Annotated in this window: 97 protein-coding genes and 3 pseudogenes (2 of these 100 only partly in view); 55 read left to right on the top strand and 45 right to left on the bottom strand. The window is 73.1% G+C overall.

The genetic code is table 11. The features are described 5' to 3' along the window. The 10 genes from ACF07N_RS18810 to ACF07N_RS18855 form a co-directional block, all read left to right on the top strand. A protein-coding gene (locus ACF07N_RS18810; RefSeq protein ID WP_392114118.1) for a nitrite/sulfite reductase crosses the window boundary here: on the top strand, positions 1-1,618 show its 3' portion. 80 nt of this gene lie to the left of the window's left edge; only the last 1,618 of its 1,698 coding nucleotides appear in the window; the start codon falls outside the window, past its left edge; its stop codon occupies positions 1,616-1,618. Next, complete coding sequence (locus tag ACF07N_RS18815) at positions 1,615-1,794, top strand: hypothetical protein (protein WP_383331346.1); 180 nt, start codon at positions 1,615-1,617, stop codon at positions 1,792-1,794. The genes ACF07N_RS18810 and ACF07N_RS18815 overlap by 4 nt, the downstream gene beginning before the upstream one ends. Beyond that, complete coding sequence (locus ACF07N_RS18820; protein WP_392114121.1) at positions 1,791-2,501, top strand: phosphoadenylyl-sulfate reductase; 711 nt, start codon at positions 1,791-1,793, stop codon at positions 2,499-2,501. Before ACF07N_RS18815 ends, ACF07N_RS18820 begins: the two co-directional genes overlap by 4 nt. A gap of 47 nt (positions 2,502-2,548) precedes the next feature. Next, positions 2,549-3,085, top strand: coding sequence for an adenylyl-sulfate kinase (cysC, locus tag ACF07N_RS18825; RefSeq protein ID WP_392114124.1), 537 nt, complete (start codon positions 2,549-2,551; stop codon positions 3,083-3,085). Beyond that, the gene (cysD, locus tag ACF07N_RS18830; RefSeq protein WP_392114127.1) at positions 3,082-4,020 is read left to right on the top strand and encodes a sulfate adenylyltransferase subunit CysD; all 939 of its coding nucleotides are present in this window, start codon (positions 3,082-3,084) and stop codon (positions 4,018-4,020) included. The genes cysC and cysD overlap by 4 nt, the downstream gene beginning before the upstream one ends. A gap of 2 nt (positions 4,021-4,022) precedes the next feature. Next, a complete protein-coding gene (locus tag ACF07N_RS18835) occupies positions 4,023-5,357 on the top strand; it encodes a sulfate adenylyltransferase subunit 1 (protein WP_392114130.1) in 1,335 nt (444 codons plus the stop codon). A 222-nt stretch (positions 5,358-5,579) separates the two neighbouring features. Continuing rightward, positions 5,580-6,686 (top strand): aliphatic sulfonate ABC transporter substrate-binding protein, encoded by a 1,107-nt coding sequence (locus ACF07N_RS18840; RefSeq protein ID WP_392114133.1) that lies wholly within the window; start codon positions 5,580-5,582, stop codon positions 6,684-6,686. A 33-nt stretch (positions 6,687-6,719) separates the two neighbouring features. Beyond that, positions 6,720-7,508, top strand: a complete 789-nt coding sequence (locus ACF07N_RS18845; protein ID WP_392114136.1) for an ABC transporter ATP-binding protein — start codon at positions 6,720-6,722, stop codon at positions 7,506-7,508. Beyond that, a complete protein-coding gene (locus ACF07N_RS18850; protein ID WP_383331367.1) occupies positions 7,495-8,388 on the top strand; it encodes an ABC transporter permease in 894 nt (297 codons plus the stop codon). Before ACF07N_RS18845 ends, ACF07N_RS18850 begins: the two co-directional genes overlap by 14 nt. A gap of 2 nt (positions 8,389-8,390) precedes the next feature. Beyond that, complete coding sequence (locus ACF07N_RS18855; protein ID WP_392114140.1) at positions 8,391-9,143, top strand: sirohydrochlorin chelatase; 753 nt, start codon at positions 8,391-8,393, stop codon at positions 9,141-9,143. Between the two features lie 20 nt (positions 9,144-9,163). On the opposite strand, the gene ACF07N_RS18860 is transcribed toward ACF07N_RS18855, so the two are convergent. Both ACF07N_RS18860 and ACF07N_RS18865 read right to left on the bottom strand, forming a co-directional pair. Continuing rightward, a complete protein-coding gene (locus ACF07N_RS18860; RefSeq protein ID WP_392114143.1) occupies positions 9,164-9,979 on the bottom strand; it encodes a GvpL/GvpF family gas vesicle protein in 816 nt (271 codons plus the stop codon). A gap of 122 nt (positions 9,980-10,101) precedes the next feature. Next, a complete protein-coding gene (locus ACF07N_RS18865; RefSeq protein ID WP_392114146.1) occupies positions 10,102-10,656 on the bottom strand; it encodes a DUF1697 domain-containing protein in 555 nt (184 codons plus the stop codon). A gap of 341 nt (positions 10,657-10,997) precedes the next feature. Between ACF07N_RS18865 and ACF07N_RS18870 the strand changes: the two genes are divergently transcribed. Beyond that, on the top strand, positions 10,998-13,247 hold the full coding sequence (locus ACF07N_RS18870; RefSeq protein ID WP_392114149.1) for an MMPL family transporter: 2,250 nt from the start codon (positions 10,998-11,000) through the stop codon (positions 13,245-13,247). A gap of 110 nt (positions 13,248-13,357) precedes the next feature. Here ACF07N_RS18870 and ACF07N_RS18875 read toward each other — a convergent pair whose 3' ends face one another. The 4 genes from ACF07N_RS18875 to ACF07N_RS18890 all read right to left on the bottom strand — a co-directional run bounded on the left by ACF07N_RS18875 (position 13,358) and on the right by ACF07N_RS18890 (position 17,638). Continuing rightward, positions 13,358-14,560, bottom strand: a complete 1,203-nt coding sequence (locus ACF07N_RS18875) for a glycosyltransferase (RefSeq protein WP_383338359.1) — start codon at positions 14,558-14,560, stop codon at positions 13,358-13,360. Positions 14,561-14,628: 68 nt separating this feature from the next. Continuing rightward, positions 14,629-15,903 (bottom strand): ABC transporter substrate-binding protein, encoded by a 1,275-nt coding sequence (locus ACF07N_RS18880; RefSeq protein WP_392114152.1) that lies wholly within the window; start codon positions 15,901-15,903, stop codon positions 14,629-14,631. Continuing rightward, entirely contained in the window at positions 15,903-16,736 is an 834-nt protein-coding gene (locus tag ACF07N_RS18885) for a carbohydrate ABC transporter permease (protein WP_383331388.1), read from the bottom strand. Before ACF07N_RS18885 ends, ACF07N_RS18880 begins: the two co-directional genes overlap by 1 nt. Continuing rightward, complete coding sequence (locus tag ACF07N_RS18890; protein ID WP_392114155.1) at positions 16,733-17,638, bottom strand: carbohydrate ABC transporter permease; 906 nt, start codon at positions 17,636-17,638, stop codon at positions 16,733-16,735. Before ACF07N_RS18890 ends, ACF07N_RS18885 begins: the two co-directional genes overlap by 4 nt. Positions 17,639-17,797: 159 nt before the next feature. Between ACF07N_RS18890 and ACF07N_RS18895 the strand changes: the two genes are divergently transcribed. Then, positions 17,798-18,661, top strand: coding sequence for a phosphotransferase enzyme family protein (locus ACF07N_RS18895; RefSeq protein ID WP_392114158.1), 864 nt, complete (start codon positions 17,798-17,800; stop codon positions 18,659-18,661). Positions 18,662-18,679: 18 nt separating this feature from the next. On the opposite strand, the gene ACF07N_RS18900 is transcribed toward ACF07N_RS18895, so the two are convergent. Further along, complete coding sequence (locus ACF07N_RS18900; protein WP_383331397.1) at positions 18,680-19,402, bottom strand: 3'-5' exonuclease; 723 nt, start codon at positions 19,400-19,402, stop codon at positions 18,680-18,682. A gap of 131 nt (positions 19,403-19,533) precedes the next feature. Then, a complete protein-coding gene (locus ACF07N_RS18905; protein WP_392114161.1) occupies positions 19,534-20,775 on the bottom strand; it encodes an SAV2148 family HEPN domain-containing protein in 1,242 nt (413 codons plus the stop codon). A 760-nt stretch (positions 20,776-21,535) separates the two neighbouring features. Between ACF07N_RS18905 and glgX the strand changes: the two genes are divergently transcribed. The 3 genes from glgX to ACF07N_RS18920 all read left to right on the top strand — a co-directional run bounded on the left by glgX (position 21,536) and on the right by ACF07N_RS18920 (position 27,606). Then, the gene (glgX, locus tag ACF07N_RS18910) at positions 21,536-23,671 is read left to right on the top strand and encodes a glycogen debranching protein GlgX (protein ID WP_392114164.1); all 2,136 of its coding nucleotides are present in this window, start codon (positions 21,536-21,538) and stop codon (positions 23,669-23,671) included. 128 nt (positions 23,672-23,799) lie between these two features. Further along, complete coding sequence (treY, locus tag ACF07N_RS18915; protein ID WP_392114166.1) at positions 23,800-26,163, top strand: malto-oligosyltrehalose synthase; 2,364 nt, start codon at positions 23,800-23,802, stop codon at positions 26,161-26,163. Between the two features lie 192 nt (positions 26,164-26,355). After that, on the top strand, positions 26,356-27,606 hold the full coding sequence (locus tag ACF07N_RS18920) for a M14 family zinc carboxypeptidase (RefSeq protein ID WP_392114169.1): 1,251 nt from the start codon (positions 26,356-26,358) through the stop codon (positions 27,604-27,606). A 13-nt stretch (positions 27,607-27,619) separates the two neighbouring features. Here ACF07N_RS18920 and ACF07N_RS18925 read toward each other — a convergent pair. Together ACF07N_RS18925 and ACF07N_RS18930 are read right to left on the bottom strand one after the other, a co-directional pair. Next, positions 27,620-28,981, bottom strand: a pseudogene (locus ACF07N_RS18925) (M14 family zinc carboxypeptidase); the annotation flags it as partial. Between the two features lie 174 nt (positions 28,982-29,155). After that, positions 29,156-29,707 carry an FHA domain-containing protein gene (locus ACF07N_RS18930; protein ID WP_383331411.1) on the bottom strand — a complete coding sequence of 184 codons (552 nt, stop codon included), beginning with the start codon at positions 29,705-29,707 and terminating at the stop codon, positions 29,156-29,158. A gap of 173 nt (positions 29,708-29,880) precedes the next feature. Here ACF07N_RS18930 and treZ point away from each other — a divergent pair, with 173 nt between their 5' ends. Beyond that, on the top strand, positions 29,881-31,626 hold the full coding sequence (gene treZ, locus ACF07N_RS18935) for a malto-oligosyltrehalose trehalohydrolase (protein ID WP_383331414.1): 1,746 nt from the start codon (positions 29,881-29,883) through the stop codon (positions 31,624-31,626). Positions 31,627-31,636: 10 nt separating this feature from the next. On the opposite strand, the gene ACF07N_RS18940 is transcribed toward treZ, so the two are convergent. The 9 genes and pseudogenes from ACF07N_RS18940 to ACF07N_RS18980 all read right to left on the bottom strand — a co-directional run bounded on the left by ACF07N_RS18940 (position 31,637) and on the right by ACF07N_RS18980 (position 41,517). Next, on the bottom strand, positions 31,637-32,614 hold the full coding sequence (locus ACF07N_RS18940) for an aminoglycoside phosphotransferase family protein (RefSeq protein ID WP_392114831.1): 978 nt from the start codon (positions 32,612-32,614) through the stop codon (positions 31,637-31,639). Positions 32,615-32,660: 46 nt separating this feature from the next. Beyond that, entirely contained in the window at positions 32,661-33,788 is a 1,128-nt protein-coding gene (locus tag ACF07N_RS18945; RefSeq protein ID WP_392114172.1) for an aminopeptidase P family protein, read from the bottom strand. A 171-nt stretch (positions 33,789-33,959) separates the two neighbouring features. Then, the gene (locus ACF07N_RS18950) at positions 33,960-34,109 is read right to left on the bottom strand and encodes a hypothetical protein (RefSeq protein ID WP_392114175.1); all 150 of its coding nucleotides are present in this window, start codon (positions 34,107-34,109) and stop codon (positions 33,960-33,962) included. A 124-nt stretch (positions 34,110-34,233) separates the two neighbouring features. Beyond that, positions 34,234-34,791, bottom strand: a complete 558-nt coding sequence (locus ACF07N_RS18955; RefSeq protein ID WP_383331420.1) for a PDZ domain-containing protein — start codon at positions 34,789-34,791, stop codon at positions 34,234-34,236. Between the two features lie 127 nt (positions 34,792-34,918). Next, positions 34,919-35,164: pseudogene (locus tag ACF07N_RS18960) on the bottom strand (multicopper oxidase domain-containing protein); the annotation flags it as partial. A 152-nt stretch (positions 35,165-35,316) separates the two neighbouring features. Beyond that, positions 35,317-37,482, bottom strand: coding sequence for a germacradienol/geosmin synthase Cyc2 (cyc2, locus tag ACF07N_RS18965; RefSeq protein WP_392114178.1), 2,166 nt, complete (start codon positions 37,480-37,482; stop codon positions 35,317-35,319). 100 nt (positions 37,483-37,582) lie between these two features. Then, positions 37,583-38,764 carry a damage-control phosphatase ARMT1 family protein gene (locus ACF07N_RS18970; RefSeq protein ID WP_392114181.1) on the bottom strand — a complete coding sequence of 394 codons (1,182 nt, stop codon included), beginning with the start codon at positions 38,762-38,764 and terminating at the stop codon, positions 37,583-37,585. A 25-nt stretch (positions 38,765-38,789) separates the two neighbouring features. Continuing rightward, a complete protein-coding gene (locus ACF07N_RS18975) occupies positions 38,790-39,437 on the bottom strand; it encodes a ScbR family autoregulator-binding transcription factor (protein WP_392114184.1) in 648 nt (215 codons plus the stop codon). Positions 39,438-39,717: 280 nt separating this feature from the next. After that, positions 39,718-41,517 (bottom strand): S8 family serine peptidase, encoded by a 1,800-nt coding sequence (locus tag ACF07N_RS18980; RefSeq protein WP_392114187.1) that lies wholly within the window; start codon positions 41,515-41,517, stop codon positions 39,718-39,720. A 357-nt stretch (positions 41,518-41,874) separates the two neighbouring features. Between ACF07N_RS18980 and ACF07N_RS18985 the strand changes: the two genes are divergently transcribed. Then, positions 41,875-42,810, top strand: a complete 936-nt coding sequence (locus ACF07N_RS18985) for a lytic polysaccharide monooxygenase (RefSeq protein WP_392114190.1) — start codon at positions 41,875-41,877, stop codon at positions 42,808-42,810. Between the two features lie 18 nt (positions 42,811-42,828). Here ACF07N_RS18985 and ACF07N_RS18990 read toward each other — a convergent pair whose 3' ends face one another. After that, positions 42,829-43,470 (bottom strand): Tat pathway signal sequence domain protein, encoded by a 642-nt coding sequence (locus tag ACF07N_RS18990; RefSeq protein WP_392114193.1) that lies wholly within the window; start codon positions 43,468-43,470, stop codon positions 42,829-42,831. A gap of 623 nt (positions 43,471-44,093) precedes the next feature. Between ACF07N_RS18990 and ACF07N_RS18995 the strand changes: the two genes are divergently transcribed. The 7 genes from ACF07N_RS18995 to ACF07N_RS19025 all read left to right on the top strand — a co-directional run bounded on the left by ACF07N_RS18995 (position 44,094) and on the right by ACF07N_RS19025 (position 50,627). Then, the gene (locus ACF07N_RS18995) at positions 44,094-44,765 is read left to right on the top strand and encodes a DUF6230 family protein (RefSeq protein ID WP_392114196.1); all 672 of its coding nucleotides are present in this window, start codon (positions 44,094-44,096) and stop codon (positions 44,763-44,765) included. Continuing rightward, complete coding sequence (locus ACF07N_RS19000; protein ID WP_392114199.1) at positions 44,765-45,286, top strand: DUF6114 domain-containing protein; 522 nt, start codon at positions 44,765-44,767, stop codon at positions 45,284-45,286. The genes ACF07N_RS18995 and ACF07N_RS19000 overlap by 1 nt, the downstream gene beginning before the upstream one ends. A 231-nt stretch (positions 45,287-45,517) precedes the next feature. After that, positions 45,518-46,525: a substrate-binding domain-containing protein gene (locus ACF07N_RS19005; RefSeq protein WP_392114202.1), complete on the top strand. Its 1,008-nt coding sequence runs from the start codon at positions 45,518-45,520 to the stop codon at positions 46,523-46,525. 204 nt (positions 46,526-46,729) lie between these two features. Continuing rightward, positions 46,730-49,249, top strand: a complete 2,520-nt coding sequence (locus ACF07N_RS19010; RefSeq protein ID WP_392114205.1) for a nitrate- and nitrite sensing domain-containing protein — start codon at positions 46,730-46,732, stop codon at positions 49,247-49,249. A 14-nt stretch (positions 49,250-49,263) separates the two neighbouring features. Beyond that, entirely contained in the window at positions 49,264-49,695 is a 432-nt protein-coding gene (locus ACF07N_RS19015) for a roadblock/LC7 domain-containing protein (protein WP_094052780.1), read from the top strand. A gap of 1 nt (position 49,696) precedes the next feature. Further along, positions 49,697-50,056, top strand: a complete 360-nt coding sequence (locus ACF07N_RS19020) for a DUF742 domain-containing protein (RefSeq protein WP_383331453.1) — start codon at positions 49,697-49,699, stop codon at positions 50,054-50,056. Continuing rightward, on the top strand, positions 50,043-50,627 hold the full coding sequence (locus tag ACF07N_RS19025; protein WP_383331456.1) for an ATP/GTP-binding protein: 585 nt from the start codon (positions 50,043-50,045) through the stop codon (positions 50,625-50,627). The genes ACF07N_RS19020 and ACF07N_RS19025 overlap by 14 nt, the downstream gene beginning before the upstream one ends. A 6-nt stretch (positions 50,628-50,633) precedes the next feature. On the opposite strand, the gene ACF07N_RS19030 is transcribed toward ACF07N_RS19025, so the two are convergent. The 7 genes from ACF07N_RS19030 to ACF07N_RS19060 form a co-directional block, all read right to left on the bottom strand. Next, positions 50,634-51,566, bottom strand: coding sequence for a hypothetical protein (locus tag ACF07N_RS19030; RefSeq protein ID WP_383338328.1), 933 nt, complete (start codon positions 51,564-51,566; stop codon positions 50,634-50,636). A 124-nt stretch (positions 51,567-51,690) separates the two neighbouring features. Continuing rightward, positions 51,691-52,647: an ABC transporter substrate-binding protein gene (locus ACF07N_RS19035; RefSeq protein ID WP_392114210.1), complete on the bottom strand. Its 957-nt coding sequence runs from the start codon at positions 52,645-52,647 to the stop codon at positions 51,691-51,693. Positions 52,648-52,722: 75 nt separating this feature from the next. Continuing rightward, positions 52,723-53,388, bottom strand: coding sequence for an ABC transporter permease (locus tag ACF07N_RS19040; protein WP_392114213.1), 666 nt, complete (start codon positions 53,386-53,388; stop codon positions 52,723-52,725). Further along, positions 53,385-54,086: an ABC transporter permease gene (locus ACF07N_RS19045; protein ID WP_383338322.1), complete on the bottom strand. Its 702-nt coding sequence runs from the start codon at positions 54,084-54,086 to the stop codon at positions 53,385-53,387. The genes ACF07N_RS19040 and ACF07N_RS19045 overlap by 4 nt, the downstream gene beginning before the upstream one ends. Further along, positions 54,083-55,207 (bottom strand): ABC transporter ATP-binding protein, encoded by a 1,125-nt coding sequence (locus ACF07N_RS19050; protein ID WP_392114216.1) that lies wholly within the window; start codon positions 55,205-55,207, stop codon positions 54,083-54,085. Before ACF07N_RS19050 ends, ACF07N_RS19045 begins: the two co-directional genes overlap by 4 nt. Before the next feature lie 81 nt (positions 55,208-55,288). After that, positions 55,289-56,746: a sensor histidine kinase gene (locus ACF07N_RS19055; RefSeq protein ID WP_392114219.1), complete on the bottom strand. Its 1,458-nt coding sequence runs from the start codon at positions 56,744-56,746 to the stop codon at positions 55,289-55,291. Next, entirely contained in the window at positions 56,743-57,444 is a 702-nt protein-coding gene (locus ACF07N_RS19060) for a response regulator transcription factor (RefSeq protein WP_383331477.1), read from the bottom strand. Before ACF07N_RS19060 ends, ACF07N_RS19055 begins: the two co-directional genes overlap by 4 nt. A gap of 151 nt (positions 57,445-57,595) precedes the next feature. Here ACF07N_RS19060 and ACF07N_RS19065 point away from each other — a divergent pair, with 151 nt between their 5' ends. The 4 genes and pseudogenes from ACF07N_RS19065 to ACF07N_RS19080 all read left to right on the top strand — a co-directional run bounded on the left by ACF07N_RS19065 (position 57,596) and on the right by ACF07N_RS19080 (position 61,488). Then, positions 57,596-58,936 (top strand): ferric reductase-like transmembrane domain-containing protein, encoded by a 1,341-nt coding sequence (locus ACF07N_RS19065; RefSeq protein WP_392114222.1) that lies wholly within the window; start codon positions 57,596-57,598, stop codon positions 58,934-58,936. 13 nt (positions 58,937-58,949) lie between these two features. Then, positions 58,950-59,363 carry an FMN-binding protein gene (locus tag ACF07N_RS19070; RefSeq protein ID WP_383338311.1) on the top strand — a complete coding sequence of 138 codons (414 nt, stop codon included), beginning with the start codon at positions 58,950-58,952 and terminating at the stop codon, positions 59,361-59,363. A gap of 3 nt (positions 59,364-59,366) precedes the next feature. After that, the gene (locus ACF07N_RS19075) at positions 59,367-60,083 is read left to right on the top strand and encodes an FAD:protein FMN transferase (protein WP_392114225.1); all 717 of its coding nucleotides are present in this window, start codon (positions 59,367-59,369) and stop codon (positions 60,081-60,083) included. Positions 60,084-60,475: 392 nt separating this feature from the next. Continuing rightward, positions 60,476-61,488: pseudogene (locus tag ACF07N_RS19080) on the top strand (YbhN family protein). A 10-nt stretch (positions 61,489-61,498) separates the two neighbouring features. Here ACF07N_RS19080 and ACF07N_RS19085 read toward each other — a convergent pair. Continuing rightward, positions 61,499-62,437, bottom strand: coding sequence for a Dyp-type peroxidase (locus tag ACF07N_RS19085; RefSeq protein ID WP_392114227.1), 939 nt, complete (start codon positions 62,435-62,437; stop codon positions 61,499-61,501). Positions 62,438-62,942: 505 nt separating this feature from the next. Here ACF07N_RS19085 and ACF07N_RS19090 point away from each other — a divergent pair. After that, positions 62,943-65,801, top strand: a complete 2,859-nt coding sequence (locus ACF07N_RS19090) for an ABC transporter substrate-binding protein (protein WP_392114230.1) — start codon at positions 62,943-62,945, stop codon at positions 65,799-65,801. A 7-nt stretch (positions 65,802-65,808) separates the two neighbouring features. Here the strand turns inward: ACF07N_RS19090 and msrB are convergent, their stop codons facing one another. The 4 genes from msrB to ACF07N_RS19110 all read right to left on the bottom strand — a co-directional run bounded on the left by msrB (position 65,809) and on the right by ACF07N_RS19110 (position 69,229). Then, on the bottom strand, positions 65,809-66,216 hold the full coding sequence (gene msrB / locus ACF07N_RS19095; RefSeq protein ID WP_383331500.1) for a peptide-methionine (R)-S-oxide reductase MsrB: 408 nt from the start codon (positions 66,214-66,216) through the stop codon (positions 65,809-65,811). 14 nt (positions 66,217-66,230) lie between these two features. Further along, positions 66,231-67,622, bottom strand: coding sequence for a UDP-N-acetylmuramate--L-alanine ligase (murC, locus tag ACF07N_RS19100; RefSeq protein WP_392114233.1), 1,392 nt, complete (start codon positions 67,620-67,622; stop codon positions 66,231-66,233). A gap of 81 nt (positions 67,623-67,703) precedes the next feature. Next, positions 67,704-68,177, bottom strand: coding sequence for an indole-3-glycerol phosphate synthase (locus ACF07N_RS19105; protein ID WP_383331506.1), 474 nt, complete (start codon positions 68,175-68,177; stop codon positions 67,704-67,706). 248 nt (positions 68,178-68,425) lie between these two features. After that, complete coding sequence (locus tag ACF07N_RS19110) at positions 68,426-69,229, bottom strand: pyrimidine reductase family protein (protein WP_383338297.1); 804 nt, start codon at positions 69,227-69,229, stop codon at positions 68,426-68,428. A 37-nt stretch (positions 69,230-69,266) separates the two neighbouring features. Between ACF07N_RS19110 and zapE the strand changes: the two genes are divergently transcribed. The 6 genes from zapE (at position 69,267) to ACF07N_RS19140 (ending at position 75,638) form a co-directional block, all read left to right on the top strand. Continuing rightward, entirely contained in the window at positions 69,267-70,364 is a 1,098-nt protein-coding gene (gene zapE / locus ACF07N_RS19115; protein ID WP_383338295.1) for a cell division protein ZapE, read from the top strand. 198 nt (positions 70,365-70,562) lie between these two features. Then, the gene (locus ACF07N_RS19120; RefSeq protein ID WP_392114237.1) at positions 70,563-70,958 is read left to right on the top strand and encodes a hypothetical protein; all 396 of its coding nucleotides are present in this window, start codon (positions 70,563-70,565) and stop codon (positions 70,956-70,958) included. A gap of 79 nt (positions 70,959-71,037) precedes the next feature. Then, on the top strand, positions 71,038-71,619 hold the full coding sequence (locus ACF07N_RS19125) for a carbonic anhydrase (protein WP_383331516.1): 582 nt from the start codon (positions 71,038-71,040) through the stop codon (positions 71,617-71,619). A 13-nt stretch (positions 71,620-71,632) separates the two neighbouring features. Further along, a complete protein-coding gene (locus ACF07N_RS19130; protein WP_383331519.1) occupies positions 71,633-73,126 on the top strand; it encodes a SulP family inorganic anion transporter in 1,494 nt (497 codons plus the stop codon). Between the two features lie 175 nt (positions 73,127-73,301). Beyond that, positions 73,302-74,165, top strand: a complete 864-nt coding sequence (locus tag ACF07N_RS19135) for a slipin family protein (RefSeq protein WP_383331522.1) — start codon at positions 73,302-73,304, stop codon at positions 74,163-74,165. A 90-nt stretch (positions 74,166-74,255) separates the two neighbouring features. Continuing rightward, positions 74,256-75,638 carry a PhoX family protein gene (locus tag ACF07N_RS19140; protein WP_392114241.1) on the top strand — a complete coding sequence of 461 codons (1,383 nt, stop codon included), beginning with the start codon at positions 74,256-74,258 and terminating at the stop codon, positions 75,636-75,638. A 76-nt stretch (positions 75,639-75,714) separates the two neighbouring features. Here the strand turns inward: ACF07N_RS19140 and ACF07N_RS19145 are convergent, their stop codons facing one another. Together ACF07N_RS19145 and ACF07N_RS19150 are read right to left on the bottom strand one after the other, a co-directional pair. Continuing rightward, the gene (locus ACF07N_RS19145; RefSeq protein ID WP_392114244.1) at positions 75,715-76,200 is read right to left on the bottom strand and encodes an SRPBCC domain-containing protein; all 486 of its coding nucleotides are present in this window, start codon (positions 76,198-76,200) and stop codon (positions 75,715-75,717) included. Next, positions 76,197-76,601 (bottom strand): ArsR/SmtB family transcription factor, encoded by a 405-nt coding sequence (locus ACF07N_RS19150; protein ID WP_392114247.1) that lies wholly within the window; start codon positions 76,599-76,601, stop codon positions 76,197-76,199. Before ACF07N_RS19150 ends, ACF07N_RS19145 begins: the two co-directional genes overlap by 4 nt. Positions 76,602-76,687: 86 nt before the next feature. On the opposite strand from ACF07N_RS19150, the gene ACF07N_RS19155 reads away from it, so the two are divergent. The 7 genes from ACF07N_RS19155 (at position 76,688) to ACF07N_RS19185 (ending at position 84,140) form a co-directional block, all read left to right on the top strand. Beyond that, entirely contained in the window at positions 76,688-78,205 is a 1,518-nt protein-coding gene (locus ACF07N_RS19155; protein WP_383338283.1) for an FAD-dependent oxidoreductase, read from the top strand. Between the two features lie 43 nt (positions 78,206-78,248). Further along, positions 78,249-78,428, top strand: coding sequence for a hypothetical protein (locus ACF07N_RS19160; RefSeq protein WP_383331538.1), 180 nt, complete (start codon positions 78,249-78,251; stop codon positions 78,426-78,428). Positions 78,429-78,509: 81 nt separating this feature from the next. Next, on the top strand, positions 78,510-79,271 hold the full coding sequence (locus ACF07N_RS19165; protein WP_392114251.1) for a peptidyl-tRNA hydrolase: 762 nt from the start codon (positions 78,510-78,512) through the stop codon (positions 79,269-79,271). 69 nt (positions 79,272-79,340) lie between these two features. After that, the gene (locus ACF07N_RS19170) at positions 79,341-79,805 is read left to right on the top strand and encodes a hypothetical protein (RefSeq protein ID WP_392114254.1); all 465 of its coding nucleotides are present in this window, start codon (positions 79,341-79,343) and stop codon (positions 79,803-79,805) included. A gap of 169 nt (positions 79,806-79,974) precedes the next feature. Continuing rightward, the gene (locus ACF07N_RS19175) at positions 79,975-81,525 is read left to right on the top strand and encodes a DUF692 family multinuclear iron-containing protein (protein WP_392114257.1); all 1,551 of its coding nucleotides are present in this window, start codon (positions 79,975-79,977) and stop codon (positions 81,523-81,525) included. Positions 81,526-81,658: 133 nt separating this feature from the next. After that, the gene (locus ACF07N_RS19180; protein WP_392114260.1) at positions 81,659-82,429 is read left to right on the top strand and encodes a TIGR04222 domain-containing membrane protein; all 771 of its coding nucleotides are present in this window, start codon (positions 81,659-81,661) and stop codon (positions 82,427-82,429) included. Between the two features lie 115 nt (positions 82,430-82,544). Continuing rightward, on the top strand, positions 82,545-84,140 hold the full coding sequence (locus ACF07N_RS19185; protein ID WP_392114262.1) for an alpha/beta hydrolase: 1,596 nt from the start codon (positions 82,545-82,547) through the stop codon (positions 84,138-84,140). On the opposite strand, the gene hemQ is transcribed toward ACF07N_RS19185, so the two are convergent. Together hemQ and hemG are read right to left on the bottom strand one after the other, a co-directional pair. Next, on the bottom strand, positions 84,141-84,884 hold the full coding sequence (gene hemQ, locus ACF07N_RS19190) for a hydrogen peroxide-dependent heme synthase (protein ID WP_383331556.1): 744 nt from the start codon (positions 84,882-84,884) through the stop codon (positions 84,141-84,143). A gap of 5 nt (positions 84,885-84,889) precedes the next feature. Next, positions 84,890-86,389 (bottom strand): protoporphyrinogen oxidase, encoded by a 1,500-nt coding sequence (hemG, locus tag ACF07N_RS19195; protein ID WP_392114265.1) that lies wholly within the window; start codon positions 86,387-86,389, stop codon positions 84,890-84,892. Between the two features lie 158 nt (positions 86,390-86,547). On the opposite strand from hemG, the gene ACF07N_RS19200 reads away from it, so the two are divergent. Then, on the top strand, positions 86,548-87,537 hold the full coding sequence (locus ACF07N_RS19200) for a DUF4349 domain-containing protein (RefSeq protein ID WP_392114268.1): 990 nt from the start codon (positions 86,548-86,550) through the stop codon (positions 87,535-87,537). 27 nt (positions 87,538-87,564) lie between these two features. Then, a complete protein-coding gene (locus ACF07N_RS19205) occupies positions 87,565-88,962 on the top strand; it encodes an FAD-dependent oxidoreductase (protein ID WP_392114271.1) in 1,398 nt (465 codons plus the stop codon). A 104-nt stretch (positions 88,963-89,066) separates the two neighbouring features. Here ACF07N_RS19205 and ACF07N_RS19210 read toward each other — a convergent pair whose 3' ends face one another. Further along, a complete protein-coding gene (locus ACF07N_RS19210; protein ID WP_383331568.1) occupies positions 89,067-89,399 on the bottom strand; it encodes a hypothetical protein in 333 nt (110 codons plus the stop codon). Positions 89,400-89,533: 134 nt separating this feature from the next. On the opposite strand from ACF07N_RS19210, the gene ACF07N_RS19215 reads away from it, so the two are divergent. Next, positions 89,534-90,352: a rhomboid family intramembrane serine protease gene (locus ACF07N_RS19215; RefSeq protein WP_392114274.1), complete on the top strand. Its 819-nt coding sequence runs from the start codon at positions 89,534-89,536 to the stop codon at positions 90,350-90,352. An 18-nt stretch (positions 90,353-90,370) separates the two neighbouring features. Here ACF07N_RS19215 and hemE read toward each other — a convergent pair whose 3' ends face one another. Further along, positions 90,371-91,438 carry a uroporphyrinogen decarboxylase gene (hemE, locus tag ACF07N_RS19220; protein WP_383588620.1) on the bottom strand — a complete coding sequence of 356 codons (1,068 nt, stop codon included), beginning with the start codon at positions 91,436-91,438 and terminating at the stop codon, positions 90,371-90,373. Positions 91,439-91,540: 102 nt separating this feature from the next. Here hemE and ACF07N_RS19225 point away from each other — a divergent pair, with 102 nt between their 5' ends. From ACF07N_RS19225 to ACF07N_RS19235, 3 genes are all read left to right on the top strand, one after another. Continuing rightward, entirely contained in the window at positions 91,541-92,215 is a 675-nt protein-coding gene (locus tag ACF07N_RS19225; protein ID WP_392114277.1) for a DUF3000 domain-containing protein, read from the top strand. A 323-nt stretch (positions 92,216-92,538) separates the two neighbouring features. Next, positions 92,539-93,201 (top strand): response regulator transcription factor, encoded by a 663-nt coding sequence (locus tag ACF07N_RS19230; RefSeq protein WP_003993737.1) that lies wholly within the window; start codon positions 92,539-92,541, stop codon positions 93,199-93,201. 240 nt (positions 93,202-93,441) lie between these two features. Then, positions 93,442-94,731 carry a ribonuclease D gene (locus ACF07N_RS19235; RefSeq protein WP_383331580.1) on the top strand — a complete coding sequence of 430 codons (1,290 nt, stop codon included), beginning with the start codon at positions 93,442-93,444 and terminating at the stop codon, positions 94,729-94,731. A 24-nt stretch (positions 94,732-94,755) separates the two neighbouring features. On the opposite strand, the gene ACF07N_RS19240 is transcribed toward ACF07N_RS19235, so the two are convergent. From ACF07N_RS19240 to ACF07N_RS19250, 3 genes are read right to left on the bottom strand one after another with little or no spacing between them, the layout of a single operon-like run. After that, complete coding sequence (locus ACF07N_RS19240; protein WP_392114280.1) at positions 94,756-95,586, bottom strand: carbohydrate ABC transporter permease; 831 nt, start codon at positions 95,584-95,586, stop codon at positions 94,756-94,758. Continuing rightward, positions 95,583-96,524, bottom strand: a complete 942-nt coding sequence (locus ACF07N_RS19245) for a carbohydrate ABC transporter permease (RefSeq protein ID WP_392114283.1) — start codon at positions 96,522-96,524, stop codon at positions 95,583-95,585. Before ACF07N_RS19245 ends, ACF07N_RS19240 begins: the two co-directional genes overlap by 4 nt. Then, positions 96,524-97,837: an ABC transporter substrate-binding protein gene (locus tag ACF07N_RS19250; protein WP_392114286.1), complete on the bottom strand. Its 1,314-nt coding sequence runs from the start codon at positions 97,835-97,837 to the stop codon at positions 96,524-96,526. The genes ACF07N_RS19245 and ACF07N_RS19250 overlap by 1 nt, the downstream gene beginning before the upstream one ends. A gap of 163 nt (positions 97,838-98,000) precedes the next feature. Here ACF07N_RS19250 and ACF07N_RS19255 point away from each other — a divergent pair, with 163 nt between their 5' ends. From ACF07N_RS19255 to ACF07N_RS19280, 6 genes are all read left to right on the top strand, one after another. Then, positions 98,001-100,373 carry a glycoside hydrolase family 2 protein gene (locus ACF07N_RS19255; protein WP_392114289.1) on the top strand — a complete coding sequence of 791 codons (2,373 nt, stop codon included), beginning with the start codon at positions 98,001-98,003 and terminating at the stop codon, positions 100,371-100,373. Then, positions 100,370-101,410 carry a LacI family DNA-binding transcriptional regulator gene (locus tag ACF07N_RS19260; RefSeq protein WP_392114292.1) on the top strand — a complete coding sequence of 347 codons (1,041 nt, stop codon included), beginning with the start codon at positions 100,370-100,372 and terminating at the stop codon, positions 101,408-101,410. The genes ACF07N_RS19255 and ACF07N_RS19260 overlap by 4 nt, the downstream gene beginning before the upstream one ends. A 119-nt stretch (positions 101,411-101,529) precedes the next feature. After that, positions 101,530-102,747 carry a thiolase family protein gene (locus ACF07N_RS19265; protein ID WP_383331583.1) on the top strand — a complete coding sequence of 406 codons (1,218 nt, stop codon included), beginning with the start codon at positions 101,530-101,532 and terminating at the stop codon, positions 102,745-102,747. Next, positions 102,744-104,873: a 3-hydroxyacyl-CoA dehydrogenase NAD-binding domain-containing protein gene (locus tag ACF07N_RS19270; protein WP_392114296.1), complete on the top strand. Its 2,130-nt coding sequence runs from the start codon at positions 102,744-102,746 to the stop codon at positions 104,871-104,873. The genes ACF07N_RS19265 and ACF07N_RS19270 overlap by 4 nt, the downstream gene beginning before the upstream one ends. Positions 104,874-105,034: 161 nt before the next feature. Further along, positions 105,035-106,474 (top strand): cellulose binding domain-containing protein, encoded by a 1,440-nt coding sequence (locus tag ACF07N_RS19275; protein ID WP_392114299.1) that lies wholly within the window; start codon positions 105,035-105,037, stop codon positions 106,472-106,474. A 59-nt stretch (positions 106,475-106,533) separates the two neighbouring features. Continuing rightward, positions 106,534-107,958 carry a polysaccharide deacetylase family protein gene (locus ACF07N_RS19280; protein WP_392114302.1) on the top strand — a complete coding sequence of 475 codons (1,425 nt, stop codon included), beginning with the start codon at positions 106,534-106,536 and terminating at the stop codon, positions 107,956-107,958. Between the two features lie 78 nt (positions 107,959-108,036). Here the strand turns inward: ACF07N_RS19280 and ACF07N_RS19285 are convergent, their stop codons facing one another. The 3 genes from ACF07N_RS19285 to ACF07N_RS19295 all read right to left on the bottom strand — a co-directional run bounded on the left by ACF07N_RS19285 (position 108,037) and on the right by ACF07N_RS19295 (position 112,330). Then, complete coding sequence (locus ACF07N_RS19285) at positions 108,037-109,812, bottom strand: glycosyltransferase (RefSeq protein ID WP_392114305.1); 1,776 nt, start codon at positions 109,810-109,812, stop codon at positions 108,037-108,039. After that, the gene (locus ACF07N_RS19290) at positions 109,809-111,080 is read right to left on the bottom strand and encodes a nucleotide sugar dehydrogenase (RefSeq protein ID WP_392114308.1); all 1,272 of its coding nucleotides are present in this window, start codon (positions 111,078-111,080) and stop codon (positions 109,809-109,811) included. Before ACF07N_RS19290 ends, ACF07N_RS19285 begins: the two co-directional genes overlap by 4 nt. Positions 111,081-111,310: 230 nt before the next feature. After that, on the bottom strand, positions 111,311-112,330 hold the full coding sequence (locus tag ACF07N_RS19295; protein WP_383587416.1) for a hypothetical protein: 1,020 nt from the start codon (positions 112,328-112,330) through the stop codon (positions 111,311-111,313). Between the two features lie 81 nt (positions 112,331-112,411). On the opposite strand from ACF07N_RS19295, the gene ACF07N_RS19300 reads away from it, so the two are divergent. Beyond that, complete coding sequence (locus tag ACF07N_RS19300) at positions 112,412-112,783, top strand: NTP pyrophosphohydrolase (protein WP_392114311.1); 372 nt, start codon at positions 112,412-112,414, stop codon at positions 112,781-112,783. Positions 112,784-112,808: 25 nt separating this feature from the next. Here ACF07N_RS19300 and ACF07N_RS19305 read toward each other — a convergent pair whose 3' ends face one another. Beyond that, on the bottom strand, positions 112,809-114,297 hold the 3' portion of the coding sequence (locus ACF07N_RS19305; RefSeq protein WP_392114314.1) for an amino acid permease. It continues 32 nt past the right edge of the window; only the last 1,489 of its 1,521 coding nucleotides appear in the window; its start codon lies off the right edge, out of view — the gene reads right to left on this strand; the stop codon is at positions 112,809-112,811.

Genomic DNA, 114,297 nt, shown 5'->3' on the forward strand with positions numbered 1-114,297 from the left:
CGCGGGGCACTTCACCCCGCTGAACGGCAACGAGCAGTTCAAGAAGGACGACGACGGTCTCAATGTGCGGACACGCATTGAGACGATCTACTCCAAGCGCGGCTTCGACTCGATCGACCCGAACGACCTGCGCGGCCGGATGCGCTGGTGGGGTCTGTACACCCAGCGCAAGCCCGGGATCGACGGCGGCAAGACCGCGATCCTGGAGCCCGAGGAGCTGGACGACGAGTACTTCATGCTGCGGGTGCGCATCGACGGCGGGGCGCTGACCACGCGGCAACTGCGGGTCATCGGCGAGGTCTCGCAGGAGTTCGCGCGCGGGACGGCCGACATCACCGACCGGCAGAACGTCCAGTACCACTGGATCCGGATCGAGGACGTGCCCGAGATCTGGAACCGCCTGGAGGGCGTGGGCCTGTCCACGGTGACCGCCTGCGGCGACACCCCGCGCGTGATGATCGGCTCCCCGGTGGCGGGCATCGCCGAGGACGAGATCATCGACGCCACCCCGGCGCTGGAGGAGATGAAGCGCCGGGTCCTGAACAACCCGGCGTACTCCAACCTCCCCCGTAAGTTCAAGACGGCCATCTCGGGCTCGCCGCTGCTGGACGTGGTGCACGAGATCAACGACGTCGCGTTCGTCGGCGTCCGCCACCCCGAGCACGGCCCCGGGTTCGACGTGTGGGTCGGCGGCGGGCTGTCCACCAACCCCAAGCTGGGGGTGCGGCTGGGCGCCTGGGTGCCGATCGACGACGTCCCGGACGTCTACGAGGGCGTCATCTCGATCTTCCGCGACTACGGCTACCGCCGGCTGCGCAACCGCGCCCGCCTGAAGTTCCTCGTCGCCGACTGGGGTGCGGAGAAGTTCCGGCAGGTGCTGGAGGACGAGTACCTGGGGCGCAAGCTGACCGACGGGCCCGCCCCGGAGCAGCCGTCCAGCCAGTGGCGCGACCACATCGGGGTGCACCGGCAGAAGGACGGCCGCTTCTACGTCGGCTTCGCCCCGCGCGTGGGTCGCGTCGACGGTGCGACGCTCACGAAGATCGCCGACCTCGCCGAGGCCCACGGCTCGGGCCGGGTGCGCACCACCGTCGAGCAGAAGATGATCGTCCTCGACGTCGAGCAGGACCGGGTCGACTCGCTCGTGGAGGGCCTGGAGGCGCTCGACCTGACCGCCCGGCCGTCCACCTTCCGGCGCGGCACCATGGCGTGCACCGGCATCGAGTTCTGCAAGCTGGCCATCGTCGAGACCAAGCAGCGCGGCGCGCAGCTCATCGACGAACTGGAGCGGCGACTGCCGGAGTTCGACGAGCCGCTCACCATCAACCTCAACGGCTGCCCCAACGCCTGCGCCCGCATCCAGGTCGCGGACATCGGTCTCAAGGGCCAGCTGGTCCTGAACGACCAGGGCGAGCAGGTCGAGGGCTACCAGGTGCACCTGGGCGGCGCGCTCGGCCTGGAGGCCGGTTTCGGCCGCAAGGTGCGCGGCCTGAAGGTCACCTCCGACGAGCTGCCGGACTACATCGAGCGCGTCCTGAAGCGGTTCCAGGCCGAGCGCGAGGACGGCGAGCGGTTCGCCGCCTGGGCGGCCCGGGCCGGCGAGGAGGCCCTGTCGTGAGCGAGCGGATGGCCCCGTTCTACTGCCCGTACTGCGGGGACGAGGACCTGCGGCCGAGCGAGGAGGGGCACGGCGCGTGGGAATGCGCGGCGTGCAGCCGGGCCTTTCAGCTGAAGTTCCTGGGGCTGCTGGCCCCGGGGCCGAAGCGAGCCGACTCCGGAGGGGAACGGATATGACGACCACTCAGGAAGAGCGCACCACCGAAGAGCTGAAGGCGCTCGCCGAGCAGGCGGGCCGCGACCTGGAGGACGCCTCCGCGCCGGAGATCCTCCAGTGGGCCGCCGAGACGTTCGGCAAGCGCTTCTGCGTGACCTCGTCCATGGAGGACGCGGTGGTCGCCCACCTCGCCTCCCGTGCCATGCCCGGCGTCGACGTCGTCTTCCTCGACACCGGTTACCACTTCGAGGAGACCATCGGCACCCGCGACGCGGTCGACGCCGTGATGGACGTCAACGTCATCACGCTCACCCCGCGTCAGACGGTCGCCGAGCAGGACGCCGAGTACGGCCCCAAGCTGCACGACCGGAACCCCGACCTGTGCTGCAAGCTGCGCAAGGTCCGGCCGCTGGAAGAGGGCCTCAAGGGCTACCAGGCCTGGGCGACCGGCCTGCGCCGCGACGAGTCCCCGACCCGGGCGAACACCCCGGTGGTCGGCTGGGACGAGAAGCGGCGGAAGGTCAAGATCTCCCCGATCGCCCGCTGGACCCAGGACGACGTGGACGCCTACGTCACCGAGCACGGCGTACTGACCAACCCGCTGCTGATGGACGGCTACGCCTCCGTCGGCTGCGCCCCCTGCACCCGCCGGGTGCTGGAGGGCGAGGACGCCCGGGCCGGCCGCTGGGCGGGCCGGGCCAAGACCGAGTGCGGGCTGCACGGATGACGGCGCCTCGGACGACTCAGACGACTCAGACCATTCAGGAGACTCACGTGACGACCGGAGCCACCGTCTGGCTCACGGGTCTGCCGAGTGCGGGCAAGACCACCATCGCCCACGAACTGGCCGGCCGGCTGCGCGAGCAGGGCCGCCGGGTCGAGGTGCTCGACGGCGACGAGATCCGCGAATTCCTCTCCGCGGGCCTCGGCTTCAGCCGCGAGGACCGGCACACCAACGTGCAGCGCATCGGCTTCGTCGCCGAACTGCTCGCCCGCAACGGCGTGCTGGCCCTCGTCCCGGTGATCGCGCCCTACCGGCACAGCCGCGAGGCGGTGCGCAAGCGCCACCAGGCGAACGGCACGGCGTACGTCGAGGTGCACGTGGCGACCCCGGTCGAGGTGTGCAGCGAGCGGGACGTGAAGGGCCTGTACGCCAAGCAGGCCGCGGGCGAGCTGACCGGGCTCACCGGGGTCGACGACCCGTACGAGGCGCCCGAGTCGCCCGATCTGCGCATCGAGTCGCAGCACCAGACCGTGCAGGAGTCCGCGGCGTCGGTGTACGCCCTGCTGACCGAAAGGGGACTGGCATGACGACCACCGTCGCCACCGTGTCCGAGGAGACCGGCAGCCCGTACGCGCTGTCCCACCTCGACGCCCTCGAGTCCGAGGCGGTGCACATCTTCCGCGAGGTGGCGGGCGAGTTCGAGCGGCCGGTGATCCTCTTCTCCGGCGGCAAGGACTCCATCGTCATGCTGCACCTGGCGCTGAAGGCGTTCCGCCCGGCGGCGGTGCCGTTCTCGCTGCTGCACGTGGACACCGGGCACAACTTCCCCGAGGTCCTCGACTACCGCGACCGCACGGTCGCGAAGCACGGGCTGCGGCTGCACGTGGCCTCCGTGCAGGACTACATCGACCGCGGTGTGCTCAAGGAGCGCCCGGACGGCACCCGCAACCCGCTGCAGACGCTGCCGCTGACCGAGAAGATCCAGGCGGAGAGGTTCGACGCCGTCTTCGGCGGCGGGCGCCGCGACGAGGAGAAGGCCCGCGCCAAGGAGCGGGTGTTCTCGCTGCGCGACGAGTTCTCCCAGTGGGACCCGCGCCGCCAGCGCCCCGAGCTGTGGAACCTGTACAACGGCCGCCACGCCCCCGGCGAGCACGTGCGCGTCTTCCCGCTGTCCAACTGGACCGAGCTGGACGTGTGGCAGTACATCGCCCGCGAGGGCATCGAACTGCCGGAGATCTACTACGCGCACGAGCGCGAGGTGTTCCGGCGCGCCGGCATGTGGCTGACCGCCGGCGAGTGGGGCGGTCCCAAGGACGGCGAGACCGTCGAGAAGCGGCTGGTGCGCTACCGGACCGTCGGTGACATGTCCTGCACCGGCGCGGTGGACTCCGACGCCGACACGATCGAGAAGGTGATCGTGGAGATCGCCGCCTCCCGGCTCACCGAGCGCGGCGCCACCCGCGCCGACGACAAGATGTCCGAGGCCGCGATGGAAGACCGCAAGCGCGAGGGGTACTTCTAGAGATGAGCACGATCACGACCGAGGAGCTCTCGGCCACCACCCTGCTGCGGTTCGCCACCGCCGGTTCCGTCGACGACGGCAAGTCCACCCTGGTGGGCCGGCTGCTGCACGACTCCAAGTCGGTCCTGACCGACCAGCTGGAGGCCGTGGAGCGCGCCTCCGCGAGCCGCGGCCAGGACGCCCCCGACCTCGCGCTGCTGACGGACGGTCTGCGGGCCGAGCGGGAGCAGGGCATCACCATCGACGTGGCGTACCGCTACTTCGCCACGCCCCGGCGGCGGTTCATCCTCGCCGACACCCCCGGGCACGTGCAGTACACGCGGAACATGGTCACCGGCGCCTCCACGGCCGAACTGACGGTGGTCCTGGTCGACGCCCGCAACGGCGTCGTCGAGCAGACCCGCCGGCACGCCGCCATCGCCGCCCTGCTGCGCGTGCCGCACGTGGTCCTCGCGGTCAACAAGATGGACCTCGTCGGCTACGAGGAGAAGGTGTTCGCGGCGATCGCCGAGGAGTTCACGGCGTACGCGACCGAGCTGGGCGTCCCCGAGGTCACCGCGATCCCGATCTCGGCGCTGGTCGGCGACAACGTGGTGGAGCCGTCCTCGCACATGGACTGGTACGGCGGCCCGACCGTGCTGGAGCACCTTGAGACGGTGCCGGTCAGCCACGACCTGAGCCACTGCCACGCCCGGCTTCCCGTGCAGTACGTGATCCGGCCGCAGAGCGCGGACCACCCCGACTACCGGGGCTACGCCGGCCAGATCGCGGCCGGTTCGTTCCGCGTGGGCGAGCAGGTCACCGTGCTGCCGTCGGGCCGCTCCACGAAGATCTCCGGCATCGACCTGCTCGGCGAGCCGGTCGACGTCGCCTGGACCACCCAGTCGGTGACCCTCCTGCTGGAGGACGACATCGACATCTCGCGCGGTGACCTGATCGTGCCCAGCAAGGACGCGCCGCCCACCACCCAGGACATCGAGGCGACCGTCTGCCACGTCGCGGACGCCCCGCTGACCGTCGGGCACCGGGTGCTGCTCAAGCACGGCACGCGCACGGTCAAGGCGATCGTCAAGGACATCCCGTCCCGGCTCACACTGGACGACCTGTCCCTGCACCCGCACCCGGGGCAGCTCGTCGCCAACGACATCGGCCGGGTCAAGATCCGCACCGCCGAGCCGCTGCCGGTCGACTCCTACGCCGACTCGCGGCGCACCGGCTCCTTCATCCTGATCGACCCGAACGACGGCACGACCCTGACCGCGGGCATGGTCGGCGAGTCCTTCGCCGCCCCCGAGCCGGTCAAGGACGAGTCCGGGGACGACGGGTGGGACTTCTGACATGAACTCCCCCGACTTCTACTCCACGTTCGCCAAGGAGGGCGGCCGCGTCGGCAGCGGTGCGCTCGGCAGCGGGCAGGGCGGAGTCGCGCGATGTGTGCGCTGACGTACGCGCACCGCTTGCGCGCCCGCACCCCCCACCGCCGTAGACGCAAACCTGCCGACCTCCCGGCCACGACCTGAAAGACCGTGACCGCCGGGCCAACGAGAGGAACACCTCCCGTGCCTGCTACATCCGTTCTGCGCCGCAGCCTCGCGGTCGCCGCCGCGCTTCCCCTGCTCACCCTGGCCGCCTGCGGCTACGGCTCCGAGGCCAAGGAGGAGGGCGCCAACCAGGAAGTCGCCGCCGGGGCGAAGAAGATCGACGGCCTCGACGCCGTGAAGATCGGGTACTTCGGCAACCTGACCCACGGCACCGCTCTGGTCGGCCGCGAGCAGGGCTTCTTCCAGAAGGCGCTGGGCGCCACCAAGGCGGAGTACGCCACCTTCAACGCGGGTCCGTCCGAGATCGAGGCGCTGAACTCCGGCTCCATCGACATCGGCTGGATCGGCCCCTCCCCGGCGATCAACGGCTACACCAAGTCCGCCGGCAAGAACCTGCGCATCATCGGCGGTTCGGCGTCCGGCGGGGTGAAGCTCGTCGTCAACCCGGCGAAGATCAAGTCCCTGAAGGACGTCAAGGGCAAGCGGATCGCCACCCCGCAGCACGGCAACACCCAGGACGTGGCGTTCCTGAACTGGGCGACCGAGCAGGGCTGGAAGGTCGACGCCGAGAGCGGCAAGGGCGACGTCACGGTCGTCCGCAGCGACAACAAGGTCACCCCGGACGCCTACAAGGCCGGTTCGATCGACGGCGCCTGGGTGCCGGAGCCGACCGCGTCGAAGCTGGTCGCCGAGGGCGGCAAGGTGCTGCTCGACGAGAAGACGCTGTGGCCCGACGGGAAGTTCGTGATCACGAACATCATCGTGTCGCAGAAGTTCCTCAGGGACCACCCGAAGGCCGTCGAGGCGGTGCTGAAGGCGTCGGTCGAGACCAACGCGTGGATCAAGGCCAACCCCGACAAGGCGAAGGCGTCCGCCAACAAGCAGCTGGAGGCCGACTCCGGCAAGGCGCTGCCGGCCGAGGTGCTGGACCCGGCGTGGAAGTCGATCGACTTCATCAACGACCCGCTGGCCTCCACCCTCAACACCGAGGCGGAGCACGCGGTCAAGGCCGGCCTGCTGGACAAGCCGAACCTGGACGGCATCTACGACCTCACGCTGCTCAACAAGGTCCTCGCGGCCGCGGGTGAGAGCCGGGTCGACGACGCCGGTCTCGGCGCGAAGTAAGCCGTTCCCGATCGTTCCCAGGAGGTGACGACCATGGCCACGACCCTCGCCAAGGCCGGCGACGGCACCGCGACGGCCACCCACGCCGCCCGCATCGAGCACGTCTCGAAGTCCTTCCCGGGCCCCGCCGGGCAGCAACTCGTCCTGGACGACATCAGCCTCGATGTCGCTCCCGGCGAGTTCGTCACCCTCCTGGGGGCCTCGGGCTGCGGCAAGTCCACCCTGCTCAACCTGGTGGCGGGCCTGGACGGCCCCACCGCCGGCGAGATCACCACGGACGGGCGGCCCGCCCTGATGTTCCAGGAGCACGCCCTGTTCCCGTGGCTGACCGCGGGCAAGAACATCGAACTCGCCCTGAAGCTGCGGGGCGTCGCCAAGAACGAGCGGCGCGAGCGGGCGGAGGAGCTCCTGGAGCTCGTCCGGCTCAAGGGCGCCCACGGCAAGCGGGTGCACGAACTGTCCGGCGGCATGCGCCAGCGCGTCGCGCTGGCGCGCGCGCTGGCGCAGGAGAGCAACCTGCTGCTGATGGACGAGCCGTTCGCGGCGCTCGACGCCATCACCCGTGACGTGCTCCACGACGAGCTGACCCGCATCTGGCGGGAGACGCGGGTGTCCGTCCTGTTCGTCACGCACAACGTGCGCGAGGCGGTCCGTCTCGCGCAGCGGGTGATCCTGCTGTCCTCCCGTCCCGGGCGCATCGCGCGCGAGTGGACGGTGGACATCCCGCATCCGCGCCGCATCGAGGACACCGCCGTGGCGGAGCTGTCCGTCGAGATCACCGAACAACTGCGGGGGGAGATCCGCCGACATGGCCAGCACTGACACGACGGCCGCCACCAAGGACGGCAACGACCTCGCCGGTCTGGAGGCGGGCCTCGACGCGCTGGAGACGGTGCAGCAGACCCGCAAGCCGTTCGGGCAGGTCCTCCGGGAGAAGGTGCTGCCGCCCCTGACCGCCATCGCCCTGGTGCTGGTGGTGTGGCAGGCGCTGGTCTCGTTCGAGATCGTCGACGACCCGAGCAAGCTGCCCTCGCCGGGCGCGGTGTGGGACGTGGTGCGGCAGGCGTGGCTGGAGGGCGAACTCCTCGGCTACATCTGGACCAGCGTCTCGCGCGGCCTGCTCGGCTTCTTCTTCGCCCTGCTCATCGGCACCCCGCTGGGCCTGCTGGTGGCGCGGGTGAAGTTCGTGCGGGCGGCGATCGGCCCGATCCTGTCCGGACTGCAGTCGCTGCCCTCGGTGGCCTGGGTGCCGCCGGCGGTGATCTGGCTGGGCCTGAACAACTCGATGATGTACGCGGTGATCCTGCTCGGCGCGGTCCCGTCGATCGCCAACGGCCTCGTCTCCGGCGTCGACCAGGTCCCGCCGCTGTTCCTGCGGGCCGGCCGCACGATGGGCGCGACCGGGCTGAAGGGCACCTGGCACGTCGTGCTGCCGGCCGCCCTGCCCGGTTACGTGGCGGGCCTGAAGCAGGGCTGGGCGTTCTCCTGGCGCTCGCTGATGGCCGCGGAGATCATCGCGTCCTTCCCGGACCTCGGCGTGGGACTCGGCCAGCTGCTGGAGAACGGCCGCAACGCCAGCGACATGGCCATGGTGTTCGAGGCGATCCTGCTCATCCTGATCGTCGGCATCGCCATCGACCTGCTGATCTTCAGCCCGCTGGAGCGGTGGGTGCTGCGCAGTCGTGGTCTGCTGGTGAAGTGACCATGTCCGACCGGCCCGTCCTCCTCGTCATCGCCCACGGCAGCCGCGACCCGCGGCACGCCGCGACGGTGCACGCCCTGGTGCGCCGGGTGCGCGCGCTGCGCCCCGACGTCCGGGTGGAGACCGGCTTCCTGGACTTCAACGTGCCCTCGGTGCAGGGCGTGCTGGAATCCCTGGCGGTGCAGGGCGTCCGTGACGTGGTCGCCCTGCCGCTCCTGCTCACCCGCGCGTTCCACGCGAAGGCGGACATCCCCGCGGTCCTGGCGGACGCGCCGCCGCAGCTGCGCATCCGCCAGGCGGACGTCCTGGGCCCGTCGCCCCTGCTGCTGGCGGCCCTGGAACGGCGCCTGCACGAGGCGGGGCTGACCCCCGCCGACAAGTCCTCGACCGGGGTCGTGCTGGCCTCGGCGGGGTCCACCGACCCGGAGGCGATCGCAGTGATCGCAGACATCGCGCGGGAGTGGCGGCACACCGGTTGGTGCGCCGTGCGGCCTGCGTTCGCCTCCGCTGGTTCTCCCGCGGGGTTCCCGCGCACCGAGGACGCCGTCCGCGCCCTCCGCGCCCTCGGCTGCGCCCGTGTCGCGGTCGCCCCCTACGTCCTGGCGCCCGGCTTCCTCCCCGACCGCATCGCCCGGGGCGCGGCGCAGGCGGACGTCCTGGCGGACGTCCTGGGCGCGGCGCCGGAGGTGGCGCGGGTGGTGCTGGAGCGGTACGAGGCCGCGCGGAGGCCGGCCCTGGCGGCCGTCAGCGCCTGACCCGGCCGGCTCCGCGCGGCCTACGCCGCCGGTTCCGGCTGCAGCGCGAAGGAGTACGGGGCCCAGGGGCCGGTGACCTCCACGCGCAGGCCGGGAACGCCGCGGGCGGCGGCCAGGACGCCCGTGCGGAAGGCGCCGACGCGCTCCCTGGGCACGAGGTAGGCGTCGTTGCCCATGTTGGTGCCGGGGGCGGAGCCCGCCAGGCTGCCGCGTTCGGGGGTGTGCGCGACGCGGTCGACGGCGAGCGCGCCGGCGGTCTCGGTGAGGCGGGCCGCCGCCTGGACGACCGCGCGCCAGGCCTCCTCGTTCCTGCGGTGTCTGCGGCGGCGGATCGCCAGGCAGGCGCGTCCGACGCCGAGGCCGGTGACCGTGTCCCGGGCCGGTTCGGGGGCCGCTTCGGGTGGGGTGATGTCAGGGGTGGCGTAGATCTTGACGCCGAGCTCGACGTGCCCGGTGAGGCGGTCCAGCAGGGAGAGGAAGTAGGCGCGGCGGGTGTCGAGGGCCTCGCGGGCGTCTGCCTCGTCACGGTAGACGGTGGCGAGGCGCAGCGGGAGGACGGCGGCGCCGGAGGCGGCCAGGGCGGACACGACCGCGTGGTGGGACCGGACGGTGGACTCCATCCAGTCCAGGTCTTCGAGGTGGGCCCGCAGCGGGGCGTCGCCGTAGTCGGCGGACGGCACACGGCCGACGGCGAAGGCCAGCGGCGGGGTGGCGGTCGGCGGGCCGACCAGGTGGATCGGTTCTCCGGCGAGACCGCGCAGTTGCGCGGCCACCGCGGTGGCCTCGGGGGTGCGGCGCAGGACCGCGTAGGCGTAGACGGGGTGGCTGTCGGTCATGGTCCGGGCTCCTGTCGGTGGCCGTGCGCGTCCCTGCGCGAGACTCCGTTCTCCTGCCGTCCCTGCGTCCGTAGGTACGGCGGTGGCGGCGCGGATGTTCACGCGAACACCGGCCCGGAGGGTCACCCGGCCGGCGCCGTCATCTCCACCAGCTTGAGCACGGTGTTCCAGTTGCGGGTCGTGGCGACGACGCCCTTGGTGAAGCGCGGCTTCGCCAGCTGCTCGGCCAGCCTGGAGCGGCCCAGGCCGTTCGGGGCGTACAGGTACAGGGCGCGGTCGCCGAGGCGGAACTCCTCGGGGAGGTGGGCGGCGGGGTCGATCTCCGCGAAGCGCCCGGGGGTGACCGGCGCGGAGAAGTAGGTGACGTGGAGCTGCCTGGGTTCCAGGGCGGCGGCCGGGAACGGGCAGGCGCCGGCGATCGCCCGCAGGTAGGCGTGGTCGCGCACGATCACGTCGACGTCGAAGCCGAAGCGCCGCGCGATGCCGTGCGCGAGTTCGGCGGCCAGCGACTCCTCGTCGCCGTGCCCGCTGGAGAAGGCGGCCTGGCCGCTCTGCAGGTACGTCCGTACGTCGTCGTAGCCGAGCTGCTGCATGAGGGCGCGCAGCTCGGCCATGGGGACCTTCCGGCTGCCGCCCACGTTGATCCCGCGCAGCAGGGCCGCGTACATCGTCGTCATCCGCTCACCCTAGGGCGGTCGTCGTGCCCCGTGGGGGTGGGCACGACGACCGCGGGCGGGCGGCTGCCCGGCCCCGTAAATTACTCACCGGTCATCGCGGGGCACAACCGTCTGCTCAGGATCCACACACCCGGGGAGCCCGGAATGTGCCGCGATAGGTGTAAGGGACCACAGTCCGCGGGGGTCATCCCCAGTGCGGAGGGGACCGGGTCCACGGGGATGAGTTCCGGCCCCGCGGCTTCACCGGAGAGCACGACGAGATGGCTTTATCCGGCCCCTACCTTCGATACGGAAGGGGGCGGCAGGGGGCCGCCGCCGCGTCACGAGGGGGCAAGCCCGTCATGGGGAACGGAGAAACACGGGTGCGGGGCCTCGCCGCCCGGGCCGGTGGCTGGAGCGCCCGGCACCGATGGGCTGCCGTGGGCATCTGGGTCCTGTTCGTGGTCCTGGCCATGGGCCTCGGTTCGGCGGCCGGCCGGGTCGACGTCAAGGACAGCGACCAGCTCAAGGGAGAGACGCACACCGCCGCCCGGATCATCGAGGACGCGGGGATCGAGGAGCCGGCCAGTGAGACGGTGCTGATCCAGGCCAAGGGCGAAGGGCTGCGGGCGACGGACCCCGAGTTCCGGGACGCCGTCGCGGCGGTCGTCCGGGCCGTCGGGAAGACGGGCGAGGTCACCGACGTGACCTCGCCGTACGACGCGAAGACCATCTCCAAGGACGGGCGCAGCGCGCTCGTGCAGTTCGACATGCGGGGCGAGTCGGACACGGCCGGTGAGCGGGTCGAGCCGGTGCTGAAGGCCGTGGAGGACGTCCAGCGGGAGTACGGGTCGCTGCGGATCGAGGAGATCGGCGGCGCCAGCATGATGAAGACGTTCGACGACGCCTTCGGGGACGACTTCAAGAAGGCCGAGTACTCGGCCGTGCCGGTCGCGCTCGGCATCCTGCTGATCGCGTTCGGCGCGCTGGTCGCGGCGCTGCTGCCGGTGGCGCTCGCGATCACGGCGATCATGGCGACGATGGGCCTGATGGGCGTCGTCAGTCATGTGATGCCGATGAGTGAGACCGCCAACTCCGTGATGCTGCTGGTGGGTCTGGCGGTCGGCGTCGACTACTGCCTGTTCTACCTGCGCCGTGAGCGCGAGGAGCGCGAGGCCGGACGGGACGCGCAGACCGCCCTCCGGATCGCCGCCGCGACCAGTGGCCGGGCGATCGTGGTCTCGGGTGTCACGGTGTGCGTGGCCATGGCGGGCATGCTGTTCACCGGGCTCGCCGAGTTCGAGGCGATGGGGCTGGCCTCGCTGATGGTCGTCGCGGTGGCGATGGTGGGTTCGGTCACCGTCCTGCCCGCGCTGCTGTCGCTGCTGGGCGAGCGCGTGGAGAAGGGCCGCATACCGTTCCTGCGCCGGCGCAAGCGGGGCGCGGGCCAGGACAGCCGGTTCTGGACGGCCGTGCTGCGGCGCGTCCTGGCCCGGCCCGTGGTCTCGGTGGTGGTGGCGGCCGGCGCGCTGCTGGCCATCGCGGCGCCCGCGCTCGGCATGAAGACCCAGCAGCTCACGCTGGACCAGGAGTTCGGCGACTCGCTGCCGATCGTGCAGACGTACAACCGGCTCAACGAGGCCTTCCCGGGCGGTTCGGAACCGGCCGAGGTGGTTGTCAAGGCGGACGACATCAACGCGCCCGAGGTGCAGTCCGCGCTGGCCGACTTCCGTGCGCGGGCGATCAGTTCGGGTGCCTCGCGCGGACCGGTGGAGATCAGGCTGCATGACGCGCAGGACGTGGCGTTCGTCTACGTGCCGCTGGTGGGCGGCTCCGACCTGGACAAGGCCGGGGTGAGCCTGGACAAGCTGCGCGACGAGGTGCGTCCGGCCACGCTCGGCCGGGTCGACGGGGTGGAGGCGCCGATCACCGGGCAGGTGGCCGGGTCCAAGGACTTCAACGACCAGCTGGCCGGTGCCGTCGTCCCGGTGTTCGCGTTCGTCGTGGTGTTCGCCTTCGCGCTGATGCTGCTGTCGTTCCGTTCGCTGACCATCGCGGTCACGTCGATCGCGCTGAACCTGCTGTCGGTGGGCGCCGCGTACGGCATCCTCGTCGGGGTGTTCCAGCACGGCTGGGGCGCGTCCCTGGTGGGCGCGGAGGGGGTCGGCGCGATCATCACCTGGCTGCCGCTGTTCCTCTTCGTGATCCTGTTCGGTCTATCGATGGACTACCACGTGTTCGTGGTCTCCCGGATCCGCGAGGCCCGGCTGCGGGGCATGGAGACGAAGGACGCGATCCGGCACGGCGTGGTCACCACGGCCGGGGTGGTCACGAGCGCCGCGGTCATCATGGTCGCAGTGTTCGCCATCTTCGGCACGCTGTCCATGCAGTCCATGAAGCAGATGGGCGTCGGCCTGGCGGCCGCGGTGCTCATCGACGCGACGATCATCCGCGGGGTGCTGCTGCCGGCGGTGATGGCACTGCTCGGCGAGCGCAACTGGTACCTGCCGAAGTGGCTGCACCGGCTGCCCGACCTCACCCACGACGAGACGCCGCAGGCGATCGCGGGGCCGGCGGCACGGGACGACGAGGGCGAACCCGTCAGGGTCTGACGGCTCACCGGTCCGGCGACTCCCTGACTCACAGGGGCCCGTCGCTCCGCAGGGAGCGGCGGGCCCCAAGCCGTCGCCGTGTCCGGCCACGGCCCGGCGCGCGGTGCGAACTAGCCCCGGTGCGCGGCCAGTTCCGCCTCGATGAGGTCGGCGGCACGGCGCGTACCGCCCTCCTGGACCGTCCGCGCCTGGATCTCCTTCAGGCGGCGCGCGACCTCCGGGTCGTCCACCAGGGCGAGCGCCGCCTCGCGCAGGGCCTCGCCGGTCGCCTCCTCCGTCGGCAGGTGCCGGGCGACGCCGAGGGCGCACAGCGTCTCGGCGTTGCCGAACTGGTCCGCCGCCTGCGGTACGGCGATCATCGGCGTGGCCGTCGCCAGGCCTTCCTGGCTGCCGCCCGCGCCGGCGTGTGTGACGAACAGGTCGGCCTGCTTCAGGACGGCCAGTTGCGGCACCCAGGAGTGCACCTCGACGTTGGCGGGGACCGCCCCGAGCCCGGCCGGGTCGACGTGCTTGCCGACCGAGAGCACCAGATGCCAGCCGGGCAGGTCGCCGAACGCCTTCACGCACTCCCGGTAGAAGTCCGGCTGCTTGGTGAAGGCGGACCCGAGGGAGACGAGCGCGACCTTCTCCGCGCCGGCCGGCCGCTGCCAGCCGCCCTCGGCCGAGCGGTCGCCCTGGCAGGGGCCGACGAAGGAGTGGACGCTTTCGTCGACCCGGTCCGCGTGCGGCTGCAGGGCCCTGGGGATCAGCACGATCGAGCGGTCGGGCCGCCCTCCGAAGGCGTCGGGGTGCAGCGTGATCCCGTTCTCCTCCAGCCAGGAGCGGAAGCGGGCGTAGTAGGCGCGGCCGCGTTCGGTCTTCCGCGGCTCCGCCCAGAGGGGCTCAGCGACCTCCTCCTCGTAGCCCTCCCAGGCGACCATGGCCGGCGACAGCGAGATGGCGGGCACGCCCCAGCGGTGGGCGAGCACGCGGCCCGGGTACGCGGCGATGTCGTGCAGCACGAGGTCCGGCTCGTCGCCCTCGTACGCCGCGATCAGCTGCGGGAGGGCCTGGATCGCGTCGTCGAGGAACGGCTCCACGTTGTCCAGCAGCGTGCTTCCCCACGCCTCCGGGTCGTCGTCGGGCGAGGGCAGGGTCGACGTCCAGGGCTTCACCTCGGCGCCGGTCGCCGCGACCTTCTCGGCGAAGACCGGCGGGATCGCGTAGGTCACCCGGTGGCCGCGCGCCACCAGCTCGCGGATCACCTCCAGGCTCGGATTCACGTGGCCGTGGGCGGCGATGGAGAACATGGCGATGTGCGCGCGACTGGTCATGCGCCGAGGCTAGGCGAGACGATACGTCTCGTGCAACCGATATAGGGTCCTTCCAGGTCTCCCCCGGGTCAGCGCTGGTACCGGGCGAGGACCAGGTTGCCGTCCTCCTCCAGCCGTTCGCGCAGCGCGCCGAGGCCGATGGCGCCGCTGTAGTACTCCTGCAGGGCCGGTGTCGCCACCTTGTCCTTCCACTCGGGGTAGCCCCGGACCTGCTGCGCCGGGGCGGGACGCAGGTGGGCGGCGAGGGCCGTGCCGGTGGCCCAGCCGTGCCGCGCGGTGTGCAGGGCGGGGTCCCTCAGCGCACGGGTGCCGGTGGGCAGCATCCAGTCGCCGAGGGCGAGGCGGACCATGTTCCGCGGGCGCAGCAGGAAGCCGAGGAAGGCCGCGGCCTCCTTCTTGTGCGGGCAGTCCTCGGCGATGGAGAGGGTCTGCGGGCTGACCCCCTGCGTGAGTCCGCCGGCGCCGGCCGGGGCGGGCAGCACCCGCCAGTCGAAGCCGTCCGGGGCCTGCTGGGCGATCTGCTGCCGGTAGGAGAACCCCAGCGGGACCATCGCGTAGCGGCCGCCGAAGAAGCCGGGCAGGGTGTCGGAGCCGCCGCTGCCGAGGGTCGTGGGCGAGGCGCTGCGGTCGGTGTTGATCTGCTCGTGGACGGTGCGCGGCACGACCCGGTCGGCCGCTTCGAACCGGATCGTCACCTTGCCGTCCGCCCCGCGGTGGAAGAGCTGCCCGCCCGCCGAGAGGGAGAGGTTGAGCGTGGCGGAGACGGGGTCCTTCAGCGGCCAGGCGACGCCGTACTTCCCGGGCCCGCTGAGCCGGTCGGTGATCCGGCGGAACTCGTCCCAGCTCCACGGCTTCCCGGGCGTCGGGATCCGCACGCCGGACTCCCTCAGCCAGGCCGCGTTGGCGATCAGCACGCGTGGTTCCTGGAGGAACGGCACGCCGTAGACGCCGTCGCCGAAGGTCGTGGTCTCCCAACTGCGGTGCGGGATGTCCGACATCAGCTCGGCCGGCAGCAGTCCCGTGAGGTCGGCCAGACGGCCGCCGTAGGCGAAGTCGGCGAGGTCGTCGGAGGCGTCGTGGACGATGTCGGGCGCCTCGCCGCCCTCGAAGGCGGTCAGGAGCTGGTCGTGGACGCTGTCCCAGGAGCCCTGCACGTACTCGACGCGGACGTCCGGATGGGCGGCGTTCCACTCCGCCACCAGCTCCCTGGTGACCTCGACGGACTCCGCCTGCCAGGCCAGGGACTGGAAGCGCAGGGTGATCCGGCCGTCGTCGCGGGTGCCGCCGGAGGAGCACCCGGCGAGAAGCAGCAGCAGGACGAGGACCAGCGGGCGGGCACGCATCAGCTCTTCACCGCCCCGGTGAGCATGCCGCCCGTCAGGCGGCGCTGGATCAGCGCGAAGACGGCCAGGGAGGGCAGGGTCGCGAGGAAGGCGGCCGCCGCGAGCGGGCCGAGGTCGGCGACGCCCTCGGCGCCGATGAAGTGCGTGAGCACCACCGGCAGGGTCTGCTTCTCCGGTGTCTTCAGCAGCACGAGCGCGAAGAAGAACTCGTTCCACGCGGTGACGAACGCGAACAGGCCGGTCGCCACGATGCCCGGCGCGAGCAGTGGCGCGGTCACCGACACCAGCGTCCGCAGCCGGCCCGCCCCGTCGACCGCCGCGGCCTCCTCCAGCTCGCGCGGCACGGCCCGCACGTATCCGGCGAGCATCCACAGCGCGAACGGCAGCGCCCAGACCACGTACACCAGCACCAGCCCCGGCACGAAGTCGATCATTCTCAGGTTCTTCAGCAGGAGGAACAGCGGGATGATCAGCAGCACGAACGGGAACGCCTGGCTGACCACCACCCAGCCCGTCACGGCCTTGGCGAGCCGGGTGCGGCGCCGCGCGACGACGTAGGCCGCCGGTGTGGCGATCAGGACGGCGACGACCGCCGCGCCGAGCGCGGCGAGCAGGGAGTTGAGGGCGGCGTGCAGCAGCGGCTGCTCGTCGAAGGCCTGCCGGAAGTTGGCGAGGGTGGGGTCCTCGGGGAGCCAGGTGGGGTGCAGGCTGCTCAGCTCGCGCGGCGGTTTGAACGCGGTGGAGAGCAGCCACAGCAGCGGGAAGGCCAGGAAGACCAGGTACGCGAGCAGCGCGGTGTACTGGCCGACGCGGGCGGGGGTGGCGGTCCTCACGTGTCGTCACCTTTCCGGAGGCGGCCGGCGAGGAACACGGCCAGGGCGAGGGAGATCGCGGCGACCATGACGCAGCCCATGGCCGCCGCGTAGCCGAACTGGCCGTAGCGGAAAGCCTCTTCGTAGGCGAAGAGCATGGGCAGCCGGGTCCGGCCGCCGGGGCCGCCGCTGGTGAGCACGTAGACCAGGGCGAAGGCGTTGAAGTTCCAGATGAGGTTGAGCGCCGTGATGGCGAGGGCGACGGGCCTCAGGGCGGGCCAGGTGACCGTGCGGAAGCGGCGCCAGGGGCCCGCTCCGTCCACGGCCGCCGCCTCGTGGAGTTCGCGCGGGGTGTTCTGCAGCCCGGCGAGCAGCGCCACCGTCGTCTGGGGCATGCCCGCCCAGACGCCGACGACGATCACGGCGGGCAGTGCGGTGGTGAGCCCGCTCAGCCAGTCCCGGCCGCCGCCGAGGCCCACGTCGCGCAGGGTCTCGTTCAGGATGCCCGCGTCGGGGTGGTAGACGAGCCGCCACATGATGCCCACGACGACCTCGGGCATCGCCCAGGGCACGATGGCCAGGGCGCGGGCGGCCCACCGCAGCCGGAGGTCCTGGTTCAGCAGCAGGGCGAGGCCGAGGGCGAGCAGGAACTGCGGCACGGTCACCCCGACCGCCCACACCAGCCCGATGCGGAACGACTCCCAGAACAGCGTGTCGTGCAGCAGGTCCCGGAAGTTGAGGGCGCCGATCCACTGCGTGGGCTCGGTGCGGCCCGACTGGGCGTCGGTGAAGGCGAGCAGGATTCCGTAGAGCAGCGGTCCGACGCTGAGGACGAGGACGGGGATGAGGGCGGGCAGTACCAGGAACCAGGCCCCGTGGCCGGCCGGTCTCCTCGGTGGCGACGTCCCGGTCACCGATGTCACGGAATCATCCCCTTCGCACAGCTGGGTGGCGACGTCATGCTCATGAAGGCGGTCTGCCTCGTCGAGGGGCCGCGCACGCCTGACGATCTGCGCCGATGCGAGACTGACCGCAGGATGGCCGGAACCCGGCGGCAGCGGGACGGACGACGGAGGCGCACGATGGACGAGGCACGGGCACGGGACGTACTGGCGGCGGCGCGGGTGCTGCCCGGCGCGGCCCGCGAGGCACGGCTGCTCGCCCTGGGCGAGAACGCGGTGTTCGCCGCCGGTGACCTGGTCGTCAAGGTCGGCCGCGACGCCGAACTCCTCGACCGGGCACGCCGCGAGCTGGACGTCGCGGTGTGGCTCGCGGAGGCCGGCGTGCCGGCGGTGCGGGCGGCCGAGCCGAAGGCGCTGCTGGTCGAGGGGCATCCGGTGACCGTGTGGCACCGGCTGCCGGACGCCGTACGGCCGGCCGAGCCGGCGGATCTGGCCGGACTGCTGCGGGTGCTGCACGCCACGCCGCCTCCTCCCTTCGCGCTTCCGGGACGTGATCTGCTGGGTGGTGTCGAACGCTGGCTGCGGCTCGCGGGGGACGCCGTCGATCCGGCGGACGCGGCGTATCTGCGTCAGCGGCGGGACGCCTTCGCCGCGCAGGCCGCCGCCCTGACGCCGCATCTGCCGCCCGGAGCGATCCACGGCGACGCGCTGCCGCGCAATGTGCACGTCGGACCGGACGGTCCGGTCCTGGTCGACCTGGAGACGGTCTCCTCGGACCTGCGCGAGCACGATCTGGTGGTGATGGCCCTGTCCCACGACCGGTACGGGCTCCCCGACGCGGCGTACGCCTCGTTCACGCGGGCCTACGGCTGGGACGTGCGGGAGTGGGAGGGCTGCTCGGTGCTGCGCGGAGCGCGGGAGACCGCCAGCTGTGCCTGGGTGGCGCAGCACGCGCCGGGCAACCCGAAGGCGCTGGCCGAGTTCCGGCGTCGGGTGGCGTCCTTGCGGGAGGGGGACGAGACGGTGCGCTGGTATCCGTTCTGAGGGCCGGGTGGCCCGCCCTCAGGCCCGGTCGCCGGCCGGCTCGCGCAGCGGCCATGCCCCGTCGACGAGGGCCGTGCTGTCCCCCTTGCCGCGCAGGAAGCTCTGGAAGTCCGCCGCCCACTGCGCGTACCACTCGATCTGGCGGTGGTGCAGCTCCGCCGGGCCGAGCATGGCGATCTTGGGGTGGCGCTCGGCTATCGCGCCGGCCAGACGGGCCGCCGCCAGGGCGTCGGCCAGGGCGTCGTGGGCGGAGTCCAGGACGACGCCGTACTCGGCGCAGACCGCTTCCAGGTTGCGTTTGCCGCGGCGGTAGCGGTCGACCCAGCGGTCGATGGTGTACGGGTCGACGACCGGGGCCGGGTCCGCGCCGCCCAGGCGGTCGCGCAGCGACGGCAGGCCGTGGCGGCGCAGTTCGGCGGAGAGCAGGGTGAGGTCGAAGGCGGCGTTGTAGGCGACGACCGGCACGCCCGTCTTCCAGTAGGAGGTCAGGACGTCGGCGAGGGCGTCCGCCACCCGGTCGGCCGGTCTGCCCTCGGCGGCCGCCCGTTCGTTGCTGATGCCGTGCACCGCCACGGCGTCCTCGGGGATCTCCACCCCGGGGTCGGCCAGCCACTCCCGGCGCCCCAGCGGCTCTCCGCCCTTGACCTCGATCACGGCCGCCGTGACGATGCGCGCCTCGCGCGGATCCGTGCCCGTCGTCTCCAGGTCGAAGCCGATCAGCAGCTCCCGGTGCCAGCCCATGGGCGGGCCCCCCTTCTTGTGGTGCGTTCCCCCAGTGGCCTCCACCTTCGCATGCGCCACTGACAATCAGAGGACCGCGTTCCGTTCGGCGGGCGCGGCACCCGCCGGACCTCCCCGCCGTACGGCGCCGTTCACGACACGGGCCGCGAATCCGCCCACATCACTTCGAACTCCTCGCGGTACGTGGGGAAGAGGCCGCTTTCGTCCTGCTCGCCCGACTTGACCACCTTGCCGCTGTTGCGCAGCACGAAGACCGGCGCCTCCATGCCGCGGGTCCGGCGCAGGTAGTTCTGCACGACCGCGATGCCGTCCGCGCCGTCGCCGTCGACGAGGTAGGCGGTGAAGCGGGGCGTCTCGTCGAAGACCTGGATCTCGAAGGCGCCCGGGTCGCGCAGCCGGGCCCGCACCCGGCGCATGTGCAGGATGTTCATCTCGACGGCGCGGCTGAGCTCGCCGCGTTTGATGCCGAGTTCGCGCTCGCGCCGCTTGACCGCGCTGGAGGCCGGGTTGAGGAACAGCAGCCGCACCCGGCAGCCGGACTCCGCGAGCCGGACCAGGCGGCGGCCGGAGAAGTTCTGCACGAGCAGGTTGAGTCCGATGCCGATGGCGTCCAGGCGGCGGGCGCCGCCGAAGATGTCCTCGGCCGGGAACTGCCGCATCAGCCGCACCCGGTCGGGGTGGACGGCGACCACGTCCGCGTACCGGTCGCCGATCAGGTCCTCGACCGCGTCGACGGGCAGCCGGCGCGCGGAGGGCACGTCACCGCCCGCGCCGAGCATCTCGAGCAGCCGGGCCGAGGCCCGCTCGGCCTGGTTCAGCACGGCCTCCGACAGCGCCCGGTTGCGGGAGACGACGTTACGGGTCACCTCCAGCTCGTCCAGGGCAAGTTCGACGTCCCGCCGGTCGTCGAAGTACGGCTCGAAGCAGGGCCAGTGCTGCACCATCAGCTCGCGCAGCTGGGGCAGGGTGAGGAAGGACAGCACGTTGTCGTCGGCCGGGTCGAGCAGGTAGCCCTTGCGGCGGCTGACCTCGCGTACGGCGACCGCGCGCTGCACCCACTCCTGGCCCGCGGGTCCGGCGGCGGCCACCACCCAGTCGTCGCCGTGCACGGGTTCGTAGACCGGCCGCAGCACGGCGGCCACGACCGCGCGCAGCCGCTGCTCGACGAGGTTCAGCCAGATGTAGGCCCGGCCGGCCCGCTGGGCGCGGGTGCGCACCTCACGCCAGGCTTCGGCGTCCCAGTCCAGTTCCGGACCGATCGAGCCCGACGCGTCCATCGGCCGTGCCAGGGACACGGCACCGGTCGGGACGTCTGCGGAGTTCCCCTCGTGACCCTCGTCACCAGGGGGCAGCTCCAGCCCTCCCGAGCCCACCCGCGCACCGCCTTCCGCTCCCCCGAGCACTCCCCTTGTCAACGATCAAGGAAGGGTACTCCGGGAGCGGTCGGCGGTGCAGCCCGATGGGCAGCATCGTTGTCAACGGCGCGGCCGCCGGTGCCCGTTCCGCCGGCCGGGCCCGGCCGGAGTGAGCGGACCCGGGGCTGTGGCCGGCGGTCTTCCCGCACGGGCTGTACTGCGGGACGTGGAGATCGTGCTTGGCACAGCCGCGTCCCGGGTACCTGGTGGTCGGCCCCGGGACGATCTCGTAGGAGCGCGCGTGTCCGTCCTTGTTCTCGCCGGTCGCGCCGACCACGCGCCACCAGCACCGGTTCCTGATGCCCCCCGCGGGTTCCTTGGTGATCACCGCGCCGGGGCCGGGCTCGGCGAGGGCGGTGCCGCGGAGCTGCGGGCCGCGCTCACCGTCGGCGCCCCCGCTGCCCTGGAACGGCATCCGGCTGGGGCGGCCCTCCCGGTCCGCCGCGCGGGCGGCCCCTCGACGGCGTCCGGCGGCACGCTCGGCGCCGCCCCGCGCCCGCCACCACCTCGCCCAGGTGGCGGTGGACTAGGGTGCGCACGTTCCCCCTGCTCCCCCACAGCCCCGGGAGTGCGCCTTTGCCCCACTGGTTCGGCATAGATCGTCTGCACTGGTCACTCGGTATGAGGGGCATAAGTCACAGGAGGTTCCCCGACTTCCGGGGAGACTCGGGGGCCAAGGCGTCCCCACCGGCGCCGTACACCTGAAAGAGTCGTATCCATGCAGGTCTGGCCTGGCGAGGCGTATCCACTCGGTGCCACGTACGACGGCGCCGGTACCAATTTCGCGGTCTTCACGGAGGCCGCGGACCGAGTAGAGCTGTGTCTGCTGCACGACGACGGCTCGGAGACGGCGATCGAGCTCCGCGAGAGCGACGCGTTCGTGCGGCACGCGTACCTGCCGGGCATCATGCCCGGGCAGCGGTACGGGTTCCGGGTGCACGGTCCGTACGCACCGGAGCACGGGCTGCGGTGCAATTCCGCGAAGCTGCTGCTCGATCCGTACGCGCGTGCGATCAGCGGTTCGATCCGCTGGGGTGAGGAGGTCTACGGCTACCACTTCGACGATCCCGACCGGCGCAACGATCTCGACTCGGCGCCGCACATGATGACCTCGGTCGTCGTCAATCCCTACTTCGACTGGGGCGACGACCGGCGTCCGCGCACCGAGTACCACCACACGGTGCTCTACGAGGCCCACGTCAAGGGCCTCACCATGCGCCACCCGGGGCTCCCCGAGGAGCTGCGCGGCACCTACGCGGCCCTCGCGCACCCGGCGATCATCGAGCACCTCACCGAGCTCGGCGTCACCGCGCTGGAGCTCATGCCCGTACACCAGTTCGTGAACGACCACCGCCTGGTCGACATGGGCCTCAACAACTACTGGGGCTACAACACCATCGGCTTCTTCGCCCCGCACAACGCCTACGCGTCCTGGGGCGACCGGGGCCAGCAGGTGCTGGAGTTCAAGTCGGCCGTGAAGGCGCTGCACGAGGCCGGGATCGAGGTGATCCTCGACGTGGTCTACAACCACACCGCCGAGGGCAACCACCTGGGCCCGACCCTGTCCTTCAAGGGCCTGGACAACCCGCGCTACTACCGGCTGACGGACGACCCCCGCTACTACATGGACACGACAGGGACGGGAAACTCCCTGCTCATGCGGTCCCCGCACGTGCTCCAGCTGATCATGGACTCGCTGCGGTACTGGGTCACGGACATGCACGTCGACGGGTTCCGCTTCGACCTGGCCGCGACGCTGGCCCGGCAGTTCCACGAGGTGGACCGGCTGTCGTCGTTCTTCGACCTGGTGCAGCAGGACCCGGTGGTCTCCCAGGTGAAGCTGATCGCCGAGCCGTGGGACGTGGGCGAGGGCGGCTACCAGGTGGGGAACTTCCCGCCGCTGTGGACGGAGTGGAACGGCAAGTACCGGGACACCGTGCGCGACCTGTGGCGGGGCGAGCAGCGCACCCTCGCGGAGTTCGCCTCCCGGCTGACCGGCTCCTCCGACCTGTACCAGGACGACGGGCGCCGCCCGCTGGCCTCGATCAACTTCGTGACCTGCCACGACGGCTTCACCTTGCACGACCTGGTGGCCTACAACGACAAGCACAACGAGGCCAACGGCGAGGACAACCGCGACGGCGAGAGTCACAACCGGTCCTGGAACTGCGGCGCCGAGGGCGAGACCGACGACCCGGACGTGCTGCGGCTGCGGGCCCGGCAGATGCGCAACTTCATCGCCACGCTGATGCTGTCCCAGGGCGTGCCCATGATCAGCCACGGCGACGAGTTCGCCCGCACCCAGCGCGGCAACAACAACGCCTACTGCCAGGACAACGAGCTGGCCTGGGTGGAGTGGCCCGAGGAGACGGAGGACGGCGGCGAGGGGGGCCTGAGCAGGGAGCTGCTGGGCTTCACGCGCGCGATGGTGTGGCTGCGCCGCAACCACCCGGTCTTCCGCCGCCGGCGCTTCTTCCACGGGCGGCCCGTGGAGGGCACGCACGACGACCTGTCCGACATCGCGTGGTTCACCCCGGACGGCCGGGAGATGACCCAGCGGGACTGGGACTCGGCGCAGGCCTCGGCGCTGACCGTGTTCCTCAACGGCAACGCGATCTCGGAGCCGGGAGCACGCGGGGAGCGCATCACGGACGACTCGTTCCTGCTGATGTTCAACGCCTCCCCCAAGCCGCTGGAGTTCGTCGTCCCGGTCAACCACGGGCGGCAGTGGGAGGTCGTGGTCGACACGGCGCTGCCGGAGGGCGTGCCGTCGGACACCGGTCAGAAGGTGCAGGCCGGGGACCGGCTGACCCTCACCGACCGGAGCATGACCGTGCTCCAGCGGCCCGTGTAGCCGCCCCGCGCCCCACGGGGCCGTCCCGCCACGCGTCGCCCGGACAGAGCCACTCGTCCGGGCGACGCGCCGCGCACCCGGAGGGACCCGGGGGCACGAACCGCCGCGGGGCGGGTACGTACGTCTCCATGACACCTGAGCGTCCTGACCCGGTGGTGCCCACGGCCACGTACCGGCTGCAGCTGCAGCCCCAGTTCCCGTTCGGAGCCGCCGCGGCCGTCGTGCCGTACCTGGCCTCGCTCGGCGTCTCGCACCTGCACCTGTCCCCCGTCCTGGAGGCGGTGCCCGGCTCGACGCACGGCTACGACGTCGTCGACCACGCGCGCGTGCGTGAGGAGCTGGGCGGCGAGGACGGGCTGCGGGCGCTGGCGCGCACGGCGGCCGGGCACGGACTCGGCCTGGTGGTGGACATCGTCCCGAACCACATGGCCATGTCACCGCGGCACAACCGGGCCCTGTGGGAGGTGCTGCGCGAGGGCCCGAAGTCGCCGTACGCGCGCTGGTTCGACATCGACTGGGAGGCCCAGGACGGCCAGGTGCTGCTGCCCGTGCTCGGCGGGCCCCTGGGCGAGGTGCTCGACGAACTGCGCGTCGACGGGGACGTCCTGCGCTACTACGACCACGTGTTCCCGCTGCGCGAGGGCACCGAGGACCTGCCGCTGCCGCACCTGCTGGACGCGCAGTGGTACCGGCCCGTGTGGTGGCGGCTGGCCCGCACCGAACTCAACTACCGGCGCTTCTTCAGCATCTCCGAGCTCATCGGGGTGCGGGTGGAGGACCCCGAGGTCTTCGAGGCCACCCACGGCAAGATCCTCCGGCTGCTGCACGAGGGCGTGATCGACGGCCTGCGCATCGACCACCCCGACGGGCTCGCCGACCCCGACGGCTATCTGCGCCGGCTGCACGAGGCGACCGGCGGGCGCTGGACGGTCGTGGAGAAGATCCTGGCCGACGGCGAGCAGCTGCCGGCGTCCTGGCCCGTCGCGGGCACCACCGGCTACGACGCCCTGCGGCACGTCGACGGGCTCTTCACGGACCCGGCCGGGTTCGGGGAGCTGCTCGGCCGGTACCGGCGCTTCGCGGCCCCGCAGACGGACCGGGGCGGGCAGTGGGACGCGACGGTGCGGCGCGCGGCGTACAAGGTGCTCACGCACGAGCTGGCGACCGAGACGGAGCGCCTGACGCGGGTGGTGACCCGGCTGTGCGCGACCTCGCCGGAGCCGGCCCTGCGCGACCGCGCGCCCTGGGCGCTGCGCACGGCGCTCCAGGAGCTGCTGGTCCGCATGGAGGTCTACCGGCCGTACGAGTCCGTCGACGCCGGGTCCGTGGTGACCGAGGAGGCGGCGGCCGAGGCCCGGCACGCGTTCGCGGTGCCGGAGGAGGCCGGCGCGGTCGACGTCGTCCGCGATCTGGTGCTCGGGCGGTACGGGGACGGGCCCGCCCAGGTGGAGTTCCGGACGCGGTTCGCGCAGACCTCGTCGGCGCTGCGGGCGAAGTCCGTCGAGGACACGGCCTTCTACCGGTACGTGCCGCTGCTGTCCGCGACCGAGGTGGGCGGCGACCCGGGCGCTCCCGCGCTGTCGCCGGAGGAGTTCCACGCGTACTGCGCGCGCGTGCAGCGCGACTGGCCGCTGACCGGGACGGTCGCCTCGACCCACGACACCAAGCGCAGCGCGGACGTGCGGGCCGCGCTGCACGTGCTCACCGAGTGCCCGGAGCGCTGGGCGGACGTGCTGGCCGAGGTGACCCGTTCCGGCGAGGGCGTGCCGGACGCGCAGCTGGCGTGGGCGGCCTGGCAGACGGTGTTCGGGCTGGGCCCGGCGGCGGCCGAGCGGGTGCAGGAGGCGCTGCTCAAGCACGTGCGTGAGGCGGGCCTGTACACCAGCTGGACCGAGCAGGAGCCGCCGTACGAGGAGGCGGTGGCGCGGTTCGTGGCGGCCGGGCCGTGCGGGGCGCCGGGCGAACGGATCGCCGCCTTCCGGGAGTCGCTCGCCCCGCACATCCGGGCCAACGTGCTGGGCACGGCCCTGGTGCAGCTGACGATGCCGGGCGTGCCCGACGTCTACCAGGGCACCGAGGCCGAGTACCTGGCCCTGGTCGACCCCGACAACCGGCGGGCGGTGGCCTTCCCGCCCGCGGACTCCGGCGGCACGTCGGCGGAGAAGGCCGCGGTGACCCGCGCGGCGCTGGGGCTGCGGGCGCGGCGGCCCGGCGCGTTCGGTGACACGGCCACCTACGCGGCGTTGCCGGCCGAGGGACCGGCGGCGGGGCACTGCCTGGCCTTCGCCCGGTCCGGTGAGGTGGTGACGGCCGTGACGCGCCTGTCGCTGCGGCTCGCCGAGGCGGGCGGCTGGCGGGACACCGTGCTGCCGCTGCCGCCCGGGCGCTGGGCGGACGTCCTGCGGCCGGACCGTGCGTTCACGGGACACGCGCCCGTGGCGGAGCTGTTCGCGGAACGTCCGGTGGCGCTCCTGGAGAAGGTGGACGACTGATTCCGGGCACTTGGGGGGCCGTCCCCGGGGCGGCCCCCGCGCGCCTGGTCGTGACCGGCAGCACGCGGGCGGGGCCCGGGCCCGGCGGGTCCGTGCTTCCGGGCGCCCCCGGGAGCCTCCCCGGTCGCGCCCTTGACACCGCCTGACGGCCGTGGGGTACTGCGAGGGCGAACTCGGGCGGATGTGACGGGGGTGAGTGTCCTGCCGGAGCTGCGCTACCCGACGGTGACCGAACAGGCCGATGCCGCCCGGGCGTTGACCGCCCAGCGCCCCGGCGTGTGCACCCTGCGGCAGGTGGGTGCCTCGCGGGCCGGGCGGCCCCTGCACCTGCTGTCCGTGGGCCGGGCCCGCCGCGCCGTCCTGGTGGTCGCGGGCGCCCACGCCAACGAGCCGACCGGCTCCTGCACCCTGCTCGCGCTCGCCCGGCGGGTGCTGGACCAGCGGGAGTTGCGCGACGGCATCTCCTGGCACTTCCTGCTGTGCGCCGACCCCGACGGGGCGAGTCTGCACGTGACGCCGGCGCCGCGCAGCCTGTTCGACTACCACCTCGGCTTCTTCCGGCCCGCGGGACCGGAGCAGCCGGAGTGGGCGCCGTCGGTGCTGCCGCCCGACCGGCTGCCGCCCGAGACCCGCGCGCTGACCGGCGTCATCGACGAGCTGCGCCCCTATCTGCAGGTGACCCTGCACGGCACGGACCTGGGCGGCAGCTGGGTGCAGCTGACGAAGGACGTGCCGGGGCTGGCCGAGCCGTTCGCCAAGTCCGCGGCGGAGCTGCACATCCCGGTGGAGACGGGGGCCTCCGACGCAGCGGGCTGGCCCGCCTCGGGGCCGGGCGTGCACGTGATGCCCGCGCCCGGGATCGGGCCGGCGTACCCGAGCCTGCCGGACGACGCGCGGCACAGCACCTGGTTCCACGCCCACCGCTACGGCGGCCTCACCGCCGTGGTCGAGGTGCCGATGTGGGCGAGCGACCTGGTGGACGACCCGGCCCCGCATCCGGCCCCGGCGGCGGCGATCGGGCGGCTCGCGCGGCGCCTGCAGAGCGACGCGCTGGAGGTGACGCGCGTGCTGGAGGACGCGCTGCCCCGGCTCGCGGACCTGGACGGGCCGCTGCTGCGGGCCGCCCGGTGGGGTCTGGAGCTGGTGCCGGGTCTGGCGGCCGACCTGGTGCACACCCCGCCCGCCGACCGGACGATGGCGTACGTCGGCAGCGTGGACGCGTTCGCGCGGCGGGTGCCGCTGCGGGCGGCGGCCATGCTGCGGCGGGTGCTCCGCGGCACCGACGAGCGGGCGGCGAAGCAACTGGAGAACCTCGTGGCGACCTGGAGCGACGCCTTCGCGGCACGGTTCCGTGCCCGCTGGGTGCCCCTGGAGCACCAGGTCGAGCACCAGTCCCGGACGGTGGTCGCGGCGGCCCTGCACGCCCGCGAGGGCACCGGTTAGACCCTTCGGGTCAGGGCGTCGCCGTCCCCGCGGCGTCGGCGCCGCCGCCCGGGACGGCCACCCCCGGCTCCCCCGTGCCGGTGCCCGTGCCCGGGTGCCGTCCGGCCAGTTCGAACGCCGCGAGCACCACCCGCGTCTGGTACTCCGCTTGGCGGGCCACCGGGATCCAGCGCGCCCCGCAGCCGTCGCGGTAGTCGGCGCACCACGCGTCGATGAGCCGGTCCAGTTCCGGCAGCGCCCCGGCGGGATCGCGGCCGGCCGCCCGCACGAGCTGGTGCAGCAGCCCGGCGGTGCGCAGGGCCAGCCGCCGCCCGGAGATGCGCAGGGCGGCCAGGTGGGCGGCGCTGAGGGACGGCAGCGGGTGGGCCGCGCCGCTGCCGGTGCCGGGGTCCCAGGCGTCGGCGAGGCCGGGGCAGACCAGGAGGTAGTCGTCGACCGGGGCGAGCAGGCGCGCCGCGTCGCGTGCGCCGGACAGATGCGGCCTGATCAGGGCCAGCAGGTCGCGCAGCAGGCCCGTGTCGTGGCGCAGGGTGTGGCTGACGGCCCGCAGCACCGCGTCCCGGTTGCCGGGCGGCGCGCCGTCCGACACGGCCGTCACGCCCCACATGGGTGCCTCGACGACCGCGGTGACGGTGCCGTGCCGGTACGGGTGGAACCAGGTGGACTCGACGGCGGCCTCCGTGATGGCGGCGGCCAGATCGCCCCGGCGCGGCGGCGGGATGCGGTAGACGGCGGGTCCGAGGCCGGGCCAGTACAGCGCGTCGTAGGCGCCCAGTTCGCGGGGGATGCCGAGCCGGGCGGCGATGTGGGCGAGGCGCCGGTCGAGACCGGGCAGGTCGTGCGTGAGCTCGACGAAGCCGCCGCCGACGTCGACGCCGTGCAGGGAGCACTGGAGGAAGGGCCGCAGTTCGTCCTGGACGTCGAGGAGGGCGCGGGTCTCCGGCAGGGCGGCGGCGGCCGCGCCGTCGGGCAGCCATTCGGGCTGCTCCAGGAAGCCGGGCCGGAAGAAGTTCCGGAAGTAGCGGCCGAGGCTGTAGGGGCCGGTCAGCCAGCCCTCGTTGCGGCGCAGGCCGTCCGGGTCGAGGCTGAGCAGCAGGTTCCAGGTGGCGTCGGCGCCCTCGGTGAGGCGCGGGTCGGCCAGGGCCCGCTCGGCCAGGCGCAGCACGGTGGCGCCGCCCACGGGTTCGTTGGCGTGGGGTCCGGCGACGACGAGGGCCTGGCGGTCGCCGTGGCCGACGGACAGCAGCCACAGGGGCGTGCCCGCGCGGGAGGTCCCGACGCGGCGCAGCCGGGCGTCACGGGGGTGGCGGGCGACGAGCGCGGCGGCCCGGGTGCCCAGTTCGTCGACGGTCGGGTAGCGCGGGAGGGGCGGCAGGGCACACCTCCGATGCGGCGCCGTCGGTTCACCAGGAGTGCATGGCGTACGCACAGTCAGTCACGACTTCGGGGGTACGTCAACACCGCGGCGCACAATGGGGTTTCGGCCACTCCGGAAGGAGCGGCGGCCGGTGAGCCCGAGGCCAGGGCCGAGACGTGGTGCGGTTTTCGGTCAGGTGGCGGACAGCCGGAACAGCATGTGCCCGAAACCCACCTGGTCGCCCTCCCGTACGACGGCCGCGCCGACGACCCGCCGTCCGTTCACCGTCGTGCCGTTGGTGGAACCGAGGTCGCGCAGCACCCACAGGCCGCCCTGGCGGCGCAGTTCGGCGTGCACGCGCGAGACCGTCTCGTGGTTGAGCCGCAGCCCGCTGGCGGGGTCGCGGCCTATGCGCAGCGGATGGCCGTGCGCCGGATGCGGCAGCAGCAGCTTGGGCAGCCGCTCGGCCTGCCAGGCCCGGCGCAGCCGCACGGTGAATCCGGAGACCGCCTCGACGGACCCGAACAGCAGCCGGGAGAGCCGGTTCTCCGTGGGCAGGTCGGCGGTGAGCACCGCCAGCTCGTCCGCGCGGCGGGCGGCGAGCGCCAGTTCCATGCGGCGGATGAACGTGTCGTGGGACAGCCGGCCCACGGCGACGCCGTCCCGGAGCACCCGCAGCGCCCTGTCGCGCTCCGCGTCGGAGAGCCGCGCGGGATACGTGTTGAACTCGAAGGACGACGTCACGCTCGTGATTGTCGGGCAGCGCGGCCGGGCTGTCCAGGAAACGGGTGAACGCCCGCCACGCGCCCGTACCCGGTGAGACCCGCCGCAAAAGGGTGGATGCACCAGCGGATTGATCGTGTTTGACGCACCATGGACGGGCTACATCACGGTGAGCAGACGAAGGGGAACCGTCCGTGCAGTTCGAGGTGTGGGCACCGCAGGCCGGCCGAGTGACACTCCAGTGCGACGGCGTCAGCCACGCGCTGGAGCGCGATCCGGAACGGGCGGGATGGTGGTGGGGCGAGGCGGAGGCGCGCGACGGGTCCCGGTACGGCTTCGCGCTGGACGACGGGCCGGTGCTGCCCGACCCGCGCTCGCGCCGCCAGCCGGACGGCCCGGACGGGCTGAGCGCCGTCGTCGAGCACGAGCGGCACGCGTGGCGCGTGCCCTGGCAGGGGCGGCCGCTGCCCGGGGCGGTGCTGTACGAACTGCACGTGGGGACGTACACACCCGAGGGCACCCTGGACGCGGCCGCCGCGCGGCTCGGCCATCTCGCCGAACTGGGCGTCACGCACGTGGAACTGATGCCGCTCACGCCCTTCCCCGGCACCCACGGCTGGGGCTACGAGGGCGTCTCCCTGTGGGCGGTGCACGAGCCGTACGGCGGCCCCGCCGCGCTGAAACGCTTCGTCGACCGGGCCCACGAACTGGGTCTGGGCGTGGTCCTCGACGTGGTGCACAACCACTTCGGCCCGTCCGGCAACTACCTGCCCGTCTTCGGCCCGTACCTCACGGACACCCACCACACGCCCTGGGGCGCCGCCGTCAACCTCGACGCGCCCGGCTCGGACGAGGTGCGCGCGTTCCTGATCGGCAGCGCCCTGGCCTGGCTGCGCGACTACCGGCTGGACGGGCTGCGGCTGGACGCGGTGCACGCCCTGGTGGACACGCGCGCGCTGCACTTCCTGGAGGAGCTGTCGACGGCCGTGGACGCCCTGTCCGCCGAGGTGGAGCGGCCGCTGTTCCTGGTCGCCGAGTCGGACCTGAACGACCCTCGGCTGATCACCGCCCGCTCCGAGGGGGGCCTCGGGCTGCACGCGCAGTGGAACGACGACTTCCACCACGCCCTGCACACCGTCCTCACGGGCGAGTCCCAGGGCTACTACGCCGACTTCGCGCGCGCTTCCCTCGGCGGCCTCGCCAAGACCCTCACCGGCGGGTACTTCCACGACGGGTCGTACTCCAGCTTCCGCGAACGCCACCACGGGCGGCCGCTGGACCGCACCCGGGTGGCCGGGCACCGGCTGCTCGGCTACAGCCAGACCCACGACCAGGTCGGCAACCGCGCCCAGGGCGACCGCCTTTCGGCGCTGCTCTCCCCCGGCCTGGTGGCCTGTGCGGCGGCGCTGGTGCTGACGGCGCCGTTCACGCCGATGCTCTTCATGGGCGAGGAGTGGGCGGCGGGCACGCCCTGGCAGTTCTTCACCGACCACACCGACCCGGAACTCGCGGACGCCGTACGCCGGGGCCGGCGGCGGGAGTTCGCCGCGCACGGCTGGAAGGAGGAGGACGTGCCCGACCCGCAGGACCCGGCGACCCGGGACCGCTCCTGCCTGGACTGGTCCGAGCCGGAACGCGAGCCCCACGCGCGCGTGCTGGACTGGTACCGCCGCCTGCTCACCCTGCGCCGCGAGCAGCCCGACCTGACCGATCCGGACCTCGCCGACACGAAGGTGGCCTACGACGACGAGCGGCGCTGGATCGCCTTCCGGCGCGGGGACGTCCTCGTGGCGGTGAACCTGGCCCCGGAGCCGGCCGCGCTGTCGCTGGGCGTGCCCCACGCGCGCGTGCTGGCCGCGTGGGAGCCCGTGGAGACACCCGGGGCCGACGGGGTCGTGCGGCTGGCCGGGGAGTCGGCCGTGGTGCTGCTGCAGGAGTGAGCGAGGCCCGTCACAGGGCCTCGTCCGGGGCCCCCAGGTCCGTCACCCGTTCCAGCAGGATCGGCTCCCAGGCGTGGCGCAGCCGGGTCCGCGGCAGGGTGGCGTCCTGGGCGGCGAGGGCCTCCGCCAGGCCGAGGACGGCGTCGCAGCGGGCGAGCCACAGGCCGCGCAGGCAGGGCCGGGCGCCGTAGCCGGCGAGGGTGGCGGCGCGTACCGCGGCGGGCGCGCCGAGCGCGAGCGCGAGGCCCGCGATGTCCTCGGCCGGGTCGCCGACGACCGCCGCCGACCAGCCCAGGACGCCGCGCACCCGCCCGTCCGCGCCGACCAGGAGGTGACCTGCCGTCAGGGCGTGGTGGGTGAGGACCGCCGCCCCGGCCTGGGCGGCCAGCTGGGCCGCCGCGGGCGGGGTGAGCTGGTGCAGCCGGGCGGCGTCGAACTCGTCGGCGTCGGCGAGCCGCCGCGCGGCCTGGACCGCGGCCCGGCGCAGCACCTCCAGGGAACGCGGCGCGGCGCGCGGCACACCGAGGGTCTCCGCCTGCCGGAGCGGCACCTCGCGCAGGCCCGTGAGCACTCCGGCGAGGTCGGCCTCGCCCACGGCGGACACGTCGTGCCGTTCGCCCGACCCGCCGGGCAGCCGGGTGTCCAGCGTGTAGGCCAGCCCGGGTGCCCACTCGCCGTGCGCGACACCGGCCGGGACCGCCACCGGGACGTGCGGGCGGACGAGGTCGCGCAGGCGCAGCTCGCGGCGCAGGCGCACGGAGGCGTCGCGGTCGAGGGCCAGGCGCAGTACGTGACGGGTGCCGACCCACCAGGTGGTGGGTTCGGCGCCCTCCGTGACGGGCCGGACGTCGGGGCCGGACCGCACGGTGCCGCCCTCGGGCCGGTCCGGGCGGCCGGCCGGGCCGGTCCTGCCCGCCGCGCTGTCCTTCAGCAGGGAGCGGACCAGCCGGTGGACGGTGTCCGCGGTGGGAGTGGGTGCCTGGGTCATGGTCGCGCCGTTGCCGTTCGGGAGGCGTGCGGGGGACATCGGGGCCTCACTCCACTATGACCAGCTCGCGGGTCGTGCCGTTCAGGCGCCGCCCGCCGTCCTCGGTGACGGTGACGATGTCCTCGATCCGCACGCCGAACCGGCCGGGCAGGTAGATGCCGGGTTCCACGGAGAAGCACATGCCGGGCACCAGGGGCCGTTCCTCGCCCTCGATCATGTAGGGCGGCTCGTGGGTGGTGACGCCGATGCCGTGGCCGGTGCGGTGGATGAAGTACTCGCCGTAGCCGGCCTCGGCGATGACCGCGCGGGCGGCCCGGTCGACGTCCTGGCAGGCGGCTCCGGGCCGCACGGCGCGGAACCCGGCCTCCTGGGCCGCGCGCACGACGTCGTGCACCCGGCGCTCCTCGTCGGTGGGCGCGCCGACGTGGACCGTGCGGGAGGTGTCGGAGCCGTAGCCGTCCTTGAGGCCGCCGAAGTCGAGGACGACCATGTCGCCGTGTCCGATGACCCGGTCGCCGGCCTCGTGGTGGGGGTCGGCGCCGTTCGGGCCGGAGGCGACGATGGTGAAGTCGACCTGTTCGTGGCCGTGCCGGCGCAGCAACCGGTCCAGGTCCGCCGCCACCTCCGACTCCCGGCGGCCGGCGAAGGGGACGTCGCGGATCTCCTCGAAGGCGGCGTCGGCGGCGGCGCCCGCGGCCGCCATGAGCTGGAGCTCGGCCGCGTCCTTGACGGCGCGCAGCATCGGCAGGGCGTCGGTGAGCGAGGCCCAGGAGCTGCCCGGCAGGGCCCGCTGGAGGGCCAGCAGGTGCAGCGCCCAGGCGTTGTCGCTGACGCCGAACCGGCCCGCCGGGTCGAGGAGCGCGGCGGTGGCGGCGTAGGGGTCCTTGCCGTCGGTCCAGTCGCGCAGGGTCAGCGCGGGCGCGCCGGCGGCCCGGAGGGCGTCCGGGGCCTCCAGCGCGGGGACGACGAGGACGGGGTCCTGCCCGGCCGCGAGGACCAGCAGGGTGAGCCGCTCGGTGACCGCCGGGGGCGTGTACCCGGTCAGCCACACCAGGTCCGGTCCCGGGGCGACGAGCAGCCCCGCGAGCCCGGCCTCGGCGGCGGTCCGCGCGGCGCGCTCCATGCGGGCCCGGTAGTCGTCGGCGGTGAAGGACGCGGCCGTGCTTCCGGTCATCCGGGCCTCCCAGGACGGACGAAGGGCTACGGGCAGCATCCTGCCCGGCCTCGGGGGGCGGCGCGAGCGGTCTGCGGGCTTTCACCCGCGCACGATGCCCGACGGCGGTGTTCCCGTCAGGGGGCGCGGCCGGCTGCCTAGGGGTGGCCCTGCGGATGGACGCGCTGCCGGTCACCGGGGACGACGGCCGGCCGCGTGCCCGTCCGCGCCGCCGCCGTGCTGCCCCGCGGCTCCGGCGTCCCCGGCCACGACGACTCCGGCGACCGCGACGACCGCGGCGATCGAGACGACTGCGGCGACCGCGGCGATCAAGGCGCTCAAGGCGTTCAAGGCGATGGAGAGCCGGGCGCCGCCCGGCGATCGCCTCGCTGATCACCGGCCACGCCCGCTGCCCGCCGGTCCGCTCGTGCGCGGGGCGGTCGCCGGTCGCGGGGCCCGCGGGCCGTCACGTGGCGAGGGCCGGGACGACCGTCACCTGCTCGTAGCCGCCGCCGCGGTGCCGCACCGTCAGTTTCACCTTCTGGCCCGGACGGGCCCGGGCGACGGCTCGCAGCAGGTCGGCGGCCGTGTCGATCCGGGTCGTGCCGAAATTCAGCAGGACGTCGCCGCGCACCAGGCCCGCCTGCTGCGCCGGACCGGGCACGTGGAGCCCGACGACCACGGCTCCGGGCTTGCGCGCGTCCATGACCTGCACGCCGAGGGTCGCGGCGGGGGGCGGGGACGCCGTGGCGGACGGCGAGGGGCGGGTGAGCGGGGGCGTGTGCCGCCCGCGCGGGTCGAGGAGCCCGCCCTCGCCGGTCACCGTCGCGCCCATCGCCCCCAGGCCGATTCCGGACAGGACCAGGACGGCTCCGGCGAACCCGGCGAGCAGCACGTTGAGCAGCCGCCGGCCGCGCCGCCGGGCGGCGTGCGGACGCCGCCGCGGCGGTCCGGACCCCGTCGCCGGCGACGGCTCGGGGTCCTGGCCGGGCATCGGCTTGGGTCGCAGCGCGGTTCGTTCCATGACTCGCCTCCGGGTGGTGCCGATCGCCTCCGGCGGACGCCGGAACGATCTCGGCAGGTGCTCTACCCGGCACGCCGGCGGCCGACGAGCCACGAACGAGTGAGACTGACCGGCGCCGCCCGGGGTGTCAGCCCGTGTGTCCCTCTCCATGGCCGCCGTGGGCTCCGCCGTGGTCGAACCTCAGCACCGGGGCGGGCATCACGACGAAGGGCCGCATCATGCCCATGTCCTCGTGCTCCAGCAGGGTGCGGGTGCCGCCCACCGCCGGGTCGAAGCCGGAGACGTCGTAGGCGTCACGGCCGAGCAGCTGGAAGTCGGCCAGGTGGATGTGCATCGGGTGGACGATGGGCGCGAGGTTGAGGAAGCTCCACTTGCAGGCGCACCCAGGCAGGGCGCAGGGCGATCCCTCCGTGTGTTCGTCTGGTGTCCTCGCACACGGGAAGACCCCCGGCGCACCACCGGGGGTTCCGTCCTGTCCCGTTCCGGGATGATTCGGCTGGAAAACGCCGCCCGTCGGCGCCCGCCTCAGCCGCGGGCGGGCACGGGCACGGCCGGCGGCCGGTCGGGAAGGAAGCCGTGGGCACGCCGGGAGAGCCACTCGTCCTTGTAACGGTCCACCTGCCGGTGCCAGTTGAGGATGCCGGACATCCAGTTCCGCAGGTCGGCCACGTAGGTGCCCATGGCGGCACGGGCCTCCCGGCCGAGCCGGAAGTCGTCGTAGAGGACGGGCAGTTCGTGCTCCACGACGTGCTCGAACTGCCGCATGCGCTGGCTCATCAGGTCGTGCACGATGCCGAGGCCGGTCGGGTAGTCGCAGCCGAAGAAGTTCTGCACGACGAGGATCGCGTTGTGGATCTCGCCCTCGAACTCGATCTCCTTCTGGTACGAGAAGACGTCGTTGAGCAGGCACGCGAAGTCCATCGCGGCGTTCTCCAGCGACCGGACGGGGCCGCTGCGGTAGACCTCGGGCGGGACGGCCGGGCCGTGGCCCAGCCGGCACAGGCTCAGGGTGAGGTCGGAGCCGAAGGTGGCCCGGCGCATCTCCAGGTAGTCGACCGGGTCGGGGATGCGGTTCTGCAGCTGGTTGGACAGCTCCCACACCCAGCTCTCGGTCATGTCGTCGATCGCGGCCTTGAGCGTACGCCGGGCGTCGGGCGTCATGTCCGCGGTGGTGCGCAGCCACAGGTCGATCAGGCCGCGTTCCATGGCGTTGACCGGGACCGGCGGCTCGGCGCCGTCGACCGGCATGCAGTCGGACAGGCGGGCCGTGGTCAGCCGGGCGGCGGCCAGGTCGCGGCGGTGGCCGTACACCAGGGGGTAGTAGTCGTCGCCGTAGGTGCCCCAGGCGAGCCACTGCGAGCTGAGGTCGAGGGCCTCGGGGTCGGCGTCCGGGTCGAGGCCGGCCGCGCACAGGGGCAGGTCGTAGGCCCTGAGCTTGTCCGCGTCCCAGACGCCCTCGGCGAGGATGCCCATCCGGGTCACCCAGTCGCTCAACGTCCGGCGGGAACGGTCGAGATGCGGGCTGAGCTCCAGCGGGAACGGCATCCGGATGTCGGGGATCCGCGCCGGTCCCACCTTCTGGTACGGCACGTGCGTGTAGGAGCGCATGCGCTCGGCGCCGGCCGAGGCGAGCAGGGCGCGCACGTCGGCGGCGGAGGTGCCCAGGCCGCTGCACCCCGGCCACGGGCTGCCGCCGCGCACCGCGTTCTCGTTCATGTAGCGGCTGGAGCGCAGATGCCACTCGTGGCCGCCGGACTGCCAGTCCTGCAGGCCCTTGGTGTACGCCGCCACGGCCGCGACCTCGTCCGGCGTGAGGCCCTTCTCCAGGGCCAGCGCGGGCACTTCGGTGAACGCCGTGTGCTCGAACTGGTGGAGGCGGGAGGTGAGGACGTCGTTGACGGTGTCGGCGGCCTCCTGGGTGGTGCAGCCGAAGAAGGTTTCCAGCACGAGCACGCCGTTGCTGTTCTCGCCCTCCTCCTCGACCTCGCGCTGGTAGGAGAACAGGTCGTTGCGCAGGTGCACGGCGTCGGAGAACGTCTCCATCAGCACCCGCAGCGGCCTGGACCCGGCGACGGAGGCGGGTACTTCGGCGGTGGCGTACTCCACGAGCCCGGCCGACCACGGGGCCCCGCCGACCTTGCGGCGCATCTCGATGTACTCGACGGGGTTGGCGATCCGCCCCTCGTTGATGTTGGACAGCTCCCACATCGATTCGTTCAGCAGGTGCTCGGTGGCCACGGCGAAGCGGCGGCGCCAGTCCGCGGACATGGCGGGCACCGTACGCGCCCAGAGGTCGGCCAGGCCCGCCTCGACCGGGTTCTGCGGCTCCGGCACGGGGGTCGCGAGGTCCAGCGGCATGAACAGGGGGAGCCGGTCCAGGTGCGCCTTGCCCGCGGCGCGGTCCTGGCTGCGCTTGTACATCTCCAGGAAGTGGTCGTCGAAGAAGAAGACCCACACGTACCAGTCGGTGATGAGGGAGAGCGCGGGGCCGTCGCAGTCGGGGTGGGTGTAGGCGCAGAGCAGACCGTAGTCGTGCGCGTCGAGGTCGGCCTGGTCCCAGACGCCGGATCCCTCCAGCATGCCCATCTCGCGTGCCCACACCGTCGAGTGCGCCCGGGCCTCGTCGAGATGGGGGTTCAGCCGCGCGGGGTGCGGCATGTAGAAGTGCGGGAGTACGAACGGCTGCGTCATGGCCGGGCCCTACCCGGCGCCCCGCTACGGCATCCGCGGGGCCGGACATGATCACACCATCGCGTGAATCGCGCCGCCGAAGCGCCCGTTGGGCCCGCTCCTACGCGACCTGGATCAGCGCGTGGGTGCCGCCGGTCCGCCAGCGCCGGCCCTCCGCCGCGTCCAGGGCCGCCTCGGTGCGTGCGTCGAGGCCGGTGATCACGTCGGACTTCAGAGTGCGCAGCGCGGCGACCGGGCCGGGGAAGTAGCCCGTGACGTCCGCGAACGGCGTGGTGGGCGCCCAGAGCCGGTCGCCCACGAGGCGCCGGTAGTTGAGGTCGCCCTTGACGATCGTGAGCGTGGCCGCAGCGAACTCGGCGCGCAGGTCACCGGGCATTTCCTCGTACGGCAGCGGGGCGCTGGAGAAGGGGTGGGCCCGCAGGGCGAGACGGCCGTCGGCCAGGGCGGTCCACAGCAGCCGTCCGAAGGCGGCGGCCGCTCCCCCGGCACCGGTCAGCCGGCGCAGGGCGTCGACGACGTCGGCGGTGGTGGCGTCCGAGACGTAGTACGGGTAGGGCTTGACGTGCAGGACCGCGCGTCCGATCCGCCCCTCGGCCAGGAGGTGGGCGATCAGCAGCAGGTCGGGGACGAGTTCCCGTCCGGCGTTGTCGGCGACCAGGCACAGGGTGCCGGTACCGGCACCCGCGGGGCCCAGCAGGGACCAGAGCCGGTCGCTGTCGTCGGCCACCAGGCCGGGCACGGCGTCCGCGTCCCGGGCACCTTGGGCGGAGAGCCGGAAGCCGAGGTCGGCGCGGTTGCCCCAGAGGGAGCCGTGCAGCAGGGCCCGCGCCCTGTCCTCGGGGGATCGGCCGGTCAGGTCGTCGAGGGCGGCCAGTTCCTCGCCGGTCGCGGCGGAGTCGAGTTCGGCCAGCTTGAAGGGGCGGAAGGGGTCGATGCCCTGCCAGGGTCCGGGGCCGAACCAGCCGACGGCGTCGAGCAGCCGCCGGTAGAACCAGCTCTCGGACCACAGCCACGGCACGTCGAACCAGGACCGGCCGGTGTACGCACGCAGCCCCCAGTCGTCCCAGCGTCGCCGGTCCTGCGCGTGGGCGGGGAGGGGTTCGATCACGCCCTCGGTGCAGTTCGCCAGCAGTGCGTCGAGCGCGCGGTGCTGCGCCGGTTCGTACGGGAAGGCCTCGCGGACCTGCTCGATCACGGCGGGGTGCCGCTCGGCGAGCACGCTGTGCGGGAACGAGCCCGGCCGGTTGCCGAGGAGCACGGGTGCGGTGGGGGTGTCGGGCATGGCCTCACCGTAATGCGGGCCGGGGTCAGACCGGCACGATCTCCCGTTCCAGGCGGGCCGCCAGGCTCAGGTAGCGGGCGCGGCGGGTGACCGGGACCAGGCCCCGGATGAGTATGGTCCACATCTCCGCGGTCCGGCGGGGCTGGCGTGCGACCGGTTCGCGGGAGCGGCCCACCACCCGGGTGCCGACGAAGAAGCAGACGAGGGAGTGGGCCACGACGTCGATGTCGATGTCGGGATGGACGTCGGACTCCTTCACCGCGCCCACGAGCCGGGCCGTGACGATGTCCAGCCACTCCGTGAAGGGGTGGCTGAGCGGCGGCCGGGGGCGGATCCCGCCGGTGGACAGCCGCAGCCCCGCCCGCAGGACCGGGTCCTCGACGGACAGGCGGGTGATGCCGAACGTGAGGCGCATCAGCGCCTCGAGGGAGGTGTGCCCGCGCTGGTCGGTCTCCGCCGCCAGCCGCCGGGCGGTGTGCGACTGGAGTTCGAGGATGGCGTGCGCCAGATCCTCCTTGGCCGCGAAGTGGAAGTACAGGGCGCCCTTGGTGACCTGGGCGTGCTCCACGATGTCGCTGAGACTGGTCGACTCGTAGCCGCGACGGTCGAACAGGTCGGCGGCGGCCGTGATGATCGTCGAGCGGGTCTGCTCGGCTCGCAACTGCCTCGCCATCGACTGCACTCTCCCGGGACGGAAATGAACGGGTCATGCCGTTTGTTTTTACCCGCCGTACACGATAACTCACCCTGAGACGGCACTCATCACACCGGTGTGCCGAAGCGTGGGCGCACTTCGGGCAGAACCGGCGCAACCGGCCAAAGAAAACAGCGCGTTCGGTATCTAACCGCGATGGATGTGCGGGCACACGTGAAGGCGGGCCGGCCGGTGCCCCATCCGCACCGGCCGGCCCGCCCGTTCGCGGCCTGCCCCGTTCAGCGTTCCCGAGTCAGGATCAGAAGGTCAGCTTCCAGCTGTTGAGCGTGCCCGTGTCCTGGGCCGCGGTGTCCTGGACACGCAGCTTCCAGGTGCCGTTGGCGACCTCGCTGGAGGCGTTCACGGTGTAGGTGGTGTTCACGTTGTCCGCGGAGTCCGAGGCGGCCGACTTCAGCCGGTACGCCGAGCCGTCCGGCGCGATCAGGTCGATGACGAGGTCGCCGCGGTAGGTGTGGGTGATGTCGACCCCGACCTGGAGGGCCGAGGGGGCGTTGCCGCTGCGGCCGCTGACGGTGATCGGGGACTCGATCGCACCGGCGTTGTCCGGGATGGCGACGGCCGTGGTGCTGGTGAAGGTCGTGCCGGTGGACGTACCGCCCTTGACGGCCTGGACCGTCCTGGCGGCGTCCGCGAGGCCGGCGCCGCAGCCGCCGGAGCAGGTGCCGGGCAGCGGACGGGCGTTGGTCTTGATGGCTGACTCGATCTGCGCCGGGGTGAGGGCGGAGTTGGCCGACTTCATCAGGGCGGCGAGGCCCGCGACGTGCGGGGTGGCCATGCTGGTGCCCTGGTAGTAGGCGTAGTTCTCGGTCGACGGCGTCTTCGTGCCGGAGTTCAGCGTGGAGAGGATGCCGTTGGCGGTGGTGGTGCGGGTCTCGCCGCCGGGGGCCGCGATGTCGACGACCGTGCCGTAGTTGGAGTACGAGGCGCGGCTGCCGGCGCGGTTGGTCGCGGCGACGGTGATGACGTTGGCGCAGTTCGCCGGGGACGAGCTGGAGGCGTTGGTGTTCTCGTTGCCTGCCGCGACGACGACCGTGGTGCCGCGGTTCACGGCGCCGTTGATGGCGCTCTGGGTGGCGGTGGAGCAGGCGCCGCCCCCGCCGAGGCTCATGTTGATGACCTTGGCGACGTTGGTGTTGGCGGGCACGCCCGAGACGGTGCCGCCGGACGCCCACGTGATGGCGTCGATGATGTCCGAGTCGTAGCCGCCGCACTTGCCGAGGACGCGGACCGGGGAGATCTTCGCGCCGTACGCGATGCCGGCGATCCCCTTGCCGTTGTGGGTGGCGGCGGCGATGGTGCCGGCCACGTGGGTGCCGTGCCAGGAGGAGTTCGAGGCCGGGACGCCCGCGCCGCACTCGCCGGCGTTGTACCAGTCGCCCGGGTCGGCCGGGTTGCTGTCACGGCCGTTGCCGTCGACGGAGACGGCGGTGTCGGAGATGAAGTCGTAGCCGCCGACGATGTTCGCGGCCAGGTCGGAGTGGGCGACGTAGCCGGTGTCGATGACGGCGACGGTCACGCCGGTGCCGGTGCTGGTGTCCCAGGCGGTGGGGACGTTCATGCCCGCGGTGGACTCGAACAGATCCCACTGCTTGCCGTAGTCGGTGTCGTTCGGGGTGACGGCCGCCGGCTTGTTCAGGCGGTCGGGGACGACGTAGGCGACCTGCGGGTCGGCCCGGTACGCGGCGACGACGTCGGCGACGGACGCCCGGGTGGGGCCGGTGCCCAGGTCGACGAGGGCGGCGCCGGTGCCGAGGCGGCGCTGGAAGCCGACGTCCTCGCCGGTCTTCTCGGCCTTGGCGGCGGCGTCGGAGGCCGCGGCCTTGTCGGACTTCGCCTCGGTGGCGCCGGACTTGTAGCCGACGATGAGGCGCTCGGCCGTGGTGCCGGGGGCGGCCTCGGTCTGCGCGGCGGGGACGGCCGACGGGGTGGGGGCGGATTCCTGGGCGACGGCGACCGCGGCGGGGGCGGCGGTCAGCAGGGCGGCGGAGACGGCGGCGACGGATATCAGCTTCCGTCTGAGCGTTGGGGAGGTACGCACAGTCTGCCTTTCGTGGCCGGACTCCGGGCTGCGCGGAGCGGCGGTTCAGTCGCTTCGTCGTCGAAGCGGAGGGGGGTCGTTCGAAAAGCGGGAGCGACGCGGTGGCCGGCCAGGCGCGAGACAGAAGCGGACCGTTCGGGGTTACCTGTGGGTCAGCTGTGCAGGAACGATAGGCAAAGGGCAGGTCATCGGGATACGGGGGAAACCCTCGATCCGGCCGGGGGTCCACCCTCGATGGCGGGCCCTCGCCCGCCCATGTGCCCCTTTTCGAACGGCTGGTGGCGAGGTGAACGCGTCGGGCCGTCCTCCCGTACTGCACACCGAACGTCGCCGCCCCGGCCGAGGAGACGCAGCCCCATGCCCCCTACGACTGCACGCCGCACCGCGCTCGCGGCCGCCCTGGCGCCCCCGCTGCTGCTGCCGTTGTGGGCGGCGTGCCCGGCCGCCGCACACGGGGCGCCGACGGATCCCGTGAGCCGGGCCGTGGCCTGCTCCCCCGAGGGCGGCGCGCGAGCGGACTCGGCTGCGTGCCGGGCCGCGGCGGCGGCCAACGGCGGGCCCCTGGCGGCCTGGGACGACCTGCGGCTGGCGAACGTGGACGGCCGGGACCGGCAGGTCGTACCGGACGGCGAGTTGTGCAGCGGGGGCCTGCCCGGCTACCGGGGCCTCGACCTCGCCCGCGCGGACTGGCCGTCGACCAGGGTGGCGCCCGGCGCGACGCTGACCGTGCGCTACGCGTCGACGATCCCGCACACCGGCACGTTCCGGATGTACCTGACGAAGCCCGGCTACGACCCGGCCGGACCGCTGTCCTGGTCGGACCTGCCGGCCGAGCCGTTCGCGCGGGTGACGGACCCGGCGCCGACGGACGGCGCGTACCGCATGAAGGTGACCCTGCCGTCCGATCGCGCGGGGCGGCATGTGCTGTACACGGTGTGGCAGAACACCAGCACGCCGGACACCTATTACTCGTGCTCCGACGTGGTGTTCCCGGAAGAGGTGCGGGAGCCGCAGGGAGAGCAGGCGAGGGACCGGGAGCGGCAGAAGGAGCCGGCGCGGGCGGGGACGCCGCAGGAGAGGACGCCGGAAAGGACTCCGGAGAAGGAGGCCGCGCCGGAGGACCGGGGCGCGCCGGGAGGCCGGGAGGTGCCGGCGCGGCAGGAGCCCGCCGCCGCGACGCAGCGGGCGGAGCGCGCGGCCGGCCCGAACACGCCCGTGCTGGCGGGCGGCGCCGCGGCGGTGCTGGTGCTCACCGGCGGCGCCGCCCTGGCCCTACGGCTGCGGCGGCGCTGAACCGCTCGCCGTGCGCCGTCAGTTGACGTTGACCGCGACACCGCCCTTCGTCACCGGGGCGTACTTGGCGGTGAAGAACGCGTTGGCGAAACACAGCGACGAGCCGGACACCTTGGTGAACTGCTGGTTGCTGAAGGAGATGCTGTGGTCGGCGTTGCTCGCCGTGCCGGTCAGGCCGGGGGCCTGGTAGACGCAGGTGATCGTGCCGAGCAGGGTGCGCAGCTTGACCGTGGACTGGACGGTGGAGCCGGCGGCCGGGGTCACGGAGACGGTGCCGCCGGAGGACACGCTGGTCGAGTAGGGCAGGTTGTCGACGGTGATGCCGCTGACGCCGAGCACGCCGACGACGTTGGTGGTGCAGCTGGCGGCGTCGAAGCTGTGCGCGGTGAGGGACTCGGTCGCGACGCCGGGGGCGGCCGGGTTGCCGGTGACGGTGGCGGCGAACGCGGACTTGGTGCAGGAGATGCCGCTGGTGCCGGTCGCGCTGGAGTAGAAGGTGGCGGCCGTGCCGGTCGCGAGGGACGCGTCGAGCACGTCGCCGACGGCGACGGCCGCGCCGTCGGCGGTGGTGAGGACCGGGGTGTCGGCCGCCGAGGCGGGGGCGGCGAGGCCCAGGGCGGCCACGGCGGCGGTGAGGGTGACAAGGGTGCGCGTACGCATGCGGGTGTACCTCTTTCGTCAGCGGGGGTGGGGGACCACCCCGCGCCCCGCCGCCGCCCGCCCGTCACGCCTTCTCCGTACGTGACGGGCCGGCGACGGCAGGCCGGTGAGCGGCCGGAGACGTGCACGGGGACAGGTCTCCGGCCGGGCCGGGCGGGGGGTGGCTGCGGACACGGCGTCACAGGAAGCGGCCGTGCCGGAGTGCGACTCGTGCGAGGGAAAGCCCGTGCTGGAACACCGGGCGGCAGGACGCCCGTCCGGGACGGGCGGTCCGGGATGCGCGGCCGGTGCCGTGCTAGCGGATCCGGCGCCACGGATCCAGTGGGACGAGCAGAGTTGTAGACCTGGCGGTCCATCAACGTCAAGGCCGCGTAAGCGAGTTGTGCGGTCGGTGAGCGTTTCCGGAAGGCGGCGACTCACCTGCGGCACACCGTCGGCACTCTTTGTCCACACATCCCTTGACCCTTCATGTAACCCCCGGTAACTTCCTGGTCGGCTACCGCGGCGTAACCAGAAAGCCCTTGCGACCGACGGGAGTTGCGGGGCCACGTACGCGGCCGGTGTCCGCGCCAGGGCAACGTGCCACCGATGTCCGATCCGCACCCACAGCACCGGGAGCAGACATGACCTCCTCCGCCGAGCACACCTCCGACAGACCGGACGGCTCCCTCGCCCCGGACCCCGGTGACGCCCCCGTGCGCCGCGGGCGGGTCAGGGCGCGCCGGGCCGCGGTGATGGCGGTGCCGGCCGCCGCGGTCGCCGCGGGCCTCGCGATCCTCACGGCCGAGGGGGCGCTGGGTGTGCAGTTCGCCATCTCGGGCATGCCGTTCACGGTCACCGCGACGGAGCTGAACGGCACCGGCTTCGCGCAGTTCGGCGGCCTGGACGAGATGGCCGAGGGCAGCCCGAACGCCGGTGACACCGGCGGCCAGGTGCTGGTCGTCACCTCCGTGATCAAGAACGCCACGCTCACCAAGCTGTGCCAGAGCGTGGACCTGGGCGGCACGAACCTGGTCATCCGGGCCGGAGAGGGCGCGCAGAAGGTCACCGCCAGCGATCTGACGACCGACTCGACCCAGCTGTCCGGCGACGCCGCGTTCAACAACATCGAGATCGGCAACGACGCGAGCACCCTCGACAAGGCCGGGCCGAAGGGCCGCGGCCCCAAGGGCGTGTTCAGCCAGCAGTCCGACACCGTGCACATCGCCAACCTGCGGCAGACCAACTACGCCACGACCGCAGGCGTGTTCAAGCTGCCCGGTCTGAAACTGGGCTTCAGCGGGTCGGGCTGCTGATGCCCGGCCCGCGCGGCGGGCTCCGGCCCGCCTTCCGGCGCTGGCGGGCCGGCCGGCCGTTCTGGGGCGGGCTGCTGCTCGCCCTGGGCGGGGCGGAGATCCTGCTCACCCTGAGAGCCTCGCTGGACGTCGTCCTGCACGTCGGCATGCAGGGCCTGGCCGGCTACCTGCTGCCCGTGGTGATGCTGCTGTGCGGGGTGCTGATCCTCTTCAACCCGGCGCAGCGGCTGTTCTACTCGGTCGTCGGCGTGCTGGTCTCCCTGGGCTCCTGGCTGACGTCCAACCTCGGCGGCTTCTTCGTCGGCCTGCTCCTGGGCGTGGTCGGCAGCTGCCTCGCCTTCGGCTGGCTGCCGGACCAGGAGCCGCGCGTCAGCCGCCGGCGCCGCCGGAAGGAGGCCCGGGCGGCACGCGCGGAGCAACGACCGGCACAGGCTTCGGAGCAGCCACCGGCACAGGCTTCGGAGCAGCCACCGGCACAGGCGGCGGGGCACTCACCGACAGGGGCGACGGTGCAGCCCTAGCCGCGCGGCGGGGCCGGCGGCGCGGCCGCCCGGCCCCCGCTGTTCGACCGGTCGGACAGATCATCACGATGCGGCAGCATCAACTCACGGCATGTGGCTGCTCACTTGACGGGGTGTGGTCACACACGGTTGGCTCCGGGCCAGCGAGAGTCGGCCGGCCGGGGCACACCCCGCGGCCCGCCTGCGCTCTCACCCTGCTCCAGCTCGGCCGCACAGCGAGGTCCCGCCCCCATGAACACTCCGCCCCCGCCGCTCACCCCAGCGAGACTCGTCCGCGCCGCGGCCCTGGCGTCCGCCCTGTGCCTGCTGGTGTCCGGCTGCTCCGCCCTCGGCGCCACCGACGACGCGCCGGACCGGGACGCGGCGGGGTCCGGATCGGGGATGCGGGTCGCCCTGGTCACCCACGGCGGCGAGGGCGACGCCTTCTGGGACCGGGTGCGCCGGGGAGCCGAGGCGGCGGCCGCCAAGGACGGCATCGACCTGACGTACGCCGGCGACGCCGACCCGGCCGCGCAGGCCGACCTGGTGCGCGACGCGGTCCGTGACAAGGTCGACGGTATCGCGGTGACGCTGGCCAAACCGGCGGCGATGCGGGGCCCGGTCGCCCAGGCCAGAGCGGCCGGCATACCGGTCGTCGGGCTCAACTCCGGCATCGACGCCTGGCGGCCGGCGGGCCTGCTGGAGTACTTCGGCCAGGACGAGTCCGTCGCGGGCCGGGCCGTCGGCGACAAGCTGGACGACCTCAAGGCCAAGCACGCCCTGTGCGTGGTGCACGAGCGGGGCAACGTGGCGCTGGAGGCCCGCTGCGCCGGCGTGAGGAACACCTTCGGCGGCGACACCGACAACCTCTACGTGGACGGCACCGACATGAACGCGGTCACCGCCACGATCGCCGCCCGGCTGCGGCAGGACAGAACCATCGACGAGGTCGTCACCAACGGCGCCCAGTACGCCCTCACCGCGGTCAAGGCCGTGCGGCAGGCCGGGAGCAGGGCCGAGGTCGCCACCTTCGACCTCGACAAGGACCTGGTCGAGGCGGTGCGCGACGGTTCCGTGCAGTTCGCCGTGGACCAGCAGCCCTACCTGCAGGGCTACCTCGCGGTGGACGCCCTGTGGCTGTACCGGACCAACGGCAACGTCAGCGGCGGCGGGGCGGCGCCGGTGCTCACCGGGCCCGCCTTCGTGACCCGGTCGAACGTGTCCGCGGTGGCCCGGTTCGCCGCCGCCGGGACCAGGTGACCGGCACCCGGGACCGGCCCCCTCACATGGGGGTGTCACCAAAGATTCGGTCAGGGCCCGCCCGAACGTCCACATGTACGGATAACATCCTGGCCATCTCAGGTGCCGCTCCCGGCACATCCGCACCCCCGCGCCCGTCCCCCGCCTTCCCCGACCGTTTCGCCCTCCCGTTCCTCACCCCCCGCTGATCGCCCTAGGACGACGATGTCTCGACGGACAGGTGCCCGGCGCCGTCTCGGTTCCATACGCCTCTCCCTGGTGCTGCTGGCCCTGGTGCCCGGCGTCACCCTCGCCGCCATGTGGGGCGTGACGACGATCCAGATGTTCTCGGAGGGGCTGCGGCTGCGCGACCAGACCGAGCTGAGCCGGTCGACCGGCGCCATGGGCACCGACGCGACGCTCGCCCTGCAGCGCGAGCGCAGCCTGTCGGCCGCCTGGCTGGCCTCGCCCCGCGGCTCCCGGGCCGCCCTGGACGCGCAGCGCGAGGAGACCGACCGGGCCGTCGCGAAGCTGGTCGGGCAGGCCGACGCGATCGAGAAGGCGCCCTCCCGCATCTCGGACCGGCTGTACTCGGTGCTCGGCTCGGTGGGCAGCCTGGAGTACTACCGCGACCAGGTCGACAACCCCACCGACATCACGCCGCAGCAGGCGCTCGACCAGTACTCCTCGATCATCGACGATCAGATCCACGCCTTCCAGGAGCTGTCGCAGGTCGACGACGGCGACCTCACCTCGCAGGCCGGTCCCCTCGTGGCGCTGGAGCACACGGCGGAGCTGGTCTCCCGGGCGGACGCGCAGCTGACGCTGGCCTGGCCGTCGGGGCACCTGGACGACGCGGCCTGGACGCAGTTCGCGGAGCTGGTGCACACCCGGCGCTGGCTGGTGCAGGACCAGGTCGTGCCGCAGCTGACCGGCGAGGCCAAGGCGCAGACCGAGCGGATCATGGCGGGTCCCGAGTGGCGGACGCTGCAGTCGATCGAGGACCGGGTGCTGGCCGCGCGGAACTCCGGTGACGGCACGGACCGGATCGCCCTGCCGGACTCCCGGCAGCGGTGGGACGCCGCCATGGACAAGCTGTCCGAGCAGTACGCGGGGCTCATCCAGCAGCAGACCACGGGCCTGCTGGAGCGCAGCGCCGACAAGGCGGACGCGCTGCTGCTCAAGGCGGCGCTGCTGAGCGCCGGCGGGCTGCTCGCGCTGCTGGTGTGCGTCGGCGTGTCCTGGCGGATCACCCGCTCGCTGTCCCGGCGGCTGCGCGGACTGCGCCGGGCCGCCGTGAGCCTGGCGCAGGAACGGCTGCCCGACGTGGTGGCCCGGCTGGAACGGGGCGAGACGGTCGACCCGGAGTCGGCGACGCCCGAGCTGGACTACGGCCACGACGAACTCGGGCAGGTGGCGCAGGCGTTCAACACCGCGCAGCGCACGGCCGTGCACACCGCGGTCGAACTCGCCGACACCCGGCGCGGCTTCCAGAAGGTCATCCTCGGCATCGCCCGGCAGAGCCAGAACCTGGTCAACCTCCAGCTGAGCAAGCTCGACACGCTGGAGCGCGAGCACACCGACCCGGACATCCTCAAGGGCCTGTACGAACTGGACTCCACGGCCAGCCAGTTGCGCCGCTACGAGGAGAACCTGGTCATCGTCAGCGGGGAGCGGCCGGGCCGCAGCTGGAGCGAGCCGGTGGCGCTGATCGACATCCTGCGCAGCGCGATCGGGGAGGTCGCCGAGTACCAGCGCGTGGAGGTGCACACCGACGAGGAGGTGTACGTCGCCCCGCCCGCCGTGGCCGACGTCATCCACCTGCTGGCCGAGCTCATCGACAACGCCACCGCCTACTCCCCCGCGCCGAGCCCGGTCACCGTACGGGCCGCGATGGTGGCCAAGGGGCTGGCGGTCGAGGTGGAGGACCGCGGCCTCGGCATGTCGGAGGAGGACTACGCCTCCTTCAACGAACAGCTGGCGGTGCCTCCGCAGTTCGACGTGGTGGCGCTCGCCGACGACCTGCGGCTCGGCATGTTCGTGATCGCCCAGCTGGCGCACCGGCACGGCATCGCCGTCACCCTGCGCGCCTCGCCGTACGGCGGGACCACGGCGATCGTGCTGGTCCCGCACGACATCGTGGTGCGCGAGGTGGCGGACGGGGTGGCCCCCGAGGTGCCGGGCACCGGGGACGGACCCGGCGCGAACGGCCGCGCGGCCGCAGGCGCCCCGGCCCCGGAGGACGTACGGCCGCCGGCGGACGGACCGGTGCCGGCGAACGGCCACGCCACGGCGTCTTCCGGGGCCGGCGAGACGTCACAGGGGAGGGCGGCGCCCCGCGGCACCGGGGCGTCCCCGGGCACCGCGGGCACGCGGGGCGGGGAGACCTCCCCGCGGGAGCCGCGTCCGCTCGTCGCCGCCCGCACCGCGGCCTCCGCCCCCGCGCCCCGGCCCGCGCCCCGCGAGGTCGTCCCGCGCCGGGACGGGCTCGCCCCGCTCCCCCGCCGGGTGCCGCAGACCAGCCTGGTGGAGGAGCTGCGCGAGGAGGCCCCGCCCGCCCCTGACGACGCCTCCGCCGGCGAGTTCACCGCGGAGGCCGCCGCCTCCTCGCTGGCCGGCTTCCAGCGCGGCACGCTCCGGGCCCGTGACGACGACGCCGAACCGCCGTACCCGGAGGAGGCGGCCGCACCGCCCCGGCAGGTCGCCGCCGATCCCGTCCCCTCGACTCCGCCCGCCGACCGCTGACGAAGGACACCGCCATGACACGCCCCATCCCCGCCACCCACACCCAGCTCGACCAGCTGCTGACCGGACTCGTGGAGCGGGTCGCCGACGTGAACCAGGCCGTGGTGCTCTCCGAGGACGGCCTGGTGGTGAGCAAGTCCACCGGCTTCCTGCGCGACGACGCCGAGCGGCTCGCGGCGACCGCGTCCGGTCTGATGAGCCTCAGCAAGGGCGTCAGCATGGACTTCCGCGGCGGCCCGGTGCGCCAGGCGCTCATCGAGATGGCCAACAGCTACCTGATCCTGACCTCCGCGGGCCCGGGCGCGCACCTGGTCGTGCTGACCGGGCCGGGCGCCGACGTCGGCGTGGTCGCGTACCAGATGAACATGCTGGTGAAGAAGATCGGCGAGCACCTCAGCGCGGCTCCGCGGGGCGTGGCCGGACCCGTCGTCGACCCCGGCGCGTGAGGTGGGCGGAGGCGATACGGCGGGCCGGCTCGTACGGCCGTTCGCGCTGACCGGTGGGCGGACGCGGCCCAGTTGCGCCGACTTCACACTGATCGCGACGGTCACCGCGGTCGATCCGCCGCCCGCCGACGCGGCCCGGCCGCAGCCGGAGCACACCCGCATCCTGCGGCTGTGCGCCGAGCCGGTCGCCGTGGCGGAGCTGGCCGCCCGGCTCGACCTCCCGGTGAGCGTGGTGGCCATCCTGCTCTGCGACCTGCTGGAGGCGGGCCGGATCACCGTCCGCCCGCCGCGCCCCGTCTCCCGTACCTCCCCGGACCTGGACCTGCTGCAGAAAGTGAGGGACGGCCTTGGCCGGCTCTGACCTTGCCACCGACGCGTCCTCGGCACCCGACACGGTCAAGATCCTCATCGCCGGGGGCTTCGGCGTGGGCAAGACCACCATGGTCGGGTCGGTCAGCGAGATCGTCCCGCTGCGCACCGAGGAACCCCTGACCATGGCCGGTCTGGGCGTCGACGACCTCGACGGCATCGAGGAGAAGCGGGCCACGACCGTGGCCCTGGACTTCGGCCGCATCACCATCAGCCGGGACCTGGTGCTGTACCTGTTCGGCACGCCGGGGCAGCAGCGGTTCTGGTTCATGTGGAACGACCTGGCCCTCGGCGCGCTGGGCGCCGTGGTCCTGGTGGACGTGCGCAGACCCGAGTCGAGCTTCGCCGCGATCGACTTCTTCGAACGCCGGGGCATCCCGTTCGTGGTGGGCGTCAACGGCTTCTACGGCGAGCACCCGTATCCGCCCGAGGACATCCGGGAGGCCCTCGCGGTGCCGGAGCACGTGCAGGTGCTGCTGTGCGACGCGCGGGACCGGGAGTCGTGCCGGGACGTGCTGATCGCGCTGATCGACCAGCTGATCGCGTCGGCGGTACAGGCCTGACGCGGCTCAGTCCGGGGCGGGTTCGGCGCCCGGCCGGCCGGTGTACGGCACGGGGCGGCCCGTGAAGGCGTCCAGGACCACCCGGTCGCCGACCGGCCGGTCCAGCTCCACCGTGACCCTCTTGCCGCGCAGTTCGGAGGTGCAGGGGCCGTCATGGACGCCCCGCACGGCCGCGGACAGCACGACGCTGCCGTCCGTCTCGTGCGCGGTCACCGCGGGGCCGTCGTCGCAGGAGCCGTGGTGGGCCACGACGGTGAGGGACCGGCCGCCGCCCGCGATCCCCGTGAGGCCGCCGAGCGGCGCCAGCACGCTCGCGTCCACGTCCGGCCCCAGCGGCTCGACGGGCGGTGCGGGCTCCGCGGAGGGGCGCACCGCGGCGCGGGCGAGGGGGCGGTCGTAGCCCTGCAGCGTGAACAGCCAGGCGGGCACGGTGGCCGGGCCGCGGCTGGTGTCCAGGGTCATCTCGCCCAGCCGCGCGCCGGTCACGGTCAGGCGCGGCCCGGGGCTGTCGGCACGGTCCAGGTCCCGGTAGACCTGCTCGGCGTCCAGCAGCGGCGCGCCGAGCGACTTCCCGCCGCGCCAGGTCACCCGGCCGCTCCCGGCCGGTGCGGCGGGGAGCTCGCCGCGCAGGTCGAAGTTCCCGATCTCGTAGGCGCGCCGGTCGCCGTCGTCGTGGAGCGGGCCGTCCCCGGGCAGCCGGACGGCCGGCGCCACGGGGTGGTAACCCGCGCGCCACTGTGCGGCGGCGCGGGAGCCGTCCCAGGCGTCGGCGACCTGCCGGGCGCGCGCCGCCGCGACGGGGTCCGGCCGGCCGGCGGAGCGCGGGGCCGGTGGGGTCCCGCCGGCCTCCTGCGTGCCGCACCCGGTGGCGGCACCGGCGGTGGCGGACAGGACGAGGACGAGCAGCAGGCGGGTGGTGCGGGCCGGATCGGTGCGCATGGCGCTCCCAGGGGTCGGCGGCGGGCGGGGACGGTTCCGTCCCTGGGACGCCCCGGCACCCGCCCGCGTTCGGTCCTCCGGGAATCCGGCCGCCGCCGTTACCGCATCGTGACGGGCGGCCGGGTCAGAGAAGGCCCGCCGACTTCAGCCACGTCTTCGCCACGTCCAGCGGGTCCTTCTTCTCCAGCTGCACCTGCGCGTCGAGCTCCAGGAGCGTCTTCGTGTCCAGCTTCGCGGAGACGGCGTCGAGCGCCTCGACGCCCTCCTCCGGCAGGCCGCTCCGGTGCACCAGCGGCGTCACGTTGGCGAAGCCGAAGAGGTTCTCGGGGTCCTTCAGGACGACGAACTTCTCCTTGACGATGGTCGGGTCCGTGGTGAAGATGTCCGCGGCCTGGACGGTGTTGCGGGTCAGCGCCGCCTGGGTCAGCGGACCGCCCGCGTCGAGCGCCTTGAAGGACTTGAACTCCAGGCCGTACACCGACTTCAGGCCCTTCAGGCCCTGGTGCCGGGTCTGGAACTCGGGCGATCCGCCGATCACCAGGTCGGGGGCGGCGTCCTTGAGGTCGGCGAGGGTGGAGGAGGACGTCAGCTTGTACTTCTTCGCGGTCCGGGCGTTGACGGTGACCGAGTCCTTGTCCTCGGCGGGCGAGGAGCGCAGCAGCGTCAGCTTCTTGTCCAGCTTGGCCTTGACCGCCACGTTCACCGCCTCGGCGGACTTCTGCTCGGCCTCGGGGTCCAGGTAGGCGAGCAGGGAGCCGTTGTACTCCGGGAGCACGGTGACGGAGCCGTTCTTCAGCAGGCCGTAGGAGGTCTCGCGGCTGCCGATGTTGTGCTTGTAGGTGACCTCGATGCCCTTGGCCTTGAGCGCCTCGCCGTAGATGTCGGCGAGCAGGGTGCTCTCGGCGAAGTTGTTGCTGCCGACGACGACGGTGCCCGCCTTCGCCTTCTCGCCCGCCAGGGGGTTGTCGGAGGTGTCGCCGGACGAACAGCCCGCGAGCAGCGCCGTGGCGGCGGTGAGCGCGACGGCCGCCGCGCCGGTGTGCCTCGTCCTGGACCAGCTGCTTTTCGCGGTGGAAGTCATCCACCGATCCAATCCAGCCGCTTTGTGATCAGTCAAGGGCGGCCTTGTTACGGTTTCTGACGTATCGTCAGGAACTCATCGTCTGCGCACGCCCGGTGACACCGCCAGGCGGCCCGCCGCCCAGAACACCGCCAGCGTGACGAGCGCCAGCGCCGCCACGAGCGTGGCACCGCCGACGACCTTCTCGTAGTCGCGCTGGTAGAGGCCGTCGACGATGTACCGGCCGAGGCCGCCGAGGCTCACGTACGCGGCGATGGTGGCGGTGGAGACGATCTGGATGGCCGCCGAGCGCAGGCCGCTGAGGATCAGGGGCAGGGCGACGGGCAGTTCGACCTGGAAGAGGATCCGTGACTCGCGCATGCCCATGCCGCGGGCGGCGTCCACCGGGGACGGGTCGACGGAGCGGACCGCCTCGTAGGTCGTCACCAGGATCGGCGGGACGGCGAGGACGACCAGCGGGATCATCACCGGCAGCAGGCCGAAGCCCATCAGGATGACGATGAGCACCAGCAGGCCGAAACTGGGCAGCGCGCGGGCCGCGTTGGCGAGGAAGGCGAGGGCGTTGCCGCCCCGCCCGGTGTGCCCGGTCAGCAGCCCGACCGGCAGGCCGATCGCGGCGGCCAGGGCCAGCGCCAGCAGCGAGTACCGCACGTGCTCCAGCAGGCGTTGCGGGATGCCGTCGTAGCCGTGCCAGTGGGCGCTGTCGCCGAAGAAGGCCTGGATGAAGTTCAGTACGTTCACCGGATCACGTCCTGGGGCAGGGGCCGCTGCCGCGGGGCCGGTTTCGGGCGTCTGCCGCCGGGCATCCACGGGGTCAGCCCGATGCGGAGCAGGACCAGCAGGACGTCGCAGACGAGGGCCAGGGCGGCGGTGGTGAGCACGGAGTTCAGGGCCAGTTCGGGGCGGTCGTACTTCTGCGCGGCGGCGAGCAGGTTGCCGAGCGCGCCCTGGTTGCCGATCAGGGCGCCGACGCTGACCAGGGAGATGCTGGAGACGGTGGCGACCCGCAGCCCGGCCATGATGGCGGGCACGGCGATCGGCAACTGCACCTGCGCGTAGCGGCGCAGGGGCCCGAAGCCCATGGCGGTGGCCGCGGCGAGGGTCTCCTGCGGCACGGAGCGCACACCGTCGACGATGGCCGGGACGAGCACCACGAGGCTGTACACGGCCAGCGGGATCATCACGGTCAGCTCGGTCTGGCCGGTGTAGTCGATGAGGACGACGAAGAAGGCCAGCGACGGCACGGCGTACAGGACGGTGGTGGCGCCGAGCACCGGCGGGTAGAGCCAGCGGAAGCGGACGCACAGCTGGGCGACCGGCAGGGCGAGCAGCAGTCCGGCCAGCACCGGCAGCAGGGCCTCGCGCAGATGCAGTCCGATCAGGCCCGCCCAGCTGTGCTGGAGGTCGCTCGGGATGTCGAAGAGGCGGTCGAGGTTCACGAGGCGACCTTGGCCTCGTCGGCCCGGTCGGCGGCGTGGGCACCGCGGATGGCCTCGCCGATGGCCGTCTGCGACACTACGCCGGTCACCCGCCCGGCGTCGTCGACGGCGACGGCGTGACCGGCCGGGGAGAGCACGGCGCTGTCGAGGGCGGTCCGCAGCGAGTCGGTGCCCGGCACGAACGGCCGTCCGTGCGGGAGGAGTTCGCCGGGGGTGACGGCGCCGGCCGTCAGGGTGCGCGGCTCGGCCCAGCCGAGCGGGCGGCCGTCGGCGTCGGTCACCAGCAGCCAGGGGGCGCCGGCGGCGGCGATCTGCTCGGCGGTGGCGTCGAGCGGGATCACCGGCCCGTCGTTCAGCGGGAGTCCGGTGGAGGGGAAGAAGGACAGCCGCCGGATGCCGCGGTCGGCGCCGAGGAAGTCCTCGACGAAGTCGTCGGCGGGGGCGGCCAGCAGCTCGGCGGGCGGCGCGTACTGGGCGAGCCGGCCGCCCTCGCGCAGCACGGCGACCATGGTGCCGAGCTTGATCGCCTCGTCGATGTCGTGGGTGACGAAGACGATGGTCTTGCCCAGCTCGTCCTGGATGCGCAGCAGTTCGTCCTGGAGTCCCTTGCGGACCACCGGGTCGACCGCCGAGAAGGGCTCGTCCATGAGCAGCACCGGCGGGTCGGCGGCGAGTGCCCGGGCCACCCCGACGCGCTGCTGCTGACCGCCGGAGAGCTGGTACGGGTACCGCTCGGCGAGGGCGGCGTCGAGGCCCACCCGCTCCATGAGTTCGGCCGCGCGGGCGCGGGCCTTGCGCTTGCCCCAGCCGAGCATGCGGGGCACGGTCGCGATGTTGTCGAGGATCGTGCGGTGCTGGAAGAGGCCGGCGTTCTGGATGACGTACCCCATCGACCGGCGCAGGGTGGTGACGGGCCGGCGCTGGATGTCCTCGCCGTCGAGCAGGATCGTCCCGTCGCTGGGTTCGACCATCCGGTTGATCATCCGCAGGGTGGTCGTCTTGCCGCAGCCCGACGGTCCGACGAGGACGGTGATCGAGCGGTCGGGTATCTCCAACGAGAGCCGGTCGACCGCCACCGTGCCGTCCGAGTACCGCTTGGTGACTGATTCCATCCGTATCAAGACGCCGGGGCCCTTCGGGTTGGCGGAGACTTCTGGCCATGGTCGTGCGGGCTGTTGCCGGACGAGTCTAGAGGGCCCGGGTCAACGCCCTGCGGGGCCCGCGCCGTCGAGGGGCAGAGACACGGTGAACACCGTCGCTCCGGGCGCGCTGTCCAGCTCGATCCGGCCACCGTGCGCCCGGATCAGCGACCGGGCCACCGCCAGGCCGAGGCCGCTGCCGCCGCGGTCGCGGCTGCGGGCCTTGTCGACGCGGTAGAAGCGGTCGAAGACCCGGGCCCGGTCGCCGGGCGGGATGCCGGGGCCGGTGTCGGCGACCCGCACCTCGGCGGTGCCGGGCGTGACGCGCACCGCGACGGAGACCTTCGTCCCGGCAGGGGTGTGCACGGCGGCGTTGGTGAGGAGGTTGTCGACGACCTGGCGGATGCGCAGCGGGTCCATGCGCAGCTCCACCGGGCCGGGACTCGCGTGCACGGTCAGCGGGTGGTCGGGGTGGCCCGCGCGGAAGGCGTCGGCGGCCTGGCCCACCAGTTCCGCCAGGTCGGCCTCCTGCAGCCGCAACGGGGTCTCCACCTCGGCCGCGTCGAGCCGGGCGAGCAGCAGCAGGTCGTCCAGGAGCACACCCATCCGGGCGGCCTCGGCGCGCAACCGGGCCAGGTGCCGGTCGCGTTCCTCGGGGGCGTTGGCGGCGGCGTACTGGAAGAGGTCGGCGTATCCGCGCACCGACATCAGCGGGGTGCGCAGTTCGTGCGAGGCGTCGGCGACGAACCGGCGCAGCCGCTGCTCGGCCTCCGCGCGCACGGCGAGGGAGTCGTCGATGTGCTCCAGCATCGTGTTGAAGGCGGTGCGCAGCTCGTCCACCTCCGGTCCGCCGTCCCGGCCGTCGGCGCGCAGCGGCAGCCGGGCCGCGGACTCGGTCAGATCGTGCGAGGCGATGCCGTGGGCGGTGGTGGCCATGTCGCTGAGCGGCTTCAGGCCGCGGCGCAGCATCCGGCGGCCGAAGACGACCAGGGCGAGCAGCGCGAGGGCGAAGGTGACGACCTGGAGGGTGATCAGCTGCCCGACCGTGTCCTGGATCTCGTCCATGGGCGCGGCGCTGACCAGGACCACGCCGGGCTCGACCTCGCAGGCGCGCAGCCGGTAGGTGCCGGCGCCCCTGAGGTGCTCGGTGCGCAGCAGCTCCTCGTGGGCGGCGGTCTGTGCCGAGGCCAGCGCGGTGAAGTCGTCGACGTCCTTCGGCAGGTCCGCCGGGTCCTCGGGCCGGCGCAGCTCGGGCCCGCCGTCCCTGACGTCGTACACGGCGTAGAACCAGCTGTAGTACTTCTTGCCCGACAGCGTGCCGTAGTCGGCGATGCTCTTGGACTGGGCGATCTGCGCCTGGGCGAGCTGGGTGTCGAGCTGGGCCGACAGGTAGTCGCGCATGGAGGTGGTCAGGGCCGTGCCCACCACCGCGAACACCACCAGCGACAGGGCCCCCAGGCCCAGGGCCAGCCGGGTGCCCAGGCGCATCCTGCGGTAGGTCCGCCGCAGCCGGGCGATCACTCGGCGGCCTGCCGCAGCACGTACCCGAAGCCGCGCACGGTGTGGATCAGAGGCGCGCCGCCGTCGTCGTCGGTCTCGTCCAGCTTGCGGCGCAGCCGGCTGACGACCAGCTCGACGACGTTGGAGCGGCCGCCGAAGCCGTACTCCCACACGTGGTCGAGGATCTGCGCCTTGGTGAGCACGGTGGGCGACTTGCGCATGAGGTAGCGCAGCACCTCGTACTCGGTCGGGGTCAGCGACAGCAGCCGCTCGCCGCGCCGCACCTCGCGGGTGTCCTCGTCCATGGTGAGGTCGCCGACCCGGAGCACGGACCGCTGGAAGGCGGGGCCGGCGCTGCGCCGCAGCACGGTGCGCAGCCGGGCCATCAGCTCCTCCACGGCGAACGGCTTGACCAGGTAGTCGTCGCCGCCCCGGGTGAGGCCGGCGACCCGGTCGGCGACACCGTCACGGGCGGTCAGGAACACCACCGGCACCATCGTGCCGGAGGCGCGCAGCCGGTCCAGGACGCCGAAGCCGTCCACGCCGGGCAGCATCAGGTCCAGCACCACGATGTCCGGGTGGAACTCGGCGGCCCGCCGCAGCGCGTCCTCGCCGGTGTACGCGGTGACCGCCTCCCAGCCCTCGTAGCGGGCGACGGTCGCGACGAGGTCGGCGATGGGCGGGTCGTCGTCGACGACGAGAAGTCGTACTTTCTCCACGCCCTCATAGTGCTGCACCCGTCACGGGCCGCCATAGCCGCCCGCCCTCCCGTGGCGGGATCGATAAAAACTTGAAAGTTGAGCGACAGCTTCCCGACAGCTCCCCGGCGCCAAGCTCGAATCCCCGGATCCGATCAAGGAGCTGCCCACCGTGACGACCCTCCGACAACCTCCCGTGGCGGCCCGCCCCGGGGTGCGGCCGAACGTGGTCGGCCGCACCGGCCTGTACGCGGTACTGCTCGCCAACGCGGCCGTGGTGGCCGTCCTCTTCGTCCAGGCCGGTTTCGCCGCGAACGCGCTGATCGTGCTGGGCCGGCTGACCGGGCTGTACGCGGCGCTGCTGATGGCGTTCCAGCTGCTGCTGGTGGCCCGGCTGCCGTGGTTCGACCGGCGGATCGGCATGGACCGGCTGACGTCCTGGCACCGCTGGACGGGCTTCTCGGTGCTGTGGCTGCTGCTGGCGCACGCCGTGTTCATCGTCCTGGGATACGCCGGGTCGTCCTCCCTCGACCCGGTGAACCAGCTGGTGCACCTCGCCGAGACGGTCGAGGGCGTACTGCGGGCCATCGTCGCGCTCGCGATCATCGTCGTGGCCGGGGCCGTCTCGGCCCGCTCGGCCCGGCGGCGGCTGGCCTACGAGACCTGGCACTTCATCCACCTGTACACCTACGTGGCGGTGGTGCTGGCCTTCACGCACCAGGTCGCGGCCGGGACGACGTTCACCGCCTCGCCGGTGGCGACGGCGTACTGGTACACGCTGTGGGGCGCGGCCCTCGCGTCGGTGTTCGCCGGCCGGCTGGCGCTTCCGCTGTGGCGGAACGCGCGCCACCGGCTGCGGGTGACGGCCGTCGTCCCCGAGAACGACGACGTGGTCTCGGTCTACCTCACCGGCCGCGACCTGGACCGGCTGCCCGCGCGGGCGGGGCAGTTCTTCCTGTGGCGGTTCCTGACGAAGGACCGCTGGTGGCAGGCGAACCCGTTCTCGCTGTCCGCCGCGCCCGACGGCCGCACCCTGCGGCTGACCGTCAAGCGGGCGGGCGACGGCAGCGCGGCCCTGCGGCACCTGAAGCCCGGCACCCGCGTCTTCGCCGAGGGCCCCTACGGCGCCTTCACCGCCCTGCACCGCACCCGCCCGGACGCCCTGCTCATCGCCGGCGGCGTCGGTGTCACGCCCATCCGGGCCCTGCTGGAGGAACTGCGCGGCCACGCGGTCGTGATCTACCGGGTCGCCACCGACCGCGACGCCGTCCTCCACGACGAGCTGCGCGACCTGGCGCTCGCCCGCGGCGCCGAACTGCACCTGGTCACGGGCCCGCCGGTGCCCGACCGGCTGGCCCCCGGGGAGCTGGCGCGGCTGGTGCCGGACCTCACCGGGCGGGACGTCTACCTGTGCGGTCCGCCGCCGATGATGAACGCCGTGCTGGGCAGCCTGCGCGAGCTGGGCGTGCCCAAGGCGCAGATCCACTTCGAACGCTTCAGCCTGGCCGGATGACGAGGAGACTGTCGTGAAGCGAGCCCTGCCCGTCCTCGTCCTGAGCGTCGCGGGCCTGATCCCCGTCTGGCGCTACGCACCCTCCCAGGAGGCCGATGCCGGCACCGGGACCGCTGCCCCGGCGCCGGCGCCCTCGGTGTCGTCGTCCGCGGGGCCCGGCGGCACCACGTCGACGGTCGTGTCCGGGCCCACGGTCGACACGGAGAAGGGACCGGTGCAGGTCGAGGTCACCTTCGAGGGCGACAGGATCGCCTCGGTGCGGATGCTGCGGCAGCCCGGCCACCCGCAGACCACCGCCGCCGTGCCGAAGCTGATCGAGGAGACGCTGCGGGCGCAGAGCGCCGACATCGACACGGTCTCCGGTGCCACGGTCACCAGCGACGGCTACCGGGAGTCGCTCCAGGCCGCCCTCGACGCGAAGGACTGAGGGATGCGGCGCGTCGAACACGTCATGGGGTTCCCGGTCTCGGTGCGGATCGACGACGAGGACTTCCCCGAGGCACCGGTGGACGGCCTGTTCGCGTGGCTGCGGGAGGTCGACGCCCGGTTCAGCCCGTTCCGCCCGGACAGCGAGGTGTCGCGGCTGGACCGGGGTGAGCAGGCCGAGCCCGGCCCGGACCTCCGGGAGGTCCTGGAGCTGTGCGAGGAGTACCGGATCGCGTCCGGGGGCGCGTTCGACGTGCGGCTGCCCGGCCGGGGACTCGACCCCTGTGCCGTGGTGAAGGGCTGGTCGGTGCAGCGGGCGGCGGAGCGGCTGAAAGCCGCCGGGGCACGGCGCTTCTGCCTCAACGCGGGTGGTGACGTGGTCACCGTCGGCGGCCCCTGGCGCGTCGGGGTCCGTCATCCCGAGCAGGCCGGCCGGCTGTGCGCGGTGCTGGACCTCACGGACCGCGCCGTCGCCACCTCCGCCCGCTACGCACGCGGCGACCACATCCTCGACGCCCGCACGGGCCGCCCGGCGACCGGCCTGCTCAGCATGACGGTGGTGGCCCCGACCCTGACCGAGGCGGACGCGGTGGCCACGGCGGCGTTCGCCCTGGGCCCGGAGGGCGTGGCCTGGGCGGCGTCCCGGCAGTCCTGCGAGGTGTTCGCGGTGGACGCGGACAGAAGGGTGCTGCGCAGCGAGGGCTTCCCGGCGGCGGCGTAGGGCGGCCGGGGGCGGCACGGGAACCGGCGGTGGCGGCCTACCTGGGGCGGCCACCCGCGCCGGCCCGCCGCCGCGGCCCACCCGTGTCGGCCCACCTGAGGCTGCCCACCCGCGTCGGCCCTCTGCCGCGGCCCACCCGTGCCGGGCGGCTGCCGTGGCCCACCTCTGCCGACCCAACTGCGGCAGCCCAAGTGTGGGGCCCACCCGTGGCTACCCACCGGTGGGCCTCACCCGTGGCCCGGGCCCTCCCGACCTGCCGTGTCGCTCACCGGCCCGCCGTCCTTTCCGTCCCGGACACCGTGGCGTCACGCCGGCCGGGCACGTTTCGGCCGTCCCCGCCCTGTGCCCGGCCGCCCCGTCCCCGGGCGGCACCCGGAAGGACGACCCACGCCGTGTCGCAGCTCCTCGAAACGCTCCCCGCCCCGCTTCCCGCCGCCTCCCGCCTCGCCACCCCCGCCCGGCGCTCCCCCGCCGCCTCCCGGTACCTCAGGCCCGTCCTGGTCCTGCTCCCGCTGGTGCTCGTCGGGGCGTGGGCGATGGCCGACCGGCGGGCGCCGCCGAGGGCGTCGCGCGGCTTGCGGCCGCCGACCCGTGGTGGCTGCTCGCCGCGTCCCTGTTCACCTTCCTGACCTGGGTGGCCGCCGCCTGTGTCCGGCAGGGCGCGCTGCCGGAGCGGCTGCCGCCGGGGTTGCTGGTGGCGTCGCAGTTCGCCGCCGGCGCCGCGAACCAGGTGCTGCCGGCCGGGCTCGGCGCGCACGCGGTGACCTTGCGCTTCCTGCGGCGCCAGGGCGTCCCGCTCCCCCGGGCCACCGCGTCGCTCGCCCTGTACTCCCTGGTCAGGCCGGTCGCCAAGACCCTGGTGCTGCTGGCGTTCCTGGTGGCGTTCCCCGACGTGCTGCGGCTGTCCGCGCTCGTTCCCGGCGGCGGCACGCTCCTGCTCGCGGCCGGGGCGGCTGCGGTGGTCCTCCTCGCGTCCGCCGTGGCGCTGGTGTCCGTGCGGTCCCTGCGCCGGCCCGTCCTCGGTTTCCTGCGCACCGCCCTGACCGACGCGCGCGCCCTGCACCGGCGCCCGGCGCGCGTGCTCGCCCTGTGGGGCGGGGCGGCGGCGACCCCGCTGCTGCAGGGCAGTGTGATCGCCGCGGTCGGGTTCTCGCTGGGGCTGCCGCTGTCCTGGGCGCAGGTGGTCCTCGCGCTGCTGGTGGCCGGCGCCGCGGCCGGGGCCGTGCCCGTGCCGGGCGGGATCGGCCCCGTGGACGCGGCGCTCGTGCTCACGATGGCCGCGTTCGGCGCACCCGTCGGCACGGCCACCGCCACCGTCATCGGCTACCGCGTCCTGACCGTGTGGCTGCCGATGCTGCCGGGCGCGCTCGTGCTGTCGGCCCTGCTGCACCGCGAGGTGCTGTGAACGGCCCCGCTCAGCTGTCCGGCAGGGCATCGAGGACAGCGGCCGGTGGCACGAAGAACAGGTTCCCGGTGACGGCCCGCGCGTAGTCGAGCAGCGGGTCGGGGCCCGCGCCCGGCCCGCCCAGGTACATCTTGCGCAGCATCGTCTCGGGTATCTCCGGGGTGCGCGCGTAGGCCACGAAGTACGTGCCGAACTCGCCGTGCCCCGGCCTGCCGAACGGCATCGCCGAGCGCAGTATCTTCTGCTCGGAGCCGTCCGGTCCGAGGACGGTGTTGACGTCCTTGTGGGAGCCGGGCGCGTCGAGTTCGAGGTTGGTGAGCTTGGTGCGGCCGATGATCTTCTCCTGGGCCTCGACGGCGAGGGCGTCCCAGGCGTCCACGTCGTGCAGGTACTTCTGCACGATCGCGTAGGCGCCGCCGCGGAAGCCGGGGTCCTCGTCCCCGACGAGCGCCGCGTCGGCGGCGGCCCGGCCGACGGGGTTCTCGGTACCGTCGACGAAGCCGAGGAGGTTGCGCGCGTCGAAGGTGGAGAAGGCCTGCGTCTCGTCCCGCACGGTGACCGCCCCGCGCAGCCGCCGGACGAGTTCGGCGGCGAGGGCGAAGCACAGGTCGGTGCGGGCGGCCCTGAGGTGGAAGAACAGGTCGCCCGGGGTGGCCGGGGCGTGGTGCCGGGGCCCGGCCAGCTCGCGGAACGGATGCAGCTCGGCGGGCCGCGGACCGCCGATCACCCGGGCCCAGGCACGGGACCCGATCCCGGCGACGCACCCCAGCCCGCCGTCGGGGCTGGGGAAACCGACGGACCGCACCAGGCCCGCGAGCGAGCCCAGCACCTCCCGCACGGCGGGTTCGCCTCCGGGCTCGATCGTGGCGACCAGGAACACGGCGACCGAGGCCGGTGGGTTCAGCAGCGGCTGTGACAGCGTCTCGTGCGGGGGCAGCGGTGACGTCATGGCTTCCCATCCCTTCGCCGGCCGGCACGGCCCGCCCGCTCCCCCTCCGGGACGGCGCGGCCCACGCCCCTGACACGATGCCCAGCCGACGCACGGACGGAACTCCCTTGACATGAGCGACGGTTGCCACTCGGGCTCCTCGCGCAGCACCCTCACGTCCCGGGCCCGAGCGGAACGCGGTCCGTCCGCCCGGTGCGGGGCGTGCGCGCCCGGCGGCAGGGGGAGCGCGTCCGTGCCGGTGACGGCCGCCGGCTCGCGCGGACTGCTGCACTCGCCGTACGTCACCCCGGCCGTGGCCGTCGTCGTCCTCCGCCCAGGCGCGTGACCTCCGCGGGCCGGCGTCGGGGGCGCCGCGCGACCGGCGGAAACGTTCCCCTGGTTCCCGCGTCACCCACTCCCGTCCCAGCCGCAGCGGTTAGCCTCGTAAGTCACCGAAGGCGAACGGGGGTTGCCCATGGTGAACGCTGATCGCACGCCGCCGGACTGCCCTGGGGGACACGACGGCATGCCCGAGTGCGGCGCCGGGCTGCATCTCCAGGACCAGCTCGAGATGCTCATCCAGGACTTCCGCACGAGCGCCGAGCCGCCCGTGCCGGTGTTCGTCGTGCACGCGCAGGAGGGCGCCGACGACGCCGCGGTGGCCGGGCTGGTCCGGCAGCTGTACGCCGGCCAGGAGGCGCACGGCACGCGCTGCGCGGTGGTGCAGGACGCCTACGAGGGCGCGACGGAGGTGCGCAGGGCCGCGGCTCTGGTGCGCGCGCTGAGCGACCCGAAGAAGTGGGGCGGCCCGAAGGCGGTCTACCGCCGCTACGCGTTCCCGCGGCTGCGGCTGGTGCACGCCATCGACGACGCCGTCGCCGCGCTCGGCGCCGGCCGGCCGGCGCCCGCCCCGGGCAGCCCCGGGGCCGGCCACGACCAGCGGCAGCTGCTGCTCAACCAGTTGGCGCAGCAGCGCTGGCGGCCGCGCAGCCCCGCGCGCTGGCGCTCGGGCCTGCCGCTGTTCGACATGGCGCACATCCTCCCGGCGAGTCTGGTCACCGTGCTGGCGGCGCTGCTGGCCCGCAGCGAGTGGTACGTGGCGGTGGGGGCCGGTCTCGTCTTCCTGCTGCTGCTGACCGTCCTCAACTACGTCCTGCCCGGCCGGGCGCCGATCTTCCTGTGGCTGCGCCGCGAGAGCCGCTGGTTCATGACGACGACCTTCCTGCGGGCCGCGGACCAGGACGAGCCGACCGAGGTCTCGCTGCTGCGGCCGGTGCGGTCCTGGAAGGCGAGCGCCGCCCGGGCGTACGACGTGGCCGAGGCCCTCAATGCGGGCGGCGACTTCCACCTCCAGCTGTGCGTGCTGGCGCTGCGGGAGGACCTGCGGGACAACCACCGCCGCTGGAGCTGGGACCTGCGCGGCTTCAAGCGGCCGCGCCCGCCGATGCTGTTCCTGCCGCACGCGGACGCCCGCAACGGCGGTATCGAGCTGATCCGCGCCGTCAGCGACGTCCGCAGCCGGCGCAGCGAGCTGGACCCGCTGCTCGTGGTGGCCGCGGTGCGCGCGCAGGACGTGCCGCACCTGGAACGCAGCGTGGTCCCGAGCGCACCCGATCCCGGCCCGGCCACGCCCAAGTTCGGCGAGCGGCTGCGCACCTGGTACCGGGAGTGGGCGCACAACCTGCGCGCCGAGCAGTCCCCCAGCCGGGAGCGGTCCGTCCTGCCGTGGGTGATGAAGATCCCGCTGCCGCACGACCAGCTCGCCCCCGTGGAGGAGCGACGCCGGCATCTGCGGGCCTCCACCCGGCCGACGCTCGCCCGGCTGGTGTGGGCCCTGCACACCCTGGTCCTGGTGGTGGCCGTGCTGGCCGCCGGCACCGTGATGTGGGCCGACGCCCTGCACGACCGGTACTGCTCGGCGTCCCTGCTGACCGCCAACCGCGACACCCGGCGCGCCCCGGCGCCCGGCGGCGGCACCGAGTGCATCGGCATAGCGACGGGCGGTGTCCGCTTCGCCGACTGGCTGCCCGCGGCCCCGTCCGGCGGCGCGGTCACGGCCCTGACGGACGGCGAGGACAGACCCTGGACGGTCGCCGACCTGGAGGACCGCATCGCCCGGCAGAACGCGGACGTCCTCGCCCGGCACTCCGGTACGTACGTCACGGTCGTCTACGCCGGGCCGCTGAGCGCCGACCGGTCCGGCTCCTCACTGGTGAAGGGCGCCGAGGAACTGGCGGGCGTGTACCTGGCGCAGGCCGTCGTCAACGAGAACTCCAGCGTGAAGCTGCGCGTGCTGATCGCCAACGGCGGCGTGGACCTGGGGCACCAGGAGCGGATGGCCGAGGCGATCGCCGCGTACGCCGCGCACGACCCGACCGTGGTGGGGGTGATCGGCACCGGCCGCGACCTGAAGTCCAGCAGGGCCACGACCCGCATCCTGATGGAGGCGGGCCTGCCGGTCGTGTCCGGCACCAACTCCGCCACGTATCTGCCGCGCGAGTTCGCCAACTGGTTCAGCCTGGCCGCCACCGACGAGTGGCAGACCCGCCAACTGGGCCTGATAGCCGCCCAGTTGCGCACGCCGAAGCGGCGGCAGTACGCCCTCGTCCTGGCCCGCGACACGGCACGGACCGACGACCTCTACACCGACGAACAGGCCCGTTACGGCGGGCAGATGCTGCGGCGGCAGGGCTTCACCCTGCTGGACCGGCGCCGCTACCGGCTCACCGGCGGCACGCCCGAACTGCGCTCGCACGCGCAGGAGATCTGCCGGGGCGAGCGGGTCCCGTCGGTGATCTACTTCGCCGGCCGGGTGGAGGACGTCGACCCGCTGATGACCCAGCTGGGCACCGAGCCCGGCTGCGCCGGAAGGCCCCTGGCCATCCTCACCGGCGACGACCTGTCCAAGGCCGACTTCACGGCCGGCGGGCAGTCCGTGGCGCCGAAGGTCACGCTGTACCACGCAGCCCTCGCGGAGCTGGAGCGGGCCGCCACCCGCACGGCCTTCTACCTGGACGCCGCCAAGCACCTGCCGGGCCTGGCGGGCCGGCGTCTGCGCCACGACAGCCCGGCCCTGGCCAGCGGCCAGACGGCCCTCGCCCATGACGCGACCCGCGCCCTGTTCTGGGCGGCCAGCCGCGACGACCGGCCGCAGAGCCGCGCCTCGACCTGGGTGAACCTGCGCAACGTCAAGATCGAGGGCATGGCCACCGGCACCATCGACTTCACCGGTGCCCCGCTCTACGGGGACCGCACCGGGCACAGCATCGTCCTGAAGGAGGTGAGCCGCGCCGGCGACGGCACCTCCTCGACCCGCGTGGTGTGCCGCCGCACCGCGGGGGACACGGCCCCGCTCACCCGTGCGGAGTGCCCGATCGGGCGCTGAGCGGCGCTCAGCCCGCGTCGGGCGTCAGCCGCAGCGCGATGCTGTTGATGCAGTAGCGCTGGTCGGTGGGCGTGGGGTACCCCTCGCCCTCGAAGACGTGCCCGAGGTGCGAGCCGCAGCGCGCGCACCGCACCTCGGTCCGCACCATGCCGTGCGAACGGTCCTCGATCAGCTCCACCGCGTCGGAGTCCTTCGGGTCGAAGAAGGACGGCCAGCCGCAGTGCGACTCGAACTTGGTGTCCGAGGTGAACAGCTCCGCACCGCAGGCGCGGCAGGAGTAGACGCCCTGCGTCTTGGTGTCCGTGTACTCACCGGTGAAGGCGGGCTCGGTGGCCGCCTGGCGCAGCACGGCGTACTCGCCCGGGCTCAGCTCCGCGCGCCACTGCTCGTCCGGCTTCTCGACGTCGTACGGCATGAGCCTCCAGCCCTTCAGTTCGACAGACGGTCCAGGATCCGCGGGCCGAGGTCGGTGACGTCGCCCGCTCCCATGGTGAGAACGAGATCACCGGGCTTCGCCATTCCCGCGACGGCCGAGGGGACCTGGGCCGCATCGTGCACGGGCGTCACGTCGGCGCCCGCCGCACGGGCCGCCTCGATGATCAGCTCGCTGGTCACACCGGGGATCGGGTCCTCGCGGGCCGGGTAGATGTCGAGCACGACCGATGCGTCCGCGAGGGCCAGCGACTGGCCCATCTCCTTGCCGAGCTCCTGCGTCCGCGAGAACAGGTGCGGCTGGAAGACGACCAGGATGCGCGCCTCGCCCGCCGCGCCGCGCATGGCCTCCAGGTCGGCGGTCATCTCGGTGGGGTGGTGGGCGTAGGAGTCGATGACCTGGACGCCGGCCGCCTCGCCCTTGAGCTGCAGCCGCCGCTTCACCCCCGTGTAGGCGGCGAGCGCCGGGGCCAGCTCGGCCGCGGGGACGCCGAGGGCCACACCGGCTGCCAGGGCGGCGACGGCGTTGTGCGCGTAGTGACGGCCGGGCACGGAGACCGCGAAGGTCAGCTCCTGGCCCTCCAGCACCACGGTGACCTCGCTCCTCAGCCCCTGCGGCACGACCGACAGCACGCGCACCGCGGCGTCCGCGGACTCGCCGTAGGTCACCACCCGCACACCGCGTCCGGCGACCCGCCGGGTCAGCTCGCGCGCGCCCTCGTGGTCGGCGGAGATCACCAGCGTGCCGCCCTCGGTGATCCGGTCCACGAACGTCTCGAACGACGCGTAGATCTCGTCCATCGACGCGTAGTTGGCATGGTGGTCGAGCTCGACGTTGAGGACGATCGCCACCTCGGGCGCGTACTTGTGGAAGCTGCGGTCCGACTCGTCGGCCTCGGCGACGAAGATCTCACCCTCGCCGTGCAGCGCGTTGGAGCCGGGCGCGTCCAGGTCGCCGCCGATGGCGTAGGACGGCTTCAGGCCCAGCTCGCTCAGCGACACGGCCAGCATCGAGGTGGTGGTCGTCTTGCCGTGCGTGCCGGCGACCGCGATCGGGCGCAGCCCATCCATCAGGGCGGCCAGCGCGTCGGAGCGGTGCACGACGGGGATGCCCAGCTCGGCCGCGCGGGCCAGCTCCGGGTTGTCCTGCCGGATCGCCGACGACACGACCACGCAGCTCGCGTCGTCGGCCAGGTGCTCGGCGGCGTGCCCGATGTGCACGGTCACGCCCAGCGCCCGCAGCGCCTCGGCCGTGGCGGACTCCTTGGCGTCGCTGCCCGCGACGGCGGCCCCGCGCTGCGCGAGGATCTTCGCGATCCCCGACATCCCGGCCCCACCGATCCCGATGAAGTGCGGTCGGTCCATGGCGGTGGGAAGGCCGGGTGCCATGCGTGTCTCCCTGTACGTGTGCGGAACGTTCAGCGGCACAGCCTATGCCGAAGCGCTCACCGGTGCCGCCACCGCCGGCGGCTACGCCTTGCTGTGCGAGAACAGCTTCAGCACCGGCACGCCCACCTTGTGGCGGGCCCGCGAGGCCCAGTCCCGGTGGAAGAACTCCTCGACGTAGTGCGGATCGGTCAGGACGATGACCTCGTCGGCGCCGACCTCCTCGACCAGGGACTTCAGCGCGTCCAGCGGATGGTCCTCGATCAGCCGTCCCTCGGCCGCGCTGCCCGAGGACCGCAACGCCGCGAGGGAGACCTCCAGGGCGCGCTGCCCCACGCTCAGCGCCTCCTCCCCCTCGGGCGTCTCGCCTTCCCGCACGGCCTCGTCGAGCTCACCGAGCGCCACGTCGTCGATGGCCCGCAGCAACCGGTCCGCCTGCTCGCCCCGCGGCTGGAGCAGCACGTGGAAGGCGACCTCCTCCTCCCCGTGCAAGGTCGTGACGAACTCCACGTCGGCGGACGTCAGGGCCTTCTCGATCATCAAAACGCTTGTGAACACCAGGCGCCCTTCTGCTCCGGGGGCCTCGGGCCCCACTCCTCCACAGGCCGCACCGGGCCCCGCGGAAACCGTCCTGCCCCGTGTCAGCAGGGGCACTGCGAGTCCAGTGTGCCCCCCGAAACCCGAGCAGAACGGCATATTCCGCTGATGAGCGGCCCGGCTGCGGCCCTCATCTCTTCCGCGCGCACCGGCCGTCCGGATGCGCCGACCGCCGCCCCCTTGTACCCCGGGCCGGGCGGTTCAGCACGTCAGGACCGCCCGTACCGGGTGAACAGGAAGCCGTCCTGCTCCAGCAGCGACAGCAGAGAGAAGCGCTGCGGTACGGCCACGGCCGGCCCCCCGGCGATGCGCTGCGCGTCGCCCGCGGTGAGCATCGGGGAGACGGTCAGGCACAGCTCGTCCAGGACGCCGGCCGCCACCATCTGGCCCAGCAGCCGGGGGCCGCCCTCGGTCAGCAGCCGGGTGTGGCCGAGTCCGGCGAGGGCGGCCACGGCACGGGCGGGGTCCACGCCCATGCCGTCCCCGGCGGTCACCACCCGCGCGCCGGCCTGTTCCGCGGCGGCGACGCGGCCGGGGGCGGCCGCGGCCCCCGTGAGAATCAGGGTGGGCACCAGGGGCGAGGTGAACAGCGGCAGCGAGAAGTCCAGGTCCAGGCTCGCGGTGACCACCGCGATCGCGGGCGCGGGCGCCTGCCCGGCCGCCTCCCGCAGCGCCGCGAACTCGGCCCGCGCCCGGGCCGGGCGGTAACCCTCCCGGCGCACGGTCTCCGCCCCGACGACCACGACGTCGGCCAGCGCCCGCAGGGTGCCGAAGATTCGCATGTCGGCGGCGCTGGAGATGGGCTGGGAGCGCCCGTCGTGCTGGGCGGCGCCGTCCAGCGTCGAGACCATGTTGGCGCGCAGGTACGGCGCCGGCCCGGCGGGCCCGGGCTCGGGATAGGCGTACGCGGCGGCCAGCTCGGCCAGGCTCCACTCCCGCCCGGCCCCCTCACCGGACGGGCCGTCCGGGGCCGGAGCTGCTGTTTCGTCGGTCACAGGGAACAGGCGTCGCATGCCGTGCAGTGTTCCACGCGCCGTAGCATGGTGAACCGTGTCCTCTTCCCCCGCCCCTTCCGGAACCGGCCCCGTGACCGACCCGGCCCCGCTGTCGCTGTGCGCCCGTGAGCCGCACGTCCCCGCGGACCGGCTGGTCGCCGAGATGGTGCCGCCGCCGCGGTTCGACTCCGTGCGGTTCAGCACGTACATACCGGACCCGAACCAGCCCAGCCAGACCGAGGCGGTGCGGGCCCTGGAAGGCTTCGCGGCCGGCCTGGGCGAGGGCGCCGAGCCGGGCAGGCGGCGGCTGTTCGGTTTCGGCAGGGCGGCGCGGAAGGCCCCCGCGGGACCGCGCGGCGTCTACCTGGACGGCGGCTACGGCGTCGGCAAGACCCATCTGCTCGCCTCCCTCTGGCACGCCACCCCGGCCGAGCCCGCGCTCAAGGCGTTCGGCACGTTCGTGGAGCTGACCAACCTGGTCGGGGCCCTCGGCTTCCAGCAGACGGTCCGGACGCTGTCCGGCCACCGTCTGCTGTGCATCGACGAGTTCGAGCTCGACGACCCCGGCGACACGGTCCTGGTCTCCACGCTGCTGGGCAAGCTGGTGGACGCGGGCGTCGCGCTCGCCGCCACCTCCAACACGCTGCCGGGCAAGCTCGGCGAGGGCCGGTTCGCCGCGGCCGACTTCCTGCGCGAGATCCAGGGCCTGTCGGCCCACTTCCGCGCCCTGCGCATCGACGGCGAGGACTACCGCCACCGCGGTCTGCCCGAGGCGCCGCCGCCCTACTCCGACGAACAGGTGACCGCGACGGCGCACGCCACCGAGGGCGCCTCCCTCGACTCGTTCTCGCCCCTGCTGGACCACCTCGCCCGGGTCCACCCCAGCCGGTACGGCGCGCTGACGGACGGGATCAAGGCGGTGTGCCTCACCGGTGTGCGGCCCGTTCCCGACCAGTCGACGGCCCTCAGGCTGGTCGTCCTGGCGGACCGGCTCTACGACCGCGAGGTGCCCGTGAAGGCCTCGGGCGTGCCGTTCGACCAGCTGTTCAGTGACGAGATGCTCAACGGCGGCTACCGCAAGAAGTACTTCCGGGCCATCTCCCGGCTCACCGCCCTGGCCCGCGACGCGGCCTCGTTGCCGACCGGGCGGTAACCCCGCTTCCAATATCGTCTCGACTGCCGTGCGGCAAGGCGTGGTTCCGGCCAGCCGACCTACGGTTTTCAGGCTCTCTTCAGCTCGAAACGTTAAGTTAACCCTGCAAACGACTTTGCAGGGTTAACGTGTTTCTTGACCAGCCGTTGACCAACTGTTGGTCGGCGCTAGACGTGTGAGACAGCTGGAGGGGGGCGTATGCGTCGAGGTCCGACGGCACGGACCGTGGTCTCGCTCCTCGCCGCCGTGCTGCTCGCCCTTCAGTTCTTCGCACCGACGGCATCCTTCGCATCCGCGCACACCCGGAGTCATGCGGAGGCCAAAGCCCAACCCGGGAGCACCCCCTCCGGCATGGCGCTGCGCGACGAGATCGCCGGCTGCCGCGCCGGGCACCCCGGGGACCCGACCGGTCCCCTGCGCACCCGCGACCGGTCCCACACCGCCGACTCCGCGCCCTCGGCGCCCGATCGGCCGCTGTCCCGGCACACCCGGCCGACGGCGGACGAACCGGCCGGCCGCGGCACCGCGCACCACCGCACGCCGAGATCCTCGGCGTCGCACACGCCGGCAGCGCTGCAGGTCTTCCGCTGCTGAGCAGCAGAGCAGTACCCCCCACCTCTGTCATGCCCGTCCGACGCGCCCCCACTGCGCGCCAGGAGGAGTCACCACACTCATGCAGCCCCTCATCGACAACGCCCGCATGTTCGGACAGCGCCCTGAGGAGTTCGCCCGCCTCGCCGAGGGCCAGTCCCCCGACGTCCTGTTCATCACCTGCTCCGACTCCAGGGTCGTACCGGCCCTGATCACGGGCGCCCGCCCCGGCGAGCTCTTCGAGCTGCGCACCGCCGGCAACGTGGTTCCGCCCCACACCTCCGCCACCCCCACCGGCGAGGCGGCCACCATCGAATACGCCGTCCAGGTCCTCGGCGTCCGGCACATCGTGGTCTGCGGCCACTCCCACTGCGGCGCCGTCGGTGCCGTCGTGCGCCACGACGACCTCACCGCCGTCCCCGCCGTGCGCGACTGGCTCGCCCACGCGGCGGACGAGCCCCCGTGCTCCGACCCCAAGGACCCGACGGTCGCCGAGGCCGTACAGCACCACGTGCTCACGCAGTTGATGCGGCTGCGCTCCTACCCGTGCGTGGAGAAGCGCCTCGCCGCGGGCGAACTGCACCTGCACGGCTGGTACTACGAGGTGCACACCGGCGTCGTGCGGGAACACCGCGCGGAGTCCGACACGTTCGAGACGCTCTGAGGGGGCCGGTGACATGCTGTCCAAGTTCCCTCATCTGAGGCAGGACTTCCTCGCCTCGATCGTCGTCTTCCTCGTCGCCGTGCCGCTGTGCGTCGGCGTGGCGGTCGCCTCCGGCGTCCCCGCGGAGCTGGGTCTCGTCACCGGCATCGTGGGAGGGCTCGTCACCGGCATGCTGCCCGGCAGCAGCCTGCAGGTGTCCGGGCCCGCCGCCGGACTCACCGTGCTGGTCTTCGAGGCCGTCACCGAGTTCGGCGTGGCCACCCTCGGCGTGATCGTGCTGATCGCCGGGCTGCTCCAGCTCGCCATGGGCTTCTTCGGCATAGGCCGCTGGTTCCGGGCGATATCCGTCTCGGTGGTCGAGGGCATGCTCTGCGGCATCGGCCTGGTGATCATCGCCGGCCAGATCTACGCGGCGGCGGGCCTGAAGGCCCCGGATTCCGGCCTCGGCAAGATCGCGGGCCTGCCCGGGGCCCTCGCCGACACGGTGGGCAGCACCAAGGCGCTCACCTCGCTCGCGATCGGCGCGGGCACCATCGCCGTCATCGTGCTGTGGAAGCGGATGCCCAAGGCGGTCCGTACCGTCCCCGGCGCCCTCGCGGCGGTCGTCCTGGCCACGGCCGTCACGCTCGCCTTCGGCCTGCCCGTCGCCACCGTCCAGGTGGAGGGTCTGCTGGGCGTCGTCCAGCCGCCCGGTTCCGAGGCCTTCGGCGAGCTGGCGGGCCCGGCCGTCTGGGGCACGATCATCGCCTTCGCGCTGATCGCCTCCGCGGAGAGCCTGTTCAGCGCGGCGGCCGTGGACCGGCTGCACAACGGTCCGCGCACCGAGTACAACAAGGAGATGATCGCCCAGGGCGCGGGCAACACCCTGTGCGGCCTGCTCGGCGCGCTGCCCATGACCGCGGTCATCGTCCGCAGCTCCGCCAACGTCAGCGCGGGCGCCCGGACCAAGGCGTCCCGGGTGCTGCACGGCGTGTGGCTGCTGCTGTTCGCCGCGGCGATGCCGTGGGCCCTGGCCCTGATCCCGATCCCCGCCCTGGCCGGCATCCTGGTGCACGCCGGCTGGAAGCTCATCCCGTTCCGCCAGATCACGGCGCTGTGGCGGGCCCACAAGGGCGAGGCGCTGATCCTCGTCGTCACGGCCGTGTCGATCGTCGCGGTGAACATGTTCGAGGGTGTGCTGATCGGTCTGGCCCTGTCGGTCGTCAAGACCGCCTGGGAGGCCTCGCACGTCAAGCTGGAGGTCATCGACAAGGGCGCGGGCCCGATCCAGGTGTACGCCTCGGGCAACGCGACCTTCCTGCGGCTGCCGAAGATCATGGACGGCCTGGAGGCGCTGCCCCAGGACCGCCCGGTCGAGCTGGACCTGTCGGGTCTGCACCACCTCGACCACGCCTGCCGCACGGCCCTGGAGAACTGGGCCGCACGTCACAGCGCGTCGGGCACGGAGCCGGTGAAGGTCACGGAGGCCGTGCCGGCACCGCGGAGCGAGAAGGTCACGGCGGCCTAGCCGGACGCCGCCGGTTTCCGGTCCGGGGTGCGCCGCCGGCGCACCCCGGACCTCGTGCGTCCTCGTGCGTCCTCGTGCGTCCGGCGGGGGCCGCGCAGGGCATGGCCCCGACCCCCGATCCCGGCATATCGTTGCAGAAGTACCCGGAACGGGGCCTCTGAGCGGGGAGGTCGGCATGGTCGAGGAGCTGATCGGGGCGGCGGTGGCGGTCTGCGCCGGCGGGGCGGTCTACCTGGCGGCGGCGGCGCGGGTCGTCAAGCAGTACGAACGCGGGGTGGTCTTCCGGCTCGGGCGTCTGCACGGCGACGTGCGGCGGCCCGGCTTCACCACCGTCATCCCCGCGGTGGACCGGATGCGCAAGGTCAACATGCAGATCGTGACCATGCCGGTCCCCGCCCAGGAGGGCATCACCCGCGACAACGTCACCGTGCGGGTGGACGCGGTGGTGTACTTCAAGGTCGTGGACGCGGCGGCCGCTGTCGTCAACGTCGAGGACTACCGCTTCGCGGTGTCGCAGATGGCCCAGACCTCGCTGCGCTCGATCATCGGCAAGAGCGAGCTGGACGACCTGCTGTCCAACCGGGAGAAGCTCAACCAGGGCCTGGAGCTGATGATCGACAGCCCGGCCGTGGAGTGGGGCGTGACCATCGACCGGGTGGAGATCAAGGACGTGTCCCTGCCGGACACGATGAAGCGCTCCATGGCCCGGCAGGCCGAGGCCGACCGGGAGCGGCGGGCCCGGCTGATCAACGCCGACGCCGAGTACCAGGCGTCCAAGAAGCTGGCCCAGGCCGCCCACCAGATGGCCGACACGCCCTCGGCGCTGCAACTGCGGCTGCTGCAGACCGTGATGGCCGTCGCGGCGGAGAAGAACTCGACGCTGGTGCTGCCCATCCCGGTGGAGCTGCTGCGCTTCCTGGAGCGGGGACACGAGGCGGGCGGGCAGGGCGGCACGCCGGGACCGGTGGAGCGGACCGCCGACCGCGCGGAGCAGGCGCGGGAGGCCATGGAGGAGCTGCGGCACGCGGTCGAGCAGTGACGCGCGCTACGCGCGTGGTTCCCGCGACCGGCGGCAGGTGGTAGACACAGCGGGATCACAGTTCCTGTCCGCCAGCAGGAAGGTTTCCCCATGACCGAAACCGGTCCCACCGCCACCCGGCGTCAGGTGCTCGCCGGTACGGGTGCCCTGGGCCTCGGGGTCGCGTTCTCCGGCGCCCTGTCCGAACTCTTCACCGGCACCGCCGCCGCCCAGACCACCGGCCACGCCGGCTACGGCCCCCTCGTCCCCGATCCGAAGGGCCTCCTCGACCTGCCGGAGGGCTTCCGCTACCGGGTCCTCTCCCGCGAGGGCGACCCGCTCCGCTCCGGTGAGGGCGCGGTCCCCTCCAACCACGACGGCATGTCGGCCTTCGAGGGCAGAGGCGGCCGGGTCCACCTGGTCCGCAACCACGAGAACCGCCACACCGGCAAGGTCCCGGTGCCGGCGGTCGAGGGCCTGACCTACGACCCGGCCGCCAAGGGCGGCTGTACGGCCCTGACGCTGGACTCCCGCAACCACGTGCTGTCGGAGCGCGTCGCGATCGCCGGCACGGCCGTCAACTGCGCGGGCGGTCCCACCCCGTGGGGCACCTGGCTGACCTGCGAGGAGAACGAGGACAAGGCGGGCACCAATGGCTACACCAAGGACCACGGCTTCATCTTCGAGGTGGACCCGGCCGACCCGCGCCGCACCGGGGCCGTGCCGCTGACCGCGATGGGCCGGTTCCAGCACGAGGCGATCGCCGTCGACCCGAGGCGGGGCGTGGTCTACGAGACCGAGGACGCCTTCGAGCGGCCCTTCGGCCTCTTCTACCGCTTCCTGCCGGACCGGCCGCTGGGCGGCCGGGGTTCGCTGCGGGCGGGTGGCCGCCTCCAGGCGATGCGGGTGCCCGGCGTGCCCGACCTGTCCACGATCCAGGACATCGGTGCCGCGTTCGACGGCATCGAGTGGGTGGACGTGCCGGATCCGCAGGCCGCGCAGACCCCGATCCGGTTCCAGGACTTCGGGCGCGGGGGCATCACGCACGCGCAGAAGCTGGAGGGCTGCTACTGGGGCGGCCGGTCGGTGTACTTCGTGTCGTCCTTCGCGCGCACCGGGGACGGCTCGGCGGCCGACCACTACGGGCAGGTCTGGCGCTACGACCCCGAGCGCCGCCGGCTGACCCTGGTCGTCGTGTTCGGCCCGGACACCGACGTGCGGCTGCCGGGCGAGTCGCCGGACAACATCTGCCTGGCGCCCGGCGGCGGCCTCATGGTCTGCGAGGACGGCAGCGGCGCCCAGCACGTGTACGGCGTGACCCGGCGCGGCGAGGTCTACGCGGTGGCCCGCAACCGGCAGAACATCGGCACCGCCGAGGAGCCCGAGTGGGGCGAGTTCGCCGGGGTGACCTTCTCGCCCGACGGCGACACGATGTACGTCAACTGCTACGCCCCCGGCACCACGTTCGCGGTGACCGGGCCCTGGCGGAGGTAGCCGTCCGCCCGCCCGCCGGCCGGGAGCGCCCGGCCGGCGAGCGGGGTCCCGGCGGGCACCAGGGGCGCCCTCGGGGTCAGGCGGCCAGCAGGGCGTCGATCTGGCCGACGGCCTCCTTCAGGCCCTCCTCCATGCCCATCGTGATCAGCTGCTCCATCTGCTCGCGGGAGTCGAAGAGGGAGCGCATCTCCATGCGGGTGCCGCCCTCGCGCTCGGTGAGCCGCACCGACACGGACATGGTCGGCATGTCGTCCTTCGGCTTGCCGTCGTCGTCGGCGAAACCGTCGGTGAACTCCAGGGCCGTCGGCTCGGTGACCGAGGTGATCCGCCACCAGCCGCGGTGCCGGTCGCCCTCCGGTCCGGTCATGAAGTAGGTGACCTCGCCGCCGGGCGTCAGGTCGTGCTCCTCCACGGACGCCGGGTAGGACGGCGGGCCCCACCAGCGCTCCAGCTGCCGGGGATCGGCCCACAGCCGCCAGACCCGCTCCACGGGAGCGGCGAAGTCGGCGACCAGGGTCAGGGTCAGGTGGTCGAGGTCCTTGTCGACCGTGGTGACACTCATTGCTCGGGCCCTTCCGTGCTGTCGTTCCGGCCGGTTGCGGACGGCCGGGTTCCGGGCTCTTCGGCGCCGGGGTCCTCGGCGAGCAGCCGGGCCATCCGGTCCACCCGCCCGCGCCACGCCGCCTCGAGCTCGTCGAGCGCCAGGCGGGCACGCGCCACCGCCTCCGGGTCGGTGCGCACGAGTTGCTCCCGTCCGCTGCGCTGCTTGGTGACCAGGCCCGCCCGCTCCAGCACCGCGACGTGCTTCTGCACCGCCGCGAAGCTCATCGGATAGGCCTCGGCCAGCCGGGAGACCGACAGCTCCCCGCGCACGCAGCGGCGCAGTATGTCCCGGCGCGTGGCGTCGGCCAGGGCGTGGAACAGCCGGTCCACGGTCTCGTCGCTCACCTCATCTACAACCATTTGGTTGTACGTTAGCTCCGCCGGGGTCTCCTGTAAAGCGATCGCGCCCGGCACTGACGCGGGCGCACCGGGGTACTCGGAGCCGCATGAGCGAGAAGCCACAGGTCAGCAGCTCCTACTGGCTCGACACGGCACCGCAGGGCCGCCACCCGGCGCTGGCGGAGGACCTGGACGTCGACGTCGCGGTGATCGGCGCCGGCATCGCCGGCCTGTGCACGGCGTGGGAACTGGCACGGGCGGGGCGGAGCGTGGCGGTCCTGGAGGCGGGCCGGGTCGCGGCCGGCGTCACCGGGCACACCACCGCCAAGGTCACCGCCCTGCACTCACTCGTCTACGACAAGCTGCGCCGCACCCGGGGCCCCGACGGGGCGCGCCTGTACGCCCGTTCCCAGTCCGAGGCGATCGAGCGCGCGGCGGGCATCGCCGTGGAACTCGGCATCGACTGCGACTGGGAGGCCAAGAGCGCGTACACATACGCGCGCGACCCGGGCAAGGCCGAGGAACTGCGGGCCGAGGCCCGGGCGGCCGCCGAGGCCGGGCTGCCCGCCGAGTTCGTGACGGAGACCGGGCTGCCCTTCGAGGTGGCGGGCGCGGTCCGGGTCACCGGGCAGGCGCAGTTCCATCCCCGCAAGTACCTGCTGGCGCTCGCCGCCGACCTGGTCGAGCACGGCGGGCGGATCTTCGAGGACACGACCGTCCTCGGCCTGGACGAGGGCGAGCCCTGCCGGCTGTCGACCACGACCGGGGCGACGGTCCGGGCGCGGGACGTCGTCGTCGCCACGCACTACCCGATCTTCGACCGGGCCCTGCTGTTCACCCGGCTGACGCCGAAGCGCGAGCTGGTCGTCGCCGGGACCATTCCCGCGGGCCAGGACCCGGACGGCATGTTCATCACGCCCGACGAGAACACCCGCTCGGTGCGCACGGCCCCGTACGACGCGGACCGGCGCCTGCTCATCGTCACCGGTGAGCACTTCACACCGGGCACCGGCGACACCCGGGAGCGGGTGGAGCGCCTCACCGCCTGGGCCACCCGGCACTTCCCCGGCCTGGACGTCACCCACCGGTGGGCCACGCAGGACAACAGCCCCACCGACACCGTCCCGATGGTCGGCCCGCTGCACCCCGGCGCCCGGCACACGTACGTGGCCACCGGGTTCGGCGGCTGGGGCATGAGCGGCGGCATGATGGCGGGCCGTCTCCTGAGCGCGCAGATCACCGGCGAGGAGTGCGAGTGGAGCGCGCTGTACGACCCGCGCCGGGTCAAGCCCGCCGTGCGGGAGGCGCCGTCGTTCCTCAAGACGCAGGCCAAGGTGGCCGGGCACTTCGTGGGCGACCGGCTGCGGCCCTCGCCGCCGGTGGAGTCCCTGCCGCCCGGCGAGGGTGCCGTGGTCCGCGCCGACGGCCACCGCGTCGCGGTGTACCGCGACGACGACGGAGCCCTGCACGCCGTCTCCGCGCGCTGCACCCACCTGGGCTGCCTGGTCGACTTCAACGCCGCCGAACGGGCCTGGGAGTGCCCCTGCCACGGCTCGCGCTTCGACACCGACGGCAAGGTGATCCAGGGCCCGGCGACCAAGCCGCTGGAACGGCGGGACATCTGAGCGGGCCGTGGGCGGACGGCCCCGACCGGCCTAGGCTGGAGACATGAGCGAGGACGACTACTGCCTGATCGACGCGGCCAGGCCGCCCCGGGCGGAGGGGCCGCCGTACGCGGAGTGTGTGCTGTGCCGGGAGCCCACGGAGTACCCGGAGGCGTACAAGGGCATCACGCTCTGCCCGGTCTGCGAGTGGCAGGAGGCCCAGCGCACGGCCTGCTCGGGCTGACGCGCGGGAGACCGGCGGTGGCCGCCCGGGCGGCCACCGGGCCGGGACTGCCATGATCGTGCGGCTGGCACACTGGGATGCGTGAGCGAAGACCCCACGCCCGTGAACGACAGCCCCTTCCGGTCCGATCCCTCCGCGCGCGACGCCGCACCGCAGTTCGTGCTGCCGCTGGTCGTGCGGATCGAGCGGGCGGAGCCGCCGGCGCGCACCGACGCGCTGGAGACGGCCGCGCGGGCGGTCCTGACGATCCTGGCCGACGAGCGGTCGTCCGGCGACGGCGTGTGGGCGCGGGCGATGCGGGACTGGCAGGACGCCCGGATCCGCAAGGTGGTGCGCCGGGCGCGCGGTGCCGAGTGGCGGCGGGCCGGTGCCCTGCCCGGCATCACGGTCACCGGCACCTCGGCCGAGGTGCGTGTCTTCCCGCCCGTCCCGCTCGACGGCTGGCCCAAGGACCTCGCCCGGCTCCAGGTCTCGGGCACCGACCTGGACGACCCGCGGGCGCCGGGGGACGCCGACCCGGCCGCTCCCGTGCTGTGGCTCAACCCCGGGCTGGACATGTCGGCGGGCAAGGCGATGGCCCAGGCCGGGCACGCCGCCCAGCTGGCCTGGTGGGAGCTGTCCGACGCGGAGCGGGCGGCCTGGCAGGGCGCGGGCTTCCCGCTCGCCGTACGTACGGCCGACCCGGCCCGCTGGCCGGAACTGACCGGCAGCGGGCTGCCGTTGGTCCGGGACGCCGGGTTCACGGAGATCGCGCCCGGCTCGTGCACGGTCGTCGCGGACCACCCCGCGCTGCGCCGGGAGCCGCACGGCACCGGCGGCCCGGTGGCCACCCGTTCGGAGTAACCGCGGGCGCGGCGGCGGCGGGCGGGTGCTCCAGTGGGTTACCAGACAACCCCGACCCAGGAGGCAGCCATGAGCAGCGCCGCGCCCCCTCCCCCCGCCCCTCCCGCGCCCGACGACCGGATGCCGCCCGGTGGGGGCGGTCCGCGCGGTTCCGACGACTCGTGGGCGGCCGGGGGTCTCGCGCTCGGCGGCACCCTGATGGTCGTCTACGGCCTGTTCGCGGTGCTGCAGGGCATCGCGGCGATCGCCGACGACGAGGTGTACACGAGCTTCGGCGACTACGTCTTCGAGTTCGACCTGACCGCGTGGGGCTGGATCCACCTGATCGTCGGCGTGCTGGTGGTCGCGGCCGGGTTCGGTCTGTTCACCGGGGCCACCTGGGCCCGGATGGTGGGCGCGGTCGTGGTCGGGCTGGCGCTGATCGCGAACTTCATGTGGCTGCCCTACCAGCCCTTCTGGTCGATCATCATGATCGTGACCGGTCTGTTCGTGCTGTGGTCGGTGTTCAACTACCGTTCCACCCGCGTCGTCTAGGGCCCTTCCGGCACCTCGGCGGCGCGGCCTGCCGGGCCCGGGGAGTCCGTCGGTGGGGGGGGCGGAACCTCAAATGTTGCTCTGAAGGCGGCCCGGGCGCGGTTCGGCGGCGTGCGGCTGGGCCATACCCCCCTCACGTCCGGTGACCGGGGCGGTGGAGGAGGGGACCATGCGGCGACTGGGGACGGGCATCGGGTGGCGGCCGGAGATCGCGGACGCCGTGGAGCGCATGCCGGGGATCGACTGGGTCGAGGCCGTGGCCGAGAACGTCTGCCCCGGGCATCTGCCCGAGTCGCTGCGGCGGCTGCGCGAGCGCGGCGTCACGGTGGTGCCGCACGGTGTCTCGCTGGGGCTGGGGGGCGCGGAGCGGCCCGAGGGGGGCCGGCTGGCCATGCTGGCCGAGCGGGCGGAGGCACTGGGCTCGCCGCTGGTCACCGAGCACATCGCGTTCGTCCGGGCGGGCGGCGCCCTGACGGCGTCCCCGCGGCTGGAGGCGGGCCATCTGCTGCCCGTCCCCCGGACCCGGGACGCGCTGGACGTGCTGTGCGAGAACGTGCGGATCGCGCAGGACGCGCTGCCGGTGCCGCTGGCCGTGGAGAACATCGCGGCGCTGATCTCCTGGCCGGGCGAGGAGATGACGGAGGGCCAGTTCCTTTACGAGCTGGCCGACCGCACGGGGGTGGGTCTGCTCATCGACGTGGCGAACCTGCACACCAACCACGTCAACCGCGGCGAGGACCCCGCCAAGGCCCTGGCGGAGCTGCCGCTCGAGGCGATCGCCTACGTCCATGTGGCGGGCGGTTTCGCGCGCGACGGCGTCTGGCACGACAGCCACGCCCACCCCGTGCCGCAGCCGGTCCTCGACATCCTGACCGACCTGGCGTCCCGCGTCAGCCCGCCGGGCGTGCTGCTGGAACGGGACGAGAACTTCCCGGAACCGGCGGAGCTGCGGGACGAGCTGGCCTCGATCCGCCGGGCGCTGGAGGCGGGGGCCGTGGAGCGGGTGAAGACGCGTCTGCGCGAGGCGGGCCGGACCGCCGGGCGAGCGGGCCTGTCCGGCCCGGGGGCGGAGGCGGCCGCCGGATCCGGGCCGGGGGCGCGGGTTCCTCGGGCGGAAGCGGCGGTGTCCGGGACACGAGCGGAGCTGCCCCGCGCCGGGACGGGCGTCCCGGCGCGGGGCGAGGAGACCGGGGCGGCCGAGGCGACACGGGGCGCCTTCGGCCCGCCCCACCCCGGCGCCACCGAGGAAGCCCGGCAGTCGTCCGGAGGACTGCGTGCGGACGGTGCGGGGCGCATGGACACCGGCGAGGCCCGGCAGCGGCTCGGGCTCGCTCAGGCCGCCCTGCTGTCGGCGCTGGTCGCCGGGACGCCCGTGCCCGAGGGGTTCGACCGGGTCCGGATCGGCGTCCAGGCCCGGGCGCTCGCGGCGAAGCGGGCGGACATCGTGGCGAAGGTCGCGCCCGAACTGCCGGTGATCCTGGGCGGGGACTACCGCCCGGCCTTCCTCGGTTACGCCCAGACCCAGCCCCTGGCCGGCGGCTACCGGCGCGACGCCCTCACCTTCGCGGAGCACCTGCTCACCACCGGCCGCCCCGGGCACGCACCGGCCCGGCGGGAGCTCAGGGAGTGGTGGCTGGAGCGCTCGGGCCCCGCGCCGCGCTCCGGACGGCCCGTCCACCGGCTGGCCCGCGCGACGCGCAGGGTGCTGCTGCGCCGCTGACGCCCGCGCCTTCGAGGCCACCGGGCGGGTCGCCCCACGGCGCCGGAAACGGAACGTCACATACCGACAACACTCCGTCCGGATCGTGAACAAGGCATGGTGCTCCCGCAACCGTGTCACATACAAACAACATATGCTCTGGGTTCTTTTCCTGCTGGCGGCCTGGGCCGTGGCCGGCACGGCGTGCACCCGTCTGTGCCTGGCCGCCGTCCGTGCCGCGGCCGGGGAGACGGACACCGGCCCCGTCCGCGAACTCACCCTGTACGAGGCCGCGTTCCTCTCCGGCGGTCCCCGGCGCGTCGCCGACGTGACCCTGGTCGCCATGGCGCGCCAGCGGCGTCTGCTGCTGGCCCGCACCGGCTGGGCGACGGTGGTCGATCCTCGCGGGCGCGACGAGATGGAGCGGTCGGTGATAGGGGCCATCGGGCCGGACGGGCAGTCCCGCATCGCGCCCGTGCGGGCCGGTGCCGCCGCGGCGGACGCGGTGCGCGGCATCGCCGACGGGCTGGTGCGCGCGGGTCTCGCCGTTCCCGACAGCGCCCGTACGACGGTGACGGCTGCGGTCCGTCAGGTGCGCGGAGCGGCCGTCGCCGTGCTCGCCCTCGGCGTCGCCGCGCTGCTGACCCCGCTCCCGCCGGACATGCCGCGCCATCTGGTCGCCCTGTGGTTCGCGCTGCCGCTCGCCCTCACCCTGAGCTGTCTCGCCGTGGCGCGCATCGAGGTGCACCCGTACGCGCGCTGGGCCTCCCCGGCCGGTCAGCGGCTGCTCGGCTCCCTGGCCCGCACCGCGGACGGCGCCGCCAACGACCGTACGTACCTCACCTCCGTGGCGGTGCGCGGGGTCAGCGCGATCGGCGAGCCGGACCTGCGCGCCGCCTTCACACACCGCGGGGCACGCGACTGACGGACCCGGGGGCGCACGGGGGGCATCGGCGCCGACACCGGCGGACGGTGCTTGCCTTCCCCCCTCCGCGCACGAAACATCCCTTGCGTCGCCACCGTGCAGCGAAGGGACATCGATGCGAGCCGCCCTCCTCTACTCGGCCGCGGGGTCCCTGCTGCTGAGCGCCCTCACAGCCGTCCCGGACGCCGAGGCCCGGACCGGGGCCGCCGAGATGCGCGGCACGGCGGTGGCCGCGGCCCGGGCGAGGGCGGCCGGGATCGACTTCGGCCCGTGCCCCGACGCACAGGATCTGCCGGGCAGCATGCGGTGCGGCACCGTGAAGGTCCCGCTGGACTACGCCCGGCCGGACGGGCGGCAGATCGAACTCACCGTCAGCCGTGCCCCGGCCACCCGCAAGGAGCCGCGCGGCGAACGCCAGGTCCTGCGGCAGGGCAGCCTGGTGTACAACCCCGGCGGGCCCGGCGCCACCGGCCTGTACTTCCCGCTCATCGGCCTGCTCCCCGAGTGGAAGCGGATCGCGGCCGCCTACGACCTGGTCGGCTACGCCCCGCGCGGGGTCGCCCCGTCGGCGCCGCTGTCGTGCAAGGACCCGCGGCAGTTCTTCAACGGGCCGTCCCAGGCGCCGACGCACCCCTCCGAGGCGTACAAGAAGGAGCGTCGCGCGCGGGCGGAGGCGTACGCGCGCGGCTGCGCCGAACGCGCCGGTGACGCGCTGCGGCACTACCACTCACTGAACAACGCCCGCGACCTGGACGTGCTGCGCGCCGCGCTCGGCGAGGAGCGGCTGACGTTCCTCGGCTCGTCGTACGGCACGTACTTCGGGGCCCTGTACGCGACTCTGTTCCCCTCCCACGTGCGGCGCATGGTGTTCGACTCCGTCGTCGACCCCGACCCGGCGCGCGTCTGGTACCGCAACAACCTCGCCCAGTCGGCCGCGTTCGAGCACCGCTGGCGGGACTTCCGGGAGTGGGCCGCCCGGCACCACGGCGTGTACGGACTGGGCCGGACCGCCCGGGAGGTGCTGCGCAGCTACGAACGGGCACGGGCGCGGCTGGCCGCCGAGCCCGCGGGCGGGAAGGTCGGGCCGGGGCAGTTGCAGGGGGCCTTCCTGCAGGCCGGTTACTACGACGACCAGTGGCCGCACCGGGCGCACGCCCTGTCGGCGTATCTCAGGGGCGACCCGCGGCCCCTGGTCGAGCAGGCGGAACAGCACCCCGAGGCGGCCGTGGAGGCGGAGAACTCCCGGGCGGTCTACGTGGCCGTCGAGTGCAACGACGCTCCCTGGCCGACGGACTGGGAGGTCTGGGACCGGGACAACACCCGGCTCGCGCGGGTGGCGCCCTTCGAGACCTGGGACAACGTGTGGACGAACCTGCCGTGCGCCTTCTGGCCGGCGCCCCGGCAACGGCCGCTGGACGTCGGCGCCGGGCCGGGCGAACTGCCGCCGACGCTGATCCTGGCGGCCGAGCGGGACGCGGCCACGCCGTACCGCGGCGCCCTGGAACTCCACCGCCGGCTGGAGGGTTCGGCGCTGGTGACGGAACGGGACGCCGGGGCCCACGGCCTCGCGGGCGGGCCGAACGCCTGCGTCAACGGGCACCTGGAGGCGTACCTGCTGGACGGGCGGCTGCCCGGACGGCGTGCGCAGTGCGCGCCGCACGCCGCACCGCGGCCGGCGGCCCCGGACGAGGCCGCCGCCCGCGCCCGCTGATCAGGCGAGACCCGCGACCAGTTCGGCGACGTCCTTGCGGCGGCCCGTGTAGAACGGGACCTCCTCGCGGACGTGCATCCGGGCCTCCGAGCCGCGCAGGTGACGCATGAGGTCGACGATGCGGTACAGCTCGTCGGCCTCGAAGGCGAGGATCCACTCGTAGTCGCCCAGCGAGAAGGAGGCGACGGTGTTGGCGCGCACGTCCGGGTAGCCGCGGGCCATCTTGCCGTGGTCGGCGAGCATGCGGCGGCGGTCCTCGTCGGGCAGCAGGTACCAGTCGTAGGAGCGCACGAAGGGGTAGACGCTCACGTAGGCGCGGGGCGTCTCGTCGGCGAGGAACGCCGGGATGTGCGAGCGGTTGAACTCGGCGGGGCGGTGCAGTGCCATGTTCGACCAGACCGGCTCCAGGGCGCGGCCCAGCCTCGTGCGGCGGAAGAGGTTGTACGCCTCCTGCAGCGCGTCGCTGGTCTCCGCGTGCCACCAGATCATGACGTCGGCGTCGGCGCGCAGGCCGGAGACGTCGTAGGTGCCGCGGACGGTCACGTCCTTGGCGGCGAGCTGGTCGAACAGCTCCTGGACCTCGTCGGCGTACCCGGCGCGGTCCTCGGGGAGCACGTCCTTGAGCTTGAAGACGGACCAGAGCGTGTAGCGGATGACCTCGTTGAGGTCCTTGGCCAGCTTGCCCTTGTTCGGGATGCGGTCGGGCGCGGTGCCGGAGGGGGTGGTGGAGGCGTCGTCACTCATGCTCCTCATTCTCCCGCTCCGCCGTGCAGACTCTGCACCGGGTGGGCGGTGAGCTCCTGCACACCCCGCAGGTCGCCGTGGATCTGGTCGACGGCGGCCCAGGCGCTCGCGACGCAGGCGGGGATGCCGACGCCGTCGTAGGGGGCGCCGCAGACGGCGAGGCCGGGCAGCAGGGCGACCCGCTCGCGGATGCGGGCCACGCGCGCGTGGTGCCCGACCGGGTACTGCGGCAGGCCGTCGTCCCAGCGGGTGACGCGGGCGGCGACGGGTGCGGCGTCCAGGCCGGTCGCGGCCTTCAGGTCGTGCCGGGAGACCTCCACCAGCTCGTCGTCGTCGCGCCGGAGGATCTCCGTCTCGCCGTAGCGGCCCACGGAGGTGCGCAGGACGACCAGGTCCGGGTTCTCCTCGGCGATCCAGCCCCACTTCTGCGAGGCGAAGGTGGACGCCTTGATGGTGCGCCCGTCGACCGGCGGCACGAGGAAACCGCTGCCGTCGGGCAGGTCCGTCCCGGCGCGGCGGTAGGCGAGGGTGACCAGCGCCATGGAGGCGTACTCGACGGTGGCCAGCTCGGCGGCGGCCCCGGGACTCTCGGCGCGCAGCAGCCGGGCGGCGGCCGGGGCGGGCACCGCGAGCACCACCGCGTCGGCCTCCAGCACCCGGTCGCCGGCCACCACCCGCCACAGCCCGGCCGACGCGCCCTCACCCGGCCCGGGACCGCCCGGCCGCGGTGCCTGCCTGCGCAGCTCCGTCACCTCGGCGCCGGTGACGATCTCGCCGCCGCGGGCCCGGACCGACTCGGCCACCGCGAGGGGCAGGCTGCCGACGCCGCCGCGGATCCCCATGAAGACGGGGCCGGTCTGCCGCGCGGCGGCGGCCCTGGCCTGGATCTCGCGGACGCCCTCGGTGAGGGAGGCGTGGCTCCGGGCGGCCTCGAAGAGCTGCGGGACCGCCGAGCGCATCGAGATGCGGTAGGCGTCGCCCGCGTACACCCCGCCCAGCAGGGGCTCCACCAGCCGGTCGACGACCTCGCGGCCGAGGCGCGCCGCCACGTACTCCCCGACGGCCACGTCGTCCCCGACCTCCGTGCGCGGCAGGCCGGCGTCGCGCTCGATGCGGGCGAGGCCCTCCTCGGACAGCACCCCGGACAGGGCGGCCGCGGTGCCGGGCACGCCCATCACATGGCCCTTGGGCATGGGGCGCAGGGCGCCGCGGGTCCAGAGGGAGGCCGTCGCGGTCGCGGGCGGCTGGAGCCGGCCGGCCAGGCCCACCTCGCGCGCGAGCGCCACCGCCTCGGGCCGCCGGGCCAGCATCGACTCCGCGCCGAGGTCCACCCGGGCACCGGCGATCTCCCCGGCCAGCAGCTTGCCGCCGACCCGTCCCGAGGCCTCCAGCACGGTCACCCGCGCCCCCCGCTCCAGCAGCCGGTGCGCGGCGGCCAGCCCCGCGATGCCCGCCCCGACGACGACGACCTGCCCCGTGACACCACGGCCCTGAACTTCGCGCATGTCCCCAGCCTCTCAGACCCCGCCGGCGGTGCCGCGGCCCCCCGGTGTCCGCCGCGAGTCCCGACCGTGACCGCATCGGAACCGTCCCGCGCCAAACGTCCGGCACGGCTCGTGCGTCGAAGAGACGTCAGCACCATCGACCCTCGGGGGATGCCCGCATGCGTACACGACGATCAGCCCGCCGCCCCGCCACGGCCCTGCCGGCCCTCCTGCTGGCCGCCGTCCTCGCCCTCACCGGGTGCAGCGGCGCCGGTGATGACTCCACCGGGAGTTCGGCCGCCGACCGGGGCCTCGCGCAGGACGGGGCCGGGGCCGGTGCCAAGGAGGCGGCGCCCGGCGGCACCGGCAGCGGGGCCCGGGCGACCGCGCCGGCGAAGCTGCCCGCGCAGCACATCATCCGCACCGCCTCGCTGACCGTTCAGGTCAAGGACGTCCCCAAGGCCCTGGACGAGGCCCGCACCAGCACCGAGAACGCGGGCGGCTACATCGGCAACGAGACCACCACGCGGGACGCGGAGGGCCGCGAGCGCACCCGGGTCGTGCTGCGCGTGCCCGCCGAGAAGTACGACGCGGTCCTGGCCGGTCTGGAGGGCGCGGGCAAGCTCCTCGACCGCAGCGCGAAGGCCGAGGACGTCACCGACCAGGTCGTGGACGTGGAGAGCCGGATCACCTCGCAGCGGGCCAGCGTGGCCCGGATCCGGGAGCTGATGGACCGGGCGGACAAGCTCAGCGACGTGGTGACCCTGGAGGGCGAGCTGAGCAGCCGGCAGGCCGACCTGGAGGCGCTGCTCGCCCGGCAGGCGTCCCTGAAGGAGCGCACGAGCCTGGCCACCATCACCCTGACGCTGTCCGAGACACCGGTGAATAAGGAGGCGAAGGAGGACGACGACCCGGGCTTCACGGACGCGCTCGCGGGCGGCTGGAACGCCTTCGTGACCATGCTGCGCTGGCTGGCGGTGGCGTTCGGCGCGATCCTGCCGTTCGCGGCGGTGGCGGTCGCACTCGCGCTGCTGTGGCTGCGTGTCGTACGGCCCCGGCTGCCGCGCCGGCCCGCGCCCGTGCCCGCGGCGAGTGCGCTCGGCCCGCTGCCGACGGCCCGCCCGGCGCCGGAGGCCGCGCAGCCGCGGACCCCGGGCGAGCAGGACTGAAATCGCCTGCTCCCGTAGCGTGTTCGCATGAACATGAGCCGTACGCGCAGAGAGCGACTGGTCGTCGTCGGCGGCGACGCCGCGGGCATGTCCGCGGCGTCACAGGCCCGCCGTCTGAAAGGCCCGGACGAGCTGGAGATCGTGGCGTTCGAACGCGGCCACTTCACGTCGTACTCGGCGTGCGGCATCCCCTACTGGGTGGGCGGCGACGTCACCGACCGGGACCGGCTCATCGCCCGCACCCCGGAGGAGCACCGCGCGCGGGACATCGACCTGCGGCTGCGCACCGAGGTGACGGAGCTCGACCTCGACGGGCGGCGGGTCCGTGCCCGGGACCTCGGCACGGGCGCCGAGTCCTGGACGCCGTACGACAAGCTCGTGATCGCGACCGGGGCCCGGCCGATCCGGCCGGACCTGCCCGGGGCCGACGCGCCCGGGGTGCACGGCGTGCAGACGCTGGACGACGGCCAGGCCCTGCTCGACACGCTGGCGCGCACGCCGGGTCGTCGCGCGGTGGTCGTCGGAGCCGGTTACATCGGCGTGGAGATGGCCGAGGCGCTCCTCAACCGCGGCTACGAGGTGACGGTCGTCAACCGGGGCAGCGAGCCCATGTCGACCCTCGACCCGGACATGGGCCGCCTGGTGCACGAGGCCATGGAGGGCCTGGGCATCACGATGGTGAACGACGCCGAGGTGACGAAGATCCTGACCGGGGACGACGGCCGGGTCCGGGCGGTGGCCACGCAGGACCGGGAGTTCCCGGCGGACGTGGTCGTGCTCGGCATCGGCGTGCGCCCCGAGACGGCTCTCGCGCGGTCGGCCGGCCTTCCCCTGGGCACCCACGGCGGGCTGCTCACGGACCGTTCGATGCGGGTGCGCGGCCATGAGGACGTGTGGGCGGGCGGCGACTGCGTCGAGGTCCTCGATCTGGTCTCCGGCCAGGAGCGGCACATCGCGCTCGGCACCCACGCCAACAAGCACGGCCAGGTCATCGGCACCAACGTCGGCGGCGGCTACGCCACGTTCCCGGGCGTGGTCGGCACGGCGGTCAGCAAGGTGTGCGACCTGGAGATCGCCCGCACGGGCCTGCGCGAGAAGGACGCCCGCCGCGTCGGGCTCCGCTTCGAGGCGGTCACCATCGAGTCGACCAGCCGCGCGGGCTACTACCCGGACGCCTCCCCGATGACGGTCAAGATGCTCGCCGAACTGCGCACGGGCCGCCTGCTCGGCGTGCAGATCGTCGGCAGGGAGGGCGCGGGCAAACGCGTCGACGTCGCGGCGGTCGCCCTCACGGCGGGCATGACGGCGGAGCAGATGACCACCCTCGATCTCGGGTACGCCCCGCCGTTCTCCCCGGTCTGGGACCCGGTCCTGGTGGCGGCCCGCAAGGCGGCCGCGAAGGTACGCGGTTCGGTCGCGCCCTGAACGGGCGCGGGGCCGGGCCGACGTGCGGCTGTGCCGCGTGGGCGCGAGGAGCCACGACGGACCCGCGCCCGGCGACGACCCGCCCCGCACCCCGGCGGCGCGTCCTAGGCCGTCCCGGCCGTCCCGTTGATCCGGTCGATGGCCTGCCGCGCCTGCTCGGCCGGCGGCCGGGCCGGCAGGGACGACACCGACGCCGACGCGGCGGTCACCGCCGGCGGCTGCTCCCCCGCCGGCTTGGCGTGCGCGGCCACCCGGGAGGACCGCAGCCGGTGGCTCACCGCCTCCTCCAGCGTCACCGGCCGCCGCCACTGCGCGGCCAGCCGCCCCGCGTCCTGGCCGAGGCGGGCCACGTCCTCCCAGGGCAGCCGCACCACCAGCGTCAGCTCCGCCTCACCGTCCGGCAGCGCGTGCATGGGCGGAGTCACTCGGTCGTTCATCGCCTGTTCCTCACGTCGGCCCCGCGACCCGCCTTCCCCGCGCCGCGGGCGGTTGCCGACACATACGCACGCCCGGACGGCCGCGTTCAGCCGCCCCGCCGATTCACCGCCGCCGCCCAGGGCACACGTCGGGTGTGGTGATCCCCGTCCATGACGTGAACCCGGTGCGGCGCACCCCCTGGGTCACGTACGCGCTGCTGGCGGCCAACGTCGTCGTGTTCCTGCTCACTCCCGGCATGGCCGGCTCCCTCACGGGCGAGAGCAGCCTGGCGCAGCTCTGCCACCTCCAGGCGTTCCTGGACCACTGGGCGGCGGTGCCGCGGGAGCTGATCCACCATCAGATGCCGCGTCTGGTGCCCACCGGTGAGGTGGGGGTGGGTCCGCAGGGGCCGGGCTGCGTGGTCGGCCCGGCGTCCTACGACAAGTCGCCGGAACTGAGCGTGCTGACGGCGATGTTCCTGCACGGCGGCTGGATGCACCTGCTGGGCAACATGCTGTTCCTGTGGATCTTCGGCAACAACATCGAGGACCGCATGGGACATCTGCGCTTCCTGCTGTTCTACGCGGTCTGCGGCATCGCGGCCGCCTACGGCTTCGCGCTCCTCGACACCGGCTCGGCCGCCCCGCTGATCGGCGCCTCCGGAGCGATCGCCGGGGTGCTCGGCGCCTATCTGGTGCTGTACCCGAGGGCCCGGGTCTGGGTGCTCGTCCCGTTCCTGATCTTCCTGCCGCTGCGGCTGCCGGCCTGGATCGTGCTGGGCCTGTGGTTCGTGCTGCAGGCGGTGTACTCCTCCGGCGGGGGCGTCTCCGACGCCGGCACGGTGGCGTACGCGGCGCACGTGGCCGGATTCGTCGTCGGCCTGCTGCTCGCCCTGCCGCTGCGCCCCGGCACACCGCCCCCTCCGGAACCGCGCGGCATCCTGTTCGGCCGGCGGGCCCGGCCGGGGTGGTGAGCCCCGGGCCGGGCGGGGTCAGCGGGCGGTGTGCGTGTGCACGTACTCCACGAGCCGGGTCAGCGCGTCGGGGTCCGTGGACGGCATGACGCCGTGGCCGAGGTTGAAGACGTGGCCCTCCAGGCCCGCCGCCGACTCCAGGACCTCCCGGGTCTTGGCCTCGACGGCCTCGGCCGGGGCGAACAGCACGGTCGGGTCGAGGTTGCCCTGGAGCGCCTTGCCGGGGCCGACACGGCGGGCGGCCTCGTCCATCGGGACGCGCCAGTCGACGCCGACGACGTCCGCGCCGGCCTCGCCCATGAGGCCGAGCAGCTCGCCGGTGCCGACGCCGAAGTGGATGCGCGGGACGCCGTAGCCGGCCACGGCCTCGAAGACCTTCGCCGACGCCGGCAGCACCGAGCGCCGGTAGTCGACCGGGGCCAGGGCACCGGCCCAGGAGTCGAACAGCTGCACGGCCGAGGCGCCCGCCTCGATCTGCACCCTGAGGAACGCGGCCGTGATGTCCGCGAGCCGGTCGAGCAGGTCGGCCCAGAGCTCCGGGTCGCCGTACATCATCGCCTTGGCGTTCTCGTACGTGCGGGACGGCCCGCCCTCGACGAGGTAGCTGGCGAGAGTGAAGGGGGCTCCGGCGAAGCCGATCAGGGGCGTGGCGCCGAGCTCGCGGGTGAGCAGGCCGATGGCCTCGGTGACGTAGGAGACGTCCTCGGGGGTCAGGCCGCGCAGCTGGGCGAGGTCGGCGCGGGTGCGGATCGGGCGCTCCACGACCGGGCCGACGCCGGGCTTGATGTCGAGGTCGATGCCGATGGCCTTGAGCGGGACGACGATGTCGCTGAAGAAGATCGCCGCGTCCACGCCGTGCCGGCGGACCGGCTGCAGCGTGATCTCGGTGACCAGGTCGGGCCGCATGCAGGACTCCAGCATCGGGATGCCTTCGCGCACCTTGCGGTACTCCGGCAGCGAGCGCCCGGCCTGCCGCATGAACCACACCGGCGTGTGCGGCACGGGCTCGCGCCGGCACGCCTTGAGGAAGGCGGAGTCGTACGGGGCGGACGGCTGCGGGGCCCGGGGGGCGTCGTTGGCACTCACGGGCCCAAGTTTCGCACGCTCCCGGACAGCGCGATCCAGCCCCTGGACGGGCGCGGGGTGTCTAGCCCGGCGCCCGGGCCCGGGGCCCCGTAATCTTCCGGCATGGCTGCGGCTCAGGGACGACTGTCGGACGGCGCTGGCGGGATGGACGAAGCGAAGGACACCGAGGACGACCGGCGGGAGGCGGACTCCGCCCCGCTGCCCTTCCGGGCCGCCGTCGACGCGCTCAGGACGGCGCGGCTGCGGCCCAGGGTCGAGGTCGAGCCGACACCGGCGCCGAAGCGGCTCGCTCCCTACGCCTACGCGCTGGAGGCCGCGGTCGTCGACGGCGACGAGGACCTGGCCGACGGCCGTCTGGTGCTGCTGCACGACCCGGCCGGGCACGACGCCTGGCGGGGCACCTTCCGCCTGGTGACCCTGGTCCGCGCGGAGCTGGAGCCGGAGATGGCCGCGGACCCGCTGCTGCCGGAGGTGTGCTGGTCCTGGCTGACCGGCGCGCTGCAGGCGCGCGGGCTGGCCTACGGAGAGCCGAGCGGCACGGTCACCCGGGCGAGCTCCCACTACTTCGGCGGCCTGTCGGCGCGCCCCGCCGCCTCGCAGATCGAGATCCGCGCCTCGTGGACGCCGCGCGAGGGCCTGGGCGGGGTGCCGGACACGGCGGCGCACCTGGCGTCGTGGTGCGATCTGCTCGCCCAGGTCGCGGGGCTGCCCCCGGCCGGTCCGGGCGACGCCTCGGTGGTGTCGCTGCCGCAGCGGCGCGGACCCCAGTCCCGCTGATCGAACCCCTTCCCACCCCGTACTGACCGAACTTGTACGGGGTGGTCAACGCTGCCCTGCCGACGATCACACCTGCGTCCCCCTCTTGGCCGAATCACTTTGTCGATACGGCCACTTTCGACCGCGTAGCGACGCAGACCGAAACCGTCCGGCCTTCGAATGATCGACCGCGTGTCCGAATTGCACGGATTGTTATCACCGAATCGTGATCATTCTCTAAAGGCGGACGGGTCGGGTGCCGAAGACGACTGTGACCTTGAAAGCACGGTTCGTCCCGGCTTCACCCCCACGAGCCGGCCCCGTCCCGCACCCCAGGAGGCCTGGTGTCCGTTCTCCTCGAGCAGCCCGCAAGCCTGGTCGCCTACCGCCCGAACAAGCCGACCGCCATGGTGGTCGTGGCCGACCCGCGCGTCCGCTCCACCGTCACCCGCCATCTGTGGGCGCTCGGTGTGCGCGATGTCATCGAGGCCTCGTCCATCGCGGAGGCTCGTCCCCGCATCGGCAACCCCCGCGACATCTGCGTCGCCGACGTCCATCTGCCGGACGGCTCCGGCCTGACCCTCCTGTCGGAGACCCGCGCGGCGGGCTGGCCCAACGGCCTCGCCCTCTCCGCGGCCGACGACATCGGCGCCGTGCGCAACGCGCTCGCCGGTGGTGTGAAGGGCTACGTCGTCACCGGCACGCGCACCAACGTCGGGCTCCCCACCCGGCCGGGCGCCGCCCCCATCGGCGCCGCCGCCGCGCGCCTGCACCGCCGCCCCCCGGGTGCCCCGAGCCACCCGGGCGGCTACCGCGAGCTGTCCGGCCGCGAGGTGGAGGTGCTGCGGCTGGTCGCGGAAGGCCAGTCGAACAAGGCCATCGGCGTCTCGATGGGCCTGTCCGCGCTGACCGTCAAGAGCCACCTCGCCCGCATCGCCCGCAAGCTCGGCACGGGAGACCGCGCCGGGATGGTGGCGGTGGCGCTGCGGACCGGCATCATCCACTGACCCCCGACGTCCACCCGCCCCGGATCGCCCCCGACCCGCTCCGGACCGCCCCGGTCCGCCGCACCCCGGCCCTCCGTGCCCCCTCACCCGCCTGAACGGGATCCCCACCGGTCCCCTTCACCCTCACGCGCGGCTCGTGAACCCGCCCCTTCCCCGGCATGACTGGTTTGCGACCCTCGAGCGCCCGCCGACGGAACGTTCCGTCGGCGGGCGCTGTCCATACATGGATACCCTTGACAGGTGACCGACGCCCACGACACCGCAGCAGACAGCCCACTGCGAACCACCGGAGGCGCCCCTCCGGACGACGGCCGATCTTCTGCTACGGAGGCGCCGATCCCCCTGCTGGAGCCGCGCGAGGGCATTCCGCCCGTGATCGCGGACGAGGCGGCCCTGGCCCGCGTCATCGCCGCCTTCGAGGCGGGCTCCGGCCCGGTCGCCGTCGACGCCGAGCGGGCGTCCGGCTACCGCTACGGCCAGCGCGCCTACCTCGTGCAGCTGCGCCGCGAGGGCGCCGGCACGGCGCTGATCGACCCCGTCGCCTGCCCCGACCTGTCCGCGCTGGGCGAGGCCCTGTCCGGCGTCGAGTGGGTGCTGCACGCCGCCACCCAGGACCTGCCCTGCCTGCGCGAGATAGGCATGGTGCCGACGCGGCTGTTCGACACGGAGCTGGCCGGGCGGCTCGCGGGGTTCCCCCGGGTCGGCCTCGGCGCGATGGTCGAGAGCGTGCTGGGCTTCGTCCTGGAGAAGGGCCACTCCGCCGTCGACTGGTCCACCCGGCCGCTGCCCGAGCCCTGGCTGCGGTACGCGGCGCTGGACGTCGAGCTGCTGGTCGACCTGCGCGACGCGCTGGAGAAGGAGCTGGACCGGCAGGGCAAGCTGGAGTGGGCCCGGCAGGAGTTCGACGCGATCGCCTCGGCTCCCCCGCCCGAGCCCCGCAAGGACCCCTGGCGCCGTACGTCCGGCATGCACAAGGTGCGCCGGCGGCGGCAGCTGGCCGTGGTGCGGGAGCTGTGGCTGGCCCGGGACCGGATCGCGCAGCGGCGGGACGTCTCGCCCGGCAAGGTGCTCGGGGACGCGGCCATCGTAGAGGCCGCGCTCGCCCTTCCGGCCAACGTGCACGCGCTGGCCGCGCTGAACGGATTCGGGCACCGCATGGGCAAGCGGCAGCTGGAGCAGTGGCAGGCCGCGGTGGACCGGGCGAAGGCGCTGAGCGAGGCGCAGCTGCCGCAGCCTGGGCAGCCGGTGGCCGGGCCGCCGCCGCCCCGGGCCTGGGCCGACAAGGACCCCGCCGCGGCGGCGCGGCTGTCCGCCGCCCGGGCCGGGGTGTCCGCGCTCGCCGAGGAACTGAACATGCCGCAGGAGAACCTGATCACGCCGGACACCGTGCGGCGGGTGTGCTGGGAGCCGCCGGCGGTGGTGGACGCGGAGTCCGTCGCGGCGGCGCTGGCCGGGTACGGAGCGCGGCCGTGGCAGGTGGAGCAGGTCACCCCGGTTCTGGTGGCGGCGTTGTCCGCCGGGGCGCCGTGAGGGGCCGCGGGGGGTGCCGCCCGCTCACCGGCTCGCTCCCTGGGTGAAGCCGTTGTAGATGTAGCGCTGGAGGCCGAGGAAGACGATCAGGGTGGGGAGGATCACCAGGATCGTCCCTGCCGAGATGGTCTCCCAGTGGGCGCCGAAGGGGCCCTTGAAGCGGAACAGCGACGTCGAGATCACGCCAAGATCTTCCGAGGGCATGTAGAGGAACGGGATGTAGAAGTCGTTGTAGGTGGTGATCCCCTTGACGATCACCACCGTGGCGATCGCCGGCTTCAGCAGCGGCAGGATGATCCTGCGGTAGATCGTGAAGGCGCTGGCGCCGTCCAGGCGGGCCGCCTCGTCCAGGGAGGTGGGGATGGACCGCACGAACTGCAGGAAGATGTAGATCGAGACGATGTCCGTGCCCATGTAGAGGGCGATCGGCGCCCACAGGCTGTCGAACATGCCGAAGCTGTTCACGATCTGGAAGGTCGCCACCTGTGTCGTGACGCCGGGCACCAGCGCGGCCACCAGGAACAGGGCCAGGACCGGCTTCCGGAGGCGGAAGCGGAAGCGGTCGATCGCGTAGGCCGTCATCGAGCCGATCAGAACCGTGCCGCCGATGGCGGCCACCAGGATGACCGCGGTGTTGGCGAACGCGGAGAGCATCCGGCCGTCCTGGAACGCCGTCACGTAGTTGTGGAGGTCGAGCGGGTCGTCGGGGAGCGCCAGGGCCCCGCTGCCGTTCGCCAGCTCCCGCTCCGACTTCAGGGACGTCAGGAGGACGGCCGCCAGCGGGAGCAGCACCACCGCGGTCGCGGCGAGCAGGGACGCGTACATCAGGGCGCGGGCCACTGCGCGGCGGGTCATGTGAGGTCCACCTTGTCGTCGGGGACGAGGCGCCGCTGCACCCAGGTCACGGCCAGGACGATCAGCAGCAGCACGAGCGCGGCCGCCGAGGCGAGCCCCGTCTTGTTGAACTGGAAGGCCAGCTTCACCGTCTGGATCACGAAGGTCTCGGTGCCGGTCGCGCCGCCGGTCATGATGTACGGGATCTCGAAGACCGACAGGGAGCCCGAGATCGACAGGATCACCGTCAGGGACAGCACGGGCTTGATGCCCGGCGCGATGATGTGCCGGAACTGCTGCCAGCGGTTGGCGCCGTCCAGCTCCGCCGCCTCGTACAGGTCCCCCGGGATCGACTGGATCGCGCCGAGGAAGAGGACGAAGTTCAGGCCCAGGTGGCGCCAGACCGATACGGCCGCCAGGGAGGTGTTCGCCGACTCCGGGGTGTCCAGCCAGGCGCGGTCGCTCTCCGCGCCGAACAGGGCGAGGACGGAGTCGAGGGTGCCGCCGTCCTGGAAGAAGTAGAGGAAGACGAAGCCGATCGCCACGCCGTTGATCAGGTACGGGAAGAACAGCACGCCCTTGAAGAAGGTGCGGAAGCGGACGTGGAAGCTGAGGACCGTCGCGAAGTAGAGGGCGGCGACGATCTGGACGACGGAGGCGGCCAGGTAGTAGCCGCTGACCCAGAAGACCTCGAACAGGTCGGGGCGGGTGAACAGTTCCTCGTAGTTCCCGGTGCCCGTGTAGCGCAGTTCGGGGCTCACGCCGTCCCAGTCGGTGAAGCTGTAGGCGACCGTGTTGGCGATCGGCGCGTAGGTGAAGACGATCAGGAGCGTGAGCGGGGCCAGCAGGAACAGCCAGGGGGTGGCCCCGCGCCACAGGCGTGCCGTGCGCGGGACCGGTGCCGGGGCGGGCGGGCCGGGATCGGGCCGGACGGCCGCCCTCTCGGTGGTCTGCGTCATCAGGACCCCAGGGACTGCTGGGTCTCGGTCCACCTTTTCGCCAGGCCGTCCAGGAAGTCGTCCAGGCTGCCCTTGGTGGCGCCGCGGGCCAGGTCGATCAGGTCCTGGCGGTAGTCGGGCTTGTTGATGCCGACCTCGGAACGGTTGTCGATGGACTTCACCTCGGCGCCCTGGGAGTCGTCCAGGTCGAGGAGCTTCACGCCCGCCTCCTCGTAGGGCTGGAGCACCTCGGGCAGCGGGTCGGCCTTCAGCGGGGACAGGGCCAGGTTGTCCCGGGCGTAGCCGGACTTGTCGGTGAACCAGTCGATCCAGGCGCGGGCGGCGGCCTTGTGCTCGGAGTGGATGTTGACGGCCTGGTTGTAGTCGGGCAGCGCCACCGCGCAGAACCTGCCGTCCTTCTGTGCCGGGAAGGGCATGAACCCGATGTCGTCGGGGTCCGCGCCGGCCTGCTCGGCGGCGCCCCGCATTTGGATGACGGCCCAGGAGCCGAGCCACATGGTGGCGATCTCGCCCTTGGCCAGCCGGGGTTTGGAGGCCTCCCAGTTGGTGGTGGTCGGGTCCTTCTCGGCGAGCCCGGCGCGCACGATGTCGTACAGCAGCGTGTCGGCGGTGCGCAGGTCGGAGCCCTCCGCCCACGGGTTGCCCTCGGCGAGCCGGGTGGTGGCCTGTTCGTCACAGCTGACCGAGCCGTTGACCTGGGTCCACTGGGTGAGCGGCCACATGTCCTTGAAGTTGGTGTAGTACGGGACCGCGTCCGTCTTCGACCTGATCGCCTTCAGGGCGGCGAGGAACTCGGCCGGGGTCTTCGGCCAGCCGGTGACGCCGGCCCGCCGCCAGACCTTCTTGTTGTAGACGAAGCCGGGGACCGCGCCGAGCGGGCTCTGGCCGTAGACCTTGCCGTTCACGGTGGTGTAGTCGGTGAAGCGGTACGTGCCCGCGCGCTCGGCCCGGCTGCCCAGCGAGGCGAAGAACCGGGGGTAGTCCTTCTTCTCGATCACGCCCGGGATCATGAGGACGTCGCCGTAGTTCTCCGTGTTCATCCGGATCTTGACTTCGCCCTCGTAGTCGGTGACGGCGTCGAACTCGACCTTCACCCCGGGGTGGGTCCTGCGGAACTCGGCGGCGTACTTCTTCATCGTTCCGTCCTGCACGAGGTCGGTCCGGTGGGTGAGGACCGTGATGGTCCCGCTGACCCGGGAGGGATCGTCGGGCGCCTCGGCGTCCGCGCCTTTCGCGCCGCCTCCGGTGCCGGTGCAACCGGAGGCCAGCAGAGCGGCTCCCACGGCCAGGGCGAGGGCGGTACGGCGGTTCATGTGCATCAGCTCCGTTCGCGGAGAAGGACTCGGGACGGACGAGCACGTGCGGTATGGCTGGTTCGGCACTCTGACAGTGCTTGCTCAACCGGTAAAGTCCCATTCCCGCCAAGGATGCGAAACCGACACTCGGCTCTTTACTACACCGGTTTAGGGAGTGCGCATGCTGGAGGTCACACCGCTCGGCGAGGGATGGACCCTGCGGCACGGCTCGGACAGGCTGCCGGCCACCGTGCCGGGCTGCGTGCACACCGACCTGATGGCGGCCGGGGTGATCCCGGACCCCTTCCTCGGCCACAACGAGACCGAGGTGGCGTGGGTGGGGCGCCGGGACTGGACCTACGAGCGGCTGCTCGGCGACTCGTCGGCGCAGGAGCAGACCGACCTGGTCTTCGACGGGCTCGACACCGTCGCCGAGGTCTCCCTGGACGGGCGGCCGCTGGGGACGGTGCGGAACATGCACCGCTCCCACCGGTTCGACGTGACGGGGCTGACCGGGCGGCTGGCCGTGCGGTTCGTCTCCGCCTACGCGGAGGCCGAGGCGGTGCGGGAGCGGCTCGGCGAGCGGCCCGCCGCCTACGCCGAGCCGTACCCGTACCTGCGCAAGATGGCCTGTTCCTTCGGCTGGGACTGGGGGCCCACGCTGGTCACGGCCGGGATCTGGCGGCCGGTGCGGCTGGAGCACTGGTCGACGGCCCGGATCGCCCGGGCGCGGCCCCTGGTGACCGTCGAGGAGGGCACCGGGGTGGTCGAGCTGGCCGTGGACGTGGAACGGACCCGGGTGGAGGCGCCGCTCGTCCTGGAGGCGTCGGTCGCCGGGGCGCGGGCCCGCACGGAGATCCGGGGAACGGGCGGGACGCTGCGCCTGCGGGTGCCGGACCCGCAGCTGTGGTGGCCGCGCGGCTACGGCGAACAGCCCCTCTACGAGCTGCAGTTGACACTGCTGCACGGTGACGAGGCGCTGGACGAATGGCGGCGGCGCATCGGCTTCAGGACGGTGGAGCTGGACCGCAGGCCGGACGCCCACGGCACCGGCTTCACCCTCGTCGTGAACGGCGAACGGCTCTTCGCGCGGGGCGTCAACTGGATCCCGGACGACGTCTTCCCGTCCCGGATCACCCGAGCGCGCTACCGGGAACGGCTGGAGCAGGCCGCCGCCGCGGGCGTGGACCTGGTGCGCGTGTGGGGCGGCGGCATCTACGAGAGCGAGGACTTCTACGACGCCTGCGACGCCCTCGGCCTGCTGGTGTGGCAGGACTTCCCGTTCGCCTGCGCGGCCTACCCGGAGGAGCAGCCGTTGCGCGGTGAGGTGGAGGCCGAGGCGCGGGAGAACGTCGTACGGCTGATGCCGCATCCGTCGCTGGTGCTGTGGAACGGCAACAACGAGAACCTGTGGGGGTTCCGGGACTGGGGATGGGAGCCGCGGCTGGCCGGGGACTCCTGGGGCGAGGGCTACTACCTGGGCCTGCTGCCGCGGGTGGTGGCCGAACTCGACCCGACCCGGCCGTACACGGCGGGCAGCCCCTGGTCCGGGTCGTGGCGGCACCACCCGAACGACCCCGCGCACGGCACCCACCACTCCTGGGAGGTGTGGAACCGCGAGGACTACGCCGGCTACCGGCGCGGCGTGCCCCGGTTCGTCGCCGAGTTCGGCTGGCAGGCCCCGCCCGCCCACGCCACACTGCGCCGGGCGCTGCCCGGGGAGGAGCTCGCGCCGGACTCCCCCGGCATGCTGCACCACCAGAAGGCCGACGACGGCAACGGGAAGCTGGAGCGGGGGCTCGCGCGGCACTTCGCCGTGCCGGACGGGGACTTCGACCGCTGGCACTACCTCACGCAGCTCAACCAGGCCCGGGCGGTCGCGGCCGGGATCGAGCACTGGCGCTCGCACTGGCCGGTGTGCGCGGGCACGGTCGTCTGGCAGCTCAACGACTGCTGGCCGGTGACCTCTTGGGCGGCGATCGACGGGGACGGGCGGGAGAAGCCGCTGTTCCAGGAGCTGAAGCGGCTGTACGCGGACCGGTTGCTGACGGTCCGGGAGGCCGCGGACGGCCGGCTGGAGCTGGCCGCGGTGAACCAGGCGGCCGGGGCCTGGACGGCGGCGCTGACGCTGCGGCGGATGTCCGTCGAGGGCAAGGTGCTGGGGCGGCGGGAGCTGCCCCTGGCGGCCGGGGCGCGGAGCGTGGGCCGGGTGGGGGTGCCGGACGGGCTGACGCCTGCCGGTCCCGAGGAGTTCCTGGTCGCGGACGCGGACGGGCTGCGGGCGGTGCACTTCCCGGTGCCCGACCGCGAGGTCGCCTACCCGGACCCGGAGTTCGAGGTCGCGCTCGTCCCGGAGGGGATCAGGGTGACCGCGCGCACACTGGTGCGTGACCTGCTGCTGCAGGCCGACCGGCTCGATCCGGGGGCACGGGCCGACCGGGGGCTGGTCACGCTGCTGCCGGGCGAAGAGGTGACCATCGGGGTGCGCGGCTGGAAGACTCCGGACGCGGAACGTGCCCGGTCCGCCCTGTACTGCGTGGAGCCCACCCGATGACGGCAACGCCGACCCCCCGCGTCACCATCAAGGACGTCGCCGCGCGCGCCGGTGTGTCCAAGGGTGCCGTGTCCCTCGCGTTCAACCACAAGCCGGGCCTGTCCGAGGCGACCCGGGACCGGATCTTCCGGGCGGCGCGGGAGCTCGGCTGGGCGCCGAGCCTGACGGCCCGGACGCTGGCCGGGTCGCGGGTGGACGTGGTGGGGCTCGCGGTGTGCCGGCCGGCCCGGATGCTCGGCCTGGAGCCCTGGTACATGGAGTTCGTCTCGGGCGTGGAGAGCGTGCTCGCCGAGCACTCCTGCTCGTTGCTGCTGCGGCTCGTGCGCGGTCTGGACGAGGAGCTGGGGGTGCAGGAGGCGTGGTGGCGGGGGCGGCAGGTCGGCGGCTCGATCCTGGTCGACTTCCGGGCCGACGATCCCCGGGTGGGTCTGGTGGAGCGGCTCGGGCTGCCGGCCGTCGCGGTCGGGCATCCCGCACTGACCGGGGGGCTCGTCTCGGTGTGGACCGACGACGCCACGGCCGTGACGGAGGCCGTGCGGTATCTGGCCGCGCTGGGGCACCGGCGGATCGCCCGGGTGGGCGGGGCGGCGGACCTCGGGCACACCTCGATCCGGACGGCGGCGTTCGACGAGGCGGCGGGGGCGCTGGCCCTGGCCGGGGCGTGGCAGGTGGCGACGGACTTCTCGGGCGACGCCGGGGCGCGGGCGACGCGGTCGCTGCTGACGGCCGCGCCGCCGGACCGGCCGACGGCGATCGTGTACGACAACGACATCATGGCGGTGGCCGGTCTTTCGGTGGCGGCGGAGATGGGGCTGCGGGTGCCGGACGACGTGTCGCTGCTGGCGTGGGACGACTCGCAGCTGTGCCGGCTGACGCATCCGACGCTGTCCGCGATGAGCCATGACGTGCACGGATTCGGGGCGGAGGTGGCCCGGACCCTGTTCTCGGTGATCGCCGGCGGCGAAGGAGTGGTCTCGCATCCGGTGCCCACGCCCGTCCTGACGCCCCGGGGGTCCACGGCACCGCCGAAGGTGTGACCTTCACCGCTCCGCCTGTCAGGACTGTGCAGCTACGTTACCCACAAGTAGCATGGGACTGAGCGCGCGCTCAGCGCATCGCAGCAGCACTGCAATCCTGACCCTGGAGGAGAGCCATCGTGCCTCGTACCGTCAGGGACGTCGTCTTCGTCGACGGCGTCCGCACCCCGTTCGGCAAGGCGGGCCCGAAGGGCATCTACCACGAGACCCGAGCCGACGACCTCGTCGTGAAGGCGATCCGGGAGCTGCTGCGCCGCAACCCCGGCCTGGACCCCAAGAAGATCGACGAGGTCGCCATCGCCGCGACCACGCAGATCGGTGACCAGGGCCTGACCATCGGCCGCACCGCGGGCATCCTGGCCGGCCTGCCGCAGTCCGTCCCGGGCTACAGCATCGACCGCATGTGCGCCGGCGCGCTGACCGCCGTCACCACGGTCGCCGGCTCCGTCGCCTTCGGCGCCTACGACATCGCCATCGCGGGCGGTGTCGAGCACATGGGCCGCCACCCCATGGGCGAGGGCGTCGACCCCAACCCGCGGTTCGTCTCCGAGAAGCTGGTCGACGAGTCCGCCCTCTTCATGGGCATGACCGCCGAGAACCTGCACGACCGTTACCCGCAGATCACCAAGCTGCGCGCCGACGAGTACGCCGTGCGCTCCCAGGAGAAGGCCGCCAAGGCGTACGCCAACGGCAAGATCCAGGCCGACCTGGTGCCGATCTCGGTCCGCCGCACCAACGCCGAGGCCGGTGAGACGGGCTGGGGCCTGGTCACCGCCGACGAGCCGATGCGCCCGGGCACGACCCTGGAGAACCTCCAGGGCCTGAAGACCCCGTTCCGCGTCCACGGCCGGGTCACCGCCGGCAACGCGGCCGGTCTGAACGACGGCGCCACCGCCTCGCTGATCGCCTCCGAGGACTTCGCGCGGGAGAACGGCCTCCCCGTGAAGATGCGCCTGGTCTCCTACTCCTTCGCGGGCGTTGAGCCGGAGGTCATGGGCTACGGCCCGATCCCGGCCACGGAGAAGGCCCTGGCGCAGGCCGGTCTGTCGATCTCCGACATCGGCCTGTTCGAGATCAACGAGGCCTTCGCCGTCCAGGTCCTGGCCTTCCTCGACCACTACGGCATCGCCGACGACGACGAGCGCGTCAACCAGTACGGCGGCGCCATCGCCTTCGGCCACCCGCTGGCCTCCTCCGGCGTCCGCCTGATGACGCAGCTGGCCCGCCAGTTCGAGGAGCAGCCGCACGTCCGCTACGGCCTGACCACCATGTGCGTCGGCTTCGGCATGGGCGCGACGGTCATCTGGGAGAACCCGCACTTCGAGGGGGACAAGTGAGCACCACCGCCGAGCTGCTGAAGCAGGCTTCCGAACTGTTCCCGGACGAGGTCGTCACGAGTGCGCACGTACGCCACTTCGACCTCCCCCTGGGTGCCGGGCGCTTCGCGCTGATCACCCTGGACAACGGCCACGACCACACCAAGCCGACCACCTTCGGCCCGGCCTCGCTGGCGAACCTGAACACCGCCATCGACCAGGTCGAGAAGGAGGCGGCGGACGGCGAGATCGTCGGCGTCGGCATCACCGGCAAGCCGTTCATCTTCGCGGTCGGCGCCGACCTCAAGGGCGTGGAGATCCTCAAGGAGCACGAGCACGCGCTCGCCATCGGCAAGGGCGGCCACGAGGTCTTCAAGCGGCTGTCGCAGCTGGCCGTGCCGACCTTCGCGTACTACAACGGCGCCGCCATGGGCGGCGGCGTCGAGGTCGGTCTGCACTGCACCTACCGCACCGTCTCCGCGGCCGTGCCGGCGTTCTCCCTGCCCGAGGTCTTCCTCGGCCTGGTCCCCGGCTGGGGCGGCTGCACGATCCTGCCGAACCTGATCGGCCCCGAGAAGGCCGTCTCGGTGATCATCGAGAACAGCCTCAACCAGAACAAGCAGCTCAAGGGCAAGCAGGTCTACGAGCTCGGGATCGCCGACGCGATCTTCGAGGGCGCTGACTTCCTGGAGCAGTCGCTGATCTGGACCTCCGCCGTCCTCAAGGGCGAGCTGAAGATCGAGCGCCCGGTGATCGACCGCGGCGAGGCCTGGGACCAGGCCGTCGCCAAGGGCCGCTTCATCGCCGACTCCAAGGTGCACGGCGCCGCCCCGGCCGCCTACCGCGCCCTGGACATCATCGCCGCCGCCAAGAACGGCGACCTGCAGCAGGGCTACGACGCCGAGGACCAGGCCCTGGCCGACCTCATCATGGGCGGCGAACTGCGCGCCGGCATCTACGCCTTCAACCTGGTGCAGAAGCGCGGCAAGCGCCCCGCGGGCGCCCCGGACAAGTCCCTGGCCCGCCCGGTCACCAAGGTCGGTGTCGTCGGCGCCGGTCTGATGGCCAGCCAGCTCGCGCTGCTGTTCCTGCGCCGCCTGGAGGTGCCGGTCGTGCTGACCGACATCGACCAGGAGCGCGTCGACAAGGGCGTGGGCTACGTCCACGCCGAGATCGACAAGCTGCTCGGCAAGGGCCGCGTCAACCAGGACAAGGCCAACCGCCTCAAGGCTCTGGTCACCGGTGTGCTGGACAAGGCCGAGGGCTTCGCGGACGCCGACTTCATCATCGAAGCGGTCTTCGAGGAGATGGGCGTCAAGCAGCAGGTGTTCGCGGAGGTCGAGGCGGTCGCCCCGGCGCACGCGATCCTCGCCACCAACACCTCCTCGCTGTCGGTGTCGGAGATGGCCTCGAAGCTCAAGCACCCCGAGCGGGTCGTGGGCTTCCACTTCTTCAACCCGGTCGCCGTCCTGCCGCTGCTGGAGATCGTCCGCGGCGAGCAGACCGACGACGCCTCCCTGGCCACGGCGTTCGGTGTCGCCAAGAAGCTGAAGAAGACCGCGGTGCTGGTGAAGGACGCCCCGGCGTTCGTCGTGAACCGCATCCTGACCCGCTTCATGGGCGAGATCCAGAACGTCATCGACGAGGGCACCCCGGTCGAGGTCGCCGAGAAGGCCGTCGAGCCGCTCGGTCTGCCGATGTCGCCGCTGGTCCTGCTGGAGCTGGTCGGCCCGGCCATCGGCCTGCACGTCTCCGAGACGCTCAACCGGGCGTTCCCGGACCGCTTCACGGTCTCCCCGAACCTCAAGGCGGTCGTCGAGGCGGGCAAGCGCGGCTTCTACGTCTACGACTCCGGCAAGCCGGAGCTGGACCCCGAGGTGGCCGCGCTGCTGAAGCAGGGCGACACCGTCCTGACGGAGGAGCAGGTCCGCGAGCGGGTGCTCGACGCGGTGGCGCAGGAGATCGGGCTCATGCTCGACGAGGGCGTCGTCGCCGAGGCGCAGGACATCGACCTGTGCCTCATCACGGGCGCCGGCTGGCCGTTCCACCTGGGCGGCATCACGCCGTACCTGGACCGCGAGGGCGTCTCCGAGCGCGTCAACGGCAAGAGGTTCCTGGCTCCGGGCGTCGCGAGCGTCCCGGCGTAACGCGTAACCCCTGAGGGGGGTGGGGCGTACGGTAACAATCCGTGCACCCGCCCCCCTTTGCGTATGCCTGCGCGGATAGGATCCTCACACAATCCGACCATTGTTTACCTGGCTCCGACGGTCTCCACCCAAGGCCGCCGGGGTCCTCGAAGGAGTCTTCCGTGGCGTCCTCCCGCCGCCGACCGCCCGGACGCCGGGTGTGGCCCAAGATCAGGCTCCTGCTCCTCGTGGCCGTGGTGGCGGCCGGCGGCACGGCGCTGTACCCGGTGTGGAAGGCGGCCAACCCGGACCCGCCCGAGCTGAAGGTCCGCTACCGCACCGACACCCCGGCCACGGCCGCGGCGGCCAAGCCGTCGCTGGAAGTCTTCAACGACACCGGCAAGCCCCTGCCGTTGAGCGATGTCACGCTCCGGTACTGGTTCACCGCCGAGGACTCCGCCTCCTACGCCTTCAACTGTGTGAACGCCGTCTTCGGCTGCTCGCACGTGGCCGGGCGGATCGTCGCGATGGACAAGCCCACCGACACCGCCGACCACTACCTGGAACTGAGGTTCACCGAGGGCGCCGGCGACCTGAAGCCCGGCGCGAACAGCAAGGGCATCGACGTCCAGCTGTTCCGCACCGACCACGCGAAGGTGAAGCAGTCCGACGACCGCTCCTTCGACGCGGAGAAGACGTCCTACAAGGAGGCCGAGGAGGTCACCGCGTACAAGCGGGGCGTCCTCGCCTGGGGCGAGGAGCCGGACGGCACGAAGGCGAGCGACGAGAAGAAGGCCACGGCGAAGACGGCGCCCGAGGCGCTGGCCGCCCCGCCGGCCGGGGTGCTGTTCGACGACTTCAGCTACCTGGGCCCCAAGGACCCGGCGCTGTTCAAGCACGGCTGGCTGGTCCGCACCAGCAAGGGCGGCCCCGGCATCGAGAACACCTGGTCGGCTGAGGGCGTCAGCTTCCCCACCGCCGAGGGCTCCCACGCGGACGGACAGGTGCTCAACCTGCGCGCGAGCACGGACGGCACCAAGGCCGGGACCAAGCAGGCGAGCCTCGGCACGGCCGCGAGCAAGTTCCGCGACGGCACCTACGCGGCCCGCATCCACTTCAGCGACGGACCCGCCACCGGCGAGGCCGGCGACCACGTCAACCAGACCTTCTACACCATCGGCGGCAAGGGCTCGAAGTACAGCGAGCTGGACAACGAGTACATGCCCAACGGCGGCTGGGGCCGCCCCGGCCCCAAGCTCGACACCGTGACCTGGTTCGACCACAAGACCAACGACCGGGTCTACGAGACCACCAACAAGAGCCTCGACGCCTGGCACACCGTGCTGATCCGGGTGAAGGACGGCGTGGTCGCCTACTGGCTCGACGGCAAGAAGCTCTTCCTGAGCAACGGCAAGTACGCGCCGCGCGCGGACATGTCCGTGAACTTCAACCACTGGTTCATCGACCTGCCGTTCAAGGGCGAACGCGCCTGGGACATGAAGGTCGACTGGCTCTACTACAACGCGAACGACACCCTGTCGGCGGAGGAGGTCCGGTCCCAGGTGACCGGCTTCACCGACGAGGGCATGAACTACTTCGACACGGTTCGGGAGACCCGGTGAGGAACAGGCGGTCCGGCGCCCACAGGCACGCTGCCGAGGCAACGGAGGACAAACCGGTGGTGAGCAGGCGTTCCGCGCTGCTGATGGGCGGCGCGGGGGGCGTCGCGATGGCCGGAGCGGGCGCGTGGATGGGCAAGGTGATGGCCCAGCCGGCCGCCGCCCCCGCCGCCGAGGGCGCCATCGGAGGCCTCGCCACGCCTCCTCTGTACGCCCCTTCCGGGCGCCGCCCCAAGTACCGCCGGGCCAGCTGGTCCCAGCAGTTCCAGTCGGGCCACGGCTGGACGCCCGGCGGCGCGGGCACGGCCTCGGCCGAGGCGAACGACGCGACCCAGTTCGTGCGCGGCACCCAGTCGGTCCGGGTGACCACCAACGGCACCGGCAAGCAGTCCTACGTCCGCAGGACCGGCATGACCGCGATGAGCCTCAGCGGCAAGATGATCCGGCTGGTCTTCCGCGTCGACGACGTCGCCAACCTGGCCAAGATGGTCTTCTACCTGGGCAGCGGCTCGCTGGCGAACCACTTCGCCTGGACCTTCCACGTCCACACCAAGACGTCGGCCAACTACGTCCAGTCCGGCGAGTGGGTCACGGTCCACCTCCAGTGGGCGGACGTCAACGCGGCGGCCGGGTCCTACTCCATCGGCGCCGACGGCAAGCCGTCGACGAAGACCGGCTTCACGGACATGTCGTTCGCCGTGTACGACAACGCGGGCGGGCCGGTGACCTACCGGCTGCAGGCGGTGGAGCTGATCCCGGACACCGTCTCGGTCTTCCCCAAGGGCGTCGTCTCCATCACCTTCGACGACTCCCACAAGTCGATCCACGACCTGGCCCGGCCGGTCATGGACCGCTTCGGCTTCCCCGGCACGGTCTACAACATCGCCGACGCCATCGGCACCGGCAGCTTCCTGACGCTGGGTCAGATGCGCTCCATGCAGGACTTCTCCGGCTGGGAGATGGCGGGCCACTCGTACGCCAACGCCGTGCACACGGCCAGCTATCCCAAGCTGACCGCCGAGCAGGCCGACGACGACTTCCGCAAGCTGCGCGAGTGGCTGGTGTCCAACGGCTTCACCAGCGAGCACTTCGCCTACCCGCACGGCGCGTTCCAGAAGACGTCCGACGGTGTCCCGGTGGACCAGATCGCCAGCCGGCACTTCACCACCGCCCGGTCGATCATCTCCGAGACCATCGAGTCCTTCGCCCCGGCGATGCCCTACCGCCTCAAGGCGCTGACCGGCATCAACGACGGCACGGGCATCGGCGGTACGGCGCTGTCGAAGCTCACGGGCGCGGGCGGCAAGCTCGACCGGTGCGTCAACAGCGGCGACTGGCTGATCCTCTGCCTGCACAAGGTCACCGAGGGCCCGCCGGCCACCAGCACCGAGATCGGCAAGGCCGGCCTGGAGACGCTGATGAAGGCGATCGACGACCGGGACATCCCGGTGCTGACGGTCGAGGAAGCGATGGCCTCCTACACCTGAGGCCCGAGCCCGGGGACACACAGGAGAGGGGCGGCCCCCCGGCCGCCCCTCTCCTGTGTGTCCGTTCAGCCGCGGCGGCTACCAGCCGCCGCCCTGCCCGTAGCCCTGCCCCTGGCCCTGCTCCTGGCCCTGCTGCCAGGACGGGTCCTGGTACGGGTAGCCGCCCTGCTGGGGGTCGTGTCCCTGGGCCGGGTACGGCTGCTGGTACGGGTCCGGGTGGCCGCCGTAGCCGCCGCCCTGCCACTGCTGCTGGCCGGCCGGTGCCGGGGCTCCCCAGGACACCCGCTGCTGCGGGACCGCCGGGTGGTGCTGCTCGTCGTAGCCCGGGATCGGCTGCGGCTGGGAGGGGATGCCGCCCGCCGGGCGGGGCCGGGTGCGCAGGGCGACGCCCTCCAGGCGCATCAGCTGGAGCGTCTCGGTGACCTTCTTGTCGGAGTACGGGTCCTCTTCCTCGAAGATCTCCGTCACGTCGTGCTCGTGGTCACCGGCCACGGACACCTCGACTCCGCCCTGGCGGGTGCCCCAGCTGCCCTTGTGCAGGGTGAACAGGGCGTAGAAGCGCAGCGGGGTGAGCAGCGTCAGCTGGATCACGCCGTAGATCGGCGCGAGCAGGAACATGCCGAAGCGCTTGACGAAGCCCATGCCGCGGCGCGGGAAGTCCAGGTAACGGACGTTGCGCAGGTACCCCATGAGCACCATGAAGATCAGGTAGTCCCCGATGTGGTTCAGGAACTGCTGCGGCTTGATGATGGGCAGGATGACCATCGAGTAGAACATCGCCGAGCCGAAGACCAGCCAGAGCGCGAGCTCCATGCAGGTCAGCCAGAAGGCCGGGCGGTACTTCTTCTGGTGGCGGAACGCCCACAGGGACTCGCGGAAGAAGGACTTGTTCCAGCGGACCTGCTGGCGCAGGAAGTGCGGCAGCTTCTCGGGGACGGCGGTGTAGCCCACGGCCGTCTCCTGGAAGACGACCTGGCCCTCCATCAGGCAGTAGTTGGTCATACGGCGGTCGTCGCCGAAGACGGCCGGCTTGCCCAGGAACTGCTGGTTGAGGAAGTCCGGCAGGTACTTGCGCACCAGCGTGCCGCGGTAGGCGGAGAGCGCGCCGCAGCAGCACAGCACCGACTTCAGCCGCGAGTAGGCGGCCCGCTCGAAGAGGAACGAGTTGCCGTAGCGCAGGTCCTGCAGGCGCGTGAAGATGTTGCTGTCGTGGTTGAGCGCCAGCACCATGCCCGTGGAGGCCATGATCTTCTCGTCGGCCAGCGGCAGCAGCAGCTCGCGCACGGTGTCCCGGGACAGCACGGTGTCCGAGTCGACGCACAGGAAGATGTCGGAGTACGGCGCGGCCTCGAAGCCCAGCGCCAGCGCCTCGCGCTTGCCCTTGTTCTCGGGCTGCACGCTGACGGTGTACTTGACGCCCTTGGCCTCGAACTCGCGGCGCAGCTTCTTGGCCGCGCGGATGCCGGAGTCGTTGGCGCTGGCGTCGTCGATGATGTGGATCTCGTTGGGCAGGCGGCTCTGCGCGAGGAGGCTGCGCATGCCCTGCTCGAACATCACCGGGTCCTCGTTGTAGATCGGGATGACCGCGGTGACCCAGGCGTTCTCCAGGTACTCCAGCTCCTCCCGCCCGGCCTTGGCCGGACGGTAGAACAGGGCGCCGATCATCTTCAGGGCCAGCAGGCCCATGGCGCCCATGGAGTACAGGTGGAGCGAGCCGGCGTCGAGCCGGGTGGCGATCAGCGCGGCCAGGCCCAGGAAGACGAAGTACGAGACCTTCAGGTGCCGCCGCTTGCGGTGGGCCCGACGGCCACCGGAGTCGACGGCTCCCGGTATGTACGTATCGTCGGCAGTCACAGCTTGACCACCCGCGGGTGGTCGGCGGACTTGCCCCGGGTGTCGAACAGCGCCCGGGCCCGGTCGGCAAGGGCGTCCAGGTCGATCTCGCGGTGCGGCTGGAGCAGGATGGTCAGGTCGGCCTCCTCGGCGGCGGCCAGGTAGTCCCCGGCCCGCTCGACGGAGGCGCCGTCGACCTGCCAGTCCTCGACCCGCGGGTCGAAGTAGACGAGTTCGGCGCCGCGCGCGAGGAGGTTCTCGGCGACGGCCAGCGCCGGGCTCTCCCGCTGGTCGGAGATGTCCGGCTTGTACGTCACGCCGAGCAGCAGCACGCGCGAGCCGCGCACGGCCTTGCCCTGGTCGTTGAGCAGGTCGGCCGCGCGGTTGACGACGTGCACGGGCATCCGCTGGTTGATCTCCTGCGCCAGCTCCACGAACCGGAACGGGATGCCCAGCGAACGCACCTTGTACGACAGGTAGTTGGGGTCGATCGGGATGCAGTGCCCGCCGACGCCGGGGCCGGGGTAGAAGGGCGCGAACCCGAACGGCTTCGTGGAGGCGCACCGGATGGCGTCCCAGAGGTCGACGCCGATCTCGCGGCAGAACATCGACATCTCGTTGACGAGGGCGATGTTGACGTGCCGGTAGGTGTTCTCCAGCAGCTTGGCCATCTCGGCCTCGCGGGTGCCCTTGGCCTCGACGACACGGTTCACGAACCGCTCGTACAGGGCGCGGGCGGCCTTGGTGCAGTCGGCCGTGATGCCGCCGACGACCTTGGGCGTGTTCTCCAGGCCGAAGGAGGGGTTGCCCGGGTCGATCCGCTCCGGGGAGAAGGCGAGGTGGAAGTCGACGCCGACCCGCAGACCGCTGGCCTCCAGGCGCGGACGGACGACCTCGTCGGTCGTGCCGGGGTACGTCGTCGACTCCAGCACGACGAGGGTGCCGGCCCTGAGGTGGGCGGCGATGTCGTCGACGGCGGCGTGCACCGCGCCGAGGTCGGGGGCGCCGTGGTCGGTGAGCGGGGTCGGCACGCACACCACCACCGCCGCGGCGTCGGCGATGACGCCGGCCTCGTCGACGGCCCGGAAGCCCTGCTCCAGCATGGCGCGCACTTCGGCGTCGGTGATGTCGTCGACGTGCGAACGACCGGCGTTCAGTCCGTCGACCACGCGCCGGCTGCGGTCGAGGCCGACCACCTTCAGACCCGCGGCTGCGGCGGATCTGGCCAGCGGCAGCCCCACGTAACCGAGTCCGACAACGACAAGATCCACCGTGGAGGATCTGCTCACGACATCATTCCCCAACCCCGTTGCCACGGCGTCGGCCAGACGCAGCAGCAACCGGCCCCCCGAGCAAAATCGAACAAGTCAGAGGAGGCTAACAAGACCTTCACTTTTTGACCATGTTCATACGAGGTGCCTCTTGTCACGCACACATCCATACAACCCTTGACACGTCTTGTGTGTCTGCTGCGTCAAGAACCTCAGAACGAACCGGTCCGTTCCGGTTCCCGGCGGTCTCAGATCTCCCGCCAGGCCTCCAGGGCGAGCCCCGGCTCGTCCTTGCGGCGGGTCAGGAGCAGGGTGCCCGTGGAGGGCGCGAGGGAGGCGGCGACGACCTCCTCGTGCTCGTCCAGCGCCACCGCCACCAGGGCGTCGGCCGGCAGCCGCGGGCCGGACTCGGTCCACCAGGCACCCGCGGACTCCTGCTCGGTCGGATACGCCGCGAAGGCGACCCGGCCGCTCGCCGAGCGCTGCGCGAGCACCGTGCAGTCGTGGCCCTCGATGACGCAGCGCACCGCGGAAACCGGCCCCGGCCCGGCGGCGGCGAGAAGGGGCACCGGCTTCTCACCGGGCCGCCAGGCGCACAGGTCCCCGGAGGTGTCCGTGAAGAACACCGTGGTGTGCTCGGCCGACGTGGCGAGGGCGCGCAGGGTCCCGGGGCGGACGTCGGCCTCGACGTCCCCGGCCGGCACCGGCTTCTTCCCGTCCCCCTCCTGCCGCCAGTGCAGCAGCGTGCCGGGCGCGCAGGCGTAGAGCTCGACCAGCCCCGACTCCCCCGCCACGGGCGCCAGCCGCTCCTCGACGTCCTGCCCGCCGAGGTCCAGCCAGCCGCCCCAGCCGCCCTTCACCTTCTGGTTGCGCAGGCTCACCCCGCCGCCCGCGTTGCGGACGAAGACATAGCCGCGTCCCGCGCCGTCGACGGCCACGGCCGGGGGTCCGGTCCGGTCGCCCTTCTTGTCCGGGTGGCCGATCGGCACCCAGTCCAGGGCCGCCAGCAGGGGCCGGAAGTGCGTGGTGTGCACGAGCCCCGACTCCCCCGGCACGGTGGGCCGCCAGGCCGCCAGGTGGGCGTAACGGTCGGCGCCCTGCCCGACGGCCGCGCCGGGGTGCACCTTCTGGGTGCCGCCGACGGTGCGCGGGGCGTCCTCCCAGGGGCCGCCGGGCCCGCGTTCCGCCCGGCACAGGACGGCTTCGCCGGAGGGCAGGTAGACGGTGAGGCGGCCGTCGCGGCCGCGGATGAGCCAGTCGCCGTTCACCAGTTCACTTTATGCGGGCCGGGCGGCCCGGCGCGGGCCCACCCCCGTGTGCCGGGGCACCGGCCGTGCGACCCTGGCCGGATGAACGCCGTTGCGCCTCTCCTCGTCGTGGTCGACGCCGCCAACGTCGTCGGATCGGTACCGGACGGCTGGTGGCGGGACCGGCGCGGGGCCGCGGAGCGGCTGCGGGACAACCTGGCGTCGGACGGGGTGCCGGGGGTGCCCGGGCCGGTGGAGATCGTGCTCGTCGTGGAGGGGGCGGCCCGGGGCGTGGAGCCGGTGCCCGGGGTCCGGGTGACGTCGGCGCCCGGCAGCGGCGACGACCACATCGTCGAGACGGTGGCCGCGGCCGGCGACCGCCCCGTGCTGGTGGTCACGGCCGACCGCGAGCTGCGCCGACGGGTCGGCGCCCTGGGCGCGGAGGTGGCCGGGCCGCGTACGGTGCGCCCGTGACGGCCCGGCACTGTTCCGGGGGCGGCTACGGCGCCGTCGTGCCGCCGCCCGCCGCCGGCTGTTCCTCGGCCCTGCCGCCGCGGGCCAGGCGGCTGTGGCCGCGGCCGTAGAGGAAGTACACGACGAAGCCGGCCGCCATCCAGATGCCGAAGCGGACCCACGTCTCCGCGGGCAGGTTGATCATCAGCCACAGGGAGGCGCACACCGACAGGATCGGGATGACCGGGACCCAGGGGGTGCGGAACGCCCGGGGCAGGTCGGGGCGGGTGCGGCGGAGGATGATCACGCCGATCGCCACGACCACGAAGGCGAACAGCGTGCCGATGTTCACCAGCGCGGCGAGTTCCGTCAGCGGCGTGAACCCGGCCAGGACCGCGATGATCACGCCGAGCAGGATGGTCGGGCGGTGCGGTGTCTTGAAGCGCGGGTGGACGCGCGAGAAGAACCGCGGCAGCAGCCCGTCACGGCTCATCGCGAAGAACACCCGGGTCTGCCCGAGCAGCAGGATCATGCACACCGTCGTCAGGCCGACCGCGGCGCCGAAGCTGATGAAGCCGGCGAACCACGGATGCCCGGTCTCCTTGAACGCGTCGGCCAGCGGCGCGTCCACGGACAGCTTGCTGTAGTGCTGCATGCCCGTGACGACGATCGAGACGAGCACGTACAGCGTCGTGCAGATCAGCAGCGAGCCGAGGATGCCGCGGGGCATGTCGCGCTGCGGGTTGCGCGTCTCCTCGGCGGCCGTGGCGACGACGTCGAAGCCGATGAAGGCGAAGAACACCACCGACGCGGCGGTGAAGATGCCCATCACGCCGAAGTTGGACGGCGCCCAGCCGAACATCAGCTGGATCAGCGGCGAGTCCAGACTCGACCCCGCCTCGACCGGCTTCTCCTTCGGGATGAACGGGTCGTAGTTCTCGCCCTTGATCAGGAACGCCCCCGCGATGATCACGACGAGCACGACGGTCACCTTGACGGCGACGACCAGCGACGTGATGCGCGCGGACAGCTTCATGCCGAGCACGAGGATGACCGTGAGGACCAGGACCAGCGCGGCGGCGAGGATGTCGAACCCGAAGACGTCCGAGCCCTCCCGGCTGCCCAGGGCGGCCGGCATCTGCCAGCCCGCGTTGTCCATGAGCGACTGGATGTACCCCGACCAGCCGACGGCCACCACCGCCGTCCCCAGCGCGAACTCCAGGACCAGGTCCCAGCCGATGATCCAGGCGGGCAGTTCCCCGAGGGAGGCGTACGAGAACGTGTAGGCGGACCCGGCGACCGGGACCGTGGAGGCGAACTCGGCGTAACACAGGGCGGCCAGCGCGCAGGCGACGCCGGCCGCCACGAACGCCAGGGCCACCGCGGGCCCGGCGTTGTCCTTCGCGACGGTGCCGGTGAGGACGAAGATTCCGGTGCCGATGATCACGCCGACGCCGAAGACGGTCAGATCCAGCGCGGACAAGGACTTCTTGAGCGCGTGCTCTGGCTCCTCGGTGTCGAGGATGGACTGCTCG

This window comes from Streptomyces sp. NPDC015242 (genome assembly GCF_043079125.1).
Lineage (GTDB): Bacteria > Actinomycetota > Actinomycetes > Streptomycetales > Streptomycetaceae > Streptomyces.

What these genes read in the sequence shown, in the direction of transcription:
- ACF07N_RS18820 (WP_392114121.1), top strand. Translation starts at nt 1,791, where the DNA reads ATGACGACCACTCAGGAAGAGCGCACCACCGAAGAGCTGAAGGCGCTC.
- cysD (WP_392114127.1), top strand. Translation starts at nt 3,082, where the DNA reads ATGACGACCACCGTCGCCACCGTGTCCGAGGAGACCGGCAGCCCGTAC.
- ACF07N_RS18835 (WP_392114130.1), top strand. Translation starts at nt 4,023, where the DNA reads ATGAGCACGATCACGACCGAGGAGCTCTCGGCCACCACCCTGCTGCGG.
- ACF07N_RS18845 (WP_392114136.1), top strand. Translation starts at nt 6,720, where the DNA reads ATGGCCACGACCCTCGCCAAGGCCGGCGACGGCACCGCGACGGCCACC.
- ACF07N_RS18850 (WP_383331367.1), top strand. Translation starts at nt 7,495, where the DNA reads ATGGCCAGCACTGACACGACGGCCGCCACCAAGGACGGCAACGACCTC.
- ACF07N_RS18855 (WP_392114140.1), top strand. Translation starts at nt 8,391, where the DNA reads ATGTCCGACCGGCCCGTCCTCCTCGTCATCGCCCACGGCAGCCGCGAC.
- ACF07N_RS18860 (WP_392114143.1), bottom strand. Translation starts at nt 9,979, where the DNA reads ATGACCGACAGCCACCCCGTCTACGCCTACGCGGTCCTGCGCCGCACC.
- ACF07N_RS18865 (WP_392114146.1), bottom strand. Translation starts at nt 10,656, where the DNA reads ATGACGACGATGTACGCGGCCCTGCTGCGCGGGATCAACGTGGGCGGC.
- ACF07N_RS18870 (WP_392114149.1), top strand. Translation starts at nt 10,998, where the DNA reads ATGGGGAACGGAGAAACACGGGTGCGGGGCCTCGCCGCCCGGGCCGGT.
- ACF07N_RS18875 (WP_383338359.1), bottom strand. Translation starts at nt 14,560, where the DNA reads ATGACCAGTCGCGCGCACATCGCCATGTTCTCCATCGCCGCCCACGGC.
- ACF07N_RS18880 (WP_392114152.1), bottom strand. Translation starts at nt 15,903, where the DNA reads ATGCGTGCCCGCCCGCTGGTCCTCGTCCTGCTGCTGCTTCTCGCCGGG.
- ACF07N_RS18895 (WP_392114158.1), top strand. Translation starts at nt 17,798, where the DNA reads ATGGACGAGGCACGGGCACGGGACGTACTGGCGGCGGCGCGGGTGCTG.
- ACF07N_RS18900 (WP_383331397.1), bottom strand. Translation starts at nt 19,402, where the DNA reads ATGGGCTGGCACCGGGAGCTGCTGATCGGCTTCGACCTGGAGACGACG.
- glgX (WP_392114164.1), top strand. Translation starts at nt 21,536, where the DNA reads ATGCAGGTCTGGCCTGGCGAGGCGTATCCACTCGGTGCCACGTACGAC.
- treY (WP_392114166.1), top strand. Translation starts at nt 23,800, where the DNA reads ATGACACCTGAGCGTCCTGACCCGGTGGTGCCCACGGCCACGTACCGG.
- ACF07N_RS18940 (WP_392114831.1), bottom strand. Translation starts at nt 32,614, where the DNA reads ATGACCCAGGCACCCACTCCCACCGCGGACACCGTCCACCGGCTGGTC.
- ACF07N_RS18945 (WP_392114172.1), bottom strand. Translation starts at nt 33,788, where the DNA reads ATGACCGGAAGCACGGCCGCGTCCTTCACCGCCGACGACTACCGGGCC.
- ACF07N_RS18955 (WP_383331420.1), bottom strand. Translation starts at nt 34,791, where the DNA reads ATGGAACGAACCGCGCTGCGACCCAAGCCGATGCCCGGCCAGGACCCC.
- cyc2 (WP_392114178.1), bottom strand. Translation starts at nt 37,482, where the DNA reads ATGACGCAGCCGTTCGTACTCCCGCACTTCTACATGCCGCACCCCGCG.
- ACF07N_RS18970 (WP_392114181.1), bottom strand. Translation starts at nt 38,764, where the DNA reads ATGCCCGACACCCCCACCGCACCCGTGCTCCTCGGCAACCGGCCGGGC.
- ACF07N_RS18975 (WP_392114184.1), bottom strand. Translation starts at nt 39,437, where the DNA reads ATGGCGAGGCAGTTGCGAGCCGAGCAGACCCGCTCGACGATCATCACG.
- ACF07N_RS18985 (WP_392114190.1), top strand. Translation starts at nt 41,875, where the DNA reads ATGCCCCCTACGACTGCACGCCGCACCGCGCTCGCGGCCGCCCTGGCG.
- ACF07N_RS18990 (WP_392114193.1), bottom strand. Translation starts at nt 43,470, where the DNA reads ATGCGTACGCGCACCCTTGTCACCCTCACCGCCGCCGTGGCCGCCCTG.
- ACF07N_RS18995 (WP_392114196.1), top strand. Translation starts at nt 44,094, where the DNA reads ATGACCTCCTCCGCCGAGCACACCTCCGACAGACCGGACGGCTCCCTC.
- ACF07N_RS19000 (WP_392114199.1), top strand. Translation starts at nt 44,765, where the DNA reads ATGCCCGGCCCGCGCGGCGGGCTCCGGCCCGCCTTCCGGCGCTGGCGG.
- ACF07N_RS19005 (WP_392114202.1), top strand. Translation starts at nt 45,518, where the DNA reads ATGAACACTCCGCCCCCGCCGCTCACCCCAGCGAGACTCGTCCGCGCC.
- ACF07N_RS19010 (WP_392114205.1), top strand. Translation starts at nt 46,730, where the DNA reads ATGTCTCGACGGACAGGTGCCCGGCGCCGTCTCGGTTCCATACGCCTC.
- ACF07N_RS19015 (WP_094052780.1), top strand. Translation starts at nt 49,264, where the DNA reads ATGACACGCCCCATCCCCGCCACCCACACCCAGCTCGACCAGCTGCTG.
- ACF07N_RS19030 (WP_383338328.1), bottom strand. Translation starts at nt 51,566, where the DNA reads ATGCGCACCGATCCGGCCCGCACCACCCGCCTGCTGCTCGTCCTCGTC.
- ACF07N_RS19035 (WP_392114210.1), bottom strand. Translation starts at nt 52,647, where the DNA reads ATGACTTCCACCGCGAAAAGCAGCTGGTCCAGGACGAGGCACACCGGC.
- ACF07N_RS19075 (WP_392114225.1), top strand. Translation starts at nt 59,367, where the DNA reads ATGCGGCGCGTCGAACACGTCATGGGGTTCCCGGTCTCGGTGCGGATC.
- ACF07N_RS19085 (WP_392114227.1), bottom strand. Translation starts at nt 62,437, where the DNA reads ATGACGTCACCGCTGCCCCCGCACGAGACGCTGTCACAGCCGCTGCTG.
- ACF07N_RS19090 (WP_392114230.1), top strand. Translation starts at nt 62,943, where the DNA reads ATGCCCGAGTGCGGCGCCGGGCTGCATCTCCAGGACCAGCTCGAGATG.
- msrB (WP_383331500.1), bottom strand. Translation starts at nt 66,216, where the DNA reads ATGCCGTACGACGTCGAGAAGCCGGACGAGCAGTGGCGCGCGGAGCTG.
- murC (WP_392114233.1), bottom strand. Translation starts at nt 67,622, where the DNA reads ATGGCACCCGGCCTTCCCACCGCCATGGACCGACCGCACTTCATCGGG.
- ACF07N_RS19110 (WP_383338297.1), bottom strand. Translation starts at nt 69,229, where the DNA reads ATGCGACGCCTGTTCCCTGTGACCGACGAAACAGCAGCTCCGGCCCCG.
- ACF07N_RS19120 (WP_392114237.1), top strand. Translation starts at nt 70,563, where the DNA reads ATGCGTCGAGGTCCGACGGCACGGACCGTGGTCTCGCTCCTCGCCGCC.
- ACF07N_RS19125 (WP_383331516.1), top strand. Translation starts at nt 71,038, where the DNA reads ATGCAGCCCCTCATCGACAACGCCCGCATGTTCGGACAGCGCCCTGAG.
- ACF07N_RS19130 (WP_383331519.1), top strand. Translation starts at nt 71,633, where the DNA reads ATGCTGTCCAAGTTCCCTCATCTGAGGCAGGACTTCCTCGCCTCGATC.
- ACF07N_RS19135 (WP_383331522.1), top strand. Translation starts at nt 73,302, where the DNA reads ATGGTCGAGGAGCTGATCGGGGCGGCGGTGGCGGTCTGCGCCGGCGGG.
- ACF07N_RS19140 (WP_392114241.1), top strand. Translation starts at nt 74,256, where the DNA reads ATGACCGAAACCGGTCCCACCGCCACCCGGCGTCAGGTGCTCGCCGGT.
- ACF07N_RS19145 (WP_392114244.1), bottom strand. Translation starts at nt 76,200, where the DNA reads ATGAGTGTCACCACGGTCGACAAGGACCTCGACCACCTGACCCTGACC.
- ACF07N_RS19150 (WP_392114247.1), bottom strand. Translation starts at nt 76,601, where the DNA reads ATGGTTGTAGATGAGGTGAGCGACGAGACCGTGGACCGGCTGTTCCAC.
- ACF07N_RS19155 (WP_383338283.1), top strand. Translation starts at nt 76,688, where the DNA reads ATGAGCGAGAAGCCACAGGTCAGCAGCTCCTACTGGCTCGACACGGCA.
- ACF07N_RS19160 (WP_383331538.1), top strand. Translation starts at nt 78,249, where the DNA reads ATGAGCGAGGACGACTACTGCCTGATCGACGCGGCCAGGCCGCCCCGG.
- ACF07N_RS19170 (WP_392114254.1), top strand. Translation starts at nt 79,341, where the DNA reads ATGAGCAGCGCCGCGCCCCCTCCCCCCGCCCCTCCCGCGCCCGACGAC.
- ACF07N_RS19175 (WP_392114257.1), top strand. Translation starts at nt 79,975, where the DNA reads ATGCGGCGACTGGGGACGGGCATCGGGTGGCGGCCGGAGATCGCGGAC.
- ACF07N_RS19180 (WP_392114260.1), top strand. Translation starts at nt 81,659, where the DNA reads ATGCTCTGGGTTCTTTTCCTGCTGGCGGCCTGGGCCGTGGCCGGCACG.
- ACF07N_RS19185 (WP_392114262.1), top strand. Translation starts at nt 82,545, where the DNA reads ATGCGAGCCGCCCTCCTCTACTCGGCCGCGGGGTCCCTGCTGCTGAGC.
- hemQ (WP_383331556.1), bottom strand. Translation starts at nt 84,884, where the DNA reads ATGAGTGACGACGCCTCCACCACCCCCTCCGGCACCGCGCCCGACCGC.
- hemG (WP_392114265.1), bottom strand. Translation starts at nt 86,389, where the DNA reads ATGCGCGAAGTTCAGGGCCGTGGTGTCACGGGGCAGGTCGTCGTCGTC.
- ACF07N_RS19200 (WP_392114268.1), top strand. Translation starts at nt 86,548, where the DNA reads ATGCGTACACGACGATCAGCCCGCCGCCCCGCCACGGCCCTGCCGGCC.
- ACF07N_RS19205 (WP_392114271.1), top strand. Translation starts at nt 87,565, where the DNA reads ATGAACATGAGCCGTACGCGCAGAGAGCGACTGGTCGTCGTCGGCGGC.
- ACF07N_RS19210 (WP_383331568.1), bottom strand. Translation starts at nt 89,399, where the DNA reads ATGAACGACCGAGTGACTCCGCCCATGCACGCGCTGCCGGACGGTGAG.
- ACF07N_RS19225 (WP_392114277.1), top strand. Translation starts at nt 91,541, where the DNA reads ATGGCTGCGGCTCAGGGACGACTGTCGGACGGCGCTGGCGGGATGGAC.
- ACF07N_RS19240 (WP_392114280.1), bottom strand. Translation starts at nt 95,586, where the DNA reads ATGACCCGCCGCGCAGTGGCCCGCGCCCTGATGTACGCGTCCCTGCTC.
- ACF07N_RS19245 (WP_392114283.1), bottom strand. Translation starts at nt 96,524, where the DNA reads ATGACGCAGACCACCGAGAGGGCGGCCGTCCGGCCCGATCCCGGCCCG.
- ACF07N_RS19250 (WP_392114286.1), bottom strand. Translation starts at nt 97,837, where the DNA reads ATGAACCGCCGTACCGCCCTCGCCCTGGCCGTGGGAGCCGCTCTGCTG.
- ACF07N_RS19255 (WP_392114289.1), top strand. Translation starts at nt 98,001, where the DNA reads ATGCTGGAGGTCACACCGCTCGGCGAGGGATGGACCCTGCGGCACGGC.
- ACF07N_RS19260 (WP_392114292.1), top strand. Translation starts at nt 100,370, where the DNA reads ATGACGGCAACGCCGACCCCCCGCGTCACCATCAAGGACGTCGCCGCG.
- ACF07N_RS19300 (WP_392114311.1), top strand. Translation starts at nt 112,412, where the DNA reads ATGAACGCCGTTGCGCCTCTCCTCGTCGTGGTCGACGCCGCCAACGTC.